Raw genomic sequence first — 108,151 nt, forward strand, 5'->3', positions numbered from 1 at the left:
GATGTCGCCGCCGAAGGGATAGGGAATACCGCCATGCACGATACAGGTCGGCTCGCCTTCGGTATGGGTATAGATCACGTCGAGGAACTGCTGATTGTTCATTGGGATTTCCTGTGGCTCTGGCGTTGGGGGTTGGTTACGCAGGGCGCGGCTAGAGGCCGAGCCAGCGGGGTACGCTCATGACGATGCCTTCCGGCCAGACGATCACGGCTAGCAGCACGAACAGCATCACGGCGATGAAAGGCAAGTTGGCGTAGGTGATGCGAATCACATCGACTTTGGAGATCACGCTGGTGATGAATAGCGCGGCGCCCACAGGGGGTGTCTGCTGGCCGATGCCCCAGCACAGGATCACCACCATGGCGAACTGCAGAGGGTCGATGCCGAGCAGTTGCACACTGGGCAGAAACAGCGGCACCACGATGAACATCATGGCGATCCCATCGAGAAAGGTGCCAGCAAGGATCAGCACCAGGCTCAGAATGAGTAGGAACCCGATCGGACCCATGTCGAGGGCTGCGATAGGACCGAGGATCAACTCACCAAGGCTCTGATAGGTGAAGGTGTAGCCCAGGGTGTGCGCCGCGGCTGTCACGAACATCACTGCCCCGGTGAGCACGGCACTTTCCACCAGCGCGAGATAGAGGGCGCGTAGCGAAAGCGAGCGGTAGAACAGTGTGCCGGCCAGCACGCCGTAGGCGACCGCTATTGCAGAGGCTTCAGTGGGCGTAAAGATGCCGCCCAGGATGCCGCCCAGAATGATGATCGGCATCATCAGGGCCGGCAGGGCGCCGACGAAGGCACGGCTCAGTTCGCTCAGCGAGAAAGCGGACTCGATGGGATACTCGCGCTTCACCGAGATCCACCAGGCCATCAGGATCAGGCCGAGGGCGGTGAGTGCCCCAGCGACCAGGCCGGCAGCGAACAGTGCGCCGGTTGAAAGACCCATGTAGGCGCTCAGCAGGACCATGGGCACGCTGGGTGGGATGATGATCCCGATGGTGGAGGACGAGGCCGTGACCGCAGCGGTAAAGGAGGCCGAATAGCCACGCTTGATCATCTGCGGAATCATGACGCCGCCTACGGCTGCGGTATCGGACATCGAGGTGCCGCTCATGCCGGCAAAGAACATCGAGGTCAGGATGTTTACCGCGGCTAGACCGCCGCGAATGGCACCGACCAGGGCACGGGCGAGATCGATCAGGCGTGCAGAGATGCCGCTGTGATTCATGATCTGGCCGGCCAGAATGAACAGCGGGACCGCCAGCAGCGGGAATGACTCGGTCCCACGGTAGAGCCGCTGCACCAGAACCAGCATGTCGACACCGGAGAAAGCCAGCACGGCGATCGAGACAAGGGTCAGCGCAAAGGCAATCGGCATGGCCAGTCCGATCAGGATGAGCAGGGCGAGAAGGATCGCAAGCAGGATCATCAGATACTCTCCTCCAGTGCGGCTTGCCGAGAGGCTTCATAGGGCGGCACCTTGGCCTTGACGGCGGCAATGCACTGGCGAATCAGCTCCAGTAGCATGCCCACGCCCGAGATGGGCACGGCGATATAGAACAGCCACTGGGGGGCACCCAGCATCAGAGTGGTGCGGTGGGAGAAGGTGAGGGTCTGTTCAAGGCCCCACACCACCATGACCACGCAGACCACACCGATGAGCGCCTGATTGAGGAAGAACAGAACCCATTGGCCGCGGGCGGGCAGGCATGCGGCCACCACGTCGATGCGCAGATGGGCACCCTTGCGCAGTGCCAGGTAGCCGCAGAAGAAAGTGACGTAGACCAATAGGCCCACCAGTACTTCAGCACTCCAGGACAGCGAGGCATTGAGTACGTAGCGTGCAATCACGGCAGCCAGGGCGAGCAGGGTGATGGCAAGCAACAGCAGTGCCGCGACCGCTTCGAAAAAACGATCAAGCATGGGAGGCTCCTGCAGGGAAGAGGCGGGCCAGGGCAGCCCGCCGGGCTGACGGTGAGGCTCAGGGATGCTCGGCGATGCGCTGTACCAGCTCGCGCGCTTCGTCCGACATGCCCTGGGTGAAGCGCTCCCACAGTGGCTGGGACGCTTCGATGAAGGCATCGAGATCGACTTCGTTGACCTGCATGCCGTTCTGCTCGACCAGTTCGATGACGCTCTGGTCGGCGCGCTCGCCGAAGTCGACGGTGGCGTCGAAGGCCTTTTGCCCCCCTTCCAGCAGCGCCTGCTGTACCTCGTCGGAAAGGTCCTGGAAACGCGCTTCGTTCATCAGCAGGAAGCCCACGGTATAGACGTGACCCGACAGCGAGAGATAATCCTGCACTTCATAGAAGCGGCTGGCTTCGACCTCGACCAACGGGTTTTCCTGGCCGTCGAAAACGCGTGTCTGGAGCGCAGAATAGAGCTCCGGATAGGGCAATGGTGAGGCGTTGGCACCATAGGCGTTGAACATTTCCACCCGCTGGCGGCTTTCCGGGGTGCGAATACGTAAGCCACTCAAGTCTTCAGGTGTGGCGATGGGACGGCGATTGTTGGTGATATGACGAAACCCACCCTCGTAGAAGCCAATGACTCGATAATTCTGTCCCTGGAGCTGTTCCTTGATGGTGTCGCCTATCTCGCCCAGGAACACGTTTCTCACATGCTCTCTATCGCGAAACAGGTAGGGCAGCGAGAGGATACCCAGGTCTTCGTCGATGGTGGTGATCGGCGTTTCGATGGTGGCGATGTCGATCGTGCGAGTATCGAGGGACTCGATGTTGCTGATCTGATCGCCCAGGGAGCCTGCATGGAAGAGTCGCACCTCGACGCTGTCACCCGTGGCTTCGGCTACGTGGCTGGCGAGTGCATTGAGGCCGGTCATCTGAATGCCCTGCTGGCTGCCTATCGTGGCGGCACGTAGTTCGAGCTCGGCGGCCGTTGCGGAACCGGCAGTACCGAAACTCACTGCCATGGCTGTCAGGAGAGAGGGAAGTTTGCGCTTCATGGTGACGCTCCAGAAGTTGTTGTGTAAGGGAGTCGTGTCACTGACGTGAACGAACACGTGCCTCTAGGGTAGGGCCGCGGGGTGCCCGCTTATAGAAGAAAACGGACAAGAAAGAGAATGTTTCAGACGTGCTTTGTGGATTGAATCGTGCTCAGGAAGCCTGAGCACTGGCCTGGCTGCTCAGTCCCTTGAGGCGTGACTGCTTGGGGCTGCAGGTGTAATGGGCCTGGAAGTCCCGCGCCAGGTGGGATGCATCGGAAAAGCCGCACTCGGCAGCGATCTCGGCGATCGAACTGTCGGTATGTTGCAGCAGCCACTCGGCGTAGCGCAGGCGCATGGTCTTGAAGTAGCGCATGGGAGTGGTGCCCATTTCCTGCTGGAACAGCCTGTCGAGTTGGCGTGGACTGAGATTGATGCGCTTGGCCAGGGCCTGGCTGTCCAGGCGTGTATTGAGCGACTGCTCCATAGTCAACACAGCGACCCTTACCCGCTCGTCGCGTATGTCCTGAATGGCCTCGAAGAAGTGAGTCTGTGGCGAGTTTGAGGTGCGCATCCCATTCAGCATCATATGGCGAATCGCCTGCTGAGCCTTGTCCGGCCCACACTCACGGCGGATGAGATGTAGCGCCATGTCGGTCGCTCCCGAGGAGCCGGCGCAGGTGATGACGCGCACCGACTCTAGGAATAGTCGATCGGGAGTGGCATCGATATGCGGAAATTGCTGACGGAAGTCGTTGATGACGTTCCAATGAACGCATACCCGCTGGCCCTTTAACAGGCCAGCCCGGGCGATGGCAAAGGTGCCGGTGCAAACTCCTACCAGCTTGACTCCTTGACGATAGGCATCTTTGAGATAGTGGCTGAGAGCTTTGTCTTCATGAGGGTCGAGATAGTTGTTGCCACCGCAGACAGCAATGTGAGTGAAAAGGTTCGGGTCGCGATAGGTCGTTTGCGGATGGACTTCCAACCCACAGCTCGAGATGACAGGCCCTGGTCCCATGATATTCCAACTACAGTGGATCTGTCGGCTGCGGCCCCCTTTGTCAGCCGCTAGCCGCAAGGAGTCGATGAAACCGGCAAAGGCGTTTAACGTGAACAGGGGCAATAGAATAAAGCCGACGCGCAGTGGGGGATCCTGTGACGGTAACATGGCGATGTCTTATGTAGAGGCGGGTAGCGTTACCGAGCAGTATGCGCTGGCAATGAAAGATCTTCGAGTCCGACTAGTCGCAGCAACAGGACCGCACCCATCGAGGAAAGGCGATGCGTGGCTACCATCGCTCTGCCCTTGGTGGCAGAAAGGAGGGAGCATAATGTCGTATCGCACGATTTTAGTGATGGCTGCGGGCCTGTCGCTCCTGGCCGGTTGCCAGGCGCAGCAGGAGCCGGACGATAGGGCCGGGATGACGCAGGAACCCGTCGAGGCGCATTTCGTGGAAAGCGACTGCCCGGCGGAGCAGTGCGCCGAGGTGGAGGTGAGGGCACTGCACTTCCCCGACTCGCCAGAGCTGAGTGAAACGCTGCGCGCAAGGCTGCTGGCGATGGGGCAGGGCATAACCGATGGCGAGACCGAGTGGCCGCGGGACTCATGGGAAGCCTATGCCGAGGCTTTCTTCGCGCTGGCCAGAGAAGATCGTCGGTATGCCCCGCCACATGCCGCCAGCCAGGCCTCGCTCGAAGCGAAGGTGCTGGCCCGCCATCACGATCTGCTGGTCATCGAACTCGGCAGCTATGTCTACCATGCCGGGCAAGCCCACGGCATGCCGCTGACCGAGTTCATGGTCATCGACGAGCGTTTGGGGCATGAGGTTACGCTCGACGACATGCTGCTCGACGGCCAGGCCCCGGCCTTCCAGGAGGCTCTGGCCCGGGCCCATGAGCGTTGGCTGAGAGATCAGGAACTGGACGAGGCGTTTGCCGCCAGTTGGCCATTTCATCCAAGCCAGAACGTGGCGCCGCTCGAAACCGCCTGGGTGGTGAGATACAACGTCTATGAGATCACCCCCTACGCCCTTGGTCAGCCGGAACTGAGTATTCCGCTGGCTGAGCTGGAAGGTATCGCCAAGCCGCGCTATCTGGGGCAAGAATAGGCCTCGGTAGGACACGAAAACATCGCAGGGAAACGACATGGCCTCCATTCGCCGTGAGCTGGTGGCGTTGATCGAGCGCGGCGCGATCCCGCGTGAGCAGGTGGCGCGGGCGGTTGCGCTTTCCGGGCTGCACCCTTCGGGGCGGGCCTGGGGGGTGTTCCTGGACCGACTGCTGCTGTGGCTGGGTGCGCTGGCGCTGGTCTTCGGCGTACTGTTCCTGGTGGCGTACAACTGGGCCGAGATGGGTCGGTTGATGCGCTTTGGGTTGGTGCAGGCGGCGCTGTTGGTGGCCATCGCGGTGTACGTTTGGGCCGAGGTGCGCGGTGCCGCCAGCGATCTCGTACCGCGGGTCGCGCTGATGGCGGCTGCGCTGCTGCTTGGGGTGCTGCTGGCGCTGGTCGGCCAGGTGTACCAGACCGGCGCCGACCCATGGCAGCTGTTCTTCGTCTGGGCCGTACTGATGCTGCCCTGGGCGCTGGTGGCGCGCTTCGATGCGCTGTGGCTCCTGTGGCTGGGGCTGCTCAACCTCTCACTTGCGCTCTATTTTCGCACCTGGGGCGGGCTCTTCGGCCTGTTCAGCGGCGATACGGGCGCCTTGTGGGGACTCTTCATTCTCAACACGCTGGCGCTCGCGGTATGGGAGCTGGGCGCACGACGCTGGCGTTGGCTGTCGCGGGGATGGCCCGTGCAACTGTTGGCGCTGGGCGGCGGCGTACCGCTCACGTTGCTGATGATGAGCTGGGTCGTCGCTGAGCGTTTGGCATTTTCCCCAGTGCTGCCGGTTTATCTGCTGTGGCTGGTGGCGCTCTACGTCGTCTATCGCCACTGGCGGCCCGAGCTGTTCATGCTGGCGGGCGGCTGCCTGTCGGTCATCGTCGTGGTCACGCTGCTGCTTGGCCGGCATCTGCTGTGGCAGGGCGGCGCGGAGAGCTTTCTGGTGCTCTCTATGGCGGTATTAGGGATGGGGGCTGCGGCAGTGTTCTGGCTCAAGCGGCTGCACCGGGAGATGTCGTCATGAGCCGTTCGCTGGAGATAAAGCTCATCGAAAGCGGGATTGCCGTATCCCAGGCCGACGGCGCGCCGCCAATCGAAACGCCCTGGTTCGTGCGTGCCATTCAGGCGTTCTCGGGTTGGTTGGCAGCGCTGTTCCTGCTCGGCTTCATCGGCATGGGCGCAGTATTCCTGCTCGACAGCAGCGTCGCCTCGGCCATCTTGGGCCTGGTGCTGATTGGCGGCGCCTATGCGCTGCTGCGACAAGCGCAAAGCGACTTTCTGGAGCATCTGGCCCTGGCCGCGAGCCTGGCGGGGCAGATGTTGGTGGCCTGGGCGCTGGCCTCAGTGCTGGGCACTACGCTGGGGTGGGATAGTGCTGGGCTGTGGTGGGCGCTGCTAGCACTTCAGGTCGTGCTGGCCCTGATCATGCCGAGCCTGACTCACCGTACCTTTTCCGCCTTCGCCGCGTGCCTGGCGTTCTATCTGGCCATGGTCGAAACCGCTTCCGCCCCTACGATGGCCGGCGGGCTGGTGCTGCTGGGGCTGACCGCCTTGTGGCTGAACGAGTTTCGTTGGCCGGCCCACGTCCGCCAGTTGGAGGCGCTGGGCTATGGCCTGCTGTTGGGATTATTGGCGATACAGTCGGTCGGCTACTTCGGTCAGTCCTTGCTGTTGGGGCGCTACTTCGTGGGCAGCGGGCTCGACTGGCTGGAGCCCTGGGCCGGGGATGCCCTGGGCCTGCTGGCGCTATTGCTGCTGCTTCGGCTTCTCTTTCGGCGCCATGCCCATGGGGCCGAACCGGGCATGCGGGTTGCCGCTTATACCGCCGTGCTGCTGCTGGCGCTGCTCTCGCTGCAGGCGCATGGCCTAAGTCATGGCGCAGTGGTGGTCGCGCTGGGCTTTGCCATCGGCCATCGCGGGGTCATGGGGTTCGGCGGGTTGTTGCTGTTGCTCTCCATCACCAGCTATTACTACTGGCTCGACGCCTCTCTGCTGGCCAAGGCCATGACGCTGTTCGCGCTCGGCCTGCTGCTGCTGGCGATACGCTGGGCGCTGCAACGCCGCTGGCGCGCCGGGGCAAGCGTCGCGGTAGAGGAGGGGGCGGACGCATGAAGCCGGCTACCAGACGGAACCTGATCGTGGTGGTTGCCGCCACGGCGCTGAGCCTGACCGTAGTCAACCTGGCCATATTGGGCAAGGAGCGTCATCTGGCGCAGGGCGAGGCGGTATTTCTCGAACTGGCACCGGTGGATCCGCGCTCGCTGATGCAGGGCGACTACATGGCGCTGAACTTCGAGATCGCCAACCGTATCCGCGAAGCGCTGTACCAGCGGCGCTCCGAGGTGGACGAGCGGCATGCCGCCGACGGCTACGTCATCGTGCGTCTCGACGACCGTGGTGTGGCCCACTTCCAGCGTTTGGGGGCTGCGGAGGAGTCGCTGGAGGCCGACGAGCGGCGCCTGCGCTATCGGCTACGCAACGGCCAGGTACGCTTCGCCACCGATGCCTTCTTCTTTCAGGAAGGCCATGCCGAACGCTACGAGCCCGCCCGCTACGGCCAGTTCCGCGTGAACGAGCGCGGCGAGCCCCTGCTGGTTTCACTGCACGGCGACGAGCTGGAGCTGTTGGGGGATATGGAGAGATAGAAGCACTTGGAGAGATATCGACCCGAATCAAGAACCAAGCGAAGGAAGGTAAGTATGCACGGCCCGAACCCCGCGAACCCGCACCCCATGGAAGGGTTCCCTCAGGTGTGCTTCATCAAGAGCGTGGTCAAGAATCCGAATATCATCGTCGGCGACTACACCTATTACGACGACCCGGAAGATTCGGAGAACTTCGAACGCAACGTGCTTTACCACTATCCGTTCATCGGCGACAAACTCATCATCGGCAAGTTCTGCGCCATCGCCCGAGGCGTCAAGTTCATCATGAATGGGGCAAACCACAAGCTCTCCGGTATCTCCACCTATCCGTTCCAGATCTTCGGCAACGGCTGGGAGAAGGTGATGCCGGCGGCGAGCGAGCTTCCCTACAAGGGCGATACGGTCATCGGCCATGACGTGTGGATCGGCTATGACGCGCTCATCATGCCCGGCGTGCAGATCGGCAACGGTGCCATCGTCTCTTCTCGCTCGGTGGTGGTGAGCGACGTGCCGCCCTATACGATTGTAGGAGGCAACCCTGCCCGCCCGATCAGACAGCGCTTTTCGCCGGAAGAGGTCGAAACCTTGCAGGCCATTGCCTGGTGGGACTGGCCGGTGGAAGAGATCACAAGGCATCTGCCTCTGATCGTGGCGGGGGATGTGGAGGCCTTGCGATCTTCACTTGGGACTCGTCGTTGAGCAGCGTTTCGAAGCCTTTCTCGAGGATGCCATCCGGGGGGCTCGCGGTGCTTGTCGTCGTTCATGGGATGACCTCAATGTGCTTGTCATGTGGGCCGGCAAGTGCCGGCCCGTGATGTCATGTGGTGTCAGGCCAAGTGGTGTCAGGCCAGGTGATGCACTTCCTGCTGGCCATACACCGGCGTCGGGATGCCTTCCATGCGCGCCTTGAGCTGCAGCGCCAGGTAGTGGGAGTAGTGGCGCGACTGGTGCAGGTTGCCGCCGTGGAACCACAGCGCCTGCTGCTGGGTGGGCTTCCACATGTTGCGCAGCTCACCCTCCCAGGGGCCGGGGTCCTTGGTCGTGTCGGAGCCGAGCCCCCAGCACTTGCCGACCTTGTCGGCCACCTCCTGGGAGATGATGCGCGCCGCCCAGCCGTTCATGGAGCCGTAGCCGGTGGCGTAGACGATCAGGTCGGCGGGCAGTTCGGAGCCGTCGCTGAGCGTCACCGAGCGCGGGTTGATGCGTTCGATGCCCACGCCGCTGCGCAGCTTGATGTCGCCGTTGGCGACCAGGTCGCAGGCGCCCACGTCGATGTAGTAGCCGGAGCCGCGGCGTAGGTACTTGAGGAACAGCCCGGAGTCGTCGTCGCCGAAGTCGAGCAGGAAGCCGGCGTCCTCGAGCTTCTTGTAGAACTCGGCATCGCGTTCGCGGATCTGGTCGAAGGCGGGGCGCTGGAAGTCGGGCAACAGCTTGTAGGGGATCGAGGCGAAGATCAGGTCGGCCTTGTCGTGGGTGATGCCGTTCTTTACCGCCTCCTCGGAGTAGAGCGGGCCGAGGGCGTGCTCCATCAGCGAGTCGGACTTGACGATGTGGGTCGAGGAGCGTTGGATCATGGTCACGTCGGCGTCGTTCTCCCATAGCGCCGCACAGATGTCGTGGGCCGAGTTGTTGGAGCCCACCACGACCACTTTCTTGCCGCGATAGGCATCCGGCCCGGGGTGCTGGCTGGAGTGCTGCTGCTCGCCTTCGAAGGTTTCGGCGCCGGGAAAGTGGGGCACGTTGGGCACGCCCGACATGCCGGTGGCCAGGATCAGCTGCTTGGGCTTGAGCGTGACTTGCTCGCCGTCGCGGTTGACCCGCACCGTCCACTCGCCGCTGGCCTCGTCGTAGCTGGCGCCCTCGCACTCGGTTGAACTCCAGTAGTTGAGCTCCATTACCTTGGTGTACATCTCCAGCCAGTCGCCGATCTTGTCCTTGGGTGCGAACACCGGCCAGTTCTCGGGGAAGGGGATGTAGGGCAGGTGGTCGTACCATACCGGGTCGTGCAGGCACAGCGACTTGTAGCGGTTGCGCCAGGCGTCGCCGGGGCGAGGGTGCTTGTCGAGTACGATGGTGGGGACGTCGAGCTGGCGCAGCCGCGCGGCGAGCCCGATGCCGCCCTGTCCGCCGCCGATGATCACGCAGTAGGGTTGGCGTGTGTAGCCGAGCTCCTGTGCTTCTCGCTGGCGCGCTTCGAGCCAGGTCTCGCGGGTCTTGCTGGCGCCGTGTTCGGCCCCCAGGGGGCGCCTGGCGCCGCGTGGCTCGGGGTGGTCCTTGAGCTCCTGCATGGTGGTCAGCAGGGTCCAGCATTTGCCGTTTTTCAGGCGCAGGTAGCCCTTGCCAAGGGCGACGCCGGTCTCGAAGGTCAACCAGGCTTCGGTCACGCCATTGGCTTCGGTGGCCGCGCCATCGAGCTGCCAGTTGGTGGGACGCGTCTCGCTCAGGGTGGCGTTGAGCATCGACTGGATGGCGTCCTTGCCTTCCAACGTCTTGAGGTTCCAGGTGAAGGCGACCAGATCGCGCCAGTAGCACTCGTCATTGAACAGGGCCATGACCCGTTGGATGTCGCGTTGTTCGAGTGCGCTCTCGAAGTCGCGCAGCCACTGCTGGGCGTGTTGAGTCGGCGTGGGTGTCGTCATCGTTGTTCTCCGCTTGTTGTTGGGGGACGCCCTGTGTCCTGGCAGAAACCGTGCCAGCCGCGGAGTGCGTGCGAGAAACGCTTCCAGACGATTGAAAAGCATGGTGTTACGAGCGGGTGTTAAGCGAGGGGTAGCGTTAAGTGACCTGTAACGCATGTGACAGCTGTCACGTGACGGAAGCGGCCCGGGCGTTACACCTGTAACCCCCGACCAAGGGCGCAGGTGAAGCCGATTGACTCCTGCCCGGTACGGCATAGGCTGGAAGCAGGCCTGCCATACAACAACAAGGCCACCCCCGCCGGAGAGCGGCACGGCGGCACCGGAGGCAGCGATGCCATTGCGTAACGAGCAACGCCAGCACATCGAGACCCTGATCCGGCTCAGCGAAGGCCAGCCGGCCGACCTGGGCGGCTGCCGGGAAGTGATCCGGCGCTCCTGGGAGCGCTGCGTCGGCGAGTACCGACTCGACCCCGGTCGCCCCCGCCCCGTACGGGTGCTGACTCAACAGGCGCTCAAGGAGCACCGCGAGCCGGTCGACGAACTGCTGCATGTCGCGCGGGCTGGCGTCGATCAGCTCTTCACCCAGATCGCCCCGCTGGGCTATGTGCTGCTGCTCACCGACCGGCAGGGTATCACCGTCGATTTCCGCGGCCAGCGCGAGCGGGAGCCGGCGCTGCGCCGGGCGGGTCTCTACCTCGGTGCCGATTGGGACGAGCGGTATGCGGGCACCTGTGCGGTCGGCACCTGCGTGCACGACGCCCAAGCCATTACCTGCCACCAGAGCGAGCACTTCGATGCCACCCACATCAGCCTGACCTGCACGGCGGCGCCGATCACCGACCCGCAGGGGCAGGTCATCGCGGTGCTGGACATCTCCGCGCTGCAGTCGCCGCGCGCCCAGGAGAGCCAGAATTTCGGTCTGCCGCTGGTTACGCTCTATGCGCGGATGATCGAGGACGCCTATTTCCTGCACCGCTATCGCCGCTGCTTGATGCTGCGCTTCGATACCGCCCGCGAGTTCGTGCATCTCAATGGCCGAGGGCTGATCGCCATCGAGGAGGACGGCAGTGTGGTCGCGGCCAATGGCGCCGGTCGCGCACTGATCGACGCCCATCTGCGCCGCTGGCCGCCTTGGTCGCCGGGCTGGCAGCCTTCGGTCACCCAGCTGTTCGACGGTGAACTCAGTGAACTGTTGGGCATCCCGGCCGCCAGCGATGACGGCATTCGCGCCTTTCGGGCACGCGCCAACGACACCACCTGCTTCGTCACCCTGCTCGAGCCGCGCGGTCGACGCCCGGCCCCATGTCCCTTGCCGCCTTCGCCTGCGCCGGTGCCGGCGCTGGACCGGCTCGCCTCGGACGACCCCGCCATGCATCGGGTACTCAAGCTGGCGCGGCGGCTGCGCAACGAAGAGGTCAGCGTGCTGATCACCGGCGAGACCGGTACCGGCAAGGAGGTGCTGGCTCGGGCGCTGCACGACAGCGGTACGCGTGCCAAGGGACCCTTCGTGGCGGTGAACTGCGCCGCGATTCCCGAATCGCTGATCGAAAGCGAACTGTTCGGCTACCTGCCCGGCGCCTTTACCGGAGGGCGCAGCAAGGGGATGCGCGGGCTGATCCAGCAGGCCGACGGCGGCACCCTGTTCCTGGATGAGATCGGCGACATGCCGCTGACGCTGCAGACCCGGCTGCTGCGCGTACTGGCCGAGCGTGAAGTGATGCCGCTGGGGGCTGAAAAGGCGCTGCGTATCGATATTCGCGTGATCACCGCCACCCATCGTGACATGAGCGAGCTGATCGCGCGGGGCGGCTTCCGGGAAGATCTCTACTATCGTCTGAACGGCGCCCAGCTGCGGCTTCCGGCGCTGCGCGAGCGGGCCGACAAGCATTATGTGATTCGCAGCGTCTACCAGGCGCTTCTTGCCGAGCGCGAGCGGGAGGTGCGCCTGCGCGCCGATGCCATGAGTGCGCTACTGGCTCACGCCTGGCCGGGCAACATCCGTCAGCTCAAGAATGCCCTGGCCTTCGCTCTGGCCACGGCCGAGGGCGACGAGATCACGCTTCACGACCTGCCGGAAGAGTGCCAGGGCCTCCTCGGCGCCGCACCGCAGACGCTCGCTATGGAGCAGGAAAAGGCGGCGGGCGAGGGCGAGGCGCTGCATGAACTGCTGCGTGCAACAGGCTGGAACGTCAGTCTCGCCGCGCGGCGACTCGGTGTCTCTCGTCCCACGATCTACCGGCGCATGCGCCGCCATGGCCTGGTGCCGCCCAACTGGCGCGAGTCCGACTCGAAGCTCGAACGTTAACACGCTATCTTTGTGGCTATTGTGTGCCTTTGCTGCCCAGAACCTAGCGTATTGGAGCTTCCATGAGCCAAGACAACGAGTACCTGCCGCCCAAGGTGTGGAAATGGGAAAAGGCCAGCGGCGGCGAGTTCGCCAACATCAACCGGCCCATCGCCGGACCCACCCACGACAAGGCATTGCCGGTGGGTAAGCATCCGCTACAGCTCTACTCGCTGGCCACACCCAACGGGGTGAAGGCCACGATCATGCTAGAGGAGCTGCTGGCGCTGGGCCACGCAGGCGCCGAATACGACGCCTGGCCGATTCGCATCGGCGAGGGGGAGCAGTTCGGTAGCGGCTTCGTCGAGGTCAACCCCAACTCCAAGATCCCGGCGCTGATGGATCACAGCACCACGCCACCCACCCGGGTGTTCGAGTCGGGCTCGATCCTGCTCTACCTGGCCGAGAAGTTCGGCGAGTTGCTGCCCCGTGATCATGCCGGGCGCAGCGAGACGCTGAACTGGCTGTTCTGGCAGATGGGCAGCGCGCCCTACCTGGGGGGCGGCTTCGGTCACTTCTACGCCTACGCGCCGACCAAGATCGAGTACGCCATCGACCGCTTCGCCATGGAGGCCAAGCGTCAACTCGACGTGCTCGATCGTCGCCTGGCCGAGAGCCGTTATCTCGGCGGCGACGAATACACCATTGCCGATATCGCCAACTGGTCCTGGTATGGTCAGCTGGCGTTGAATCGTGTCTACGATGCCGGCGAGTTCCTGCAGGTGCAGGAGTACCAGCACGTGCAGCGCTGGGCCAAAGAGATCGATGCCCGCCCGGCGGTGCAGCGCGGGCGCATGGTCAATCGCACCTTCGGCCCGCTTGAACAGCAGCTGCACGAGCGTCATGACGCCAGCGACTTCGAGACCAATACTCAGGACAAGCGTTAGCCCCGATCCTTTTCTTTCGAGAAAACCATGCAATCAAGACGCCTGGAACGGTGTGATCTGGAAGCCTGCGCGGCGCTCTTCGCGCAGGTGTTCTCCACCGCCCCCTGGAACGAGCCCTGGCATGCAGATGGCGCACTGGCGCGGCTCGAACACTTCTTCGAGTCGCCAGGTGCCGTGGGCGTAGTGGGGTTGGGTGAGAGTGAGGAGCTCGAGGGGTTTCTGCTGGGCAACCTCGAACCGTATCTGGATGGCAAGCTGTTCTACCTGCGGGAGATGTGCGTGGCCACGCATCGCCAGGGGCAAGGTATCGGCTCGCAGCTCTATGGGGTGCTCGAGGAAGCGTTGGCCACCAGAGATGTGCGTGCGGTGTACCTGGCCACGGGGCGGGACATCCCCGCGGCCCGCTTCTATCAGCAGCTCGGCTTTCGCTGCAGCGAAGGGATGGCCTTCTATGCCAAGGGTTTCAGGGGAGACTGAGCGCCTCGTCATCACGCCGCGCGAGACGGTTTTGACATGAGGGCGCGATTGGACTCCCCCGGGGGGCTCTGGCAAGCTGCATGCCCTTTTCAATTCGACAGCTTTTGAACCCGACGGTTTTAGACCCTACAGAGAGATCGCCATGAGCGCCTTGCCGAACTGCCCCGCCTGTCAATCCGAATACACCTACGAAGTGGCCGGCATGTACGCCTGCCCCGAGTGCGGCCACGAATGGTCCGTTCAGGTGGAGAGCGAGGCTGGCGACGGCAAGGTGGTGCGCGACGCCAACGGCAATGAGCTGCAGGACGGCGACAGTGTCACCGTGATCAAGGACCTCAAGGTCAAGGGCACTTCCTCGGTGGTCAAGGTGGGCACCAAGGTGAAGGGCATTCGCCTGGTAGAGGGCGATCACGACATCGACTGCAAGATCGACAGCTTCGGGCCGATGAAGCTGAAGTCGGAGTTCGTCAAGAAGGTGTGAGTATCGAAAGCATTACCGGTCATCTGATGGCACCAAGCCACACTGGCAACGGCCAGACAACCGAAAACAGGCCGAAGCGGGGCCGGGGCTCGGCTCCGCTTTTTTATCGTGGCCGATCAGGTGTGGCTGGGGGCGTCCGAAGCTTCCTGAGCGATCAGTGCATCGGCCAGTGCCCGTGAGGCGAGAGCGAACTCCACGCGTGCTGCGCTGAGTGCACTCAGGTCTTTGCAGGTGCCGTCTTGCTCGAGTCGGTCGAGCTGAATCTTGGCCAGGACCAGACGCTTGCAGAGAACCGCATTGCTTGACGCCTCTCCCCGCTCTTCCGACAGCTCGATCTGTGCATTGAGACTGTTCATGTTTTTCCCTACGTCATGCGATAGCAAAAAGCGCTTCGGCTCTTACGGTCGATCGTCGCTTGTTATGAATATCGTCCAAAACTGGGAAAACTGTAATTTTCGGTACATTCACACGAAATGGCTACCGGCCCGACAGGCGCGGTAGAGGTAAGAAGCTGCTGGCAGGATTACTGAATGGTGGTGACCATGACCGGCGCCACGCCCCGGTTCAGCATGCCGAGTTCGCGTGCCGCGCGCTTGGAGAGATCGATGATCCGCCCTTCGACGAAGGGGCCGCGATCGTTGATCAGGACCTCTACCTCTTGCCCGGTATCGGCCCGGGTGACGATCACCTTGGTACCGAGGGGAAGGCTGGGGTGGGCTGCGGTCAGTGCCTGCTGATCGAAGGGTTCACCGCTGGCCGTGGTGGCGCCCTGGAAGCGGTCGCTGTAGAAGGAGGCGATGCCTTCCTCCTGGACCTCAGGCTCGTGGGCAGAAGCGTGGGCTGCGAATACCGCCAACATCCCTGCCAGGCCACAAGCGAGCAACTTCTTTGGTAGAGCTCCCATGGTTTTACCTCGGGTTGATCGTGTTGGCGGTTATCGCTTCCATCGATGAGGTGCTGGTGAGCGTTATGGATAGTACCCGGCGTGGCACCATGAGGCAACCCACCAATTTCGCACTATTGCATGTTTGCAGAAGAAGGCTGCTTGATGGGCGGTGTTTGGCGATGTTGGCTGAAAGAGACAATTGCAGCACTGTGGCGCTCAGGCTCTCTGCTCCTGGCTGGCCCAGGTTGCGCTGCCGTCCGCCGCATGCAGAAGGCGCAGGTGGGGAACGCTGGCAGTTCGGTTGCGACCTGCTTCCTTGGCCATGTAAAGCCCCTCGTCGGCCTGCTGTACGAGGGTGGCGCGGTTGGCATCACGCACGGGCAGCAGTGAAGCGACGCCGATGCTGACGGTGACATGGGCTGCCACGGGAGAGTCGGGGAAAGGCAGGGCGCGCTCCGTCAACATGGTATGGATGCGTTCGGCCATGAGGTTGGCGCCTTCGAGTGAGGTATGCGGCATCAGTACGACCATCTCCTCGCCGCCATAGCGGGCCACCAGATCACCAGGCCGGGCGGCGGCGGCCTTCAGTACGCCAGCCACTGCGCGCAGGCAGGTGTCGCCATGTTGATGGCCGTAACTGTCGTTGAAGCGCTTGAAGCAGTCGATGTCGATCATCAGCAGGCCGAGCGGCTGGCGTTCGCGTGCCGCCCGGCGCCACTCCAGCTTGAGTACCCGCTCGAATTCACGACGATTGGCAATGCTCAACAGACCGTCGCTGGCGGCTCGATGGGCGAGCTTGGCGTTGTGGGCCTCTAGGCGTTCGCGCTCGCGCAGCAGTCGAGCTTCTCGGGCATGATAGACCCGTTGCATGGGGATCAGGATCAGCGATACCGCCAGCACCATGCCGCTGGTGAAGGCAATGAGTGCCGTGCCGGCGTGAAGTCTCTCGGCGATCTGGGTCTCGAGGAAGTGGGCAAGTGCGGGGAAGAGGCTGGCTTGGTCCGGCACCAGGCCTTGGATGGAGAGTGCGGCATCGAACAGCAGAGCAACCGCCAAGGCCAGGCCGGCCAGGCTGGGGGTATTGATCAGCGGAGACTGTGGCTTCATGCGCATGTTCGTCTCATCCCTGACTGCTGATAAAAGTATCCGTGAACAGGGCTCCGTTACTGCTTCGCTGCGAAAAAAAAGGGCCGCAGAGCGGCCCAAGTACGCAGGGAACTAAAGGATAGTGCTAACTCAATCGCAAAGCGTGCCTTCGACCGGTGGAAACCATAAGAGACTCGGCGGATTCCTTCCCGCATCCTGCCATGCCCTGGCAAGGAGCCTCCGGATACGTGGCCTGGATTGCCATTCGGGCCGCAGTATCGCTCTGTCAGTATACTAGCGAAAATAGTGCCATGATTTTGATTATTTATATATAAACAATGGGTTATGGCTGTTTCTGAAAGGCAGAATACGGGAAGGTTCGGCTTTATGAGTCGACTTTTGCGCCGAAGTGTAGGTATGTGGCGACACAAACTGAGCGATGTAATGAAAAAGCAATAAAAACAGCCAGTTAAATGTCTCTTTTTGGAGACGGTTGGGCCAGTGTAGCTGGATCGTCAAGCGTCACCTGAGGGTTGACGGCTCGTGGGGGCGAGGGCGGTCGCTGGAAGCGCAATGCAAAGATATCGGCTCCATACGCAGGAGACGGGATCACAAGGTTATGGCATCTTGAGGTTTTCGAACAGGGAGTAGCGAAATGACGAGTGTCTTTTCCCGCATCATTCGAGGTGAATTGCCGGCTGAGTTCGTCTGGTCCGATGAGCGCTGTGTAGCGATCATGACCCTCAACCCCATGAAGCCAGGTCATCTGCTGGTCATTCCGCGCGAGGAGATCGACCATTGGGATGACATGCCGATAGACCTGAGCGCCCATCTCATGGCGGTTTCGCAGAAGCTGGCCAAGGCGCTGAAACGAGCCTTTCCCTGCGAGCGGGTGGGCATGATGATCGTCGGCCTCGAGGTGCCCCATGTGCACCTGCATTTGGTGCCTATCGATGCCATGCAGGATATCCGGGTCGAAGGCCTGCCCCAGGCAAGCTCCGAAGAGCTGGCCGAGAATGCCGATCGGATTCGTGGGGCCCTGGTTTGAAATGCGCACCGGGCTTCGTCGAGCGTGTAAGCATTGGCTTACACGCCGCCGCGTCAATGTCTGATACCGCTCCCTGGCCACTGCACTATCATGAATCCTTTGTCTAAGTCCGCCGTGCTTGCGGTGGGCCTTTGCCGGTCCAAGAGGCTGGCTCATGGAGGACAGGGTGCAAGAGATACAGCTGCTGGAGACCCGTCGCCAGTGGTACGCCGCTTACATTGATGGCAACGTCGGTCTGCTGGATCATATCGAGAGCGACGATTTCGTGCTGATCAATGAGGTAGGGCTGCTGGGTAAGCTGGATCAGCTCGGCAGCATTGCCGAGGCGGTGGCGGGCGGCAAGTGGTTCGCCCGCGGTAGTCGGGCCGAGGATGACATCGTCAAGTTGATGCCGTTCGGCGAACTGGTGTCCATATACGGACAAGGGCGAGTCGTGGGAGATGCGCGAACTCGCCCGAACCTCTTTTTCAGCGAGCTGTGGCGGAAGCTGGACGGTCAGTGGCGCGTGCTGTCACTGCATTTCACGCGTGCTGCCACGCAGCCGCTTTGAGGCCCGCCCGGCATGACAACGCCGACGGCTCTGCCGCCGGCGTTTCCACTCGTTCAATCTCGCTGAATGCAATTGGCATAGAAGCTCACGGTAGCGGGCCAGTCGGTGAAGATGCCGATAATGCCGACGTCCTGCACCAAGGTGTCGAGGGTAATCAGTTTGTCGCCTTCGCGCCGGATGACCTCTTCCGTGGTCTGGTGATACCACTGGCCACCTTCCGCCAGCGGACCGGAGCGTTCCAGCGTCCAAGTGATCAGCTGCAGCCCCGCCTCCTGGGCTCGCTCGGCATACGTTGAGGGCACGATTCTGCTCTCGTTCTCGGTGAACTCCGGGTTGGCCGCCAATAGCATCCAGGTCGGCGGCGCCAGAATGCGCACGCCCCGTTCGGCCAGCTCCTCCATGCTCGGCGACCAGGTCTCGGGATCGGTATGGTCGAAGCCTTCATCGCCATAGCGACCGTCGAGGTAGACCGCCTGCTCGCCGAACTCGGGTTCGTGCTCGATCCAGTAGAGCACGTCATCCAGATTGAAGGACTGGGCGAAGACGTCGCTTGGCGGTACGTCCGCCGTCTTGTATTCGTCGATCAGCTTCTGGGCGTAGTCTTCCTGACTCATGCCGTTGAAGGGCATCTCTACCTCGGGCTCCTTGAGTTCCGGGGTCATCTTCACTCCCAGTTCCTTGAACAGCGCGACGGTGTCGGCGTGGCTCATCAGGGTGCCACGAGTGGCGTAGAGATCGGTACGCCAGGCGGGCGTGCCAGCCAGATACTCCTCGATACTGCGCGCTTCCCGATTGGCGCCTTCCATGGTGCCTTCCATGGTGCCACGCAGGGTGCGGAACTCGGCCAGGGTAATGTCGCTGGTACAGCAGCGAATCTCGGCGGCATTGGTCAGTTCGCCGCTGTCGGGGTCGATCTCAGGCGGAACGCTGCACTTCTCGGCCAGCTTCGTCTCGACGATGTTGGTGGTGTAGTGCAGGTCGCATTGGGCATGGCGGCATACGAGTTCGTTGTCGCCGGTAAAGGTCACGTCGCACTCCACGATACCGGCACCGCCCTGAACGCCGGCCAGGTAGGATTCGAGCGTGTGCTCGGGAAACTGCAGCGGTGCGCCGCGATGGGAAATGACCAGGTCGTCCGGCTGCCAGTCGGTGTGCTGTGCGGCGCACTCCAGTAGTTCGGCCTTGAGCTCGCGCTCGCGTTCGGTCTCCTCGCTCATGTCGTTGACCAGGAACAGCGGCCGTGGGCCGAGCGTCACCTGACTGGCGGCTTCCAGTAGTGCATCGCTCCATGCGGGAACGTTCTCGTCAGTGTTCTGGGCCAACGCCGGGGCGGCGGCCAGCAGGCCCAGGCAGGCCAGGGTGGGGAGTGTCTTGTGCATGACGTATCTCGCTATCTTCCTTGTTGGCGTGGGCCACGGCTGTTGCCGCGACCAGACTTGAGCGTAGCCAGCTGCAACGGCTTCTTCTAGCGCTCGGTGAGTGCCAGGCGCACCGCCAGCGCGAGAAAGCCTGCGGCGAAGCCTCGCCGTAGCCAGATGAGCACGCTCGGCCGTGCGATGACCTGCCGGCGTGCGGCGGCGGCACTGGCGCCATACAGCGTAAAGACGGCAAATGTCATCAGCATGAACAGCACGCTGAGTTCGAGCATCTGGGTCAGAGCCGCCTCGTCGGCAGCGACGAACTGGGGCAGGAAGGCAAGAAAGAACAGCGTGAGCTTGGGATTGAGCAGGTTGAGCAGCACGCCGGTGCCGATCAATTTCCTGGCCGGCAAGGTGGGCAGAGCTGTCGCTGGAAGCGGCGCATCCTTGGCTCTCAGTACGCTCCAGGCGATATATAACAGGTAGGCGATGCCCAGTAGCTTGAGCGCTTGGAAGGCTGTCGCGCTGGTGTGCAGCAGCGAGGCCAGCCCCGTAATGGCGGCGGCGATATGCGGCACTATCCCGAGCGTACAGCCGAAGGCGGCGATGGTGGCGGCACGTGCGCCGTGGGTCAGACCCGTGGAGAGAGTGTAGAGCACGCCGGTGCCGGGAGAGGCGACGACGACGAGCGAGGTCAGGAGAAATTCCGGGTTCATGGGGCAGGCTCCGATGACGAAACCTCATCATCGTGACGCTGAAAGGCCCTGGCAATCTTGAACGAAATTGCAGCTCAGGATGGCAGCATGGCGCGTCGGTAACGGCCCGGGGTGAGACCGAGCTGGCGATTGAAGGCTCGGCTCATGTGACTCTGGTCGGCAAAGCCCGCAGCCAGGGCTGCCTGGCTCAGGGAGTGGCCGCCAGCAATCAGGTGCCTGGCGATCTGCACGCGGCGTTGCACCAGGTAGGCATGCGGGGTGATGCCCAGAGCGCGAGAGAAACTGCGCAGCAACTGGTAACGGCTCAGGCCTGCCATATCGGCCAGTTCACCAAGACTGACAGACAGCTGTGGGGCATCGTCGAGGCGCTGACGCACCTTGGCGATAGCGCCGGGAATGCGCGACTCGTGGATGAGGGTACGAGAGCCATGGCGGGAAAAGGCGGCGCCAAGCAGTTTGCAGCTTTGCTCCTCCAAGGGCAGCGTCTCTTCTGGAGTGACTGTGAGCTGATCGAACAGCTCATTCATGAGCCGTCGCAGCAGGGGGTCATTGAGCGCAGGTTGCGTCAGCTCGGCACCTGTCAGGGTGTCACCCACCGCTTGGTGAACCAGAGCCGGATCGAAGTAGAGCATGTACCAGCCCCGGCATGTACCGTCGATGGGCGCGCCGTCATGCATTTCGCCCGGATTCACCGTGATGACGTCGCCAGCCAGCGCATCGACCCGGCCGATACCGCTCCAGGAGCGCTGGCCACCGGAAACCACGAGCCCGATACCGTACTGATCATGAGAATGACGCGGAAAAGCGCGGCACGAGGCAAGGCTCATGGCTACTAGCCCGGCAAGCCCCGTGACGTACGCGGTCACGTGATGTTGCCTTTCGAGCATATTTCCTCCCGAGACCTTCTGTACCCGTTCGAGGATCTCTTGCATTGCCGCGCCGGCTTCATCGACATAGCGGCTACCTTCCTGAACGATACCAGCATTCAAGCCGATCAGTTGCTGTATCTCCTTGGCGGCATCGGCGGAGCGCTTGGCCAGCTTGCCAAGCGTGTCTTTTCGCCGCCCGTGGTGGCGGCAGTGCTGGTGGATTGGGTCAATTCGTTGGCCTTGGCAGTGTGAGAGGTGTTGTCTTTCACGGAATTGGCGACCTGCTCCATGCTGGTGGCGGTCTCCTGTAAGCTGGAGGCCTGTTCTTCGGTGCGCTGCGACAGGTCGGTGTTACCTGCAGCGATCTGGCTTGCCCCCGTTGCGATGCTGTCAGCCGATAGCTATATCGAAAGGATGAGTTGATGGAGTTGGTTCTGCATCTTTTCCAGCATTTGCAGCGTTTGGCCGATTTCGTCATGTGAGTCGACGCTTATCACGTTGTCGAGTTTGCCCTCTGCCATGCGTGCGAAGTAGCCCATCATTCGCTTCAGGGGGCGGTCGATCGAGCGCGTGATCCACCAGCCCAAGCCACCCGCCAAGAGCAGAGCGACGAGAATGGCAGCGACGCTGATGGCTCTCATCCGTGTGAAGAAAATATAGGAAAAAGTCTTTCTAAGTAGCGTTTGTGCATAGAAAAACATGAGACGCTAGTTTTTAGCATCTCATGAGAAATTGGGGCGGTTTTTAAGAAATTATTTAGTCAGATTCTCTTTCATACTCACTCGTCGGTCCTTCGCAAAGGCGGCCTTCTAAATAGCATGAGATGGCTTCGCAGGCGAGTTTCCAATTGATGGCCTGCTCGGCCCAGGCACGCAGGACTTCGGCGTCGTAAGTGGCGGGGGAGTGGGTGGTGTGCTGCATGAGGCTGTCCTCCCTATGGCTTCCCACCCTCACAGCATAGATGCTTTTTGCTGCATCGCAGCATTAATATTGTAACCGAATCTGTTTCGTGCCGAAAACAAGCGCTACTCCATAAAGCAAAGCACCCCATCCGGACTAGCCGAATGGGGTGAGTTGGCTGCTTCGCGGGGGTCAGCGCTGGACGTTTTCCTCGAACAGCTCGGCTTTGGCCTCACGCATGACGTTCTCGCATGCGGCCTGGTGGGCGAGCTGAGTGAGCAGGCTCTGGGTCACCGCGAACCCCTTGCCCAGGCAGGTATCCACGTCTTCGCGGCTTACTGCGGGAGTGACTTCATATTCGATCTTGATTGTTCTACCGTTACCATCCAGCTTGTCTGCCATGTGGCGAATGAGCCAGGCAAGGCGCTCACGCCAGCCCGTTGTTTCCTCTGCTCCTTCATTGACGCTGAACGTGCACCGCCATTCAGGTTTGTAGACTCGCATGAGTACCTCCTGTGCTGGCTTGATTAGGAATGATCGATCGTGATGTTCGCTCCGCTTCTTTGACCAAAACTACGCTACGAGCATAACAAACTTGTACTCGTCTTTCACGAGCTGTGCCGATTCGCTACGCTTGCATGCTATACGAATCGCACCCCGTCTTCATAGCGAAACAGCTGCTCGGCACGCTAATTAGCTATCGGCGGCACAGGTGAAAACTTGAGTGAGCGCTCGAAGTGGCTGGTCAAGGTGGGGGTGGGGGCTCACGAGAGACAGGAGCGATCCCGCGCTCCTGGCTATCGAGGCCGGATCATGCGTTGGGCGTCTCAGCGTTGCTGTCGCGCTCCATCGAACAGCTCGGCCTTGGCATCGCGCATGATGTTCTCGCAGGCTGCCTGCTGGGCCAGCTGATTGAGCAGAGAGTGTGTGACTTCGAAGCCCTTGACCAGGCAGGTGTCGATCTCCTCGGCCGTCACCTCAGGTTCGATATGGCATTCGATCGTCACCGTACGGCCCTTGCCGTCAAACCTGTCGGCCCAGCGCCGTAGACGCCAGGCGAGCCGCTCGCGCCAGCTCGAGGCCGCGCCAGGCGCTTCGTTCACGGTGAAGTTGCAGTGCCACTCCGGCTTGTAGATTTTCATGAGAACCTCCCGTTCCGGCTGGGAACATCCCGCTGTTTCTCCCTGTTTCCGTCCGTGACGGTCGAGACGCCCGTACCTTCAGCATAGAAGCTATGTGCGATTGGGGCAGGTAAGCGAGTGTGTAAGCCGGAAAGGCCCTCGTGTCATTCCAGGCCGAGATGCGCATTGGACCAATGGCCTCTCTCTGTCCATGGTTAAGGTATCGGCCAATTTCACACTTCATGGATGGAAACGTGAACAAGTTAGCTCGGCGTGTCGTCATCACGACGGGGGCTGTGCTGCTGGTGCTGGTAGGGGCAGTCCTATATCTCGAATCCGCCTGGTTTCGTGGCTGGCTGGAGAGTCAGGCCAGTGAACAGCTGGGGCGCGATGTGGAAATCGGTGGCCATGGCATCGACTGGGGGCTACCGCTGACCCTGCGGCTCGATGACGTGCGCGTTGCCAATGCGCCTTGGGCCGAGGGCCCAATGGCAAGCCTCGATGAGCTGTCGGTAACCCTCGACGTGGGTGCCCTGCTGGGCGGTGAAATCGTACTGGAGCGCGTCGCCGTGGTGCGGCCCGAGGTACGGCTGTTGCGTCGCGAAGACGGCACCACCAACATCGACGACCTGATGGAAGAGGAGCCGACCGAGGAGCAGGAGATCGCGCTCTGGCCCGAGGCGTTCAGCATCGACCAGGGCCGCTTGGTCTATCGCGATCAGGGCCAGCGGATCGCTCTCGATGTTGCGTTCGATACGCCCGGTGAGAGCTTCAAGGAATTGAGCGTGGACGTTCGCGGTGAAGGCCATGTTCAGGGCGAGGTGGCCATTTTCCAGGGCTTGCTGCATCTCGAACTGGAAGAGCGCCGCGGCAGCCTCGAAGCCTTCCAGGGCCGCCTCGGCGACAGCCGTCTGCGCGGCGCCCTGGCGCTGGATCTGGGACGTGACGTGCCGCGTCTGCTGGCCGATCTGGAAGCCGACAAGCTCGATCTGAACCGCTGGACCGAGGCATTGACGGATGGCGCAGCGCCCCTCGAGCGTGAAACGGCAGAGCAGGGCCGCCCGCTTGCCCAGCGACTGGAGATACTGCACACCTTCGAGGCTGAGGCCGACTTGACCATCGGCCGACTGCAGATCGGCGAACGGGCTTTTCATGATGTCGCCCTCGAGGCTGCGTTGCGGGATGGTCGGCTCGCCATCGAGCGGTTGCAGGCGAGAGAGCCGCTGGATGATGGCAACGAGCGGCGGCTGGCACTGCAAGGCCGCGTGCAAGCGCAGGACGATGCCGAGGCCGCGCTGATAGAGCGAGCGCGGCTGTATTACCGGGACACGGCTCAGCAGATCGATCTGGAAGCGATCTTCGAGGCGCCCGATGAGCCTGGCGAGGGGCAGCGCCTCAGGATGCGTGGCGAAGGCCGGCTGCAGGAGGACCCGCTGGACTTCGAGGGTCTGCTGTATCTCGACGTAGAGGCGTTGCGCGGCGGGGTCGAAGGTCTGGAAGCGAACATCGCCGAGAGTCGTCTGGTGGGGAGCTTGGCATTCGACCTGGGGCGCGAGACACCATGGCTGATGGTCGAGCTGGAAGGTGATGCGCTCGATCTGGATCGCTGGGGTCTGTTCGATCAGCGTCCTCCAGAGGAGGTGCCTCGAGAGACTGCGCCGCCAGCAGAGGGGCCGCCAGCAGAGGGAGAGTGGGATCAAGGCCTCGCCCGAGCGCTGGCGAGGCTGGACGAATTCGACGCCGAACTCGATCTGGCTCTCGGGCAGCTTCACTACGCCGGCCAGACCCTGCACGATCTGGCCGCCGAGGCGGCGTTGGAAGACGGGCGGCTTACCATTACCCGGCTGCAGGCACTGCAGCAGCTAGGCGACGAACAGCCGCGCTCGCTCAACGTGCAGGGTTGGCTCGAGGTCGAGGAGCAGCGTCTGGTCGCGGATCTAAAGGCTCAGTTGGAGCAAATCGATCTGACCGCGGCGCTTGCGCCGTTCGGTATCGGCGAGGTGGGCATGCTCGAGGGTGATCTCAACACCCGAATCGTCGATGGCGGGCTGCTGCTCGAGAACACCGCGCTGGATTACCACGCTCCGCATTGGGGGCTGGTGCTCTCATTCCGCGCCGATACCCGCACGGAAGGGGGCGAGGGGCATCGGGTGCATCTGGTCGGCGAAGGCAGCTACGAAGAGGAGCCGTTCGCCTTCGATCTGCTGATCGGGCCGCTGCTGGATCTCACCGACCCCGGTACGCCTTATCCCGTCTCCGGTGAGCTGGCCAGCGGCGACACCCGGCTATGGATCGATGGCAGTGCGGTGCAGCCCTTCGCACTGGAGTCGGTCGAGGGCAGTGCCCGGCTGGAGGGGCCAACCCCGGCAGAGCTCACCGACCTCACGGGGATCAACCTGCCGGAGCTGCCGCCTTATCGGGTGTCCGGCTACGTGCGTTATCAGGACGATCTGCTCAATATCGATGGGCTCGAGGGCGGCTTCGGCAACAGCGACGTGAGCGGTGACGTACGCCTGCGCTTCGGTGAGCGCCCTCAACTGTGGGCCTCGCTGGTTTCCCAGCGGCTGGAGGCGGACGATCTGCTGCCGATGCTGGGTATCTCGCCGGAAACGGGGCCGGGGGAAACCGCCTCACCCGAGCAGGAACAGTGGGCGGCACAAGAAGAGCGCGCCGAGATGGTGTTTCCCGACCGCGAATGGGATCTCGAAGCGCTGCGCAACACCGATATCGTGCTCGCCTACGAAGCGGTCGACGTTCAGGCGGAGCACATACCGTTCGAGCAGCTGGCGCTATCCCTGGAGCTGGAGCAGGGCGTGATGACGGTGGAGCCGCTGCAAGTCGGCCTCGGTGGCGGGCAGGTCAGAGCATCCTGGGTGATGGATGCGCGCCAGGCCGCCATCGAGGGGAATCTGCAGCTGGCGATGGATGGGGTCAACCTCAGTGTCCTGCTGGACGAGGCGGGCCTGCCCGAGGTGGCCCGCGACACCCTGGGCGTGATCGGCGGACGGGGCGACTTCCGCTACCGCGGGCGCTCCATGCATGAGGCCATGGCCGGGCTCGACGGCGAACTCGAGCTGGCCATGGCCCAGGGCTGGCTCGACATCATTGCCGCCGAGCTGCTGCCGCTCAACGTGGCCAACGCGCTGGTGGCGGCGCTGACGGGTGAAGGTCAGGTGCAGCTCGAATGCACCTACGTGCGCTTCGTCGCCGAGCACGGCCTGGCCGACCTGGACGAATTCTTCATGGCCACCGAGATCGCTCACTTCGAGGGGGCGGGCGCCATCAACCTGGAGACGGAGCGCATGGATCTGGCCTTTCAGGGGCACAACATTGACCCGACTCTGTTCACCGGAAACTCACCGGTAGAGCTGCAGGGATCGTTGCGCGACCCCGAAGTGAACGTGATCACCCAGGAGCTGATTGCCCGTGGTGCGCTCTCGCTGCTGGGCGCCATCGTCGCGCCGCCCCTGGCGATCCTGCCATGGGTCGACCTCGGCGGTGGCGAGCAGGTCGGGATGGGCTGTGAACGGGCGCTGGCGGAGTTCCAGGAGTGAAGCCGGTGCTTCACTGCGCCTCGTGCCATGCCTCGTGACCGCAGCTGAGGCAGTGGAAGAGCGCTTCGAAGCCGCTTCGAGTATCCGCCGAGCGGCGCAGCGTGCCTTTCTGGTAGGTAAAGGAGCGCAGCGAGCAGACCGGGCAGCGGATCTCCTCGTACCGCAGGCGGCGGGGCAGGTCATCCGGCGCCTGTTCCGCTGACGGAGCGCCTGCATCGCGCAAGCCGTCCAGCTCCGCGTACAGGGTTTGCGCCAGGCGCTGAGCCTCTTCCGCCTGCGCGGGAGCGGCCAGCTCGGCCAAGCGTTCGATGCCTCTCTTCAAGGCGGTCAGGCGTGGTGCGATGTCGGCCATTGGGCTCTCCTGCGTCGTAACCCAGTTCTTTTATCAGCATAACCCGGACTTGCGGATATGACATGTCGTGCCGACGAACTCGCCCGTGCAGCCATTTGTTAGCCGCCTGGTCCATACTCCAGACACCGCTCCCCCATCTCCGGCCCCTGCAACAGCGCTCTGTTGAGATCACGTAGCGCGCTGCGCAGTCCCTCCTCCAGCACCGGATGGTAATAGGGCATTTCGAGCATGCGCTCTACCCCCATCTTCTGCTCCAGCGCCCAGGCAAGCAGATGGGCGAGATGTTCCACGCGTGGGCCGAACAGCTCGGCGCCGAGGAACTGCCCCGAGCCGTGCTCGGCGTACAGGCACATCATGCCGCGGTTCTGGCGCATCACCACGGCTCGCCCCTGGTCCTCGAAGGAGGCGCCGCCCTCGGCGATGCCGTCACAGCCGAAGCGCTGCCGCGCCTCGTCGCGACTCAGGCCCACCGTGGCCATCTGGGGATCGGTGAAGGCGATCGACAGTGCAGTGCTGCGCCGGCCTGCGCGACGCTCGGGATAACGTCCGGCATTGTGGCCGGCAATGCGCCCCTGCTGATTGGCCTCGTGCAGCAGTGGCAGTTCCTGGCTGGCGTCGCCGGCAATGAACACATGGCTGGCCTCGCCGTCGGCGCGCTGGCACTGCATGGTGAAGCGGTTGTAGAGGGGCACGCCTTCGCCGTTCAACGCCAGACCGGCGTTTTCCAGCGCCAGGTTGTCGAGGTTGGGGCGTCGCCCGGTGGCTGCCAGCAGATAGTCGAAGCGTTCGGTCAGGTGTCGGTCGCTGCCGCGCTCGCGAAAGGTAACTACCACCTGCTCACCGTCGCGCTCGATGGTGTCGACGTCGGCTGCCGGATCGAGATAGAACTCCTGATTGAAGATTCGCTCGGCGTAGTCGCGGATTACCGGATCCTGGAACGGTCCGAGTGAGCCGCTCTTGCCGAACAGGCGCAGGCGCACGCCCAGGCGGCTCAGCGCCTGACCCAGCTCCAGGCCGACGATGCCGGCGCCGAACACGGCGAGCGACTCGGGCAGCGTTTGCCATTCGAATACTGCATCGCTATCGATCAGGCGGTCGCCGGCTGGTTCGAAGACGCCAGGGGCATGGGGGCGCGAGCCGGTCGCGATGACGATGGTGCGTGCCCGCACGCGCAGGTCATTGCCCACACGCAGCGTGTTGGCATCCTCGAAGCGGGCGTTCCCCACGAGCAGGTTGGCGGGTTCGATCCGACGCATGGAATCGAGCACGCTGTCGACGAAGGCATCGCGCTCCTCTCTGACTCGTGCCATGACGGCTCGGTCGTCGATGTCGACGTTGCCTACCCGGATGCCGAAGCCGGCTGCATTCCCAGCTTGATGCGCGCTCTCCGCCGCCGCGATGAGCAGCTTCGAAGGCATGCAGCCCACTCGGGCACAGGTGGTGCCGGGCTCACCGCCTTCGATCAGCACCACCTCGTCGTGATACTGCCGGGCCGCTTGCCACGCGCTCAGGCCAGCGGTGCCGGCCCCGATGATGGCGATCTCGACGTTGCGTTCCTGCATGACCTTTCTCCCTGGCAGTGGCTTTCTAAAGAGCCTAGTCGCTGCGTGCCGGTATGGGTCAATGCAGGTAAGTACTCAGGACTTGCGGTTATGGCTGGGCTTGTTCTTCTGACTGGTTGAAGCCATTTTCTCGAGTTCCGCCTCGTCCATGGACTCGTACATCTGCTTCGATGCGCCTTCGAGTTCACTCACCTTTTTCTCTCCGCGCTTGGCGGCAAGTGCAGCACCGGCAGCCATCTGCTGCGCCTTTGATTTGGCTGGCATGGGCTTGCTCCTTTTCGTCGACCGTAACGTCAATTCAAGCGGCCCGATCCAATGGCGCGCTTATCACAGAATTTAGTCGGTGTTTGAGAATCCTTCCGTTTCAACCTGTTACATGTTTCTGCCGTCAGTATTCGAATACGGCGTTCGCTAATTCGGATAATTGTCTTGGCTCAGCTCTCAGCCACTGATTAACTCCGTTAATAACTAAAATATGGATACTTGAAGTTGCAAAACTCCTTTGACTGGTCGTGGCGGGCATGATATCTGAACCCTCAAGAAGAATAAGATAGCGACCTGGCGTGAGTGAAGTCGGTAGTAAGGGACCACCGTTGGAAACGTGACGGGTAGCCCCGTCGTATGCTGCAAGGAAGGAGTTGCATGCGCCAGCTCGTTTTTCATGGCCGATCCCAGGGAGCGGCCAGTCAGGTTTGCCACGACGACGTCACCGGTCTGGTCACTCGCCGCTGCGCCGAGCGCCAACTCGCCGCTGCGCTGGTTCAGGCCGCCGAAAGGGAAGCCTGCGTAGCCGTATTGCATGTCGATGTCGATCACCTGAAGGAGATCAACCACTCGCTGGGGCGTCCCGTGGGCGATGCCTGCCTGCGACTCATGGCGCAGCGCATCGTCGAGACCGTCGACAGCCGCGGCAGCGTGAGCCGGATGGACAGCGATGAGCTGATGATCGAGCTGCCGGGGATCGCGAGTCTTGATGACGTGATACCGCTGGTGGAGAGGCTGCTGGAACATATCCGCCGGCCGCTCGAGGTTTTCGGCCAGGTGCTTTTCTCGAGCTGTTGCATCGGCCTTGCCCTCTATCCCGACCACGGCGTTACCGTCACCGAGCTGATGCGCCACGCCAACCTGGCCAGGCGCAAGGCGCAGACCCGGGGCGCTTCGCAGTACTGTGTCTTCTCGCCGAGTCTGCTCGAAGACGACACTGACCGTGTACAACTGCGCTGTGACCTTCGCCATGCCCTGGAGCGGGGAGAAATGGCGTTGGTCTACCGACCCTTGATCTGTGCGCGTAGCGGCCAGGTCGTGGCGATCTCGGCCCAGCCGCGATGGAATTCACCGCGCTTCGGCGTGTTGGAGCTGTCCAAATGGACACCGGCAGCCCGCGACAATGGCCAACTGACCGACATCTGTCATTGGGTGCTGAAGCACGCCTGCCTGCATGCCCGCTCCTGGTACGAAGCCGGCTCTGGCCTCCGGGTATTGGTTGGCGTGCCGGCCGAAGGCATGACGGACGAAGGGCTGATCGAGCGTGTCGAACAGGCTTTGGCCGAGAGCTGCCTGCCCCCAGGGCTGCTCGAGATCGAGCTGACCGAGGGCGGTTTGATGCGCGACCCCCACCACGCCAGCAGGGTGCTCGGAAAGCTTCAGACCATGGGCGTCCGCCTTGCCATCGACGGCTTCGGCAGCGGTCATTCCATTCTCGGTCATCTCGGCCTGTTTCCCCTCGATACGCTCAAACTAGATTCACTGTTCATCAACGATTGCCTCGACAATCCGCGCCATCAGGCGATCATTCGCTCGGTCATCGGGATGGCCCACGAGCTGGGGATTCGTGTGGCGGCGAGCGGGGTCAGCTCGCGCCAGCAGGTGGATTTCCTGCGCGAGCAGGGCTGCGACCTGCTGCAGGGAAGTCTGTGGTCACGCATGGAATACAGCGACCCGATGGCGTAAGCGTCCTGGGGCTAGCCGGGCAGCGGCGAGGCAAAGGCGAGTTGCGGTAAAGCCGCTTTCGACCGACGATGACATCTCGTTTCCCGAGCCAAACCTTGAAAGGAGCCGCCATGCCCATCGTCACCATTCAGCAATTTCCCCGCGACCTGTCCCAGAAACGCGAACTGGCCCAGCGCATCACCCAGGCGTTCGTCGAAGTCTATGGCGTTGCGGAGGAGAGCGTTCAGGTCTTCTACAACGAAGTGGATGGCGAGAACTGGGCCAAGGCGGGCAAGATGGGCAGCGATCGACAACAGGGACAAGGCTGAGGCCAAGGAGGCATACATGCGACTTCAGCACGCTACCTGGCAGGAGGTCGAGGCCTACCTGGCACGCGAAACCGGCATCATCGTGCCGATCGGCTCCACCGAACAGCATGGCCCCAACGGCCTGGTGGGGACCGATGCCATCTGCCCGGAAACCGTCGCCTGGGAGGTCGGCAAGCGTCACGGCGTGCTAGTCGCACCGACCCAGAATCTGGGCATGGCCCAGCATCACCTGGCCTTTCCAGGCACTATCAGCCTGCGTCCCAGCACGCTGATCGCCGTGCTGCGCGACACCGTGCTGTCCTTATCGCGCCATGGATTCACTCATGTCTTCTTCCTCAATGGCCACGGTGGCAACATCGCCACCATGAGTGCGGCCTTTGCCGAGGTCTATGCCGAGCGGAGCCTGCAGCAGGCACCAGGCAGCGAGCTGCATCTCACCACCAACAACTGGTTTGCCGGGCCGCGAGTGCGGGAGTTGGCCGAGGCGCTCTATAGTGATGCGGAGGGCACTCATGCCACCGCCTCGGAGGTCGCGCTCTCCTGGTTCGCCCGCCCCGAGGCTGTGAAGCAGGTCGAGATGTCGCCACGTATCGCCCCTCGCGGCAGCGCCCAGTGCGACGCCGACGAGTTCCGCCGTCGCTTTCCCGACGGTCGTATGGGCTCGGACCCGAGCCTGGCCAGCATCGAACACGGCAAGCGTTTCTTCGAAGCCAGCGTGGACGATGTGTGGGAGGCTTACCGGACGTTCAGTGGCCGGGAGTGAGAGTCGACATGCTGCGCGTAGCGTCCACCCTGGTCGGCATCTATGGCCTCGTGGTGCTGTTGGCCTGGTTCTTTCAGGAGCGCCTGCTCTACCTGCCTCACGTGGGGCGCGAGCATGTCGCCACGCCGGCCGCACGCGGGCTGGGGTGGGAGCAGGTCGAGCTGCAAACCGCCGATGGCCTGCAGCTGGATGCCTGGTGGATACCCGTCGAGGATGCTCGCGGCAAGCTGCTGTTCTTCCACGGCAACGCCGGCAATATCTCGCATCGTCTCGACTCGATCCAGCAGTTCCATCGCCTGGGCCTGTCGGTGCTGATTCTCGACTATCGCGGCTATGGCCGCAGCGAAGGACGCCCATCCGAAGAGGGCACGGCGCAGGATGCCAGGGCTGGTTGGCGCTGGCTGACCGAGCAGGAGGGGGCAACCGCCGACGAGATCGTGCTGTTCGGCCGCTCGCTGGGAGCGGCGGTAGCGGCCGAGCTGGCCGCCTCGCTGACGCCACAGGAGCAGCCGGCAGCGGTGATCCTCGAATCGCCGTTTCGCTCGGTGCCGGCACTGGGCCAACAGCTCTATCCCTTCCTGCCGGTGCGCTGGCTGGCAACGCTGGATTATCCCACCGCGCGTTATGTCACCCGTATCGAGTCGCCGCTGTTGGTCATCCACAGCCGCGACGACGAAATCATCCCCTTCTCCGAAGGCGAAGCGGTATACCGGGCGGCCAATGAGCCCAAGGAACTGCTCACCATTCGCGGCGGCCACAATACCGGTTTTATCGACAGTGAGCCGGATTATTCCACAGGTATCGACGCTTTCCTCCAGCGTCATGCTGGCCTTTCACGCTGACTCGCCACTCTGACGTCAGGAGCGCACCCTCCGACTTAAAGGGAATGAAAACAGCGGGATGGGAGTCCCTGTGTGGCTGTGGCGACATTAAGGCAGCGTCATGAAAAGTAACGCTTTTTGTCGTGGGGTTGCAGCGGGTAAGTGGCTTTTTACTATGCTCGGCGGTACGAATTGACAGGCTTTCCACGGGTACTATTTTTCGAGTGTCAGGCTAGCAATGAGTCTGCACCGGAATGTTGACTCAAAGCCCGATTCGCGGGCTGGACATATCTGACGAAACAGGGAGGTGGCGAATGAGCGATACTCATAACCGTGCGAGTTCGGACGGCCGCGCAAGCTCGGAGGCAAGCGCGGGCAACGGAAGCGGTCAGCCGGGCATTGACCGTGAGGAGATTCGTCAGCAGGCAGCGGAAGTAGGCGATGAGCTGCGCGACGCAGCCCAGCAGCAGGCGGAGAGTCTGCTTGATCGCCAGAAAGCTGCAGCGGTCGATCAGGCGGAGAGATTCACGACGGTACTGCACAAGATGGCCGACGAGTTCGAGCGCCAGAAGCAACCCTATTTCTCGGGTTGTGTCAGTGAGCTGGCCAAGCGCTCCGACGCCTTTACCCGCAACCTGCGCGAGCGCGATCTGACGACCCTGCTGGAGCAGACCCGGGATTACGGCCGCCAGCATCCCGCCCTGTTCCTGGGTGGTGCGGTTGCGGCCGGCTTCATGCTTTCCCGCTTTCTGCGTAGCTCCAGCCAAGACGACATGCGCAGCCACTAGCCCTCGGGACAGCCCTCACTTCAGCCGAGTGAACAAGGGAGGCGACACCTCATGGATGCGGAAAACCCCATTGATGCAAAAAACAGGGTACGGACGGAGGAATCCTCGATCGGCGTTCTCTTCTCCAGCCTGGCACGGGAAGTGTCTGCGCTCGTGCGCAAGGAATCCGAGCTGGCCAAGGTGGAGATGAGCGAGAAGACCCATCAGGTCATGGGTGCCATCGCATCCATGGCCATTGCCGGGGCGGTACTGCTATGCGGCTTTCTGGTGCTGCTGGCCGCCGCGGTGTTCGGGCTCAATACCGTGCTCCCCCCTGAAACCACCCCGTGGCTCTCTGCGCTCATCGTGGGAGGGGTCGTGGTGGTGATCGGGCTCATCATGCTGCAGGCGGGGCGCAAGAAGCTCCAGCGAGAAAGCCTGATGCCGACCCGCACGCTGGCCAGCCTGCGGCGCGACAAGGCGCTGGCTCAGCAGCACGAGGAGACGGTCAAGGAGGAGCTGAAATGAGCCAGGACGGTCGGCGCCGTGCCGACGAGATCGAGAGCGAGATCCACCAGGCGCGGGCGCGTCTGGATGAGACCCTTCATCAACTCGAAGCGAGACTTTCTCCCGAGCAGCTTATGAACATGACCTACGATTATCTCCGTCGTGGCGGAGCCGAGCGGATCATCACCAGCCTTGTGCACCGCCTCAAGGAAACCCCTCTACCGGTGATGGTGACCGGTATAGGCCTTGGCTGGCTGGTGCTGGCCCAGCGCAAGGCACACGCGCATCACCACGAGGCATTACCGCGGCAGGGCGGCTACCCGGGCGCCACCTTGCCCAGTGCCTCGATGCCTGGCACCTCGATGGCGTCATACGACGGTCGCGAAACCGTCAGCGGGGCCGGTACCACCACCCTGGGGCACGATCCGGCGGCGCTAGGAGCTACGCCTCAGCACGGCACCGAGGCCCATGACAACGGCAGCGGTATGACACGCAAGGCACAGCATATGGCCGAGAGCATGCGTGAGCGGGCTGAGCACGCCGGCGGCCGGGTCAAGGAGCGTATGCATCATATGAACGACCAGATGCGTGAACGTGCCGCTCATCTCGACGAGCAGCGCCACGCCGCCATGGACGCCGCCTCGTACCGTGCGCGCGAGGCCGGCAGCCAGACCATCCACTTCGTGCAGGAGCATCCGCTGGTGGCGGGGGCACTGGGGGTGGCCGTCGGTGCGGTGCTGGGCAGTCTGTTCGCGCCGACACGGGTCGAGAACCGCCATCTGGGCGAGCTGCGCGACCGGGCGGTGCAGCGTGCCGAAGAGGCCGGTCATGAGCAGGCCGAGCGGGCCCAGGAGAAGCTGCACGAAGGCGTGGACCGGGTGAAGGAAGAGATTCGCGAGCGCGCGCAGGATGCGTCCCAGAGCCAGGCAAGCCACTCCTCGAACGCAGCCAGCTACTCCTCGAACGCAGCCAGCTACGTGGAGAATCCTTCCAGCGAAGAGCGTTTCTCCAAGGCGGGTTCATCGGCCAAGGGTGGCACCGATACCCAACAGGGCGAGGCAACGAAGAAGGGCGGAAATACTCCTCCCGCCAAAGGGAGCTGAAGCTCCACCAGTTAAGGCAGCACAGCAGTCAGGCAGACAGTGCCTTGCCGCGCCACCCCCGGTGGGGGTAGCGCGGCTTTTTTCCGCTCAGGCGTCGATCTCGGCGTTGTGGAAGACGTTCTGCACGTCGTCCAGGTCGTTGAGGGCGTCGACCAGCTTCTCGAACATGGCCACGTCGTCACCTGAGAGGGTGGTGGTGGTCTGCGGCACGAACTGGATCTCGTCGGTCTCGAAATCCAGCTCACCGAAGGCATCGATCAGCGCCTGCTTGGCCTTGGCGTACTCGGTATGCGGGGCGAAGACGGTGATGTGGCCTTCCTCATTCTCGATGTCGGTGACGTCGACATCGGCTTCCATGAGGGCCTCTAGCGCCGCTTCTTCGTCGTCGCCGGGGTAGGCGAGGATGGCGCAGTGGTCGAACATGTGGCTGACGCTGCCCGGCGTACCGAGCTTGCTCTTGGCCTTGTTGAAGCAGGCGCGTACGTCGCCGAAGGTGCGGTTGGGGTTGTCGGTCAGGCAGTCGACGATGACCATGCAGTTGCCCGGGCCGAAGCCCTCGTAGCGTGCCGGCGAGTAATCTTCGCCGCCCACGCCGCTGGCTTTGTCCAGCGCCTTCTCGATCACGTGGCTGGGGACCTGATCTTTCTTGGCGCGCTCCATCAGGCCGCGCAGCGTCAGGTTGCCGTTGGGGTCGGTGCCGCCCTGCTTGGCGCAGACATAGATCTCGCGTCCGTACTTGCTGTACACCTTGGTCTTGGCGGCGGCCGTCTTGGCCATGGATTCCTTGCGGTTCTGAAAGGCCCTGCCCATAGCGTTATCCTGTCGAATCGGGTACGAGGCTGGATTTTACGAAACCGGCCCGGCAGGGAACAGCCCTATTTGGCCTTCGTGGCTCGGGTGTGATGCGAATCATGTCTACACTGTCGACATTGCACCCTTGGCGGAGGCGCTCTCATGGACCACCTGCAGTACCGTCATGCCCTGGCCGCACAGCGCGAGGCCAGCGAACTGGCCTTTGCCGACAGCGAGTTCGAGTCCCGGCAGACCCGTGTACGCAGCGCCATGGGCGAGGCCGGCCTGGATGCGCTGCTGCTGACGGACCCGTCCGATATCTACTACCTGACCGGCTACAACACCTTCGAGGTATCGGTGCACGCCTGCCTCGTCTGCTCGCCCGAGCGGCTGTCGCTGCAGGTGCCTTCCATCGAGACCGGGCCGGCGGTCGTCACTGCGCGGGTCGACGAACTGCTGGGTTACCGCTGGGAGGGTATCGGGGAGGTGATCGAACCGCTGGTCGACACCCTGGCGCCGTTTCGCGCCATCGGCCTGGACCTGTACGGGGCAGGGCTGCGGCACGGCGTGCTGCGTGAACTCCTGGCGCGGCTGGGCGCCGAGCGTTTCCGCGATAACGGCGGTGAGCTGCTCGACCGCATTCGTATCGTCAAGAGCGAAGCGGAGCTCGGCTGCCTGCGCGAAAGCGCCCGTATCACCTCGCTGGGGCTGAAGGCGGCTGCCCGGGTCGCCGCCATCGGCATGCTGGATGGCGATGTGGCGGCCGAGGGCGCACGCGCCATGCTAGCCGGCGGCAGCGAGTTCATGAGTATGCAGCCCATCGTCACCGTCGGGCCTCGCAGCAGCGTGATTCACCTGAACCATCAGCGCCATCGTATCGCCCCCGGCGAGCCGGTCTTCATGGAGTTCGGCGCCGCTTACCGGCGCTATACCGCACCGATGATGAAGACACTCGTCGCGGGCACGCCCAGCCAGGAGATGCTAATGACGGCAGAGATCTGTCGTGACCTGTTCGAGGCGCTAAGGGGGAAGATGCGCCCCGGCAGTACGTTCGACGATGCCGCGCGGGCCGCCGCAGAGGTGCTTGCGCCTCACGCCGAGCGGGTCTTCTTCTCGGGAGTCTTCGGTTACGCCGTGGGGGCGCAGTTTCCACCTAGCTGGGTGGAGGGTAGCGGCTATATCGCGCTCGGCCAGCAGCGCGAGTTCGAGGCCGACATGGTGTTCCATCTGCCGCTGTGCCTGCGCATACCCGGCCAGTGGGGCATCGGCCTCAGCGACACCGTACGCGTCACGTCGCAGGGGGCCGAGCCCCTGACCGACAACGACTGGCAGCTCGAGAGCGGTGTGCTCTGAACGGGAGAGGCGCTGGACGAGCGCTATACTCAAGGAGGCACACGGCGAGCCAGTCGTTTGGTGTTTCGCCGATGAATGCCTCAACCGAGCGAAGGAGGACGCCATGACTCAGACCGTAACGGCGACCTATCAGGACCTGATGAAGGCAGCGAATGCCTACGACGAGTTGATTGCGGAGGGCTTCCCGCGGGAAAAGCTCTATTTCGACAAGGAGGCCAGCCAGATCAAGGTCATCGTGCCGGACGACTCCAAGCCCGAAGCGGAAAAGATTCTCAGCCGCCATCAGCCGGACGACCTCTGGGCTCGCCCCTACGAAGCCCATTGAGCACTGAGCTGGATGCGCCGGGCCGGCCAGGCGACTCTCGGCGAGCTGATTCTCAGCGGTGGGCTTGGTCCTTGGCCTGGTCATCCAGCTCGCTGGCCCGGCGATACGCAGGGCGGCAGCTGACCCGCGCCCAGTAGTCGGCAAAGGCAGGGCAGGGACCCAGGCCGCCGTATTTCAGCCCCCAGCCGATATGCGCGCCGAGGTAGACGTCTGCGGCGGTGAATTGGGGGCCGGCAATGTACTCGTGCTCACTGACGGCGATCTCCAGCGTGTCCAGCACGGCTTCGATACTGCCGTAACCGACCCGGCCCTGCTGCTCGATATTGGGTTCCATGCCCAGGTCGCGATCCGTCATGGCGGCCTCTAGCGGCCCGGCGGCAAAGAACAGCCAGCGGTAGTAGGGGCCGCGTTCGGCCAGCGGCGGCGCCAGGCCCGCTTCCGGGAAAGCATCGGCCAGGTAGGCGCAGATGGCGGCGCACTCGGTCACGACCGTTTCGCCGTGACGTATGGCCGGGACCTTGCCCATGGGATTGATGGCCAGAAAAGCGGGCGACTTCATGGCGGGACCGAATTCGACGATTTCCGTACGATAAGGCGCACCGATCTCCTCCAGCATCCAGCGGGCAATGCGCCCCCGCGATACGGGATTGGTGTAGAGGATGAGGGTATCCGACATGGCAGCGCTCTCCTTGGGCTCTCCCCAAGATAGCAGTTAGCCGAGTTAATGTAAGCGGACGGTTAAACGCAAGCTTAGACGGGATCGAGCAGGCGCGGCCCGGCACCCTCCTCGGCCAGTTCGTCTTCGGGATTGCGCAGCGGACACTCATCCATCGACAGGCAGCCGCAGCCAATGCAGTGGTCGAGCTGGTCGCGCAGTTGGGTGAGCCGCACGATCCTGTCGTCGAGCGCCTGGCGCCAGCTCGCCGATAGCTTTTGCCAGTCGGCGGCGGTCGGCGCGCGGGATTCCGGCAGTGCCTCGAAGGCGGCGCGAATCTCGCCCAGGGTGATGCCGGTGCGCTGAGCGACCTTGATGATTGCCACGCGGCGCAATACGTCGCGCGAGAAGCGTCGCTGGTTGCCTGCGTTGCGTCGGCTTCTGATCAACCCCTTGGCTTCGTAGAAATGAATGGCGGAAACGGCCAGCCCGCTGCGCTGGGCGACCTCTCCGACGCTGAGTTCGCGATGCAGCAGCGCGGGACCCTTTCGTTTGCCCGAGGTCTTTCGGGGTGTGCTCGAAACATCGCAGGGGGTGGAGTCGCTCATCGTCGCAGTGCCTCGTCAGTTATTTCTTTTAAAATAATTTATCAGCTTCATTGATATAAATGATCAGGAAGTTTGATTGTGCATTCTTCCGCGATGCTCGTATGGTTTTCGCTTCCTTTTTTCGTCGTGTGGACCATCAAGACTTCACGAAACTCTTGACCTCAATCTAAGTTTAGGTTTTAGCCTGCTTCCTGTCATTGGATCGAACTCTGCTTGATACAAAGTTTTCTTAAGCATTCTTGACGATGGAGTTGTCATGTTCCGTTACTTCGAGAGATTGGTGAACCCCTACCCTTCAGGGCAGGCCGGTACCCCACCCCAGGGACTGTTCAAGTTCATCCTGCACTTCTCGCGTCCGGTATTGCCGTTGCTGCTGGCCATGTCGCTGGTCACTGCCATGGTTTCGGCGGCCGAGGTGGTGTTCTTCGGTTATATGGGTGAGCTGGTGGATTGGCTGGCCAATGCCGAGCGCGAAGGTTTCTTCGCCGAGTACGGCTGGCGCCTGGCGGGCATGGCGGCGCTGGTAGTGCTGGGCTTTCCGCTGCTGGTGCTGCTGCAGTCGCTGCTCTCGCACCAGGGCATCTTTGGCAATTACCCGATGCTCGGTCGCTGGCTGGCGCACCGTCACATGCTGAGCCAGAGCCTGGCCTTCTACCAGGACGAGTTCGCCGGTCGCGTATCGCAGAAGGTGATGCAGACGGCGCTGGCGATCCGCGAGACGGTCACCAAACTGCTGGGCCTGATGGTCTACGTGCTGGTCTACTTCATCGGTGCCATGTGGCTGATGGGCGGTGCCGAACCCTGGCTGATGCTGCCGCTGGTGGCGTGGCTGGTGGGCTACGGCACGATCATGTGGGTCTTCGTGCCGCGGCTGCGCCGGGTCTCCATGGAGCAGGCTGACGCCCGTGCACGCATGACCGGACGTATCGTCGACAGCTACAGCAACATCCAGACCATCAAGCTATTCGCCGATACCCAGCGCGAGCAGGCCTACGCCCGCGACGCCATGGAGAAGTTCATGGTCACGGTGCATCGGCAGATGCGCCTGGCCACGCTGCTCTCCGTGTCCCTGACGGTACTCAACTCCCTGCTGCTGGCCAGCGTGGCTGCCATTGCCATCGGTGCCTGGTATTTCCAGGCCATGTCACTCGGCGCCATTGCTGTGGCCATCGCCCTGGTCATGCGCATTCGCTTCATGTCCGACTGGATCATGTGGGAGGTGGCGGGGCTGTTCGAGAACATCGGTACGGTGCAGGACGGTATCAACACCATCGCCCGTGAGCCTACGGTGAAGGATCTGCCCGGCGCGGCGGTGCTCAGCGTGCCCCGCGGCGAGATCCGCTTCGAAGCGCTGCGCTTCGGCTACGACCGGCCCGACGGCGCGCAGGCCCGCGTCTTCGACGGCATGAGCCTGACCGTGGCGCCGGGCGAGAAGGTCGGGCTGATCGGCCGCTCCGGCGCCGGCAAGTCGACCCTGGCCAACCTGCTGCTGCGCTTCTACGACCTGGAAAGTGGACGCATCTTGATCGACGGACAGGACATCGCCGAGGTCAGCCAGGAGTCGCTGCGGCGCAAGATCGGCATGGTGACCCAGGATACCTCGCTGCTGCACCGCTCGGTGCGCGACAACATCCGCTACGGCAGCCCCGAGGCGACCGACGAGCAGGTGCTGGAAGCCGTACGCCGGGCCCATGCAGAGTTCATCTTCGAGCTGGTCGACCACAAGGGGCGGCGCGGCCTGGATGCCCACGTCGGCGAGCGCGGCGTAAAGCTCTCCGGCGGCCAGCGCCAGCGCATCGCCATCGCCCGGGTGCTGCTCAAGAATGCGCCGATCCTGGTGCTCGACGAGGCCACCTCGGCGCTCGATTCCGAAGTCGAGGCGGCCATTCAGGAGCAGCTCGACACCCTGATGGTGGGCAAGACGGTCATCGCCATCGCGCACCGACTGTCGACCATCGCCATGCTCGATCGACTCATCGTCATCGACGAGGGACGCATCGTCGAGAGCGGTACCCATCGGGAGCTGCTGGCGCTCGATGGCCTCTACGCCTCGCTGTGGCGGCGCCAGTCCGGCGGTTTCCTGGGGCTGGACACCGAAGAGAGCGAGCGGCAGGAAAGCCCGTTGAACGCGGAGTCGTGAGCCGGGCACAACCATAGGCAAAGAAGGAGGGGTGAACATGCAAGGCGTGGAACGAGAAGCCATCAACTCGCGGGGCGTGCCCAATACCCTGCAGTACGGCTTCAGCCAGGCGGTGATGGTCAAGGGTGGCTACCGTGTGCATCTCTCGGGGCAGGTGGGGGTCGACGCCCACGAGTGCCTGGTCGGCCCCGATCTGGAGGGGCAGACCTTTGCCGCACTGGACAACATCGAGGCGATTCTCGGCACGTTGGGCGGTGACCTGTCCCACGTGGTGATGCTGCGCATCTATATCGCCGAGCCCGCCCGCTACGACCAGGAAGGAGTGGTACAGGCACTGCGCTCGCGCTTTCCCAAGTCGCCACCGGCCTCTTCCTGGGTGATCGTCAGCGGTCTTTCCGAACCGGAATGGCTGATCGAGATAGAGGCCGAGGCGGTGCTGCCGGAACTGCCCTGAAGCGATACCGGAAGCTGCCTGAGCCAGACGCTATGCCAGCGCTTGTTCCTCTTTCACCGGTGCGGTGTGGGCAGGCGGCTGCCAGGCATCCTCGGCTGGCTCCATGGTGATACGCATGCGCTCGACCACGAAATCGACGAAGGTGCGCACCTTGGGCGAGACCAGGCTGCCGCCGGGGAAGACGGCGTTGAGCTCGACCTCGGGGCCCTCCCAGCCTTCGAGAATACGCCGCGGGCGGCGCGACTCGGGGCTCATGCAAGTGACGAACTCGTTGGCCAGCATGATGCCCTGGCCGTCCTCGAGCATGCCGCGCAGGGCGAAGGGGTCGTTGGCGATGGCGATGGGGTCGACCTCCACCTCCACGGCTTGCTGGCTCTCGCTGTGGTGCAGCTGCCAGACGTAGCGTTGGCCGCGCTGCTCCATGGCCTTGGCCAGCACGGGGTGGGCGGCCAGCTCCGCCGGCTCGCGGGGCTCGCCATGCCGCGCGAGGTAGGCCTCGCTGGCATAGACGTAGGAGTGAAAGCGGGCCAGGCGGCGCGCCACCAGGCTGGAGTCGGGCAGAGAACCGACCCGTAGCGCGACGTCGATCTGGTTGGCGACCAGATCCAGGCGCTCGTTGGAGAGCACCAGCTCGATGCGCACCTGGGGATAGAGCTGCCGGAAGTCCCGCACCAGGATCGAGGTGAACTCGGTGCACATGGTGAAGGGCGCGGTGACCCTGAGCCAGCCGCGGGGGCTCTCTTCGAGATGGTGCACCGCTTTTTCCGCCTCGCCCAGGTCGCGGGCGATGCGGTTGCAGTAATCGAAGTAGATGGCACCCGCCTCGGTCAGGCTCAGGTTGCGGGTGGTGCGGTGCAGCAGCCGAGCGCCAAGACGCCGCTCCAGGTCCTGCACCTTGCGGCTCACCGTGGTCTTGCCAAGACGAAGCTGTTTAGCGGCGGAGCTGAAGCTGCCCTGTTCCACGACCTTGGCAAAGATCAGGGCGTCGTTGAGGTCTTGCAGCATGGTCGTATTCCTGTGCCGTGCGCAGTGCCTGAAGAACCCCGTTTCAGGGTAAGCACCGTGTCAGGGGAAATACTGTAGAAGGGCAAGAACGGTTGCACGGAGACTGTCCCGCCAAAGGGACAGTATTTCCCTGCTGGGCCGACTAATCAAGTGCCAGGTAACACTATAAGGTGGGGGTTTGCGAAGTTTGCCGTCGATTAATCACGCCACCGAACGACATTAATAAGTCAGAAAAGACAGAGGCAAAGAACTAGCGGCAAGGAATAGAGGCCAGGCTGAGTAAAGGAAGCGCTGAACAAATCGACGAGCGAGATGAAGCGCAAGGCGCACGGAGCACAGTACCGAGCGAAGCGACAAACAGCCGTAGGCTGGCCCCGAAGGGGCGAGAAGCCGCAGGCTGCGAGTCAACCGGAGCATATGGGGTATATGTGAGGATTCCGACGGTCCGACGCTTCGGCACCGCGCAACGCAGTGATTCGCTCGCGCAGGCATTTGTGCAGTGTTTCCTAAACGGCATGGCGAACTTCGCGTTGCTCAATGGGAGAGGGAGTATCAATGAACGTCCACAAGATGTTCGAGAGTCGAGGGAGCCGGCGCCTGCTCATGGCTACCGCCATGCTTGCCGGGGTCGTCGTGCTGACAGGATGCGAGAGCCAGGCCGACACCCAGGCCGGTGCCGAACAAGGGCCACCGCCGCCCCAGGTCAGCGTGGCTCAGGTGTTGGTCGAAGACGTGGAGTTGTGGGACGCCTTCACCGGCCGTATCGAGGCGGTGGAGACGGTGGACCTGCGACCGCGCGTGTCCGGCTACATTGAGAGCGTCAACTATACCGAGGGTGAGAAGGTCGAGAAGGGCGACGTGCTGTTCGTCATCGACCCGCGTCCCTACCGAGCTGAGCTGGAGCGGGCCGAGGCCGAGCTGCAGCGAGCCCGAGCCCGTGCCGAACTGGCACGCAGCGAAGCCGCCCGGGCCGAGGCACTGTCTCAGAGCCGCTCGATCTCCCGCGAGGAGCTGGACCAGCGGCGTGCGGCGGCGGCCACCGCCGAGGCCGACATTCTCGCCGCTCAAGCCATTGCCGAGACGGCCCGGCTCAACATGGAGTTCACAGAAGTGCGTGCGCCTATCTCCGGGCGTGCCGGCAGGGCGCTGGTCACCTCGGGCAATCTGGTTTCCGAAGCCACGCCGCTGACCAGCATCGTCGCCCTGGATCGGGTCCACGTGCACTTCCACAGCGACGAGCGGGCCTACCTGCACTACGACGCCCTGGCGCGCAACGGCGGGCAGTTCAGCCTGCGCGACGGCGGCGTTCCGGTGCGTGTGGGTCTGGCCAGCGACGAGGACTACCCCTACCGCGGCGAGGTCGACTTCATCGACAACCGTCTCGATGCCGACACCGGCACCATCCTGACCCGTGCCGTGCTCGACAACGGCGAGGGGCGCTTTGCTCCCGGCATGTATGCCCGCGTTCAGCTACTGGCGGGCAGCGCTGAGGGAACTCTGCTGATCGACGACAAGGCAGTGCTCACCGACCAGGACCGCAAGTACGTCTATGTGGTCGACGAGGGCCGAGCCATGCGTCGCGACGTGCAGCTCGGGCGCATGGTCGACGGCCTGCGGGTGGTGACGACGGGTCTCGAGCCCAGCGACCAAGTGGTGGTGAACGGTGCCCAGCGGATCTTCTTCCCGGGCATGCCGGTGGCGGCGGAAAGCGTCGACATGCGCGGCTCAGGCGCGGCATCCGGCGAGTACGCTGCCGTGCGCTGAGCCGATCACCGCCCAGCACGACTCCAGATAACCATAACCCCTGACTTGTACGGGGCGGACCGCGCGTCCGTCCCGTAAGGGAGTCTTGTCATGAATTTTGCCAAGTTCTTCGTCGACCGACCGATCTTCGCCGCGGTGCTGTCGATCCTGATCTTCATCGCCGGTGCGATCACCATCCCGCTGCTGCCAGTCAGCGAATACCCCGACGTGGTGCCGCCGACGGTGCAGGTGCGGGCGGTTTATCCCGGCGCCAACCCCAGCGAGATCGCCGACACCGTGGCCACGCCACTTGAGGAGGCCATCACCGGTGTGGAGAACCTGATGTACATGAAGTCGGTGGCCGGCTCCGACGGGGTGCTGGCGCTGACGCTGACCTTCCGTCCCGGCACCGACCCGGACGAGGCCCAGGTGCAGGTGCAGAACCGGGTCAGCCAGGCCTTGGCGCGGCTGCCCGAGGCGGTGCGCCGCCAGGGCGTGACCACCGACAAGCAGTCGCCCGACCTGACCATGGTGCCGCAGCTGATCTCGCCGGACGGGCGCTACGACAGCACCTACCTGCGCAACTACGCAGCGCTGCACGTGCGTGACGAGCTTGCGCGGCTCGAGGGGGTGGGCCAGGCAATGCTGTTCGGTGCCGGGGACTACGCCATGCGGGTGTGGATCGACCCCGACCGCGCCGCCGCCCGCGGGCTCACCGCCGGCGACATCATCGCCGCGATCCGCGAGCAGAACGTGCAGGTCTCGGCCGGCCAGCTCGGTGCGCCGCCGACGCCGCAGTCGTCCGACTTCCTGGTTTCAATCAACGCCCAGGGGCGTCTGACCACTGAGGAGGAGTTCGGCAACATCGTGGTCAGAGCGGGTAGCGGTGGCCAGATCACCTACCTCTCCGACGTCGCACGTGTCGAACTCGGCGCCGCCGAGTATTCACTGCGGGCGCTGCTCGACAACCAGCAGGCGGTGGCCATCGGTATCTTCCAGGCACCGGGCTCCAATGCCATCGCGCTCTCCGACGCGGTGCGCGACAAGATGGAGGAGCTCTCCCAGCGCTTCCCCGAAGGGGTGGAGTACACCATCGTCTACGACCCCACGGTGTTCGTGCGCGACTCGATCCAGTCGGTGATCAAGACCCTGCTGGAAGCGGTGCTGCTGGTGGTGCTGGTGGTCACGCTGTTCCTGCAGACCTGGCGCGCCTCGGTGATCCCGCTGCTGGCGGTGCCGGTGTCGATCGTCGGCACCTTCGCCGTGCTCTATCTGCTCGGCTTCTCGATCAATACCCTGACCCTGTTCGGCCTGGTGCTGGCCATCGGCATCGTGGTCGACGACGCCATCGTGGTGGTGGAGAACGTCGAGCGCAACATCGAGGAGGGGCTCGCGCCGCTGGCGGCAGCCCACCAGGCCATGCGCGAGGTGAGCGGGCCGATCATCGCCATCTCGGTGGTGCTGTGCGCGGTGTTCATCCCGATGGCCTTCCTCGAGGGCGTCACCGGCCAATTCTATCGCCAGTTCGCGGTGACCATCGCCATCTCCACGGTAATCTCGGCGATCAACTCGCTGACGCTGTCGCCGGCGCTAGCGGCGCTGCTGCTCAAGCCCCACGACGCGCCCAAGGACCGCCTATCGCGGCTGATCGACTTCCTGTTCGGCTGGGTGTTCCGTCCCTTCAACCGCTTCTTCAACGCCAGCTCCAAGGGCTACCAGGGCGGCGTGGCGCGCAGCCTGCGTCGACGCGGCGCGGTATTCGCCGTCTACGCGCTGCTGCTGGCGGGTACCGGGGTGATGTTCCAGATGGTGCCGGGCGGCTTCATCCCCACCCAGGACAAGATGTACCTGATCGGCGGCGCCAAGCTGCCCGAGGGCGCATCCCTCGACCGCACCGAAGCGGTGATCCGGCGCATGACAGAGCTGGCGCTCGAAACTGAAGGGGTGACCTCGGCGGTGGCGTTTCCCGGGCTCAACCCGCTGCAGTTCACCAACACGCCCAACACCGGCACGGTGTTCTTCGGCCTCGACCCCTTCGAGTCGCGCTCGCGCAGCGCCAACGAGATCGTCGCCGAGCTCAACGGCAAGTTCGGTGCCATGCAGGAGGCGTTCAGCTTCGCCTTTACCCCGCCGGCTATTCTCGGCATCGGTTCGGGCTCGGGCTTCTCGCTGTTCGTGCAGGACCGCGCCGGGCTCGGCTACGGTGAGCTGCAGCAGGCGGTGGATGGCTTCAGCGGCGCGCTGATGCAGGCGCCGGGCATGGGCTATCCGATCACTTCCTACCAGTCCAACGTGCCGCAGCTCGACCTGCATGTCGATCGGGTCAAGGCCAAGACCCAGGGCGTGGCGCTGACCGACCTGTTCGAGACCCTGCAGGTCTACCTCGGCTCGGTCTACGTCAACGACTTCAACCGCTTCGGGCGTACCTGGCAGGTGATGGCCCAGGCCGACGGCGACTTCCGTATGGACGTGGCCAACATCGAGCGCCTGCGCACCCGCAACGAGCATGGCGAGATGGTGCCCATCGGCAGCATGATCCGGGTCGACCGCACCTTCGGCCCCGACCCGGTGATCCGCTACAACGGCTACCCGGCGGCGGACTTGATGGGCGAGGCCGACCCGCGGGTGTTGTCGTCGAGCCAGGCCATCCAGGTGGTGGAGCAGCTCGCCGCGGGAGTGCTGCCGGCGGGCATGGCATTCGAGTGGACCGACCTGAGCTATCAGCAGGTCAACCAGGGCGGGGCGGCGCTGATCGTGTTCCCGCTGGCCATCCTGCTGGTGTTCCTGGCGCTGGCCGCGCTCTACGAGAGCTGGACGCTCCCGCTGGCGGTGATCCTGATCGTGCCGATGTGCATGCTCTCGGCGCTGATCGGCGTGAAGCTCACCGGCGGCGACAACAACATCTTCGTCCAGGTGGGGCTGGTGGTGTTGATCGGCCTGGCGTGCAAGAACGCCATCCTGATCGTCGAGTTCGCCCGCGAGCTGGAGATGCAGGGCCGCGGCATCGTCGAGGCCGCGCTGGAGGCGTGCCGCCTGCGCCTGCGCCCGATCATCATGACCTCGATCACCTTCACCGCGGCGGTGGTGCCGCTGATGCTGGCCGGTGGTGCCGGCGCCGAGGTGCGCCAGGCGCTGGGCACGGCGGTGTTCGCCGGCATGCTCGGCGTGACCCTGTTCGGCCTGTTCCTGACCCCGGTGTTCTACGTCGCCCTGCGCAAGCTGGTCTCGCGCGGGCAGGCCGAACCCCGTGACGCACAGCCCGTGGAGGGCGCCTACCATGCCTGATCTGGCCAAACCGATGAGAGCCCTGCGCAACCTGATGCCGTTGCCGCTCGCCCTGGCGCTGGCCGCCTGTGCGGTGGGGCCCGACTACCGCGCGCCGACGCTGGCCGAGCCCGCCGCCCTGGCGCGCGCTGAGGCTGAGCTCGTCACTCCCGAGGCGGTCGAGCGCGAGTTCTGGCGCGGCTTCGACGACCCGCTGCTGAGCGAGCTGGTCGAGGAGGCCTTCGACGCCAACCACGACCTGCGCATCGCCCTGGCGCGTCACGACCGCAGCCTGGCACTGCTGCGCCAGTCGCGCCGGGACCTGGCGCCCAGCGTCACCGCCCAGGGCGGCGCCTCGCACCAGCGTGCCAGCGCCGACCAGATGCCCCAGGCGACGCGCTCCCAGCGCGACTTCGAAAGCTACGACGCCAGTGTCGCCGCGCTGTGGGAGCTCGACTTCTTCGGCCGCGTGCGGCGCGCCGTGGAGGCCCAGCAGGCCGAAGCAGAGGCCTCGGGCGCCGATGTGCGCGCCATGCAGGTGGTGGTGGTCGGCGAGCTGGTCGATCAGTACATGCGCCTGCGTGGGCTGCAGGAGCAACTGCGTGTGGCCGAGGCCAACGCCGATTACCAGCGGGAATCGCTGGCCTTGGTCGACGCGCGGCTGGAGGCAGGGCGCGGCACCGAGTTCGACAGCGTGCGCGCTCGGGCGCAGCTCGAAAGCACGCTGTCGCGGATTCCGGCCATTGAAGGCGAGATCGCCGCCATCACTCATCGCCTGGCGGTGCTGACCGGGCGCGAGCCCGGCGCGCTGATCGCCCGGCTGGAGGCGCCGGCACCGCTGCCGGCGCTACACCAGCGAGTGGCGGTGGGCCTGCCCGGCGAGCTGCTGCGCCGCCGTCCCGATATCGCAGCCGCCGAGCGGCGCCTGCACGCCGCCACCGCCAGCATCGGCGTGGCCACGGCCGATCTTTACCCGCGCTTCACTCTGAGCGGTCTGCTCGGCACCCAGGCCGCCAGCACAGGCGATCTGTTCGGCCGCGACAGCCAGACCCGACTGGTGGCGCTGGGGGTGGACTGGTCGTTCCTCGATAGCGGCCGGGTGCGGGCGCGCATGGCTGCCGCCGATGCCGACGCCGAGGCCAACCTGGCGCGCTACGAGCAGGCCGTGCTGCTGGCGCTGGAGGAGGCCGAGACGGCGCTTGCCCGCTATGCCCAGTCGCTGCGCGAGCGTGAGCATCTGGCGGCCGCCGCCGAGGCCAGCGCAGAGGCGGCCCGTCAGGCGCGGGTGCGCTTCGAGGTCGGCGTGATCGACTTCCTCGAAGTGATCGACAGCGAGCGTTCACGACTCGAGGCCGAGGACGGCCTGGCCCAGAGCAACGTGCGTGCCGCCACCGCCCTGGTGGGGCTCTACCGCGCCCTGGCCGGCGGCTGGGAAGAGCGCATGGACGCGCCGCGCCAAGCGAATGCCGAACCGGCGCTGACCTCCACTTGAGAGGGCGAGTCGCTGGCTTGCCCGCCTGACGACCAGCCGGCATGGCGCCATGCGCCGTGCCGGCTCCATCTATCCCACGTTCGGTGGTACGTCCCCCAGTAAGCACTCGCTGACCCGGCACTGGCGGTAGCACGATGTCTTCCCCCATTTTCTGCTATGCTGCTCGCCTTCCTTTAGACGAAGCCCGGCATTGGCAGGGGCCTTCGCCATTCATTCTCGCAGGTCCATTTCCGTGTCCGACTCTCCCAACGACGGGGCCTTTGCCTCGCTGCCGCTGGCGCCACAGTTGCTGGCCAATCTCGATTCGCTCGGCTACCACGCCATGACGCCGATCCAGGCCGCGAGCCTGCCGCCGGTGCTGGCCGGTCGCGACGTGATCGCCCAGGCCAGGACCGGCTCGGGCAAGACCGCAGCATTCGGCCTGGGGCTGCTGTCGCGCCTCGATGTCTCGCGCTTTCAGGTTCAGGCGCTGGTGCTCTGTCCGACTCGCGAGCTGGCCGACCAGGTGGCCGGCGAGATCCGGCGGCTAGCGCGCACGCTGCCTAACGTCAAGGTGCTGACCCTGTGCGGCGGCGCTCCCTTCGGCCCGCAGCTGGCCTCGCTGGCCCATGGCGCTCATGTGGTGGTGGGCACGCCCGGTCGTATAGAAGAGCACCTGCGCAAGGGCTCGCTCGATCTCGCTGCGCTCGACGTGCTGGTGCTGGACGAGGCCGATCGCATGCTCGACATGGGCTTTCAGCCCAGCCTGGAGGCGATCGTCGGCGCGACGCCGGCCAGCCGCCAGACCCTGCTGTTCAGCGCTACCTTCAGCGATGAGGTGAGGGGCATCGCCCAGGGGCTGATGCGCGAGCCGGCCGAGGTGGCGGTGGCCGAGAGCCATGATGACAGCACCATTCGCCAGCGCGTCTACCGGGTGGCCGACGAGGCAGAGCGCTTCGCTGCCCTGCGCGGACTGCTGCTGCAGCACCGGCCGCGCTCCAGCGTGGTGTTCTGCAACACCCGGCGCGAGGCCCAGGAGCTTGCCGATGCCCTCTCCGAGGCGGGCTTCAGCGCCCTGGCGCTGCACGGCGACCTGGAGCAGCGCGATCGCGACCGCATCCTGGTACTGTTCGCCAACCACAGCGTCTCCATCCTGGTGGCTACCGACGTGGCGGCCCGGGGGCTGGATATCGCCGCGCTGGATGCGGTATTCAATTACCAGATCGCGCGTGACCTCGAAGTCCACGTGCATCGCGTCGGGCGTACCGGTCGCGCCGGCGGCTCCGGCATCGCCTGCACCCTGGTCAGCGAGAGCGAGGCCTATCGCCTCGAGCGGCTCAACGAGTTTCTCGGCGAAGCGCTGGAAGAAGCGCCACTGCCGCCGCGCAGCGTGCTGGCGCGGGAGCCCTTTCTGCCGGAGATGGCCACGCTGCAGCTCGATGGTGGCAAGAAGCAGAAGGTGCGCCCCGGCGATATTCTCGGCGCCTTGACCGGCGAGGGTGGCATCGAGGGGGCTCAAGTAGGCAAGATCAAGGTGCTGGAGCGTAGCGCCTACGTGGCGGTGCGGCGCGAGGTTGCCAAGGCGGCGCTGGCCCAGCTCGGCACAGGCAAGCTCAAGGGACGCTCGTTTCGCGCCCGGCGTGTCAGCCGCTGATTGCCGCTTTGAACAGTAGGAGGATAGGTGAAGGTACCTAAACGATTGCAGCCGCTGATCGACGACGGCTTGATCGACGCAGTCGAGAGTCAGCTGATGAGCGGCAAGGAAGCCCAGGTCTTCGTGGTGATTTCCCACGGCGAGCGCCGCTGCGCCAAGGTCTTCAAGGAGGCCAAGCAGCGCAGCTTCAAGCAGGCGGTGCAGTACCAGGAGGGGCGTCGCGAACGCAACAGTCGTCGCTCGCGGGCCATGGCCAAGAAGACCCGCTACGGCCAGAAGGAGCAGGAGCAGGCCTGGCTCAACGCCGAGGTTGATGCCCTCTACCGGCTGGCGGCGGCCGATGTGCGGGTGCCGCAGCCCTATGGCTTCATCGACGGCGTGCTGCTGATGGAGATGATCAGCGATGCCGAGGGCCTGACCGCCCCGCGCCTGGACGACGTGACCCTGAGCCCCGAGCAGGCCCGGGAGTACTACGCCAAGATCCTGCGCGACGTGGTCAAGATGCTGTGCGCCGGTCTGGTGCACGGCGACCTTTCCGAATTCAACGTGCTACTGGCCACCGACGGGCCGGTGATCATCGACCTGCCCCAGGCGGTGGACGCCGCCGGTAACAACAGCGCCGAGTGGATGTTCGAGCGCGACGTCGACAACATGCGCCGCTACTTCGGCCGCTTTGCCCCGGAGCTGCTGGCCACCGACTACGGCAAGGAGATCTGGGCGCTCTACGAAGCCGGCGAGCTGCACCCGGAGAGCCAGCTCACGGGTTGCTTCGAGCATGACACCAGCACCGTGGACGTCGGCGAGCTGATGACCGTGATCGACGATGTGCGCGAGGAGGAGGCGTACCGCCAGGGGATGCGCAACCGCGGCGACGAGCCCGGCGTGGAGGAGGCCGCCGAGGAGTGGCAGGAGTCCCAGCGGGAGCGTTGAACCGAATTGGAGTACCCTTCGAATCATCTCCAATAACCGAGCGAGGATCGCCATGTCGTTGCTTAAAGCGCTGCCCATCCATTCCGGACGCTTGCTTGCAATTGCCTTGGCCCTGCTGCTGGCAGGCTGCCAGATGCAGCCACCGGAGCCACCCGACGAGGACAAGGCGGCTATCGACCGCATGCTGGTATTGATCGACGAGCGACTCGACGTGGCCCCACTGGTAGCCCAGTCCAAGTGGAACAGCGGCGCGCCCATCGAGGCGCCGGAGCGCGAGGCGCAGATTCTCGATCAGGTGGCAGAGGATGCCGAGGCGGCTGGCGTCGACGATGCCTTCGCCCGGCGCTTCTTCGACAAGCAGTTCGAGGCCAGCAAGCAGGTTCAGCGGCGCCTGCACCACCAATGGCTGCAGGAGGGGCGCTCCACCTTCGCCGACCCGCCCGATCTCGCCGAAGAGGTGCGCCCGGTGCTCGACCGCCTGACGCCCCAGCTGATCGAAGCGCTGGCCGACATGCAGCGCATCGCCGAGGTGGAGGGGGCGGGGCGCTACCTCGAGCAGCGCGCCGCCGAATTGATCCAGGACGACTTCGATGGCGAACCGCGTGATGTGGCGATCGCGCCGCTGAGAGAGCGCTTCGCGCCATAGCGGCCAGTTTTCGCGCCATGGCGAACCCCTACAGCTGCCAGGCGCGGGGGTGCTCGGCCTTGAGCACCCCCCGTTCGTCCCAGTCGTCCCAGCCGGCGAAGGGGATCGCTGCCTCGCCGTCGAGGCCTTCCAGCCGCCGCGCCCAAGCGGCCTTCTCCGTTTCCAGGCGTTCACGGAACGCCGCCTCGTCCTGGTAGCTCAGCCCACCGCCCTGCACCCCATAGGTGACCTGAGGTGGCAGCACGCTGACGCCCAGATAGTAGAGCGAATAGTGAATCGGCCACAGTAGCGCCACGATATGGCCGCTGCGCCCATGGCGGGTGAAGGTCGGCGTCGGGGCGCCGGTGGTCACCGAAAGCATGACCTTCTTTTCGGGAAAACGGCCGCGGTCGTAGCGCATGCGGCCGCTATAGAGCCCGCCGTAGACGAACACCCGGTCGAACCAGCCCTTGAGCATGGCCGGCTGGGCGTGCCACCACAGCGGAAACTGCAGGATCACCAGGTCGGCGCGCTCCAGACGTTGGATCTCACGCTTCACGTCGGCGGGCAAAAAGCCCCCCTCGAAGGCGTGGCGCTGCTCGGTGAGGGGCAGGAACGTCTCGGGCTCGGCCCGTTCGACGTAGTGGCATGGCCGCTCCAGCGGATCGAAGCCTTCGGCGTAGAGATCCGAAACCTCGACACTGTAGCCTTGCCGTTGCAGGATCTCGACGGCGACGTCCTTCAGGGCGCCGTTGAACGAGCGCGGTTCGGGGTGGCAGAACACGATCAGGGCATGCATCTTGGGTCTCCGCTTCGCTGGCCTACGTGATGCGTGCCTTCAGACTATTCTGTACGCTGACGAACCGACATTCCCAAAAAATGACAATCGACTTTGCATGATTGAACAGTCGCTGCACTGGGACGACCTGCGCGTGGTGCAGGCCATCGCCGAGGCGGGCTCGCTGTCCGGCGCCGGACGGCGGTTGGGGGCCAGTCACGCCACGGTGTTCCGCCGCCTGAATGCCATCGAGCGGCGCCTGGGCGTGGCGCTGTTCGAACGCTCGCGCACGGGTTACGCACCGACCCCGGCGGGGGAGGACCTGGCGGCAACCGCTGCCCGTGTGGAAACCGAGGTGCTGGGCGCCGAGCGGCGTGTGGTGGGGCGTGACCTGCGCCTCTCCGGCACCATTCGCGTGACCACCACCGATACGCTATTGATGGGGCTGCTGTCGCCGATCTTCGCCGGCTTCCAGCACACCCACCCCGAAATCGTGCTCGAAGTGGCGGTCTCCAACCAACTGTTCAACCTCTCCCAGCGCGACGCCGACGTGGCGGTGCGGCCCTCGCCCACGCCACCCGAGCACCTGGTGGGGCGGCGGGTCGGCACCATCGCCCAGGCCGTTTACGCCCGTACCGATGGCGCCGCCGATGCCTGGGTCGGGCCGGACCGTCACCTGGGCTATGCTGCACTCGACGCCTGGATGGCCGGGCAGGGAGCCAACCAGCGCTGCCGTTATCGCGTCGACACCATGTTCGGCATGCTGGCCGCCACCCGCGACGGCCTCGGCCGCGCCGTGCTGCCCTGCTATCTCGCCGATGCCGAACCGGCTCTTACGCGACTCGGCGAGCCGATTCCCGAGCTCGCCACCGACCTGTGGCTGCTGACCCACCCCGATCTGCGCCGGGTGGCGCGCATTCGCGCCTTCATGGCTTACCTCGCCGAGGCGTTGAGCGCCTGTGCACCTCGCCTGGAGGGCCAGCCCGGGCGGCCGGCTCACTCCTCGGGCAGGGCATAGGCCATCACGCTGTCGCCAAGGCTGGTTTCGGCCTGAAAGGCGCCGCCTGCGGCGATCACCACGTACTGACGCCCCTCGTGCATGTAGGTCATCGGCGTCGCCTGGCCGCCTGCTGGCAGGCGCGCCTCCCACAGCATGTCGCCGGTGGTGTTGTTGAAGGCGCGAATGTAGTCGTCCATGGTGGCGCCGATGAAGGTTACGCCGCCGGCGGTGGTGACCGGCCCCGCGCTGGTGGGCGCGCCAACGGTCATCTTGAGTCGCGCGGGGATGCCCCAGGGGCCCTGGTCGAAGCTGGTGCCGATCGGTCGGGACCACACCAGTTCACCGCTGGCGAGATCGGTGGCGCTGAGAAAGCCCCAGGGCGGTGCGGCGCAGGGCATATCCAGCGGCGATAGCCAGGCGCCACGCTGCGCCGCCACCGGGGCGCCGAGCATGGGCTGTGCTTCCTGATCGATATAGCTGGCATCCTCTTCGCCGATGGGGGCGATATTCTCCATCTCGTCGGCTTCCTCGCGTGGGTAGAGCACCACCCGTGACGGCATGCGGTTGTTGTTGACGATCATCAGACCGTTATCGAGATCGAAGGCGGCGCTACCCCAGTTGATGCCACCGAGAATGCCCGGGAACTGCAGCATGCCGCCGGCATGGTCGAGGGTCGGTGGAGTGAACATGCCTTCGTAGCGCATGCGCTCGAACTGAATCCGGCAGTAGAGGTGGTCGATGGGGGTGGCCCCCCAGGCGTGGGCGCCGGTGAAGTGCTCCACTTCCTGGCCGGGTATCGAGCCGAAGTTGGGCATGCTCGGCGAGAAGCGCTGCACCTCGGCGGTCCAGTCGCCCTCGATGGCGCCCTGGGGTACCGGCCGCTCCTCAATGGGTAGCAGGGGCTCGCCGGTTTCCCGGTCGAAGACGAACACCTGGCCATACTTGGTCGCCTGTACCACGGCGGGACGGGGCCCGTCGTCGGTAGGGAAGTCGATCAGCGCGGGCTGGGCGCCGAGGTCGTAGTCCCACAGATCGTGGAGCACCGTGGTGAACTTCCAGCGCACTTCACCGCTGTCGGCCTCCACCGCGACTAGCGTCGAGGTGAACTCATCCTCCTCGGGGCTGCGGTCGCCGCCATACTGGTCGTTGGTGGGGTTGCCGGTGGGCAGGTAGACCAGGCCCAGCTCCTCGTCTGCGGAGATCGCCGTCCATACGTTGGGCGTGCCGCGAGGGTAGAGCTCTCCTTCAGGTGGCTGTTGGTCCGGGGTGGTCCATACCGAGTCCCAGGTCCACTGCCACTCTCCGGTGATGGCGTCGTAGGCGCGTACGGCACCGGAAGGGGCGTCGCGGCGCTGGTTGTCGGTGACCTGATGGCCCACCACCACGATTCCGTTCACCACGATCGGCCCCGAGGTGTTGGAGAGCAGTCCCAACGCTTGAGGGTCCATGCGGTCGTTGAGATCCACCGTGCCGTTGTCGCCGAAGCTGTTGCACAGCGAGCCGTCTTCGGCGTTCAGTGCCATCAGGCGGCCGTCCAGCGTGCCCAACAGCAGGCGACGAGGGCACTCCTCGACAGGCTCGGGGGCCTCGAAGTAAGCCACCGAGCGGCAGGTGGTAGAGAAAACGTGCTCCTGGGCTTCTACCGCCACTTCAGGGTCGAAGTGCCACTGCTGCTCGCCGGTGCCTGGATCGAGAGCGAAGACCTGATTGCTTTGGGTGCAGACGTAAAGGCTGTTGCCGATCTTCAACGGCGTATTCTGGAAGGCGTAGGGGGCGGCATCGCTGGGCGGTTCGTCGCCGGTATTGAACTCCCAGGCCACCTCCAACTGATCGGCATTGTGCGGTGTGATCCGGTCGGCCGGCGAGAAGCGCTGGGCCAGGTTGGTGCCGCCGTAGGCAACCCAGTCGGTGTCGTCCGGGCCCCCCTGCTGAGGGATCTCCTCGGCGGCCACCGTGGTGGGTGCATCTGGGCCCGAGTCGAAGATGAGCCACAGCACCGCCCCGGCGTAGCCGGCCATGATCAGCACGCCTAGCAGGGGGCCGGCGTAGGGCAGGGCGGGCTGATAGTAACCGCGGCGATACAACACGGGCAGGAGTAACAGGGCGACAGCCAGCAACCCAGCCATGAGACCGGTACGCGCCATCAGGTCGATGTGCCAGACCGGCATCCAGCCCTTCATGGCAATTTCCCACAGCGACCAGAGAAACGTACCCGCTACGGTAGCGGCATAGACCCACACCCCCGCAGGCAAACCCAGCTTGAGCATGACGGCAGCCACCAGCGTGCCGATGCCGGCCAGGAGAAAGTAGAACGTTCCGCCGAGATAGATCAGGTAGGCGCCACCCAGCGACATGGCCAGGCCGAGCAGCAGCAGAACGATGGCGAAAACGGTGACGGCCCAGCCGGCCGCTCCTCGTGAGGTATGCACATCCATGGCGTTACCCGTGGTCAAGGGCGAGAAGGTAGGCCCGATTGAGGGGCTCGCTTAAAGCTAGGCTACATCGAGGGTGGGTGCCATGAATGCAGCCCAACGGATCGGGTTGCATTTGCCATACAGCATTGCTGTTATGTTATAACATTTCTATTTCGTTAGCATGCAAGGGGAATCCAATGGAACGCCAACGATACGCTTGGCTGGGCGGGAGCCTGGCCTGCCTCCTCGCCTGGTCGCCGGCCTGGGCCGAGGCAGCGGAAACCGGACAGCCGCGGGTCGGCTCGCTCTCGCCGCTGGTGGTCACCGCCACCCGTAGCGAAATTCGCCGCGAAGAGGCGCCGAGCGGCTACTCCGAAGTCACCCGCGAGGACATCGAGCGCCAGCCGGCCACCACCTTGGCGGAACTGCTGCGCGACGTGCCGGGGCTTGCCATCGACAACGAGCAGGACGGTCGCAGTCAGATCCGCGTGCGCGGCTTCAATCCGGGGCAGACGCTGATCCTGGTCAACGGCCGGCGCCTCAATAACACCGATGAGCTGGTCGGCCACAGCGATTTCCGCATGGCGCAGATTCCCACCGCCGCTATCGACCGCATCGAGGTGGTGCGCGGGCCCACCTCGTCGCTCTACGGCGCCGATGCCCTGGGGGGCGTGATCAACGTCATCGTGCGGCCGCCCGAGGACACCTGGACCGGCAGGGTGCAGTCACGCCTGGGCAGCGTGCACCCGCGCAGCGGCGGCAGCGAGCGCAACCTGGCCGTGCATGCGGCGGGCCCGCTGAGCGAACGGGTCGGCGCCATGCTGAGCCTGGACTACCTCGACCGCGATGGCGTGCTCAACCCCGACCAGCCGGGAATAGATGAGATCGAGGGACGCGAGGCGCTCTCTGGCATGGGCAGCCTGTTCTTCCGCCCCGGTGAGGGGCACGAGGTCGAGCTGTTCTTTCACGGCAGCGACGATGAGCGGCGCGCCCGGCGGGGCGATGCCGACACTCGCGAACTCGACATCTGGCGCTACAGCACCGGGGCCCGCTATCAGTTCGATGCGCCGACCTGGACCGCCCGAGTGGACGCCTACCGCTCGCGCAGCGACTCCGAGGCGCTGCATCTCGATCGTCGCGACCAGCACACCGACGACATCGTCGACGCCAGCGCGACCTACTACTGGGGCACGGGCCAGGAGCTGACGGTGGGCGCCGATCACCGTCGCGAGCACTTCTCGCGCGACCGTGAGGGCGAGCGCGAACACGACGACACCGTCAACCATCGCGGCGTGCTGGTGCAGAACCGCGGCCACTTCCTCGACGACCGACTGGTGCTGACCCTGGGCACCCGCTACGACGATCACACCCGTTACACCGGCGAGGTGAGCCCGCGTGCCGGTGCAGTCTACGCACTCACGCCAAGCACCCGGCTCAAGGCCGACTACGGCCGCGGCTTCAGCGCCCCCGACCTGCGCCGTTCGGCGGCGGATTACGACTTCACCTTCGCCACCCGGCCGCTGCGCATCATCGGTAATCCCGATCTCGAACCCGAACGCAGCGACAGCTACAGCCTGGCGCTGGAGCACGAGACCGAGCGGCATCGCGCTGCCATCACCCTGTTCCGCAACGACATTAAGGACCTGATCGACCTGCGCTGCATCGAGTTCTGCGAACCCGGTAGCCGTCCGCCCGGTGAGGACGAGCTGCGCACCTACATCAACGTCGACCGTGCGCGCACCCAGGGCGTGGAGCTGGAGCTTGGCCGTCAATTCGACGACGGCAGCCTGCTGCGGGCCAACTACACCTACCTCAACGCGCGCAATCGCGACACCGGCGAAACCCTGGAGAACCGTCCGCGGCAGCGCTTCAATCTGCTGGCCGAAACGCCGGTGTGGCAGGGGGCGGCAGCACACCTGCGCGGCGAGTACATCGGCTCCCAACGGCGCGGCGAGGTGCGTACCCGCGACTACACCCTGCTCCATGTGGGGATGCGCCAGTCGCTTGGTCATGGCCTGTCGCTTGCTGCCGGCATCGACAACCTGACAGATCAGCGCCTGGCGGAGGTGGACGACGCCTTCATCAACGAGATTCGTGGCCGTTTCTACCATGCCTCGCTGAACTGGGAGTTCTGAGATGTGGGGAGTTCTGAGACGTGCCGGTCTGGCCTTGATCGCGATGGCCGGGCTGCTACTTGCCACGGCGCTGGCGGCCGAGGAGGAGCGCCCGCGCATGCTGCTACTGGTCAACGACCCCATCCGGCCGGGCCTGCTCGAGGAGCTGGCCCGGCTGGGCGATGCCCAGGGCATTGAGGTCGACACCGGCTTCGTCGAAGCGCTGCCGGAGTCTCCCGAAGCAGCAGCGCTGGCGGGGCTCGACCTGGCGGTGGTCTTTGCCCCGAGCCACGAGCTCGCCCGCCCCGAAAGGGTCGAGGCGCTGCGCGAGGCCCTGGCCGAGAGGCAAACCCCGCTGGTGGTCGTGGCACGTGAGCGAACCGAGAGCCACGGCCTGGAGGCCGGGCTCGGCGAGCGTATCGCTGCCTACCTGACCGAGGGCGGCGAGCGCAACTTCGCAGCGCTGTTCGCCCATATCGCCGGGCCGCTGCTGGGGCTGCACGAGGCCCCGGTGCCGGAGCCCATTCACTATCCCGATCACGGCATCTACCACCCCGATTACGAGGGATTGGTGTTCGACGACCTGGCGGACTACCGCGACTGGTACGGCAACTTCGACGAGCGTCCGGTGATCGGCATGGCCCTGCACGATACCCACGTGCGCCACACCCTGACCGGCTGGATCGACGCCACCATTGCGCATATCGAGGCGGCCGGCGCGGTGCCGCTGCCGTTCTACGTGCCGGTGCAGGGCGGCGAGGGGCTCACGGCCATGACCATGGAAGGGGGCGAACCGGTCGTCGACGCGCTGCTGTTCTACCGCGTGACCCTTAACCCCGAAGGGCGCCGGGATGATCTGGCGGCCCTGGGCGTGCCGGTGCTGCAGGGGCTGATCTACCGCGATGGCGACGAGGCCGCCTGGCGCGACGACCCGGTGGGCTTTCCCCGGGGCAGCACGCCGTTCTACTTCGCCATGGCCGAGATGGCCGGCATCGCCGACCCCAGCGTGGTAGCGGCGGAGCATGCCGTCAGTGGGGAAGTGCTGCCGATCGAGCCCGAGCTCGGCATGCTGGTGCGTCGAGCGCTCAAGGCCGCCGAGCTCCGGCGCAAGCCCAATGCAGGCAAGCGCCTGGGCCTCTACGTCTATAACTATCCGGCGGGCAGCGAGAACTTCTCCGCCTCGCACCTCAACCTGCCCGCCAGCCTCGCTGCCACCCTGCACGACCTGGCCGAGGCGGGCTACGACGTGGAGCGGGCCGACGTAGAGCGGCTCACCGATGCCGGCAAGCGGCTGGTCGGTGCCTACCAGGCCGACGCCGGCCTCGAAGCGCTGCTCGACGACGACCTGGCTGCTCTTTTCCCACTCGACGACTACCTCGACTGGCTGGATTCCCGCGGCGAGTCCGTGCGGGCACGCACCGAAGCGGAGTGGGGCCCGCCGGAGACGGCACGAACCCTGATCGAGCGTGACGGCGAGCGCTTCTTCGTGGTGCCGCGCCTGGCCCTCGGCAATCTGCTGGTCATGCCCCAGCCGCCGCGGGCGCTGCCGGGCGATCCGGCGCGGGAAGGGGCCTACCACGATACCGACCTGGCGCTGAGCCACGACTACCTGGCCAGCTACGCCTACCTGCACCGTGCCTTCGACGCCGATGCCTTGATCCATTTCGGCACACACGGTTCGGCGGAGTTCGGCGTGGGCAAGAGTCGCGGCCTGGCGCTGGACGACGACCCCCATGCCCTGCTCGGCGAGCTGCCCCACGTTTATCCCTACATCGTCGACAACCTGGCCGAGGCCACCCTGGCCAAGCGGCGCCTGCGCGCCACCATGGTTTCCCACCAGACCCCGCCTTTCGCCCCAGCGGCGCTCTACCATGAGCTGGTGGACCTGCACCACCTGGTGCACGACTGGGAGACCATGGACGACGGCGCCGCCCGCGAGCGGGTGCGTGATCAAATCGTCGAACAGGGGCGCGAGATGGATCTGCACGCCGACCTGGGCTTCGACGATGCCGCCCTGGATGCCGACTTCGAGCATTTCCTGCATGCGCTGCACGACTACATCCACGATCTGGCCCAGCAGAGCGAGCCCATCGGCCTGCACACCTTCGGCCGCATGGCGGAAGACGAGCACCTGGTCGCCACGGTGATGCAGATGCTCGGCGACGAATTCCTCGAACTCGTTGCCGACGACCCCGAAGAGCTGTTCGCCGGTGATTTCGAGACCGCCGTGGTCGACTCCGCCCCCTACCGCCTGCTCGTCGCGCACCTGCTGGAAACGGGAGACAGTGCTGGCGAGCATGAGGAGGCGCTGGCCGACATGCTCGCCCGCGCAGACGAGTATTTCGAAGCGCTGCGCACCCAGCGCGAGAGCGAAGCGCTGATCGCAGCGCTGGGCGGTGGCTTCGTCATGCCCTCGGTGGGCGGCGACCCCATCCGCAACCCCGATTCGCTGCCCACCGGGCGCAACCTCTACGGTTTCGATCCCTCGCGAGTGCCCACCCGCGCCGCCTACGAGACCGGCACCGAGCTGCTGGAGACGCTGCTCGAAGAGCACCGGGCGGAACATGGCGAGCCGCCCGAACGGCTGGCCTTCACGCTGTGGTCCATGGAGGTGATGCGCCACCATGGCGTGATCGAAGGGCAGGTGCTGGCCGCCCTGGGGGTACGGCCGGTGTGGAATTCGCGCGGTCGTCTGGAGGGCATCGAACTGATTCCCCAGGAAGAGCTGGGCCGTCCTCGTGTCGACGTAGTGCTGCAGACCAGCGGGCTCTACCGCGATGCCTTCGCCGGCACCCTCGAGTGGCTGGCCCAGGCCGCTGCCCTGGCGGCGGAGCAAGAGGAGACGGACAACCCCGTACGGGCCATGACTCTGCGCCTGGAAGAGGAACTCAGCGCTCTGGGGCTGGACGCCGAGAGCGTGGCGCGGCTGAGCCGCACCCGGGCCTTCTCCTCGGACATCGGCCAGTACGGGCTGGGCCTGGACGGAGCCGTGGCCGACGTGGACGCCTGGGCCAACGGCAGCGAGCGTGACGACGCCTACCTGGGGCGGGTCTTCCTCGACCGTCTGCAGCATGCCTACGGTCCCGACCCCGAGCATTGGGGCGAAACGGTGGCCGGGCTCAACCTGTTCGAGCGCCAGCTCGGCGAGATCGATGCCGCGGTGTTCGCCCGCAGCTCCAACCTCTACGGCCTGCTCACTTCCGACGACCCCTTCCAGTACCTGGGCGGGCTCTCGCTCGGCGCCAGCGTGGCCGGCGGCGAGCGTCCCACGCTCTACATCGGCAACCTGCGCGACCCGGCCCACGGTCGCATGGAGCGTGCCGAGCAGTTCCTCTCGCGGGAGATCCGCACCCGCTACCACCACCCGCGCTGGCTCGCCAGCATGGTGGCGGAGGGTTACTCGGGCACCACCAATCTGCAGGCCACCGTCGAAAACCTGTGGGGCTGGCAGGCCACGGCGCCGGAAATGGTGCGCGACGACCAGTGGCAGCGCTTCTTCGAGATCTACGTGCAGGACACCTATGAGCTGGGGCTGGAGGCGTGGTTCGAGACGCACAACCCCGAAGCGCTGACACGCATTGCCGAGCGCATGCTGGACGCCGTACGCACCGCCCACTGGCAGCCCGACGACGCCACCCTGGAGGCGCTGCTGAGCCATTACCGGGAGTGGACAGGCGCCCACGGCAGCACCGGCGGCAGCGCGGCGCGGGAAGCGTTCGTCGACTCCAGCCTGGCCGGCTTCGGGATGCAGTCGCCCACGACGGTGGGGGAGGGCGGCGGGCAAACGGAACCGGTGGTGGGCGAGCTTCTTCAGCCGATGAATGAGCCCGCACCGCAGGGCGATGCTACCTCTGCCTGGACATCGCTGCTCTACATCATGGTGCTGCTGCTGCCGTTCCTGCTCGGCGCCCTGCATCAGTGGCGGCGCGGTCGCCACGTCAACGCACTACCTGCCTATCGGGAGACCCCCGCATGACGACACTGGAAATCACCATGTACGAACTGGGCCGGCTGTTCCTGATGCCGGTGCTGATCCTGATCCTGCTGCTGTTCGCCTACGCATTCTACGCCCTTGGCGCCTTTGCGGTGGCCGCCTGGCAGCGGCGCCGCGGCCTGGCGGCCTGTCCGCTGCGCGAGCAGCTGGCTCGCCACGGCCGGCTCGACAGCGAGGAACTGGAGCTGGTGATCCTGCGCCGCCTCGAACCGCTGCGGGTGGTGTCGCGTACCGCGCCCATGCTGGGCCTGGTGGCCACCATGATTCCGCTGGGGCCGGCGCTGCTGGCGCTGGGCGACGGCGACCTGGCCACGGTGGGTGAGCAGCTCGTGGTGGCCTTCGCCGCGGTGATCCTGGCGCTGATCACCGCCTCGATCACCTTCTGGATACTCACCGTGCGGCGGCGCTGGCTTCTGGTGGCGCTGAAGCGCATCGAGCGCGAGGAGGCCGGGGCATGAGGCGTTTCCTGGATGCCGAGGAGAGCGACGACCCGATTCTCTCGGTGGTCAACGTCATTGATGTCTTCCTGGTCATCGTGGTGATGCTGCTGATCGTGGTGGCCCAGAGCAGCGCCACGGCGCTCGAGGCCGTGAGTCAGCGTGAAGGGGGCGAGACGGTCGCAGAAACGGCTGAGCGACTGGAGCGCTATGAGCGCAGCGGCGAGATCGGCGAAGGGGAGGGCGTACGTGCCGGCACTACCTACCGCCTGCAGGACGGCTCGCTGGTCTTCGTGCCGGACAGCGATTGAGCGTAAGACCTCAATCATGGCCGGCCGGGCGGGAAAAGTAGCGCCCGGGGCTGGTGCCGAGGCTGCGGCGAAAGGCGGCGATGAAGGCGCTGGGCGATTCGTAACCGACCTCCTGGGACACGACAGTGACCGAGCGCCCTTCCGCCAGCATGGGCAGGGCGGCGAGCAGGCGGGCCTGCTGTCGCCAGGCGGTAAAGCCCATGCCGGTCTGCGCCAGGAAGCGTCGTGCCAGGGTGCGTGACGAGGCACCGACCCTACCGCCCCAGGTGGTCAGGTCGTCCCGGTTAGCCGGGTCGTCACGTAGGGCGGTGCAGATCCGCCGCAGCGCGGGATCGTCGGGCTCGGGCAGGTGCAGCGGTAGCGTGGGCCCTGCGTGCAGCTCGTCCAGCAGTACCGCGACCAAGCGGGCGCCGGCGCCGTGGGCGGTCGCCTCGGCCGGCAGCTCCATCAAACGCAGTATCAGCTCGCGCAGCAGCGACGAGACGTTCACTACGCGTGGCTGGGCCGATGGCCCTAGCCGCTCATCGAGATAGAGGGTGCGCAGCTTCACAGGCCGGTGCATCAGCAGCGCATGCTCCAGGCGAGCGGGAATCCATACCGCAAGCTGGGGTGGCACCATCCACCATCCCGCTGGGGTCGCCACCGTCATTACGCCCTGGGTGGCGAAGACGAGCTGATGGCGCAGGTGATGATGACGGCCAGTGTCCCAGCCGGCGGGATAGTCGCAGGCATAGGGCTGTACCGGACCCGAGGCGCTCTCGATGCGCCGCTGTAGGGCATCGCGTGACAGGGGCGTGGCGTGGGCCAGGGTATGGGGCATATTGTCCGTTTCGCGATATGTCTTGTCAGAATGGCGAGAGAAGTCGCTTCGCGTCCAGTTTAGCCTGAAAGCTCGGCAACTCTGGAGTCTGGCCATGAACGGCAAACGCGTTCCGCTACTGTTCCTCAACCTGGGGCACGCCTACGCCCACTATTTCATGCTGATCCATCCCACGGTGGCGGTGGCGCTCGAGCGACGCGGCCAGGGCGATTACGCTGCGCTGCTACTACCGGCCACGGCGGGCTTCGTCGCCTTTGCCGCCTTTACCCTGCCGGCGGGCTGGCTGGGCGACCGCTGGAGTCGGCGCGGCATGATAGCCCTGATGTTCCTGGGACTCGGTGCGGCTTCCATGCTCACAGGCTTTGCGAGCGGCCCTTACCAGCTGGCGGCCGGGCTGTTTCTGATGGGTAGCTTCGCGGCCATCTATCATCCCGTTGGCATCGCCATGGTGGCGGAGAGCAGTGATGGCGTCGGTCAGGCGCTGGGGGTGAACGGCGTGTGGGGCAACATGGGTGTCGCAGCGGCGCCGCTGCTGACCGGTGCGATCACGGGCATACTCGGTTGGCAGGCCGCCTTTTTCATACCCGGGGCGCTGTGCCTGGCGAGTGGCATCGCTTACCTGGCGCTGGTACCGGCTGAAAGCAAGCCGCTTCAGCCGCTACGACCGGCCGGCGATGCCCCGGCAGCGGTGCAGGCCTCAACGGCCATACCGGGCCGGATTCTGGCCTACCTGATCGTCACCGCACTGATGGGCGGCCTCGTGTTTGCCTCCACCACCGTCGCGCTGCCCAAGATCATGGAAGATGCCTTCAGCGGTGGCGGGAATGCCCTGCTCGGTGCCGCCGGGCTGGCCTCGCTGATCTTCGCCTGCGCCTCCATGGCGCAACTCGTCACCGGCAGGGCGGTGGACCGGGGCGCGCCGCGGCAATTGATGCTGCTGCTGGCGTTGTTGCAGGTCCCGCTGTTGCTGCTGATGGTACAGGGTGGGCAATGGCAGATCGTTGCCCTGTCGCTAGGGCTGATGCTGACGGTGTTCGGTGTCATTCCGGTACAGGATGCCATCGTGGCACGCCATACCGCGAGCGCCTGGCGGGCACGGGTCTATGCCGTGAAGTACGTACTGTCGTTGGGGGTCGGTGCCCTGGCCGTGCCGATCGTGGCCTGGGGTTACGAGCCGGCCGCCGGATTCGTCCGGCTCTACATGTTGCTGGCCGCCTGTGCCGTCGGTGTGGCCATGGCGGCCTTGCTGCTGCCGGCCCGACGCTACGCGCAGGCGGCTCTCGGTGATAGCCAGTAACATCGGTTAACGGAGAGTGGGCTGTTGCGTGGCGCATCAGGAGAATGGAGGACACGATGGAGCTCTCTTCCCAGGCGGCCGGCCAGTCACTACCACAGGAGGCCATGGATGCCTTCGCCATCATCGCTCGCGAGCTGGGCGAGAGCGTGGTCGGCGTCTATCTGTTCGGCTCGGCGCTTGCCGGCGGCCTGCGACCCAATAGCGACGTGGACGTGTTGGTGATCGTCGGCCAGCCGCCCGAGGAGGCGGTGCGCCGACGGCTGGTCGAGGCGCTGATGCGGGTCTCCGGAAGCCCCGCCAACGACGGCTCGCCCAGACCATTGGAAGTGACGCTGCTATGTCGGCAGGCGCTGGTGCCGTGGCACTACCCGCCGGGGAGCGAACTGGTCTACGGCGAGTGGCTGAGGGACGAGTTCGAGCAGGGTCGCATACCGCCGGCGGCAGCCGACCCCGATCTGGCCGTGGTGCTGACCACCGCCAGGCAGTCGAGCCTGGCCCTGTACGGGCCGGAACTCGCAGAACTGGTCGCGCCGATTCCCGAGGCGGACCTACGCCGGGCCATCGCCGATTCGCTGCCTGGCCTGGTGGCGGGGTTGCAGGGCGATGAGCGCAACGTGCTACTGACCCTGGCGCGCATGTGGATGACTCTCGAGACGGGAGAGATCGCTCCCAAGGACGTTGCCGCCACCTGGGCGCTGGAGCGCCTGCCCCCCGAGCATCAGGCCATCATGGCGATGGCGCGGCGCGGCTATCTCGCAGGAGGCAGCGAGGACTGGACACAGCGCAAGCCGCAGGTGAAAGCGCTGGCGGCCTACCTGCAGCGCGCCATCGCTTGACCGAAGGCGGGCCCATTAGGCTAGTCTCTTAGCACGCTCATTTTCTTGGATGGCTAAGGAGTCTGTCATGAAGGTCGTTACCCTGAAGAGCCCCGGCGGGCTGGACCAGTTGCAAGTCGTCGAACGCGAGGCGCCGGGAGAGCCTGGGCCGGGGGAGATCCGCGTGCGGATCCATGCCAGCTCGCTCAACTTCCACGACTATGCTGTGGTCGCCGGGATGATCCCTACCGAAGATGGCCGCATTCCCATGTCCGACGGGGCGGGCGTGGTCGAGGCGGTGGGCGAGGGCGTCGAGGAGTTCGCCGTTGGCGATGCGGTGGTCTCCACCTTCTTCCCCTACTGGCTCGACGGCCCGGCCCGAGTGGCGGACTTCAAGACCACCCCCGGCGATGGCCTCGACGGCTACGCCCGCGAGCAGGTCATTCGCCCGGCCACTTGGTTCACCCACGCGCCCAAGGGTTACAGCCACGAAGAGGCCGCTACCCTCACCACGGCGGGGCTCACCGCCTGGCGGGCGCTGGTGGTGGACGGTAACCTCAAGGCCGGCGATACGGTGCTCACCCTGGGCACCGGTGGCGTTTCCATTTTCGCTCTGCAGTTTGCCAAGGCCATGGGCGCCCGGGTGATTTCGACCTCGTCATCCGACGAGAAGATCGAAACGCTCAAGAAGCTCGGCGCCGACCATACCATCAACTACAAGGCCGAGCCGGAGTGGGGCAAGAAGGTGCAGGCGCTGACTGACGGCCAGGGCGTCGACCACGTGATCGAGGTGGGTGGCCCCGGCACCCTGCCGCAATCCATCGACGCCGTGCGCATCGGCGGTCATATCGCCCTGATCGGCATTCTGACCGGGCGCGGCGGCGAGGTGCCCACCGTCAAGCTGATGGCCAAGCAGGCACGCCTGCAGGGGCTGATCGTCGGCAGCCGCATTCAACAGCAGGAGATGGTGCGCGGCATCGAGGCCTGCGGCGTGCGCCCGATCATCGACAGTCGTTTTTCGCTGGAGCAGATCGCCGACGCCTTCCGTCACGAGGAGTCGGGCCGCCACTTCGGCAAGATCTGTCTTTCCTTCTAGTCGGAGGAGGCCGCCGCCAACTGCTGCAGCGCCACCTGGGTGGCCGCGTCCGCCGGGAAGAACGACTCGATGGCGAGCTCCTCTAGGGTGATGTCGAGCGGGGTGCCGAATACCGTGGTGGTACTCAGCAGCGACAGCATGCGGCCATCCGGCAGGGCCAGCTCCAGCGGTACGACGATGCCGCCGTGGCGCGATGATGTGCTGGCCAGGTGGGGACGAGCGCCCGCCGATATCGGATAACCCTTCAGCTCCTCGCCGAGCGATTCCAGTGCCGGGTCGGCGGTCGTCTCGGCCTGACGCGCCAGGCGCTCGAGAATGTGGGTACGCCATTCGCGGAAGTTGCGGATGCGCGGCGCAAGCCCGCGGGGATGCAGCGTGAGCCGCAGCACGTTGATCGGGGGCTTCAACAGCTCGGCGTCGATGCCGTCGAGTAGCGCTTCCAGCGAGCGATTGGCCAGCAGCAGGTGCCAGTGGCGGTCGACGGCCAGCGCCGGGTAGGGGGCATGGCTCGCCAGCAGCCGCTCGATCACGCCGCGGATTGCCTCGAGTTCCGGGGCATCGATACCACGCTCGCCGAAGGCCGGGGCGAAACCGGCGGCCAGCAGCAGCCGGTTGCGCTCGCGCAGGGGAACGCCCAGTTGTTCCGCCAGGCGCAGCAGCATCTCCCGACTGGGCGTGGCCCGTCCGGATTCGACGAAGCTGAGGTGGCGCTGGGAGACGTCGGCCTCAGTGGCGAGCGCGAGCTGGCTCAGCCGCCGCCGCTGGCGCCACTCCTTCAACAGCTGCCCGGGAGTAGGGGAATTCGTTGTCATGGGCTCAGATTAGCGCCAAGCGATATGCCTGGCTATTACCTCGCAGGTAATCGCCAGGTCGCACCAGCGGGGCGAAGCTGTCGAGGCAAACCCACCGCTGGAGCAACGCCATGACCGCCTACGCCATCGCCCGCCTGCAGGACGTCACCATGGGCCCCGAGATCGTCGAGTACCTGGAGAAGATCGATGCCACCCTCACGCCTTACGGTGGCCGCTACCTGATCCACGGTGGCAACACCGAGGTGCTGGAGGGCAGCTGGCAGGGCGATACGATCATGCTCGGCTTCCCCAGCCTGGAGCAGGCCCGGGCCTGGTATCGCTCCGAGGCCTACCGACGCATCCTGCCACTGCGCACCGCCAACGCCGTGGGCGACGTCATTCTGGTGGGGGGCGTCGAGAAAGGGCACCGCGGCATCGACATCCTTGGTTAGATACTCCAGCCGGTGTCAGCTTGGCCTTGTGACCGAGCGCACGAAATCCCCGGTATCTGCTTAATTAAGGCTGGCTATTCGCCGCGTCTTTTCCGACATTACGGCACATGGAGCCCGCTGCCTTAGCGGCGGGCGTCAGGACTGCTTGCCGAGGGAACGAGAATGAAAAAGCGCTTTGCCATCTGGTTGGGATCGCTGGCCATCGTGCTGATGGGCTGTACCGCCATGGAGGGGGAAATGAGGCACGACGAGCCGCTGGTGAACACCTACTGGAAGCTGACCCAGGTCGGCGATGTGACGCCCCAGGCGGTGGACAACCAGCGCGAGGCGCATTTCGTGCTGCACACCGAGGAGAGCCGCGTGGCGGGCTCCACCGGTTGCAACCACCTTGCGGGCAACTATCGGCTGGAAAACGACGCCCTTCACTTCGGCCCCTTGATCACCACACGCATGGCCTGCCTGCAAGGCGGCGACACCGAGCAGGCCTTCCTGGCCGCGCTGGAGGCGACAGCGACCTGGCAGATCGAAGGCCAGACGCTGACCCTGCGCGATGCGTCTGGCGCTGCCGTGGCGCACTTCGAGGCGGTGCATCTCAACTGATTAGCCACCGCCTTCGGGGGTTGGAGAGCGTATGGAGAGGCACGGAGAGTGCCCTCAACTCCAGTCAGGGAACAGAGGCTCGCCTTTTTCCAGCAAGGATTTCAGGCTGGAGAGTATGGCGGGCCAGCCCACGCTGATACCTTGCAGCACCTTGCTGCCCGGCTCGAACCGGTCGTGAGTCAGCGTCAGGCGAACCTTGCCCATGTACTCCTCGATCTCGAAGGTGACCCGTGAAGGCTTCTCAGCCTGGGGCTGAGCTGTCTGTTCGCTTTTCTGCCCTGACATCTCGCCAGACGGGTCGAAGGTGTACGAGAGGCGCCTCGGCGGGTCGGCTTCCAGCACCTCACCTGCCCAGTCGAGAGAGCCGTCCGGCTTGAGATGCTTGACCGTCGAGCCGGTCTGCCAGTCCGAGGTGATACTGCGACCGCCCCAATACTGGCGGGTGAACTCGCCGTTGGTCAGTGCTTGCCACACCTTGTCCGGCGTGGTGTCGATGTAGGTGACGTAAACGAACTCGGGCTTATTCATCTTGGGAGTCCTCCAGGGTTCTTTTCAGCGTGTCCAGCGCCTCTAATCGGTGACGTTCGAACTTCCCGATCCAGCGTTCGTGGATCTGCTGGATCGGCTCCGGATTCAGGTAGTGCAGCTTCTCCCTGCCGCGCCACACGACCACGACCAGGTTTGCCGCCTCCAGCAGTGCCAGGTGCTTGGTGACGCCTTGCCGGGTCATGGCCATGCGCTCGCACAGCTCGCCAAGGGTTTGCCCATTGTCCTCGTACAGACGGTCGAGTAGCTCGCGACGGCAGGGGTCGGCAAGGGCCTTGAAAACGTCGTTCATGTCGTTGGGCATGGAATCATTAAGGCAACCATTTGGTTGCATGTCAAGATGCTTTGAAGAGGCCGCAGTCATACATGACCCTTGCTGGGTTGCAAGAACTCGAGGATGGCGGGAGCTAGTCTGGCGGGCTCGAAGAAGGCCTGAGTGTGATCGGCGTCTTCGATGCGTACCAGCCGGGCTTCCGGCAGCTCATGGGCAAAGCGCTCCATCTGTGGCAGGAGTGGGTCGTGGGTACCGGCGAAGAGCAGGCAAGGGAAGCGTAGCTGGCTCCAAGCCCCCTTGAACGCCGGCCGGTCGTTTGCCACGGCGGCGGCAAGCGCTTGTGGGTCATTGGCGCGAATTCGCTGTAGGGTGCTATCCGGCATGCGGCCTCCCGTAGCCTGCTGCACGAGCTTGGCCCAGTCGTCCATGCCGTGGGCGACACCGCGTCGGTAAGGGCTCATGTCCTGGCCATAGGGATGGATGCCACCGAGGGTCAGGCTGAGCAGCCTATGGGGTGTCTTTCTGGCCAGGCCAAGGCCGATCCAGCCGCCCATCGAGTAGCCGAGGAAATGGACTCGTTCGAGCCCAAGCGTGTCGATGACGGTCAGCACATCGTCGACGCGATGACTGAGGTTGTAGGCGTCGGGAGCATGCGGCTTGTCGCTGAAGCCATGCCCGCGCGCATCGATCATGATCAGACGAAAATGGCGTCCTAGCCGTTTCACCCAGCCAGCTTCGTACCAGCCGGAAATGCTGTCGCTGAAACCGTGCTGAAGGACCAGCGGTGGGCCCTCTCCAATTTGCTGAAAGTGAATCTTGACGGGGTGGTTGACGACATAAGGCATGGGGAGACTCCGTTTCATGGGGTCAGGAGTCTTGGGATATAAAACCTGCGGCGTCCCCTGGTCGTCCTTTCAGGTGTTGGGGAGCGTTCCTGGCAGAGTGCTTAGAAAAACGTCCAGGTGGTGCAGGATGCTGCCGGCATCGCCGACCCACCACCAGTGGTCCTCGCCGGGAAGCTCCACCCACTGGGCATGGGGCATCTGGCGGGCAAGGAATCGCCCATGTTCCACCGGGACCGCCTGGTCGCCGTGCCGATGGAGTATCAGCGTGGGGCAGTCGATCCTGGCAAGCAGGGGCCGCACGTCGGTTGACTTCAGCGCCTCGAATACCTGTTTCACCGTGCGCGGACTGGCGGCAAGGCGCAGGGCTCGTGCCCACCAGGCGCGTCGTTCGACATCGAGTGCCCAGCCGGGGGCGAAGCGCTCGATACAGGCAGGACCGCCCCAGTCGTCGATCAAGGCCTCGACCTGGGCATCGTAATGCTCGGGTGGGTAGCCCCAAGGGTAGTCGGGCGTGCGCAGGGCCCGCGCCAGGGTGCCGTAGAGAACCAAAGCCGTGACCCGTTCCGGTGCAGTCGCCGCCAGGGTGAGGGCTGCCGGGCCACCTTCGGAAACGCCCAGCAGAACGACCCTTTCGATGCTTTCGGCATCGAGAATGGCCAGCAGGTCCCGTGCCGTATGCTGCGGCGTTGCGGCATAGTCGATACGATCGGACAGGCCCACGCCGCGCTTGTCGAAGCACACCACTCTGGCCATGTGACCGAGCGTCTGCATGAAGCGGGCGAGCTCCGGCTGGTCCCAATAAAAATCGAGATGCGATACGAAGCCTGGCAGGGCTACCAGTGTCAGCGGGCCCTCTCCATACAATCGATAGGCGACATGGATCCCGTCGCTGACCACGTATCTGACCGGCGTCGGTTCGCTCGTGGGCACGCTCGCCGTGGGATATGCACCTTCGGCGATGGTCCGCCGCAGGCTTTCAGTCCTCTCCTGAGGAGAGATCCCCAGCTCTCGCATGAGCGTGACACGGCATTCATCGTACACGCGGAAGGCCGCAGCCGGGTGTCCGGCTTCGGCGTGGAGCCGCATCAATAGCCGATGTGTCGGCTCGTGCAGAGGATCGAGCGTCAGCCTTCGCTGTGCATAGGTGAGTGCCGCCTCGTAATCGCTGCCAGCGGCTGCCGCCTGCGCCAGCTGCGTCAGGGCTTCACCGAACCCTTGGCGCAGCTCCTCGCTTACCCGAGCCTGCCAATCGGCAAAATCCTGGCACTCGGGAAGCGTGAATCCGAGCAGAAAGTCGTCGCGGTAAAGTGAACTCGCCTGGCGGAGTTCCGTCACTGTCTGTCCGGCAGGGGCCCGGCTGGCGTGTCGTTCGAGCAGCGAGCGAAAGACGACGGCGTCGGTCGATGCCACCACAGCGGGCGCCAGGGCGACGGTTTCCGAGGTCGTGACGAACAGATTGATACCGAGCTGGCGCTGCAAGCGGTGCAGGGTTCGACGCAGGCTGGCTCGGCCCTCGCCGGCAGGAGCTTCGGGCCACAGCAATTCCGCCAGCAGGTCGCGACCGACAGGCTTGCCGGCCATGGCCAGATAGGTCGCCAGAGCCAGGCCCTTGCGCAGCTTGAGAGGCAGGGAATGGCCGCCGTGCTCCAGCCGAGGATAACCAAACAGAAACAGCTTCAGCGCCACATGGATATCTCCATCGTAGACAGCCGAAGTGGGTCGGCTCCCAGAGGACGCACAGGCGACGGCGACCGGGCAAGCTGGCGCCGAGTCGTGAGTGGCAGGCAAGGGGGGCGGGGTGCGCCGCACCTCACCTTGATTCTATCAGCTAACAGCCTGAGCACGCTTCGACTTCCAACCTCACCGATGCCAACCCCGATGGGTTCAGGAGATGACGATGCGCTGGGTAACGATGCTCTATGCCGTAGTGGCCTATCTAGTGTTCTGGTTATGTAGCGCCTATTTGATCGGCTTTACTGCCGATATTCTCGTGCCAAGAACGGTGAACCATGGCCCTGTCAGCGAGACAGGGCAGGCGTTACTGATTAATGCGAGTCTGATGCTGATGTTCGGTGTACAGCACTCCATCATGGCGCGCCAAGGCTTCAAGCGCTGGTGCCGAGCCTGGATACCGGAACCAATGGAGCGCAGCACCTACGTGTTGTCGTCATCTCTCATGCTGGGGCTGCTCTACTGGGGCTGGCGGCCCTTGCCCTACACCTTATGGTGGGTGGAGGGCGGTCTTGCCGTGGCGCTCTGGTGCCTGTTCGTGCTGGGTTGGGCGCTGGTCGTGCATGCCACCTTTCTGATCAGCCATGGAGAACTGTTGGGTGTCAGTCAGGCCTATCGCCGTCTGCGTGGCAGAGCTCTTCACGAGATCGGCTTTCGCACCCCAGGGCTGCATCGATTGGTGCGTCATCCTCTCATGTCGGGGCTCTTGCTGGCTTTCTGGTCGACGCCTCACATGACCGTCGGTCATTTCTGTTTCGCGGCAGGCATGAGCCTCTACATTCTGATCGGCATTCACTTCGAGGAGCGTAGTCTGGTGCGGGCCTTTGGCGACCGCTACCGGGTCTACCAGGCAACGACTCCCATGCTGGTTCCCAGCCTGAGACCGCTGTATCGCGAAGTCGCGTCTCGCTTCATGAAGCGCAAACGCAGCGTATGAACTCGCCCTTGGCCCGGGTGTAGGCTTCGCGATCCGTGCCGTGACGCGAAGCCAGTTCGCGCTTGAGGGCGGCGTAACGCTCGGCCTGCGCTGGGTCGGCGCGCAGCGCATCGCGGAAGGCGAGCCTCTGGCACCATAGTTCGCCGTCGTGCACCACCACATGCAGATGGTGGGTACGACGGCCGTTGGCGTGGCGCATGAACCAGCGGCGGTCGGTCAGGCTGGCGTTGAATTCCACCGAGGTGACGTAGCCGTGCTCGAGAATGGACTCGAACAGGGCATCGGCCACGGCCATGGAGGCGACCCCGGCCATGACGTCGATGATGGGCTTGGCCGGCATGCCGGGGATGGCGGTACTGCCGATATGCTGCACCTCGATAAGCTCGGTGGGGAAACGCTCCAGCAGGCGGTTGCGCTCGGCGTCGAAACGTGCCGGCCAGACGGGGTCGTACTCCGCCAGGCGCACCGGCTCGTCAATGGCCTGCTGCAGCAATTGGGCTTCGTTCATGAGAGCTCCCGGAAGCGGAGGTTTGTGTGATGGTAGCGGGCTCGCGCTGATGACGCAGGGCGCCGGGAGGGTGGCCATGAATGCGCTTGAAAGCGCGGCTGAAGGCCGCGGTACTGCCGTAGCCCAGGCGGTAGGCGACGGTTTCGATGGGTTGGCGCTCGCGGCCGATCCACTGGGCCGCCAGGCGCATGCGCAGCTCGGTCACGTAACGATGCGGCGTCATGCCCGTTACCGCCAGGAAGCGCTCGGCGAATACCGAGCGCGAGCTGCCCATCTCGGCGGCAAGCTCCGCCACCGTCCAGTTGCGCCCCGGCTCACGGTGCAGGGCTGCGATGACGCGGCCCAGGCGCGGGTCGCGCAGCGCTTCGATCCAGCCGGTGGCATCGCCACAGCCGCACTCCACCCAGCCGCGCACGATGAAGGCCGCCATCACGTCGGCGAGCCGCGCCAGAATGGCGGCATAACCCGCACGTTCGTTCTTCGCCTCGCGCTCCATCGCCTCGAGCATGGGCAGGATTTCGGGCTGGCGCTCGAGCAGGGTGCCGACGTACATCACTTCGGGCATCAGCGAGACCAGGGCGTGCATGCTGCCCAGATCGAATTCCATGCAGCCGCTGAAGGTCAGGGCGCCATCCTGGGTGCAATTCTTCGGGCAGGCGCGAATCGCGCTGACCGCCTCGCACAGCCTGGCGCTTTCGAAGGTGGCTACGTCCTGGGCCGGCTGGTCGGGGGAGGAGAGCAGGGCATGCAGGCCGCCGCGTGGCAGCAATAGCGCATCGCCGGTGGCCAGGGTGTGAACGCTGCCGCTGGGGCTGCGCAGGTAGACGGGGCCGCGGGCCACGAAGTGGAACTGCGCCCAGCCCTCCACCTGGCCGAACTCCACCCCCATTGGGGGTGAGAGCTGAATGCGGCGATAGGCGATGCCGCGCAGGCGCATGCCGAGCAGCAGCTCACTGACCAGGTCGTTGGGTAGTTCCGGTTTTGGCATCTCGTACCCCCTCACCGTGTTTGCGCAACCGCCAAGCGTACCGCTCATGTCGATTCGGATGAACGATCAATTATTCGAGAGCTTCTAGCATAGATCGTCCGACTCGGTCGCTCTAGTCTTCTCGTTCCTGACGAAAGCTTCTCTAGGAAAGGAGAACGAGCATGAACGAGTTGGAACCGCGGGCACGACCCGCCTGGGGGGCGGTCATCTCGATGGCCCTCGGCGTGTTCGGGCTGGTCACGGCGGAGTTCCTTCCTGCCAGCCTGCTGACGCCAATGGCGGCGGACCTGGGCATTACCGAAGGCATGGCGGGCCAGGCGGTGACGGTGACCGCAGCGGTGGCGCTGCTCACCAGCCTGCTGATCTCGACAGCGACCCGACGCATCGACAGGCGCCATGTGCTGTTGGGCTTCTCCATGCTGCTGGTGGCCTCGAACCTGATGGTGGCGTTTGCCCCCAACCTGACGGTACTGCTGATCGGTCGCGTGCTGCTGGGGATGGCGCTGGGAGGTTTCTGGACCATGTCGATCGCCACCATGATGCGCCTGGTGCCCGAGGATCTGGTGCCGCGGGGGCTGTCGATCATGTTCAGCGGCGTTTCCGCTGCGACCATCGCCGCGGCGCCGCTGGGCAGCTACTTCGGCGATCTGCTCGGCTGGCGCGACGTGTTCCGCATGGCAGCGATGCTGGGTGTGCTGGCGCTGATCGTGCAATTCCTCACCCTGCCACGCATGGCACCCAGCGGCATGACCCGCCTGCGTACCCTGTTCGACGTGCTGATGCGGCCACGGGTGGGCCTGGGCATGCTGGCCGCGGCCCTGGTCTTCACCGGCCACTTCGCCTTCTTCACCTATATACGTCCGTTCCTCGAAACGGTGACCGGTGTCGGCGTGAGCGGTGTGGCTACCATCCTGCTGGGGTTCGGCGTGGCCAACTTCCTCGGTAACTATCTCGGTGGCTGGATGGTCGAGCGCAGCCTGCGGCTGACCATGCTCTTGATGCCGCTGCTGATGGGTACGCTCGGTCTCTCACTGGTGCTGCTGGAAAGCACGCCGGTCACCGATGCCGCCCTGGTGGCAGTGTGGGGGCTGGCCTTCGGTGCCATCCCGGTGGCGTGGTCGACCTGGCTCACCCGCACGGTGCCGGACGAGGCCGAGAGCGCCAGCGGGCTGCTGGTAGCCGCCATCAACCTGGCAATCGCCACAGGTGCTGCCGTGGGCGGGCTCATCTTCGACCTGGGCGGAGCACTCAACGTGTTCGCCGCCAGCGCCGCGGTACTGCTGCTGGCCGCGCTGATGATTCTGATGGGCGTAAGGACACGGCCGCTGGCTAGTGCATCGACCTGAAAGCTGTCTGGTTGAAGTACGCGGCCCGCTTCGGCGGGCTGCGTTTTTGCCTTCGCTTCCCTCAGCTGTTAGCGTGGGGTGAAAGAAGAACCAACAATGGGAGCAAATGACATGGATTCCGCCGTCAACTCCAGCGTGGGCCAGACGCTGATCATGCAGCAGGTCCAAGCCGCACAGCAGGTGCAGCTCGAGGTCTACAAGGAAGCGCTAGACATGCAGAAGGATCAGGTCCAGGCGCTGATGGCCTCGGCTTCGGTGGAGCCGCAGTTGGCCAACGATGGTATGGTTGGTACGCAGATCAATACCTACGCCTAGTCTTGGCCGCAAAATTTCTGCGCTTGCCCATACGGCGTTAAAAATCGGCTCAAAGTACTCATTTACACCCCGTAAACTCCGTCTTTTCGCCGATTTTTGCCTTGTCTGGCCTTCGCTCGAAGATTTTTCAGCTCAAGCCTATTCCTGTAGCGCCCACTTCACTGCTTCTTCGGCGTGAATGGCCGTGGTGTCGTAGAGCGGCACCGCGGTATCGCTCTGCTGTACCAGCAGGGCGATTTCGGTGCAGCCGAGGATCACTGCTTCGGCTCCCTGCTCGCGTAGCGATTCAATGATCTCCAGGTAGCGCTGGCGCGAGGTCTCCTTCACCTGTCCCAGACACAGCTCGTGGTAGATCACCTCGTGCACGAGGTCGCGCTGAGCGGCGTCGGGTACCAGTACCTCGATGCCGAAGCCTTCGGCGATACGCCCCTTGTAGAAGTCCTGCTCCATGGTGAAGCGGGTGCCGAGCAGGCCGACGCGGCGAATGCCGTCGGCGGTCAGGCGCTGTGCCGTGGCATCGGCGATGTGCAGCAGCGGAATCGTGATCGAGGCCTCGATCTCCGGCGCGACCTTGTGCATGGTGTTGGTGCCGATCAGCAGGATGTCCGCACCGGCGGCTTCCACGCTGCGAGCGGCCCGGCTCAGGATCTCGGCGGTGGCGTCCCAGTCGCCGGCATGCTGCAGCCGTTCGATCTCGGCGAAGTCGACGCTGTAGAGACACAGCTTGGCCGAGTGAAACCCGCCCAGGGTGGCCTTCACCCCTTCGTTGAGCGCACGGTAGTAACTGACGGTGGATTCCCAGCTCATGCCGCCGAGCAGGCCGATGGTCTTCATGGTCATGCGTTCCCTCTGGTTGTCGTTGTTTCCAAGCGAGCCGTGAGAGCAGTCACGCCTCGTATTCGTCGTGACGCCGGTTCCATACGTAAGGTGGCGTCTGCGGCCAGCCGGGCGGTGACTCTTCCCAGGTTTCCTGACGGCCGTAGGGCGTCAGGTCCAGATAGGTCCACAGACTGCCCAGGTACTCCACGCCGCGCTTGCCGCTGAAGTAGGTGCGAAAGACCCGCTCGCCGTCTCGCAGGAAGACGCTGATGCCATGCCGCTCGCCGCGGTCGGTATCCGGCGCATGGCAGTTGCCACTGGTCACTCCCATGTCCTGGTTGAAGCTGCCGTTCAGCGATGAGAACCACGTCGGATGCTGCCAGCCCATGCGCGCCTGGTAACGCTGGAGCTTCTCCAGTGGCGCCCGGGAGACCAGCACCAGGGTGGTGTTGCGGGCGTTGAGATGGGCTGGGTGGGTCATGGCGTCCACTACCCAGGAGCAGCCGTCGCAGCCGGCCTCCCAGTCGGGCCCGAACATGAAATGGTAGACGATCAGCTGGCGGCGCCCCTCGAACAGGTCGAGCAGGGTGGCCTCTCCCTGTGGCCCTTCGAAGACGTAATCGGCGCGCACCTCGGTCATCGGCAAACGGCGCCGCGCGGCATTGAGCCTGTCGCGCTCACGCGTATGGGCCTTTTCGCGAGCGATCTGTTCATTCAGAGCGCGGTGCCACTCCTCTTCGGAGACGATGGGGGGCATAGGTAAGGTCATGGCACGGCTCCTTCCGCTCCGTTGCTGGAAGAGGTAATGCGCTGACGGTACTCCTCAGCCAGGCGTTCGAAGGTGGGCCAGAACGGGGCGGGCGGTTGACCGTTCAGCACGTCGGCCAGGATACCCAGGTGGGTATGCCAGCCACCGGCCACGTTGACCATGGTGCCGGCATCGGCGAGGCGCCGGTGGGTGACGACCAGACGCACCTGCTCGCCTGCCTCGCTGAGTTCGAAGGTCACCTCCGATGGGGCCTCGTTGCCGCCGCCCCAGGTCCAGACAAGCAGATGGGGCGGTTCGCAGCGCAGCACCTGGTGTTGTGTCGTGAAGCTGCCGTCGTACTGACGAAAGCGCTCGCTGGGCAGCGTTCTGTCGGGTGTCAGCTCGGTATTGTGGAAGTGTAGAGCAAAGGAACTGCCGGCCCGCGGCTCCATGGCGCCGGGGGCGAGCCACTGGGCACGTTTGTCCGATTCGGTGAGGAAGGCCCAGACCCGTTCGATGGGCCCCGGCAGCAGGCGCTCGAAGCGGACGCTCTCTTCGGCAATCCGCTCGCCGTAGTCGGTGTCATCCATCCTGCCTCTTCTCCTTCGTCGATTTACCATCCGGGGCGGCCTGCAGCGCCGTTTCCAGCGCGTTCAGCCGCTGGCTCCAGAAGCCTTCGTAGAAGCTCAGCCACTGCTCTGCCGCTGCCAGCGGCTCCGGTTGCAGCCGGCAGTAGTGGGAGCGCCCTTCGATACGGCGTTCCACCAGCCCCGCCTGCTCCAGTACGCGAACATGTTTGGAAACGGCCGCCAGCGAGATGGGGAACGGTTCGGCCAGCTCGCCGACCTTGCGCTCACCCGCCGCCAGTCGCTCGAGCAGCAGGCGGCGGGTTGGGTCGGCCAGGGCATGGAAGACCTGATCCAAGTGTGCTTCGTCATATTCAACCATATGGTTGATATAGGCTTAGTAGGCGGGTTTGTCAACCGTTTGGTTGAATGTCCTGAAGCTATCAGAGCGATTGAAACTTCTCCGCTTTACCTGAAGCTAACTTGAGGTATTAGCCTGCGCTACAAGGTTGCTCTACGAGCTAAGTTGAAGGAACAGGAGAACGCCATGCAGGCTGTACGGAACGCCCAACCCCTTCATGAATCGACCCAGTGGGAGACGTCGGCGCTCGATCTCGACGCCTACCTGGCACGTATCGACTACCGGGGATCGCTGGCCCCCGACTTGGAAACATTGACGGCGTTGCAGCAGGCGCACCTCGCCGCGGTGCCGTTCGAGAATCTCGAGATCGTCACCGGTGGTGAGATCCGCATCGACCTGGAAAGTCTTCAGGACAAGCTGGTACGACGTCGGCGCGGCGGCTATTGCCACGAGCACAACACGCTGTTCGCCACGGTGCTGGACCGGCTCGGCTTCGAGGTCGCCGGGCGCAACGCGAGAATGCTGATGGGCGAGGATGCGAGCATCGTCACTCCTCTCGGCCATACCATGCTGGTGGTGAAAGTGGCGGGCCACGACTGGATGGTCGATGTCGGCGTCGGCAATGTCGGGCCGCGTGAGCCGATCCTGCTCGAGGCGGACCGCGAGGTGAGTCATGGCCCCTGGGAGTATCGCCTGGAGCGCTCGCCGCTGGGATATTGGCTGCTGCGTCATAAGCGCCTCGGTGAATGGTTCAACATCTACCAGTTCAGTGACGAAACCTGCTATCGCGCCGACTCTGGCGAATACAACTATCTGGCCTCTCGCCACCCCGGATCGCCCTTCGTGCGGCGCATCGTGGCGCAGCACAACGGCGCCGAGGTTCGGCTTGCGCTCACCGATCTCGAGCTGAAGATCTTCCGCCCGGGCCAGGCGCCGGAGCTGCAGCGGATTGAAGCCGATGCGCTGCCCGACGTGCTGCGCCAGCGGTTCGGTCTCGAGCTGACGCCTGAGCAGGAGCGCGCGCTGCTGCAACGAGCCGAGACGCTCGTCGAGACCTCCACCGAGGGGGAGCAGCTTGGAACCTGAGGAAGTGGCTAGAGAGGAATCGCTAGAAGCGCGCATCACCTATGGCCGGCATCACCACCTCCTTGACGTAGGCGCTGGGCGACAGCGCCAGCAGGGTGCGCACCAGTTGCACTACGTCATGCATGGGAATGAACTCGCCGTCGCCGCGGCGGGCTGCGCGTTCGAGCGGCACGCTCAGGTCGTCCTCGGTGTTGAGATAGCCTAGCTGCAGACAGGTCACCGCCAGGCGCTGTTCGCGAAAGCCCTCGCGCAGCGCCTCGGCGATGCCGCGCAAAGCATGCTTGGTGGCACCGAAGGCGACCTCCGGCCGGCCGTGGCCGGGCAGGGCGGAGGTCGAGCCGGTGAGTACGATACGCGGGGCACGAGAGCGCAGCAGCACGGGGAGCAGCGCCTGTATCAGCAGAATGGCGCCGCTGACGTTGACCGTGACGATGCGCTGGATCTCCGCCGGGCTGTCGTCCAGGAAGCGGTAGTCCGGCTCGAAAGCCCGGCTTTCCCATAGCCCCAGGTTGTAGACCAGCACGTCGAGCCCCCGCGCTTGCGCGGCTTCGGCCAGCGTGGCGGCCGCCCGCTCGGGTGAGGCCAGATCGGCCTCGATCCAGTCGATCTCGATGCCGGTTCGCACCGGCAATGGCTGCGGCATGCGGCGCGATACGCCGATCAAGCGGTCGCCGTTATCGCCAAGTCCTTCGATGAAGGCCCGGCCCAGGCCCTGGCTTGCGCCCACGATCATCACGTTCATGGTGTTGCTCCTCGCTGTGCTGACGTTGCCCGCACCCTACGACCTCAAGCGCAGCTGAGGTCAAGCGCTGGGCTCAGCAAGGCTTTTCCTACGCTGCACGCGATGCTCGGCCAGGGCTTGCTCGGCATCCTCCTTCAGCGGCAGGCGCGAGGCCCACAGGATGTCGTCGCGCCGATGGTTCATGTCGTCGAGCATGTGGTCGTCGTGGGCCAGCAGCGGCAGATAGCGCTGGCGAAACCGCCGTCGACGCAGGTAGCGGTGCAGCAGGGTCTCGATGGCATGGATCAGCCCCAGAGGCGGCATGGCCGGCATGTAGAAGTCCGGCTCGGGCGGCGGCGTGGAATGCTTGGCTTGCGTCGGCTTGGGCTGATGATGCAGCGGTTCGTACTGACTCATGTCGCACCTCCTCACGGGCCGCCACAGGCTGGCTGCCGTGATCTCGCTTGAAAGTGAGTGGAGGGTCGCGACCTCTTGCAGGACAGTGTCGCGCTTGCGATTGGATCAATCCAACGAAAAAGACTAGAGTCTCCTTTAAGAGAAATTGAAAGGTGGAACCATGACCCAACTGCCCCCCACCACTCTGCACTCGCCGCTGCCGCTGCTCGACACCGACGTGCTGCGTACCTTCGTGGCAATTGCCGAATGCGGCAGCTTCACCCGGGCCGCGCGCCAGGTGTTTCGCACGCCCTCGGCGCTCAGCATGCAGATCAAGCGTCTCGAGGAGACGCTTGGCCATGCCCTGTTCGTCCGTGAGGCCCGCCAGGTACGCCTCACGCCCGAGGGAGAAACGCTGCTCGGCTATGGCCGGCGCCTGCTCAAGCTCAACGAGGAGGCGGTGACGCAGTTCCTCGCCCCCAGCGTGTCGGGGCGACTGGGATTCGGTACCACCGATGACGTGGGCACGCGCATCCTGCCTGGTGTGCTGGCGCAATTCGCCCGCTCGCATCCGGCGGTGCAGGTCGACGTGGTGGTGGGCAGCAGCCGTGAGATGCTGGCCCGACTGGAAGCCGGAGAGCTCGATCTGATCCTGGTGACCGCCGGCAACCCGGGGCAGGAGATACGCGGCGATATCGTGCACAGCGAACCGCTGGTGTGGGCGGGGCGGGAAGGCGGGCTTGCCGCGCAGCGCTCGCCGCTACCGGTGGCGCTGGCGCACTCCGGCTGCGCCTGGCGGGGCATGGCCCTCGAAGCCCTGGACCGGGCCGGCTTGAGCTACCGCATCGCCTACTCCTGCGAGCACTGTGCCGGCCAGGAGGCGGCCATGCTCGCCGACCTGGCGGTGGCGCCTTTTCCGCTGAGCCTGGTACGACCGCCGTTGAAGCGCATCGATCCCGGTCTGCTGCCGCCGCTGGGTGAATATCAGCTGGCGATGGTAAGGCGGCCCGGTGCCGATCAGGCATGCGAAACGCTGGCAGGGCAGGTCATGGCGGCTTTTCAAAAGCTCTGAGCCTCTCTGCCAGCGCGATTTACTGGTGGCCGGCAGGTCAGCCGCGCTCTTCCCGAATACGGTTGAGTTGGCGCTTGATTTCGGCCCGCTCGAGTATCAGCAGGTCGAGCAGTTCGTCCCGCTCATGTCGGTTCAGCCCTTCATCGCTCATCAGGCCATCGAGCAAGGCTTCGATATCCGCTTCATGTCGGGTTTGGGGAACGGCAGCGATACTGGGGATCAGTGAGACGATCATAGGCGTTACCTCCTGCAAGTTGCCCCTGGGATGGCTTGAAATGTCAGGGGCTTTTTTATTCTTTTTGTAACTGTATGGTGAGTTCCTGAAGCGTGGCCGGTCAAATCCAGGCGCACCGAAACCGTGCCGATTCACGCATTCTTCCAAAAAATCGCAGGCACCGGCCATTGGTCGGGCTCGGTTCCGGTGAGTTCGACCCTCTCCGATCACTGCGCCGTATCGTTGGGACGGTAAAAGAGAAACGCCTCGGTTTCGATGGTCAGTAGAAACTCATTGGCCCAGTTGGGCTGGACCGTGCGGTCGTGAAAATAGAGCGCGCCATCGGTGTGGTCGGGCAGCTCCCGATTCAGCGCTTGGCGTGCCACCTCCCTGGCCACCTCATAGGCATCGCCTTCCACCACCTCATCGGGGCGCCCATCGCACCACCACGAGAACTGGCACGGGCTCTGTTCCGAGCCCTGCTTCACCACCTCGCAGACGGTGTTGGGAAACTCCTCGCTGGCCAGGCGGTTGATCACCACGTTGGCAACCGACTCCATGTCGCGGCCCTGTACTCCCTTGGCTTCCCAATAGATGCTGCGCGCCAGGCAGGTAAGCGGCTCTTCCAGCGGGTCGCTGCCCTCTGGATCGATGACTTGAGCCTCTTGCTCCTCGAGCGGTTCCACCGGCTCGCGGACCTCAACATCAGGCGCCACGACCTGCTCCAGTACCTCGGCTTTGCGTACGGCTTCTTCTGCCTGCACCTCAGTGTCGGCCAGCACGGTTGCAATGGGCAACACCAGGGAAAGCCAGCCGGCCAACAGGGGAAGGCGCATGGGGGAACCTATGTTTGTCGTTATGGTTCGCAAAGGGGAGTCATTGCGTAACGAGTATAGCGGTCCGGATGTTCTGCTCCGTAGCAAGGCCGTATGGTTTTCATCCTACGGTAGGGAATAGGCGGCGTGGCACCCACCACAGGAAGAATGCCATGCCGATCAGCTCCACCAGCGACTGGAACACGATGACGACCACGGCCAGCTCGTAGGCGGCGGGCAAGGAAAGGGCCAAGGGAAGCACCACGAAGGAGTTGCGTGTACCCAGGCTGAAGGCGAGTACCCGCCCCTGGGCGTTGGGGAGTTTCCAGATGGATGCCAACAGCCGAGCCAAGGCGGCCGCCAGCAACAGAAAGCCGACGAAGGCCAGTAACAGCCCGCCGAGCAACGGCAAGGAGCCGACAACGACATTCACCTGGGTGGCGGCAATGCTGAATACCACCAGTGCCAGCAGCGGTACCGGTAGCCAGCCCAGTCGCTCGATGATGGCTGCGCGTGTGAGGTTTCCCTGAGCCCACTTCTCGGTAATGAAGGCCAGCAGCAAGGGCAGCAGAATCAGCCCGGCAAAGGCCAGCAGCAGCTCACGCTGAACCAGGGCGAGGCGTAGGCTTTCGTCGAGGAACAGCCAGAGGTAGAGAGGCAGCAGGGCAAGCTGCAACAGCAGGCTCACCGGGGCGAAGGCGATGGCGTACTGCGCCTTGCCGCCACCCAAGTGAGAGAAAGTGATGAACCAGTCGGTACATGGCACCAACAGCACCAGCAGCAGGCCCAGGCGTACCGCCGGCTCGGTGACGAACAGGTTCGCCAGCCCCCAGGCGATGAGCGGCAGCAGGACGAAATTGCCGACCACCGCCGCGGCCAGAAAGCGGGTATCGCGCCAGGCGGCGCGCAGCTGCATGAGCGGCACCTGGGTGAAGGTCACGTAGAGCAGCGCCCCCAGCAATGGCCATAACAGCGCTTCCAGCGCGCCGACCCGCTGCGGCAAAGCGCTACCCAGCGCCAGGCCCATGGCGATGAACGCCAGATAGACCAAGACCTGATACTTCTCGAGCGTCTGGCGTGTCAATCTGAAAGGCTCCCTGGCATTGGCGGCTCAGCATCGCGCAGCCGCTTCGTGCCTGTAAAGTCAACACGTTCAAGGAAAGATCGGAAGCCTGCCATGATCACACTCCATCACTGCGTCAGCGCTCGTTCGTTTCGTCCCCTTTGGTTGCTCGAGGAGATCGGAGTGCCCTATGAACTGGTGATGCACGATTTTCCGCCCCGGGTACGCGACGAAGCCTTTCTCGAGATCAATCCGCTGGGAACGGTGCCGGCGCTGTTCGACGACAGGGTGGCGATGACCGAATCGGCGGCCATCTGCCAGTATCTCGCCGGTCGCCATCCTCAGGCGGGTCTCGAGGTAACGCCGGACGACCCCGCCTACGGCGACTACCTCAACTTCCTGCACTTCGGCGAAGCGACGCTGACCTTCCCCCAGACCCTGGTGCTGCGCTATGGCCGCTTCGAGCCCGAGGAGCGCCGTTCGCCCCAGGTGGTGGAGGACTACTCACGCTGGTTTCTCTCACGCCTGCGTACTCTGGAGTCGCGCCTGGAGCGAGAGGCGTTCGTCTGCGCCGGGCGCTTCACCGCGGCCGACGTGTCGGTGGGATATGCGCTGCTGCTGGCCAGCTACATCGGCCTGGACGAGCGCTTCAAGCCCGCCGTGGCGGACTATTGGCAGCGCTTGCAGGAGCGGGAGGCCTTTCAGCGAGCCAAGGCCGTCGAGCGGGAGGCAGCTATGGCCCAGGGCGTTTCCCCCAGGCCGGCCATGGACATGCTGGGCTGAGTGTCAGGCGCTACTCGTTCGCTCTTCGGCGCAGCTCGGGCACGACCAGCACGGCCAGAGTCAGGGCGGTGATCGGCAGCACGAAATAGAGCATCAGAGCACTGAAACCGGCCAGCGCATCGTGGTGGGTGGCAGCCAGTACCAGGTAGGCGGTATAGGTCACGTAGTAACCCAGCAGCACGGCCCCTTCCCAGCGATTGATGGCGCTGGCGGTGAAGCAGATCGGCAAACAGGCGATGGCTACCGCGACCATCACCGGCAGGTCGAGGCTGAGCATGGCCTGGGTCACGGCGATGCCGGCAGGAGCGATCAGGGCGGTGATGCCCAGCACGCCGAGCAGGTTGAAGATGTTGCTGCCCACCACGTTGCCCACGGCGATGTCCCGCTGGCCGCGCAGGGCAGCAATGATCGACGTCACGACCTCGGGTAGCGAGGTGCCTGCCGCCACCAGGGTCAGTCCGATCACCTGATCGCTGACCCCGAACCAGCCGGCCATGGTCACGGCCGAGTCGACGAACAAACGTGAGCCGGCCACCAGCATGGCCAGTCCACCGATGACGTAGAGCGCGTCGTGCCATCCGGGGCGGGTCAGTGCCTCGCGGTCGGCGGCCGGCGCGTCGCTGGCTGCCTGGCGTTTCCCCTGCCAAAGCAGGAAGACGGTGTAGACCACCAGGCCAAGAACCAGCAGCCCACCGTCGAGCCGGCCGACGCTGCCGTCCAGTGTCATCACCAGCACCACTAGGGAAAGCACGATCATCAGCGGAATATCCAGGCGTATCAGCTGCTGGGCCACCGCCAGAGGCACGATCAGCGCCGAGACGCCGAGAATGAACAGCACGTTGAAGATATTGCTGCCCACCACGTTGCCCATGGCGATGCCCGCCTGACCGTCCAGAGCAGCCTTGAGGCTGACCACGAGCTCCGGAGCGCTGGTGCCGAACGCCACCACCGTGAGGCCGATCACCAGCGGTGGGATGCCCAATCGCGCCGCCAGGCGCGACGCACCTTGCACCAGGCCCTCCGCCCCCACGATCAACAGCCCCAGGCCGAGGGCCAACAGCAGCAGCGTCACCATTCGGGAGTTCCTTGCCTTGAAAAGGGTGAGAGACGAACGAGCCGCAGGGAGAGGCGGAAGCGTTCAGGCCGCCGGTGCCGCCAGGCTGAGCACCTGGGCGGTGAGCGTGGCCGTGTCGAGCATCAGCATGGCTTCCTGCTCGCCGTCCAGGCTGGCGACGCGCTTGCCGCGGTCGATCCAGGCCGCCGAGCGGCCCCCGCCGGCATCGCCGTCGCAAGGCCCCACGCAGTTGGCCATCAGAATCGTCATGGCGTGAGAGCGGGTGAAGGTGGCGTAGTAGGCATGCGCCTCGTCCATGCCCGGTGCGAGCTTGGCCACGCTGGCCAGGTAGACGTCCGCCCCCAGGCTGGCCGCCGTGGCGACATGGTCGGGCTGCAGCGACTCGTAGCAGATCGCCACGGCCAGACGGTGCTCGCGGGTTTCGATCAGCATCGGCTTCTCGCCGGAGGAGAAGTAGGGCAGTTCATCGTCATGCAGCCGTTGCTTGGCGTAGGCCTGGCGCCCCGAATGGGGCTGAAACACCACCATGCCTATCTGCGGTTTTTGTGAGGTAACCAGCGGCAGCCCTACGCCGATCACGATCTCATGGGTGTCGCTCAGGCGCTGGAACACCTCCAGCCGCGGGTCTTCCGGATGGGTGGCAAGTCCCTTGGCCAGCGTCGGCTCGTAGCCGGTCAACGAGAGCTCGGGAAAGAAGATCAGCTCGGCTTCGTGCGCTGCCGCCAGTTCGATGAACTCGGTGTGGCGTGCCACGTTCCCTTCGATATCGCCCGTTGTCGAGGCGTACTGCACGGCACACAGCTTCATCGGCCCGCTCCCTCTCGCCTGGCTTTCCGGTAAGCGTAAGCCATTTTTCGAAACCACCACAACGGCCTGCCGTCGATGGCCGCAAGCCCAAGCCCGATCAGCCCCATGCCGGCCAGATGGCGCCACTCCAGCCGCTCGCCCAGCACCAAGATGCCCAGCAAGATGGCGCTGGCCGGAATCAGGAACGTGACCAGCAGCAGGTTGGTCGCCCCTGCGCTTGCCAGCAGGCGGAAATAGATCAGGTAGGCCAGCGTGGTGGAGAATAGAGCCAGGCCGAACACCGCCGCCCAGGTATCGAGCCCCGGCCAGGGCTGCTGCCAGAAGCGCTCCACCAGCAGCGCCAAAGGCAAGAGCACCAGCGCTGAAGCCGTGACCTGCCCGCAGGCGGCCACCAGGGGCGAGCAGCCCAGTGCACCAAAGCGCCGCCCGAACACCCCGGCAAAGGCATAGGAGAGCGCACCGGCCAGCACCGCAAGCTGCGCCCATGAGTGGCGGGTGGCACCTTCGTGGACCTCGGTGCCCAGCATGTACACCACGCCGGCAAAACCGATTGCCACGCCCGCAAGGCGCGCCGGGGTGAGAGGCTCGTCGCGGGTCAGGAAGTGGGCCACGACGATGGTGAAGAAGGGTGTGGTGGCGTTGAGTATCGACGCCAGGCCGCTGGCGATATGCCCCTGACCCCAGGCAATCAGGCTGAAGGGAATCATGTTGTTGAGCAGGCCCATGCCGAAGAAGGCCATCCACAGCCCCGGGTCGCGCGGCATGCGCTGGCCCAGCAGCAGAATCAGTACATGCAGCGCCAGCGCCGCCAGCCCCACGCGCAGCGCCACGATGGTGAGCGGCCCCAGCTCCGCGACCGCCACACCGACGAAAAAGAAGGAGCCGCCCCACAGCACTGACAAGGCCAGCAACAACACCCACTGCGTGAGCCCCATGCTTCGTTTGATCGTCTTCATCGCTGCACTCCGGTTGGTAATGAAGCCAACCTAGGGCAGCAAGGCGAAGAGGGAACTCCGCTTCTTGCGATGGAAGTCGCAAGGGCGAGTGCTCAGTTCAGCGCCTCGCTTCGACTGTGATCATCTGGCAGCCGCGCCCCGGCGGTTGCTCGCTATAGTCACCGTAGAGCCGTACATGCGTGAAACCAGACTGTTGCAGCAACAGTGTCAGCTCTTGAAGGCCCCACCAACGCAGAGAGAATCGCTCCAGTTCGCTGAGTACCAAGCGCCCCTCGATCCAGTGCTCATAGCGCAGCAGAGCATGGGTTCGCTGCGCCAGATAATCCACCTCCGGGGGCGAGGCGGTAAGCGTGAGTAGCTCGCTCTCGCCGACCGGCCAACTGCGCTGTCCACCCTTGTCCTCAATGAGCGAATCCGCGGCATCCAGATCCAGCAACAAGCGGCCGCCGGGTTTCAGGTGCTCATGAAACCTCAGCAGGGTGACGTGAGCCTGCTCGAAGTCCAGCAGTTGGAAAGAGCCGGCGGGCACGATGATGGCTTCGAAACGTTCGGGATAATGGAAGTCTTCAAAGCGCTGGTGGCTAAGTACCGCCGTCAGCTTTCGGCTGGCGCAATGCGCGCGGCAGCGAACCAGCATCTCTTCTGAGGCATCGAACCCTACCATTCGCAAACCTCGCTCCAGTAGGGGAATGTAAATACGCCCATTGCCCACGGCGGGCTCCAGAATGGCGCCACTGCATCCTTCCAACTGACGGCCATAGAACTCGATGTCGCCAAAGCTGTGGCCTATGGGCTTGTCCAGGTCATAGACCCAAGCCGCCAGCGAGCCGTAACGGTTGTCCATTTTCACGACTTGTTCCTGCAAGCACTGCGAGAGAGCCCGAGTATACGCTGCAACTCACGAAAAGCGCCTGGCGAGCTGAACTCACCGGACGTCCAAGGGATTGCGGTCGTTAACGGCTCAGCGCTGGCGCAGCTTGGCCAGTTCGCTTTCGGCAACGTCGACCCGCACGCTGCCTTGCTTCACCAGCAGCTCGGCGATGATTGCCACTTCATCGCCCTGGGCACCTGCCATCAGGGCGATGTTCTTGGCATGCAGCGCCATATGGCCCTTCTGGATACCGGTGGTGGCCAGCGCTTTCATGGCGGCGAAGTTCTGCGCCAGGCCCACTGCCACGATGATCCGCCCTAGGCGTTCGGCCTGGTTCACGCCGAGAATCTCCAGACAGTAGCGGGCGGTGGGATGCGCTCGCGTAGCGCCGCCGATCAGGCCGACTGGCATCGGCATTTCCAGCGTGCCGGTAAGGTTGCCTTCGCCGTCCATCTCCCAATGGCTCAGCGAGCGGTAGCGCCCCGTGCGTGCGGCGTAGGCGTGAGCACCGGCTTCCACGGCGCGGGTGTCGTTACCGGTGGCCAGCACCACGGCGCTCACCCCGTTCATGATGCCCTTGTTGTGGGTGGCCGCCCGGTACGGATCCATATCGGCGAAGCGATAGGCCGAGAGCATGCCGTCGCGCACCTCCGCGCCGCCAATCTGGTCCAGCCGCCAGGTGGCTCGCGCTCGCATAAGCCGCCGATCCGCCAGGTTGGAGAGAATGCGCAGCCGGCTCTTGCCGCCGCTCCACTCCGCCAGCGAGGGTGCCACCGCCTCGGCCATGGAGTTCACCGCGTTGGCGCCCATGGCGTCGCGCACGTCCACCAGCAGGTGAACGATCAGCATGTCGTCGAGCACGCGCACCTCGAGATCGCGAAAGCCGCCGCCATGCTTGAGCAGCACGGGGTCGGTGGCATCACAGATCCGGCGGATTTCCTCGCGCGCCTCCAGCAGCTTGAGGCGCGCAAACTCCGGGTTAGGCACCTCGACGAGCTGTACCTGGGCGATCATCACCGGTTCAGCGGCATCGGTGACGAAGCCGCCGGAGTCGCGACACTGGCGCGCCGCGTTGCACACCGCCGCCACTACCGAGGACTCCTCCGTGGCCATCGGCACCAGTTGCTCCTCGCCGTCGATGATCAGGTTGGTGGCGATACCCAGCGGAATGTTCAGGGTGCCGATCACGTTTTCGATCATCGAATCGGCGGTTTCCGGCTCGAGGTTGCCCATGTTGCCGAGATGAGCCACGCCCGCGTCGTCGAGGCCGGCGATCTCGGCCACCTTGGCAAGTCGCTCACTGGGCGAAAGCTGATAGAAGCCGGCGATTCGGGAAGTGCTATGAGCCATGTCGATACCTGTCAAAAGCGATGAAAGAGACGATGTGAAGAAAAGGGCCCGAACCTCAGGCCAACAGCCCCATCAGCCACGGAGCGGCGTAAAGCGTCATGAACTGAACGCCGTAGTTCACCCCCCAGCGGTTCAGCAGACCCGCCACCAAGGCCAGCACCATCACGCCGAGAATGCCCATCACCCCGGCATCCATGTACGCCAGCAGCATCACCAGGGCGAAGAACATGGCGAGGAAGGCCTCGTGGGGAATGTGCCGGAACACGAAGACGCAGATCTGGCGCGCGTAGCGCACCGCGATGGGGTAGGTGATCAGCAGCGCGACGGCGGCACCGAGAATGCTGGCGATGGCAATCTCCGAGAAGCTCATCAGGTGATGGGCGTTCTGCTCCAGCGTCAGCACCGGCGGGGCATTGAAGAAGGCGTTGCCCGGGCCGATGGCCATGGGACTCATGGGAATGCCCAGCGCCGCCAGGGGAATCAGGATACCGGCGATATAGGCGGCGTTGGTCACGGCGTCCATGGAGGAGAGTGCACGGCTGGCCTTCTCCACGGTGCCCTTCACCCAGCTCGACATCACCTCGCCGAGGAAGATGGTGATGCCCACCGGGCTCATGAAGAAGGTGACCGAACCCAGCACCGAGCTGGCGGCGGCGGAAGTGGTTTCCTGCCGCGTCAGGATGCGGAAGGGGTTGGGTATCCGGTGCTCCTCCTCGGTCTTGTAGATCTGGATGGTCTTGGGCTCGGTCACCGTCATCGCCTGGCGCTCGCGGTTCACCAGCAGCTGCGCCAGGTTGAACATCATCGGACCGATGGTGATGCCGAGGAAGAATGAGATGAACACCACTCGCCCCTCGGGAATCACGCCCATGCCCCAATAGAAATGGCGCAGCGCCTGGATCAGTGCCGCCAGCACCACGATGCTGACCAGGCTGATGACCTTCTCGCGGCTCATCAGTGCCAGGAACACCGCGCCGAAGAAGAAGATCTGGCTGGCATACTGGCCCAGCACGTCGGCCAGCGGCGTCAGCAGGAAGGCGAGGAACAGGCTGATCGGCACCGCGACCAGTGTCCCGATCACCGAGCCGGAGGCCATCTTGCGGATCGCCAGGGTAGCCTGACCTTCGCGCTTCAGCGTCATGGCGTGCTCTACCATGGGCGCCGACATCACGCCGCCGGGAATGCCCGCCACCGACACCGGAATCGAATCGGTCAGCTTCTTGGCCACGATGGCCGCCATGAAGAAGGAGAGCACCACCGGTAGCGGAATGCCGGCCACCACCAGCGCCAGCGTGACGGGCGCCAGCACGGCGGTTTCATCGGTACCGGGCGCTACGCCGATGGCGGTATAGACCACCACCGCGATGAGCGCGGCGATCAGCATCTGCAACAGCATCATCGGGTCCATGCTCACGCCTCCCCTTCGATGTCGAGGCGGCGCTTGGGTCGGAACAGCAGCGCGCTGATGAAGAAACCGACGATGGCACCGGCAATGCCCAGCACCAACGGCCCGGGGGCCGGCCAGGGCGCGAGCAGAAAGCCACCCAGGCTGAGCAGCGTAGCGATGGAAAGCGAGATGAGCAGATCCCTGCCCGAAACCGTATCGTCCCAGACATTCAGGAAAGCCCTGTCTTTGGCTGGCATGCGAAACTCCAGATGAGTCGTTATTGGTGTTATGAGCCGTTGCCGGCTGTGCCAGCTTCAGCAATATGAGGAGACAGAATAAGGTACAGTAGTGGAAATTGTTCCAAGTACTGTGCCCTCAGTATGAGGGGTACAGTTTTGCTGCGTATGAGGTAGGCATGACCAAATCCGGCCAGGTCGCCGAAACCCTGCTCAAGGCCATGGACGAAGGGCGGCTGGCGCCGGGCGCCAAGGTTGCCTCCATTCGTGAGGCGGCGCGGCAGTTCGGCGTGGCCAAGAACACCATCATCGACGCCTACGACCAGCTCGTTGCCATGGGGCGCCTGCAAGCCCGCCACGGCTCTGGCTTCTTCGTCTCCCAGGCACGCCCCCTGGCCACTGGGGAGGAGCGCGAGAGCCTGAGTGAAGCCATCGACAGCGTCTCGCTGCTGCGCGAGCAACTGGTGGGAAGCTTTGCCGTGCGCGCCGGCGATGGTCGCGCCCCGGCAGCATGGATGGGTGGCCTCGATCTCACCCGGGCGCTCAAGCGGCGCGGACCGGAGCAGGACGAAACGCACTTCGAATATGGCATGCCGCAAGGCTTCGAGCCGCTACGCGATGCCATCGCCCGGGTGCTGGCGGGTCGCTCCATTCATGCCGCTCCAGAGCAGGTGCTACTCACCTTCGGCGCCAATCACGCCTTCGATCTGATCATCCGCCACTTCGTCGACGCCGGCGACAGCGTGATGGTGGAAACGCCGGGCTACTACCCGCTTTTCGGCAAGCTACGCCTGGCGCGGGCCAAGCTGGTGGGAGTGTCGCGCACCTCGGAAGGGCTGGACCTGGAGGAGTTCGAGCGCAAGGTGCGTCAGTACCGGCCGCGGCTGTTCTTCCTGCAACCCAACGCCCACAACCCCACCGGCACCAGCATGTCGCTGAGCAACATGCACCAGCTGCTGAAGATCGCCGAGCAGTACGGCGTGGTGCTGGTGGAAGACGACGTGTTCGCCGACCTGCTTCCCCAGGGGAGCGCGCACCTGGGCGCGCTGGATGGGCTGGAGAACGTCATCTACGTGGGCACCTTCTCCAAGACGCTCTCCACCGGGTTGCGCTCGGGTTACATCGCCGGCAGCCGCGCGCTGATCCGCTCCCTCACCGACATCAAGATGCTCACCGTGGTCAACTCCTCGACCTTCATCGAGTCGGTGATCCACGAGCTGATCGTGAGGGGTCGTTACCGTCGCCATCTGGTGCAGCTTCGCGAGCGGGTAGCCAAGGCCAGCGCCAGCGCTCGCCGCGCCCTGCGTGAGGTGGGCATCGACGATGTCAGCGGGCCCGGCGGTGGCTACTACCTCTGGGCACGGCTGCCTGCCGGCATCAACACCTTGGAACTGGCCAAGCGCGCCACGGAGGAGGGCATCTTCATCGCCCCCGGCGCCATCTTCTCGCTGCGCCCGGATGGTATAGACGGTACCGCCATGCGCATCAACGTCGCCTACGCCAACGACTACCGCTTCCTGGAGTTTTTGCGCGCTCAGTGCGGTGGAGCCTCGCGGCGTTGAGGTCAGCCTTAGCCCTCCCGCTGCAGCTTCTCACGCCGTGCCACTTCGGCCTCCGTGGGTGGATCCATGGCGAAGTCACCGGTCTGTACTGCGCCTTCGCGCTCATAATGGGCAATCACCAAGCCGTTGGGTGACACCCGCTGGGCGGCGAGCTTGAATGCCGCCGGGGCTGTGCCATCGTCGAACAGCTTCTTGCCTTTCCCCAGCACCACGGGGCAGATGAACAACTTGAGTTCATCGACGAGATCGTTGGCAAGCAGGGTGTGTACCAATTCGGTGCTGCCCTGGGTGATCAGCGCCGGTCCGTCCTCCTGCCTCAGTCTGGCAACATCGGTGGCTGCATCGCGCAGCGCCACCGAGTCTTTCCAGGTCAGCTCCAGGCCTTTTCGGGTCGCCACGTACTTGGTAATCGAGTTGAAGGTCTTGGCAATAGAGTCGTCCGGTCCTTCCTCGGCATAGGGCCAGTGGGCGGCGAAGATGTCGTAGGTCTTGCGCCCGAGCAGCAGATCGAAGGGCTGACCGAACAGCTTGTCGATCTCCTCGCCGAATACTTCATCCACCAGTGGTGCCACCCAGCCGCCGTAGCGGAAACCGCCGGTCGGATCTTCCTGTGGCCCACCGGGAGCCTGCATGACACCGTCCAGGGAAACCATCGCGCCAACGATCACTTTACGCATGTGCTGATTCCTCGTGGTTTGTTTGTTCAGCCAGTATTCGAACGAGCTGCTCGGGAATCGACAGACTGGCGATGAACGGCGGCGACGGGTGGCTGGGTGTCAGGTACAGGGCTCAGCTCGTTGCGGGCTTGCGAGCGACCGACAGAGCAGGGGGATGTGCCAGCGTTTGGTAGACAACGCAGTACCGCTCCGTCAAACGCAAGAGAGTATCGAGCTGCTCTTCCGTGGCATCGGTGTCGAGGGTGATTTGCAGCCGAATAGCCTGGAAGCCGACGGGAACTTCCTTTGACACCCCGAGGGTTCCGCGAAAATCGAGATCGCCTTCCGCCTGGAGCGAGGCATCCCGTAATTCGATGCCGAGTGACGTGGCGACGGCGTTAAGCGTTACCCCAGCGCAGGCCACCAAAGCTTCCAGCAGCATGTCACCGGAGCACGCGCTCTGACCGCTCCCGCCCGTGGCGGGATGCAGCCCGGCCTCGACGAGCGCTTTGCCGGTCTCGATTCGGCAGCTGACACCTTCACCAAGACGCCCTTGCGCACGCAGAGTGATCAGAGCGGCATCCGGTGCCTCGCGATAACGCTCTTTCAGAGGCGTCTGGACGGAGCGCAACTCTTCAGCCTTCATGACCCTCTCCCTATGCTTGTTATGGCGGCATGCTTGTTGTGGCGGCACGGCAGCCGTGTATCCAACACCTCAATCAAAATAGGCTAAGGTACTCAAGCTGGCCAAAATCGGTTCCTTTGCCACATTCGCCCTGACGTCATCCATTCGCCATCGACAACCGGAGCTCGCTCATGTCTCGCGCCATCGAAATCCCCGCTGCCGACGGCACCATCGATGCTTATGTGTTCACGCCCGAGCGTACCGAAGGCCCGCTGCCGGCCGTGGTACTGTTCACCGATATCGGCGGTCTGCGCCCCTGCTATCACGAGAAGGCCCAGCAGGTGGCGGACCACGGCTACGCCGTATTGATGCCCAACGTCTACTACCGCAGTGCGCGTGGCACCGTCGTGCCGGAGGGCAAGTCCTTCCGCGACCCGGACGTGCGCCCGACGCTGTTCGGCTATGCCGGCCAGCTCACACCAGAAGCGCAGTCCCGCGACTTCGCCGCGCTTCTGAAATGCCTTGATGACGAGCCCGAGTTCGCGGACGGCAAGATAGGCGTGGTGGGCTACTGCATGACCGGCGCCTTCGCGTTGCGCATGGCAGCCGAACACCCTGACCGCGTTGCTGCCGCAGCCGGCTTCCACTCGGCCAACCTGGCCACGGCCGGCGACCCGAACAATCTCGTGCACGTGGTCGGCAACATCGAAGGGCGCGTCTATCTCGGTCATGCCGACAAGGACGAACTGCTACCCCCCGACCAGATCGCCCGCCTGGATGAAGCCCTGGCCAAGGCCGGGGTGCACTTCACCACCGAACTCTACAAAGGCGCCGCCCACGGCTTCACCGCCAAGGACGCCCCGAGCTACGACGCAGCCGCCGATGCCTTGCATCACAAGCGGTTGGCGATGTTGTTGGGAGAGGTGCTGTAGCGGGGGCGGTTTGTTTTTGGGCGGCCCCATTGTGGGGCCGCGGTGGGGGAGAACTATATTTGGTGGAGGTAGTTGGACGTGGCTGGTTGCCCGGCTGGTGTCTTCTTATCGGCCAGTGGTGGATATTCAGAGAGACTTGTATTCAACAGGCAGTCATCAGCATTAAATTTGCTCGTCCAACTTGTTAACAGTTCAGTCATCACTCTCATGATCATACGAGATTATCCATAGCGTAGATTTCTTTGGCTGAATACGCTCAAGTATATTTGGTAGTTCTAGGAAAAATCGGTTGATAATTTCTTCGGCTCCAGGTGATTCAAACAAATCTTCATCACCAAAAAATATTTCAACGTCATTGAGCTTGATGGTTATGGCGCAGCAAGGATGTTTTTTTGATCTCAGCAAGGCTGCCAGTTTCTCTTTGCTCCAAGAATACATGTCGCCCGCCAGATGCCTAGCAAACTCCCCAGCAAATACAGAAAAGAATCCAACAACGGCAATGTAAATGGTTAAACTGTCTGGCCCATTAGCACTTGGGTACCAAGTCAATCCGACAGTGGTGTTTCTATCCGTAATGAATTCGGGTAGTATCTTGTCAACATCGCTCCCCTTATATCCTGTGGAATTAAGTCGTATTTCGATTGAGTGCTGCAGGGAAATATTATAATTCATCTTGGGTTGGCGCCTTGTTGTAGAAAATAAGGAAATTTTAAAGCCGGTATATGCGCTGAAATTGTACCGCGTTTTCAATTTTTTCCCGTCTATATTGCCTCTCTTCAGTACTTGGGTTGGTTCCTAATGTATTGGCGGTAATAGCGCCCGGTAGAGCCAGAGTTGCTCGCTTCATAGCCGATTTTTTCTCAATGCTTTGGAACTTACAGTAACCCGCTCAGTTATGGTACACTCCCGTGAACCTTAAACTTCTTGAGTGTTCAACACTGATGAGCAAGCATGCAGCATTTTTCCGGAATAGTCGCTTTGAGTAGACAGGTGACGTGCACCTATATATGTATAATATCCTCATTCGGCCATGAGTAGTATGGCATCAAAAATCAGCGACAACATCTATCTTAAGTCACGCCCGCAGTAGCAGAAGACTATGATCGATAAAAATGTAGTGGCATTGTGGGAATTTAGTCACTGCAAATTCTACAAGTTTATTACTAAAACATCCAGTTTTCTTGAATCTATCTGAACTGTCACAACCTCTTCTTCTAGGTCTTCAAATCTTGCGAACTTTGGGTATATTACGAAACGCCACTCCTTTTCGTAACTAAAATTTGACATTTTGCGAAATTCTATAGGTTTTTTCGAGTTGAAGCGTCGATGTATGTCTACATACTCAACTTCGCCAAATAATACCTCGTGGTCAGGCAGCAAGTTCTTGCAAGTATCTTTAACTAGTTCAACATATCGGTCCGCATTTTTAATGACAACGCAGCAGTCACTCTCAAAGAGCGGAAAAAACTTTAGAGAAAAGTCAACTGAAAAGCAAGAAACATAATAGTCGCCCGCCGCATTAGCAGAGATTCGATCGCCACTAATAGGAAGGCTCGATCCGTCAGGCATGATAACCCTCAATCCCTTGACTTGGTGCTGGATTTTAAGCTCATTATCTCTAATGGCTATATTGTATCCTTCTTTGTTGTAGGACTTCGCGCTTTTCATTCGAATCCGGCCATCGACAATATCTTTTGCATGCTTGCTCTGAGTAAATTTAAATAGGCATTTGGCGCCTTTGAGCTCGTTTATTTTCTTTGAAATAATTGTCATTCTAGACTTGGTGATTATATTGGCGTAGCGCTCCAGTTCCTCGCTGAGCCATGGTTTTTTACACCAGTCTCGAATTTCCATCTCAGCCAAAAGATCAACAAATGATATTCCATGTTCATTATTAGGGACCTTGAATGATGGTCTCCCGTCGGCCTGGATTGTAACAATATTCGCAACAAGGCCATGAAGTCTATGCTTAATGGCTTTTTCTGGTACGTTTTCAAGATAGCGTGTTTCACGGTATAGATGGCTTAAAAAGGAAACCATATCTTGGTCCAAGACACACAGTGACTTGCTCTCCCAGTTGTAACTAATCACCAATGCACCTCTCAAATCACTGTTTTCTATATTGCCTTCGAAACTTAGTGTTGTTGCTGAACGTCATCGAAAAGAAGCGATTGCCGCCTTTTCTGGCATGTCTGCTTTGGATCGAAACCGCCACCATATTTCTCTGACTATCTCCTTCACCCCACCAACTCCACCTTACCCCAATCCCCGCCCACCGAATCGAGCAACTTCTTCAACGCTGGGCTTTTGTAGGTGAAGTGCGGGTCGTCCCAGCGCTGGCGCACGCTTCGGTGCACGCAGGGCTCCAGCGTGCGTTGCTGTGAGCGGCGCATCACGCGGTAGAACCCTTTGTATTCGTTGTGCTGAATGCCGGTATGGCGCGGGTTGAGGGCGCTGTGGAAGTGCGGTTCGAGGGCGAGCCCGCAGCTTTCGGCTTCGCTGGCCATCCACTTACCGGCGAAGTCGCCGAGTTCGCGCTTCTCGTAGCCGCCGCCGATATCGGTGTGCACGCCGGCGAACCATACCTGTTTCAGGTCGATGCCGGGCTTGGGCGTCCACAGGGTGGGCTCGAAGTCCTGGCGGTTCTCGTCGATGGAAACGGCGTGGCGGGCGTGGCGAATGATGCTGCTGGGGGCGGTGTCGTGGAACAGGTAGCGGGAGGTGCCCAAGGTGCCGAGAAACGGGGCGGGTATGCCCAGCGAGCCAACGGTGTCCCACACGCCGATGAATTCGATCTCTGTCTTGTCCGCTACGGCATGCTTGCGGCGAAAGTCCGTGGCCTTGCGCTCGGCGGGGGCGGAGCTCTTGGGGCGTTGACGATAGAGCTCGTAGGCCTCGTTGACTCTCTCGGCGCACTCGCGCCGGAGCAGGCCGCAGTTGCGGATCAACCCCGCCAGGGAGCGAACGGTGTAGGCGCCGCGGCTGAAGCCGAACAGGAAGAGCTGATCGCCGGGCTCGTAGTTGTGCACGACGAAGCGATAGCAATCCATGATGTTCTTGTCGATGCCGGCGCCGGTTGCGCCACCGCGAATGCGGTCGCCTTCAGTGCCCACCCCCTGGTCGTAATAGACGATCTGCTTGGTGCCGGCCTGACAATCAGGAGCGACGCCGCGCGCCAGACGCAGCACGTGCGTGGGGTTATCGCTCTCGGGACATTGCCAGGTGCCATCGGCGCAGACGACGATGCGCTTCATCTCGCTCCCTCCCTGCGTGTCTCTTACAAACGTAATCATGATGTTTCAGTCTCGCTACGCGAATTGACCGAAAACTGACCTGAGTCTTAGGAATTGACGTTATGGCTTACGCAGGTGTGGCAAAAGGCTTACAACGAAGGGTGAGGGGCTTTTCTCTCAGCGGCACCGTGCATACATGAAGCAGTCCCGGGGTTCAGCTCCCAGGTTGGGGTGCACCACGTAGCGCTCGAGGCGGCCTTCTTGCTGAAAGCCGCACTTTTCCAGCAGGCGGGCAGAAGCCAGGTTATCCACATCGCAGGTGGCCTGAACGCGATATGTCTCGGGCAGAGCCAGACAGAGCTCGGTCAGTGTCGTGAGTGCTTCTGGCATAAGGCCGCGTTGCCAATAGCGACGTGCCAGTACATAGCCCACCTCGACAATATGTCCCCTTGGCCGGGCATCCAGCATGCCGATAGGTTCGTGCTCTTCACGCTGCAAGGTCAGGACGTAGGGGAAGTGAGTGCGCGCTTGCCAGCCCTTTATGCATGCATCGACGAATTGCTGCGTTTCGGCGAGAGCCTGGTGTGGACGCCAGATCAGGTAGCGGGTGACTTCCGCATCGGACGTGTACGTCTGATACAGGAGCGGCCCATCGGTAGGGCGGGGTTTCCGCAGGACAAGCCGCTCCGTTTCGATACGTGAGGGAAGCATGGTGTGGCCTTGATTGCCGGGCGTCTCACTCATCATATGAGATATTCGAGCGCGGTGCGTCGGGTGCCTGTTCGTCCAGCGATTGCCGGTACTCGATACAGCCTTTGATGAACTCCGGCCATTCGGGCACCACGGGAACCGGGTCGGTCTTGTCGGGCAGTAAGGCCCACAGGGCCGGATGGTGCCAGCACAGGTCGTGTCCGCTGCAGTCCCGGTGTTCGCGGATGCCTTGGCGGAGCCGTTTGGCTTCGTCGAGCAGCTCCTCGCGGGTCATTCGTTCGAGATCTTCGTCCATGGGAGACTCCGTATAGTTGCCGGTGGTTGTCACTCCAGTTCGGCGAGTCTGGCCCTTACCAGGTCCTTCAGCAGCGCTTCGTCGACCTCCCAATCGACAGGTATCTGAAAGCAGTTCTTGAAGACGACGTAGCCATCCAGTCGTGGCTTGAACGCTTCGATGATATGCGGGCTCCACGCCGAGAAGGTGAGATGGTTCTTGTGAGCGTCGATGCCAGCGACGTACTGGCCATCGCGGTGAATGGTCGGCACGTTCCAGGCGATCTTCGATTCGAGCTCCGGAAACTGGACGAGTATGAAGTCAACGATAGCCTTAAGCGTACTGGCTTTCGTGGCGTCAAGAGAGGCCAGGTAGTCTTCTACCGAGCTGAACTTTGGGTAGGGCATGATATCCGGCTCCTCACGTGACGGCCTGGTGGCATCGGTTGGGTGCACGCTGCAGTATTGGCGCAGTATTGTTTAGCGGGCTGGGGTGCGCAATTTTGCGGGCTCATTCGTTGGCAGCCCACCGCCTTGCCAGGGCGATGGGCTGCCGGGTGATGCCGTGGTTATGCGGCCGGCTGTGGAATCCGGGCGATCACCTTGATTTCGAAGTCGAAGCCCGCCAGCCAGTTGACGCCGACGGCGGTCCAGTTGGGGTAGGGCGGTTCGCCGATTGCCTTGGTGCGAACCCTGTCGATCGCTTCCCACTGAGCAGCGGGATCGGTGTGGAAGGTGGTGACGTCGACGACATCATCGAAGGTGCAGCCGGCGGCTGCGAGAACGGCCGAGAGGTTGTCGAAGGCGAGCTGGACCTGGCTTTCGAAATCCGGCTCGGGGGAGCCGTCCTCGCGGCTGCCGACCTGGCCTGAGACGAACAGGAAGTCGCCAGAGCGGATTGCCGCCGAGTAGCGGTTGATCTCATAAAGTGCCTGCCTTCCGGCAGGGAAGACTGCATCACGTTTGGCCATCGTTCTACTCCGGTTCTGAAATCGGTGGTTGGTGCTGCCAAGCCGGGCTTTCCTTAACCCGGTCGGCATTGATATACGGGCCGTATGTGAATTATGCTGGGCGCATACGCGGCGTATGTCAATACACATACGCTGCGTATGCGAAATTTTAAGAGTGAGCGTGAGGAGCAGGCGTGGCGACGAAACGTGCGCAGAAGATGGAGGAAACCCGGGCCAAGCTCATTCGGGCCGCCCGAGAGGCCTTCGCGAGCAAGGGCTATGCAGCGGCCTCGATGGATGAGCTTACTGCCGAAGCCGGGCTGACCCGCGGGGCGCTGTATCATAACTTCGGCGGCAAGCAGGGCCTGATGCAGGCGGTGGTCGATCAGATCGACCAGGAGATGGTAGAGCGCATGCTGGTCGCTCAGGCCCGCGCGGCAAGCCGTTGGGAAGGGTTGCTCGAAGAGGGCGTGGCCTATATCGAGATGGCGCTGGAGCCGGAGGTTCAGCGCATCATGCTGTTGGATGGTCCGGCGGTGCTTGGCGATCCCTCGCAATGGCCCAACCAGAACGCCTGCCTGCTACGTACCACGCAGACCATTCAGGCCCTGATCGATGAAGGAACGGTCAAGCCGGTGGATGCGGAAGCCGCCGCGCGCCTGATCAATGGCGCGGCACTCAACGCTGCCCTGTGGATCGCCGCTGCCGATGAGCCGCACGCCGTACTGCCGAAAGCCGTGGAGGCGTTCCGGCAGCTCGCAACGGGTTTGCTGCAAACCGAGGGGTGAGGCCACAAGACGAGCCAGACAGGCCGATGCCTGGCTGGGGCGGTTCACTTACTCATGCTGCAAGACGTTGATGAGCTTGCCGAAGGGGTCGCGAACGTAGAACCGTCGCACGCCCCAGGGCTCGCTGACAGGGCCGTACTCGATGGGCACGCTCGCTTTCTCGAAGCGGGCCAGCGCCGCTTCGATATCGTCGACTTCGATGGAGAGATCGGGCACGGGAGTGCCGGAGCCGCCTTCGATGCCGAAGCTCACCTGCACCGTCATCTTGGCGTCCGAGCCGTAGGTGCGGAACCAGCCGTGGTCCATGAGCAGGTCGAGGCCCAGGATGTCGCCGTAAAATGCCGCTGCCTTGTCGAGCTCCTCTGTCGCCGTGTTGGCCATTATGCGTTTCACTTTCATGATCGCCTCAGGGTGGTTTGTTGTGTGTTGTGAGTGCTATGCATCCGGCTGCGAAAGGCTTAAACATAGTCGCTTCACCATCGTGCTGCCTGTTCTATCCTTTTCTTCGGCCCGTACTGTTCGGGCACCTTTCCACCCCCGAGGAGCTTTCGTGATGAGGAGCTTTCCATGAGCGGCACTCTCTATCGCCTTGCGGCCTTTACCGATGACCCGAGCGGCGGCAACCCCGCCGGGGTGTGGCTGGGTGATGCACTGCCCGAACCGGCGGAGATGCAGCGTATCGCCGCCGAGGTGGGCTATTCCGAAACTGCTTTCATTGCCCCGGCCGAGGGGGAGCGGCGCACGGTGCGCTACTACAGCCCCGAAGCGGAGGTGAGCTTTTGCGGCCATGCCACGGTGGCCGGCGGTGTGCAGATGGGCCGGCTGAGCGGGGCGGGTAGCTACATGCTGGATACGGCGGTGGGTGAGGTGATGGTCACGGTCAACCAGGTGGAAGGGGAGTGGCAGGCCTCGCTGGTGTCGGTGACGCCGGAGTTTCGCCCCGCCGAGCCCGAGCTGGTCGAGGAGGTGCGCGAGCTGCTTGGCTGGCAGGCCGAGGAGCTCGATCTCGAGATACCCCCCGCGCGAGCCTACGCCGGCGCCTGGCACCTGGTGCTGGCATGCAAGGAGCGGGCACGCCTCGAACGGCTCGAGTACGACTTCGAACGGCTCAAGGCGCTGATGCTGCGTGAGGGCCTGACCACGCTGCAACTGGTGTGGCGCGAGGCCGAGGAGCGTTTCCACGCCCGCGACCCGTTCCCGGTGGGCGGCGTGGTTGAAGACCCCGCCACCGGAGCGGCGGCCGCGGCGCTGGGCGGCTACCTGCGCGATGCCGGTCTGCTTCAGGTGCCCGCTCAGCTGATCATCGTCCAGGGCGTGACGATGGGCCGCCCCAGCCGTCTGCAGGTGGACATCCCCCTGTCAGGCGGCATCGTGGTGACCGGGCAGGCGGTGAGCCTGGAAGGCTGAGCCGGGCCCGATCATTAACGGTCGCTCACGGCCTGAGCACCCAGTAGTCGTTCTGGATGTCGTGGGGCAGCTGGTGGACCTCGATGCCGCCGAAGCCGGCCTTGCCGAAGTATTCCCGCGCCTTCTCCCGGCCCCACATGGTTCCCAGCCCCTCGCCGCCCTGGGCGAGGGAGACACTCATGCAGTGCATGATCGATAGGGTATAGAGCAGCGTGCCCATCGGGTGGTCGCGGTCGCCGTGGTGGTGGCTCGATGAGTGGATGTCCTGGGCCAGGTAGAGGCCGCCCTGGCGCAGGGTGCGACGAACACCCTTGAGCAGATTCAGCGGGTGAGCCTGGTCGTGAATGGCATCGAAGGTCGTGACCAGGTCGTAGCGCTGGGCCGGCGCCGTGAGGTCGAAGTCGCTGAGGTCGCGCTGCTCGAAGCGCAGGTTGCCGAGCCCCCGCCGTGCGGCACGCTCTGCCGCCCAGCCGATGGCCACCCGGGAGAGGTCGTAGCCGGTAAAGCGACTGGCGGGGAAGCGTTCGGCGAGTTTCATCAGCGCCAGCCCACGACCGCAGCCGAGATCGAGCACGTCGATGCCCTGCTCCAGCCTAGCCGGGAGTTCCGGCGCCAGGGGAAGAATGGCGTCGAACAGCACGGGCAGCACGGTCTGGCCGCTGTCCTCGGCCATGACTTCGTGGAAGCGGGCATAGCGGGTGTAGGGCACGCCGCCGCCGTGATGAAAGCATTCCAGCACGTCGTCCTCCACCTGGCCCATCAAGGGCAGGTACTGGGCGTAGACGGCGAGATTGGCTTCGCCACTGTCAGTCAGCAGCGCGGCGTGCTCGGGCGGCAGCCGATAGGTCAGGGTCTGCGGATCGTGCTCGACCAGGGCAGCGACCGTGGCGCCGCCCAGCCACTCGCGCACGTAGCGCTCATTGAGCTTGGTCTTGGCGGCAAGCTCTCGACTGGTGACCGGCTCGCCGTCGGCCAGATGGGCGAGCAGGCCGCTGCGATGGGCCAGCGAGATCAGCTGCAGCATGGCGGCTTCGTTGAGCGCGGTGACGAAGCGGCTCTCGAAGCCGGCGACGAGGGAGGCGTCGATAGCGGCTTGTGCTTGTGCTTGTGCTTGGGCTTGGGCTGTCATGGGGTGTCTCCTGAGTTGTTGTTAGTGATTCGTTAGGGCTTCGTTGGTGCTGCGGAGATTCCATTGTGGCGCTCACGGTTGGGTTACACTGAAGTCCCTACGGACAAAAACCGGCGGTTTCCGCCATGTCGATGCACAAACCCACCATCGCGTTGCTGGCGATCCCCGAAGTGGCGGCTTCCACCCTCTACGGCGTTTTCGATGTCTTTGCCTCGGCGGGACGCGACTGGCCCGCTCTGATCGAGGGCAAGACCGGTGAGTCGCTGTTCGTGCCGCAGGTGGTCGCTCGCACCGGCAAGCGTGAATTGACCATCGCCAATGGCGTGCGCATCGTTCCCGACGCCGGCCTGGACTGGGTACCCGACGTGGTGTGTATCCCCGAGATCATGCTGCCGCCTGAAGCGGTGCTCGAAGGTCGCTATGTCGAGGAGGTCGCGTGGCTCAAGCGCTGCCACGCAAATGGCACCATCCTGGCGACCGCTTGCTCGGGCGCCCTGCTGCTGGCGGAGTCGGGGCTGCTGCGGGGCGAGGACGCCACCACGCACTGGGCCTACTGCGACGTGCTGGGTCGCTATCCGGACGTGCGGGTGCATCCACATCGCGCCCTGGTGATCGGCGGCACCGGCAGCCGCCTGGTCATGGCAGGGGGCGGTACCTCCTGGAGCGACCTGGCGCTCTATCTCGTCGCCCGCCTGGCGAGCGTCGATGAGGCGATGCACCTCGCCAAGCTGTTCCTGATCGATTGGCATGCCGCCGGCCAGCTTCCCTTTGCCATGCTCGCCCGCACCCGCCAGGCCGAGGATGCCGTTATCGCCCGCTGTCAGACCTGGGTGGCCGAACACTACGACGAGCCCTCGCCGGTGGCCTCGTTGATCGAGGTTTCCGGGCTGAGCGAGCGCAGCTTTCACCGCCGTTTCAGGAAGGCCACCGGCCTGACGCCGATGGAATACGTGCACACCCTGCGCCTGGAAGAGGCCAAGCAGATGCTGGAGACCGAGACCATGCCCGTGGATGCCATCGCCGAGGCGGTCGGCTACGAGGATGGCGCCTTCTTCGGCCGGCTGTTTCGACGCAAGGTGGGGCTGACGCCGGCCCAGTACCGGCGTCGCTTTGGCGGGCTGCGCAAGGCGCTGTCGGGGTGATGGGGAACGGTAAGTCGCTCAACTGGGCCGCTCAGCTGGGCTGATAGCTCCCGACATCGGCAGCAAAGCTGATCGCCAGGCGGTTCCAGGCGTTGATGGTGCAGATCGCCAGAGTGAGGTCGGCCATTCCCTTCTCCGAGAAGTGCTCGCGGGTGGCCTCGTACAGGGCCGTGTCGATGCCGTTTCCGGCGATCAGGGTATTGGCCTCGGCCCAGGCCAGGGCGGCGCACTCGCGCGGCGTGTAGAAGGGAGTTTCGCGCCAGGCGCTCAGGGCGTACAGCCGCTGCTCGGTTTCACCGGCCTTGCGCGCGTCCTTGGTGTGCATGTCGATGCAGTAGGCGCAGCCGTTGATCTGCGAGACGCGGGTGTAGACGAGCGTCAGCAGACCTTCGCCAAGCTCACCCACTTTCGCTGCCTGGTGAACGTGGTTCTGCAGGTCGAGCATGGCCTTGAGGCCGGCGGGGCTGGCAGAGAAGTAGTTCATGCGCATGAGTGGGGCTCCGAGAGAGTTGGAAGCCCCACCCTAGCGCGGCGGTTATCGCCTCGATTGTAGATTTTCGACCTCAGTGCAGCTTCATGCGCGGGCGGATGAAGCGGTTGAGCCCGTCCGAGAGCAGGATCAGCGCCGTCTTGACCGTGCCGTGGATGGCGCGCTGGTGCATGCGATAGAGCGAGGCGTAGAAGAACTTGGCCAGGCGCCCCTCGATGAACAGGCTGCGTGCCGAGGCACCGCGCATCAGGCTGCCGATGGCCTCGAAGTGGGCCAGCGAGATCAGCGAGCCGCGGTCGCGGTAGCGGAACGGCTTCAGCGTGCCGTTCTCGAGCCGGGCGAGCAGGTTCTTGTAGAGTCGCTGGGCCTGCTGGTGGGCGGCCTGGGCCCGGGGCGGTACCACGCTGCCGTCCGGCTGGGGGCAACTGGCGCAGTCGCCGAGCACGAAGATGTTGGGGTCGTCGACGCTCTGCAGGGTCGGCTCCACCTGAATACGCTGGTTGCGGTCCAGGGTCAGACCCAGTTCACACAGTACGTTGGGTGCCTTGATGCCGGCGGCCCACACGTTGAGGTCCGTTTCGATACGCTCTTCGTCAGCGGTGACGATGGCGTTCTCTTCCACGCAGACCACTCGAGTACCGGTATGTACCTTCACGCCGAGGCGTTCCAGCTCGGTGCGCACGGCGCTGCGAATGCGTTCTGGCAGGGCCGGCAGCACGTCGGGTGCCGCTTCGATCAGATGGACCTCCAGTTGGCGGCTGTCCATCTCGGTGAAGCCGTAGCTGTGCAGCATGCGCGAGGCGTCGTAGAGCTCCGCTGCCAGCTCCACGCCGGTGGCGCCGGCGCCGACGATGCCCACCGTGAGGTGCGGATGCTCTCGCCGCTCGGGGTCGCTGTAACGCAGGAAGGTGTTGAGCATGTCCCGGCGGAAGGCCTCGGCCTGAGCCGGGCTGTCGAGAAAGTGGCAATGATCGGCGACGCCGGGGGTGCCGAAGTCGTTGCTCACGCTGCCCAGCGCCAGCACCAGCAGGTCGTAGTCGAGGCTGCGTGCCGGCAACACTTCCTCGCCGTGTTCGTCGAGCACCGGGGCCAGGCGGAGCTGGCGGGCGTCGCGGTCGAGCCCTTCGAGGGTGCCGCGCTGGAAGCGATAGCCGTTGAGCTGGGCATGGCTCTGATAGGAGATTTCGTCGATGCTGGAATCGAGCGCACCGGTGGCGACCTCGTGCAGCAGCGGCTTCCAGATATGGGTGGGGTTGCGGTCGATCAGCGTGATCTCCGCCTTGCCGCGCCGTCCCAGGCGGCGGCCGAGACGGGTGACCAGCTCCAGCCCGCCGGCGCCACCGCCGACCACCAGGATTCGTCTTCCTTCCATGTAAGGCTCCGTTAAGATGAATGGGTAATTGAGAAATGGGTGCTTCTACTGTACCGCTGGGAGCTGAAACTCGTTGTACTTTTTTAGAGTTGGCTGCTCTGTGACTAACCTGCCCTGGTGACACCCCCTTCGCTGAAAGGCCCCAACATGAGCAACACGTTCCAACCGCACCCGCCAGGTGGTACCGGCCTTGTGCTGCAGCGCTTCACGCCCAGTGCCGCGCTGCGTCCCTATGTGCAGTGCTACTGGCAGGCTCGGGGGCAGTCACAGGGGCAGTCACAGGGGCAGTCACAGGGGCAAGGGGGTAGCGAGCCGGCAGGCAGAGAACTGGCAGACAGACCGGCAGACAGAGAACTGCTGCATCCGGATGGTGCCGCGGGGCTGCTGTTCAACTTCGGCGGCGCGCTGGAGCGCGACGGCAATCGACTGCGCGGTACCTGCTGGATAGACGGGCCCAAGCGGCGCACGGCGCGCCTGACGGTGGGGAGCCAGCTCGAGCTGCTGGGCGTGCGCTTTCTGCCGGGCATGGCATTGCCGTTCCTGGGCGAATCCCTGGCGGTCTTGGCCGGTGGGGGGCTGACGCCGGGCGAGGCCCTGCGCCGGCTCGAACTCGAGGCGCTGCACGAGCGGCTGCTCGAGACGCCCGATCCGGCGGGGCGCATTGCGCTGCTGGAGGGCTATCTGCTCCAGCGGCTGCGGCGGCACGCCGCGCCACAGGTGCCGGCCCTGACGGCATCACTCGACTGGCTCGAGCGCCACCAAGGCCAGGCCAGTGTCGCCACGCTGGTGGCTGAGCTGCCCTTCGGCCAGCGCCACCTGGAGCGTCTGTTTCAGCGCCATGTGGGGCTCTCGCCCAAGCGCTATGCCCGGCTGCTGCGCGTCGCCCGTAGCCGCGAGCTGATCAAGCAGGGCGGGGCGACGATCTCACTGACCGATACCGCCTTCGCCGCCGGCTACTTCGACCAGGCCCACTTCATCCATGACTTCAAGGCCGTGACCGGCTTTACGCCGGGAGGCTATCGCGACCATGTGCGGCGGCGCTATGGGCCGGTGCAATCCAGCGCCGTTTAGGTGCCATTCCGCTGTGGCTCTTGACTGAATCTCGCAGTTGACTTGCTTGCCTAAAGCAACTAATTATTTGCTTTAGGCAAGCAAAGAGAGAGTCTCCCATGAGCGCAGAACAAGACCTACACGAGCGAGCCGGGACCGTACGCAGCTTCAATCGTTTCTACACGCGGCAGATTGGGGTCTTGCACGAGCACCTTCTGGAGAGCCAGTTCTCGCTGACGGAAGTCCGCATCCTGTACGAGCTGGCGCATCGGCCGATGCTCACCAGCGCCGATATCTGCCGCGAGCTTGGCCTCAACGCAGGCTATGTGAG

At 64.0% G+C, this 108,151-nt stretch carries 115 protein-coding genes (2 of these 115 running past the window's edge); 53 read left to right on the top strand and 62 right to left on the bottom strand.

The window, feature by feature from the left end; genetic code table 11:
- The 5 genes from HOP59_RS01325 to HOP59_RS01345 form a co-directional block, all read right to left on the bottom strand.
- On the bottom strand, nt 1-102 hold the 5' end (the start) of the coding sequence (locus HOP59_RS01325; protein ID WP_234252506.1) for a proline racemase family protein. 915 nt of this gene lie to the left of the window's left edge; 102 of the gene's 1,017 nt are visible here — the first part of the coding sequence; it begins with the start codon at nt 100-102; the stop codon falls past the left edge of the window.
- A gap of 49 nt (nt 103-151) precedes the next feature.
- Entirely contained in the window at nt 152-1,432 is a 1,281-nt protein-coding gene (locus HOP59_RS01330) for a TRAP transporter large permease (RefSeq protein ID WP_010629950.1), read from the bottom strand.
- Nucleotides 1,432-1,926: a TRAP transporter small permease gene (locus HOP59_RS01335; protein ID WP_234252507.1), complete on the bottom strand. Its 495-nt coding sequence runs from the start codon at nt 1,924-1,926 to the stop codon at nt 1,432-1,434. The genes HOP59_RS01330 and HOP59_RS01335 overlap by 1 nt, the downstream gene beginning before the upstream one ends.
- 58 nt (nt 1,927-1,984) lie before the next feature.
- A complete protein-coding gene (locus HOP59_RS01340) occupies nt 1,985-2,968 on the bottom strand; it encodes a TRAP transporter substrate-binding protein (protein WP_234252508.1) in 984 nt (327 codons plus the stop codon).
- Nucleotides 2,969-3,119: 151 nt separating this feature from the next.
- Nucleotides 3,120-3,968, bottom strand: coding sequence for a GlxA family transcriptional regulator (locus HOP59_RS01345; RefSeq protein ID WP_010629947.1), 849 nt, complete (start codon nt 3,966-3,968; stop codon nt 3,120-3,122).
- Between the two features lie 403 nt (nt 3,969-4,371).
- Here HOP59_RS01345 and HOP59_RS01350 point away from each other — a divergent pair, with 403 nt between their 5' ends.
- Genes HOP59_RS01350 through HOP59_RS01370 form a run of 5 tightly spaced genes read left to right on the top strand, consistent with a single transcriptional unit; the run spans nt 4,372 to nt 8,396 of the window.
- Nucleotides 4,372-5,058, top strand: a complete 687-nt coding sequence (locus tag HOP59_RS01350) for an RsiV family protein (RefSeq protein WP_234252509.1) — start codon at nt 4,372-4,374, stop codon at nt 5,056-5,058.
- 37 nt (nt 5,059-5,095) lie between these two features.
- Entirely contained in the window at nt 5,096-6,076 is a 981-nt protein-coding gene (locus HOP59_RS01355; RefSeq protein ID WP_234252510.1) for a DUF2157 domain-containing protein, read from the top strand.
- Nucleotides 6,073-7,164 carry a DUF4401 domain-containing protein gene (locus tag HOP59_RS01360; RefSeq protein ID WP_234252511.1) on the top strand — a complete coding sequence of 364 codons (1,092 nt, stop codon included), beginning with the start codon at nt 6,073-6,075 and terminating at the stop codon, nt 7,162-7,164. Before HOP59_RS01355 ends, HOP59_RS01360 begins: the two co-directional genes overlap by 4 nt.
- A complete protein-coding gene (locus HOP59_RS01365; protein ID WP_234252512.1) occupies nt 7,161-7,697 on the top strand; it encodes a GDYXXLXY domain-containing protein in 537 nt (178 codons plus the stop codon). The genes HOP59_RS01360 and HOP59_RS01365 overlap by 4 nt, the downstream gene beginning before the upstream one ends.
- Nucleotides 7,698-7,751: 54 nt before the next feature.
- Entirely contained in the window at nt 7,752-8,396 is a 645-nt protein-coding gene (locus tag HOP59_RS01370) for a Vat family streptogramin A O-acetyltransferase (RefSeq protein ID WP_234252513.1), read from the top strand.
- Between the two features lie 143 nt (nt 8,397-8,539).
- On the opposite strand, the gene HOP59_RS01375 is transcribed toward HOP59_RS01370, so the two are convergent.
- Nucleotides 8,540-10,336 carry an NAD(P)/FAD-dependent oxidoreductase gene (locus HOP59_RS01375; RefSeq protein WP_234252514.1) on the bottom strand — a complete coding sequence of 599 codons (1,797 nt, stop codon included), beginning with the start codon at nt 10,334-10,336 and terminating at the stop codon, nt 8,540-8,542.
- Between the two features lie 331 nt (nt 10,337-10,667).
- On the opposite strand from HOP59_RS01375, the gene HOP59_RS01380 reads away from it, so the two are divergent.
- The 4 genes from HOP59_RS01380 (at nt 10,668) to HOP59_RS01395 (ending at nt 14,525) form a co-directional block, all read left to right on the top strand.
- Nucleotides 10,668-12,641: a sigma-54-dependent Fis family transcriptional regulator gene (locus HOP59_RS01380; RefSeq protein ID WP_234252515.1), complete on the top strand. Its 1,974-nt coding sequence runs from the start codon at nt 10,668-10,670 to the stop codon at nt 12,639-12,641.
- 62 nt (nt 12,642-12,703) lie between these two features.
- Nucleotides 12,704-13,567 (top strand): glutathione-dependent disulfide-bond oxidoreductase, encoded by an 864-nt coding sequence (yghU, locus tag HOP59_RS01385; RefSeq protein WP_234252516.1) that lies wholly within the window; start codon nt 12,704-12,706, stop codon nt 13,565-13,567.
- A gap of 27 nt (nt 13,568-13,594) precedes the next feature.
- On the top strand, nt 13,595-14,044 hold the full coding sequence (locus HOP59_RS01390) for a GNAT family N-acetyltransferase (RefSeq protein WP_010629938.1): 450 nt from the start codon (nt 13,595-13,597) through the stop codon (nt 14,042-14,044).
- 142 nt (nt 14,045-14,186) lie between these two features.
- Nucleotides 14,187-14,525, top strand: coding sequence for a zinc ribbon domain-containing protein YjdM (locus HOP59_RS01395; RefSeq protein WP_234252517.1), 339 nt, complete (start codon nt 14,187-14,189; stop codon nt 14,523-14,525).
- 116 nt (nt 14,526-14,641) lie between these two features.
- On the opposite strand, the gene HOP59_RS01400 is transcribed toward HOP59_RS01395, so the two are convergent.
- From HOP59_RS01400 to HOP59_RS01410, 3 genes are all read right to left on the bottom strand, one after another.
- The gene (locus HOP59_RS01400; protein ID WP_010629936.1) at nt 14,642-14,881 is read right to left on the bottom strand and encodes a hypothetical protein; all 240 of its coding nucleotides are present in this window, start codon (nt 14,879-14,881) and stop codon (nt 14,642-14,644) included.
- Between the two features lie 167 nt (nt 14,882-15,048).
- On the bottom strand, nt 15,049-15,429 hold the full coding sequence (locus tag HOP59_RS01405; RefSeq protein WP_026038304.1) for a septal ring lytic transglycosylase RlpA family protein: 381 nt from the start codon (nt 15,427-15,429) through the stop codon (nt 15,049-15,051).
- Nucleotides 15,430-15,627: 198 nt separating this feature from the next.
- Nucleotides 15,628-16,518, bottom strand: a complete 891-nt coding sequence (locus tag HOP59_RS01410; protein ID WP_234252518.1) for a diguanylate cyclase — start codon at nt 16,516-16,518, stop codon at nt 15,628-15,630.
- Between the two features lie 634 nt (nt 16,519-17,152).
- On the opposite strand from HOP59_RS01410, the gene HOP59_RS01415 reads away from it, so the two are divergent.
- Nucleotides 17,153-17,545: an HIT family protein gene (locus HOP59_RS01415; RefSeq protein ID WP_234252519.1), complete on the top strand. Its 393-nt coding sequence runs from the start codon at nt 17,153-17,155 to the stop codon at nt 17,543-17,545.
- Between the two features lie 166 nt (nt 17,546-17,711).
- Entirely contained in the window at nt 17,712-18,095 is a 384-nt protein-coding gene (locus HOP59_RS01420) for a nuclear transport factor 2 family protein (RefSeq protein ID WP_234252520.1), read from the top strand.
- Between the two features lie 53 nt (nt 18,096-18,148).
- Here the strand turns inward: HOP59_RS01420 and HOP59_RS01425 are convergent, their stop codons facing one another.
- The 3 genes from HOP59_RS01425 to HOP59_RS01435 all read right to left on the bottom strand — a co-directional run bounded on the left by HOP59_RS01425 (nt 18,149) and on the right by HOP59_RS01435 (nt 21,056).
- Nucleotides 18,149-19,474, bottom strand: a complete 1,326-nt coding sequence (locus HOP59_RS01425; RefSeq protein WP_234252521.1) for a glycerophosphodiester phosphodiesterase family protein — start codon at nt 19,472-19,474, stop codon at nt 18,149-18,151.
- 86 nt (nt 19,475-19,560) lie between these two features.
- Complete coding sequence (locus HOP59_RS01430) at nt 19,561-20,169, bottom strand: LysE family translocator (RefSeq protein ID WP_234252522.1); 609 nt, start codon at nt 20,167-20,169, stop codon at nt 19,561-19,563.
- A 74-nt stretch (nt 20,170-20,243) separates the two neighbouring features.
- Nucleotides 20,244-21,056, bottom strand: a complete 813-nt coding sequence (locus HOP59_RS01435) for an AraC family transcriptional regulator (RefSeq protein WP_234252523.1) — start codon at nt 21,054-21,056, stop codon at nt 20,244-20,246.
- On the opposite strand from HOP59_RS01435, the gene HOP59_RS01440 reads away from it, so the two are divergent.
- Complete coding sequence (locus HOP59_RS01440) at nt 21,039-21,290, top strand: hypothetical protein (RefSeq protein WP_234252524.1); 252 nt, start codon at nt 21,039-21,041, stop codon at nt 21,288-21,290. The genes HOP59_RS01435 and HOP59_RS01440 overlap by 18 nt on opposite strands.
- 149 nt (nt 21,291-21,439) lie before the next feature.
- Here HOP59_RS01440 and HOP59_RS01450 read toward each other — a convergent pair whose 3' ends face one another.
- The 4 genes from HOP59_RS01450 to HOP59_RS01465 all read right to left on the bottom strand — a co-directional run bounded on the left by HOP59_RS01450 (nt 21,440) and on the right by HOP59_RS01465 (nt 23,080).
- The gene (locus tag HOP59_RS01450) at nt 21,440-21,739 is read right to left on the bottom strand and encodes a HAMP domain-containing protein (protein ID WP_234252525.1); all 300 of its coding nucleotides are present in this window, start codon (nt 21,737-21,739) and stop codon (nt 21,440-21,442) included.
- Between the two features lie 55 nt (nt 21,740-21,794).
- Complete coding sequence (locus tag HOP59_RS01455; protein WP_234252526.1) at nt 21,795-21,959, bottom strand: hypothetical protein; 165 nt, start codon at nt 21,957-21,959, stop codon at nt 21,795-21,797.
- A 171-nt stretch (nt 21,960-22,130) separates the two neighbouring features.
- Nucleotides 22,131-22,442 (bottom strand): hypothetical protein, encoded by a 312-nt coding sequence (locus HOP59_RS01460; RefSeq protein WP_234252527.1) that lies wholly within the window; start codon nt 22,440-22,442, stop codon nt 22,131-22,133.
- Nucleotides 22,443-22,765: 323 nt separating this feature from the next.
- Nucleotides 22,766-23,080 (bottom strand): hypothetical protein, encoded by a 315-nt coding sequence (locus HOP59_RS01465; RefSeq protein WP_010629926.1) that lies wholly within the window; start codon nt 23,078-23,080, stop codon nt 22,766-22,768.
- Nucleotides 23,081-23,313: 233 nt separating this feature from the next.
- Between HOP59_RS01465 and HOP59_RS01470 the strand changes: the two genes are divergently transcribed.
- Nucleotides 23,314-26,613, top strand: a complete 3,300-nt coding sequence (locus HOP59_RS01470; protein WP_234252528.1) for an AsmA family protein — start codon at nt 23,314-23,316, stop codon at nt 26,611-26,613.
- Between the two features lie 10 nt (nt 26,614-26,623).
- Here the strand turns inward: HOP59_RS01470 and HOP59_RS01475 are convergent, their stop codons facing one another.
- The 3 genes from HOP59_RS01475 to HOP59_RS01485 all read right to left on the bottom strand — a co-directional run bounded on the left by HOP59_RS01475 (nt 26,624) and on the right by HOP59_RS01485 (nt 28,791).
- The gene (locus HOP59_RS01475) at nt 26,624-26,965 is read right to left on the bottom strand and encodes a hypothetical protein (protein ID WP_234252529.1); all 342 of its coding nucleotides are present in this window, start codon (nt 26,963-26,965) and stop codon (nt 26,624-26,626) included.
- A gap of 98 nt (nt 26,966-27,063) precedes the next feature.
- A complete protein-coding gene (locus tag HOP59_RS01480) occupies nt 27,064-28,527 on the bottom strand; it encodes a dihydrolipoyl dehydrogenase (protein WP_234252530.1) in 1,464 nt (487 codons plus the stop codon).
- A 75-nt stretch (nt 28,528-28,602) separates the two neighbouring features.
- Nucleotides 28,603-28,791: a DUF3008 family protein gene (locus tag HOP59_RS01485; RefSeq protein ID WP_234252531.1), complete on the bottom strand. Its 189-nt coding sequence runs from the start codon at nt 28,789-28,791 to the stop codon at nt 28,603-28,605.
- Nucleotides 28,792-29,169: 378 nt separating this feature from the next.
- On the opposite strand from HOP59_RS01485, the gene HOP59_RS01490 reads away from it, so the two are divergent.
- The 7 genes from HOP59_RS01490 to HOP59_RS01520 all read left to right on the top strand — a co-directional run bounded on the left by HOP59_RS01490 (nt 29,170) and on the right by HOP59_RS01520 (nt 34,746).
- Nucleotides 29,170-30,477: a putative bifunctional diguanylate cyclase/phosphodiesterase gene (locus tag HOP59_RS01490; protein ID WP_234252532.1), complete on the top strand. Its 1,308-nt coding sequence runs from the start codon at nt 29,170-29,172 to the stop codon at nt 30,475-30,477.
- A 110-nt stretch (nt 30,478-30,587) separates the two neighbouring features.
- Nucleotides 30,588-30,785 carry a tautomerase family protein gene (locus HOP59_RS01495; protein ID WP_234252533.1) on the top strand — a complete coding sequence of 66 codons (198 nt, stop codon included), beginning with the start codon at nt 30,588-30,590 and terminating at the stop codon, nt 30,783-30,785.
- 16 nt (nt 30,786-30,801) lie between these two features.
- Nucleotides 30,802-31,548 carry a creatininase family protein gene (locus HOP59_RS01500; protein WP_234252534.1) on the top strand — a complete coding sequence of 249 codons (747 nt, stop codon included), beginning with the start codon at nt 30,802-30,804 and terminating at the stop codon, nt 31,546-31,548.
- Nucleotides 31,549-31,556: 8 nt separating this feature from the next.
- Nucleotides 31,557-32,390, top strand: coding sequence for an alpha/beta hydrolase (locus tag HOP59_RS01505; RefSeq protein ID WP_234252535.1), 834 nt, complete (start codon nt 31,557-31,559; stop codon nt 32,388-32,390).
- A gap of 293 nt (nt 32,391-32,683) precedes the next feature.
- On the top strand, nt 32,684-33,157 hold the full coding sequence (locus HOP59_RS01510) for a hypothetical protein (protein WP_234252536.1): 474 nt from the start codon (nt 32,684-32,686) through the stop codon (nt 33,155-33,157).
- A gap of 51 nt (nt 33,158-33,208) precedes the next feature.
- Nucleotides 33,209-33,664 (top strand): phage holin family protein, encoded by a 456-nt coding sequence (locus HOP59_RS01515; protein WP_267965816.1) that lies wholly within the window; start codon nt 33,209-33,211, stop codon nt 33,662-33,664.
- Entirely contained in the window at nt 33,661-34,746 is a 1,086-nt protein-coding gene (locus HOP59_RS01520) for a DUF3618 domain-containing protein (protein ID WP_234252538.1), read from the top strand. The genes HOP59_RS01515 and HOP59_RS01520 overlap by 4 nt, the downstream gene beginning before the upstream one ends.
- A gap of 87 nt (nt 34,747-34,833) precedes the next feature.
- Here HOP59_RS01520 and HOP59_RS01525 read toward each other — a convergent pair whose 3' ends face one another.
- Nucleotides 34,834-35,556, bottom strand: coding sequence for a YebC/PmpR family DNA-binding transcriptional regulator (locus HOP59_RS01525; RefSeq protein WP_234252539.1), 723 nt, complete (start codon nt 35,554-35,556; stop codon nt 34,834-34,836).
- Nucleotides 35,557-35,700: 144 nt separating this feature from the next.
- Here HOP59_RS01525 and HOP59_RS01530 point away from each other — a divergent pair, with 144 nt between their 5' ends.
- Both HOP59_RS01530 and HOP59_RS01535 read left to right on the top strand, forming a co-directional pair.
- Nucleotides 35,701-36,891, top strand: coding sequence for a M24 family metallopeptidase (locus HOP59_RS01530; RefSeq protein WP_234252540.1), 1,191 nt, complete (start codon nt 35,701-35,703; stop codon nt 36,889-36,891).
- 103 nt (nt 36,892-36,994) lie between these two features.
- A complete protein-coding gene (locus HOP59_RS01535) occupies nt 36,995-37,216 on the top strand; it encodes a hypothetical protein (protein ID WP_234252541.1) in 222 nt (73 codons plus the stop codon).
- 52 nt (nt 37,217-37,268) lie between these two features.
- Here the strand turns inward: HOP59_RS01535 and HOP59_RS01540 are convergent, their stop codons facing one another.
- On the bottom strand, nt 37,269-37,892 hold the full coding sequence (locus HOP59_RS01540; RefSeq protein WP_234252542.1) for a glutathione S-transferase family protein: 624 nt from the start codon (nt 37,890-37,892) through the stop codon (nt 37,269-37,271).
- Nucleotides 37,893-37,966: 74 nt separating this feature from the next.
- Entirely contained in the window at nt 37,967-38,479 is a 513-nt protein-coding gene (gene soxR / locus HOP59_RS01545) for a redox-sensitive transcriptional activator SoxR (RefSeq protein WP_234252543.1), read from the bottom strand.
- A gap of 256 nt (nt 38,480-38,735) precedes the next feature.
- Here soxR and HOP59_RS01550 point away from each other — a divergent pair, with 256 nt between their 5' ends.
- Both HOP59_RS01550 and HOP59_RS01555 read left to right on the top strand, forming a co-directional pair.
- On the top strand, nt 38,736-40,619 hold the full coding sequence (locus tag HOP59_RS01550) for an ABC transporter ATP-binding protein (RefSeq protein ID WP_234252544.1): 1,884 nt from the start codon (nt 38,736-38,738) through the stop codon (nt 40,617-40,619).
- A 37-nt stretch (nt 40,620-40,656) separates the two neighbouring features.
- Nucleotides 40,657-41,073 (top strand): RidA family protein, encoded by a 417-nt coding sequence (locus tag HOP59_RS01555; protein ID WP_234252545.1) that lies wholly within the window; start codon nt 40,657-40,659, stop codon nt 41,071-41,073.
- A gap of 30 nt (nt 41,074-41,103) precedes the next feature.
- On the opposite strand, the gene HOP59_RS01560 is transcribed toward HOP59_RS01555, so the two are convergent.
- Nucleotides 41,104-42,078 carry a LysR family transcriptional regulator gene (locus HOP59_RS01560; protein WP_234252546.1) on the bottom strand — a complete coding sequence of 325 codons (975 nt, stop codon included), beginning with the start codon at nt 42,076-42,078 and terminating at the stop codon, nt 41,104-41,106.
- Between the two features lie 555 nt (nt 42,079-42,633).
- Here HOP59_RS01560 and HOP59_RS01565 point away from each other — a divergent pair.
- From HOP59_RS01565 to aroQ, 6 genes are all read left to right on the top strand, one after another.
- The gene (locus tag HOP59_RS01565; RefSeq protein ID WP_234252547.1) at nt 42,634-43,842 is read left to right on the top strand and encodes an efflux RND transporter periplasmic adaptor subunit; all 1,209 of its coding nucleotides are present in this window, start codon (nt 42,634-42,636) and stop codon (nt 43,840-43,842) included.
- A gap of 90 nt (nt 43,843-43,932) precedes the next feature.
- Nucleotides 43,933-47,106, top strand: coding sequence for an efflux RND transporter permease subunit (locus tag HOP59_RS01570; RefSeq protein ID WP_234252548.1), 3,174 nt, complete (start codon nt 43,933-43,935; stop codon nt 47,104-47,106).
- Complete coding sequence (locus HOP59_RS01575) at nt 47,099-48,577, top strand: efflux transporter outer membrane subunit (RefSeq protein ID WP_234252549.1); 1,479 nt, start codon at nt 47,099-47,101, stop codon at nt 48,575-48,577. The genes HOP59_RS01570 and HOP59_RS01575 overlap by 8 nt, the downstream gene beginning before the upstream one ends.
- Nucleotides 48,578-48,809: 232 nt before the next feature.
- Nucleotides 48,810-50,210 (top strand): ATP-dependent RNA helicase DbpA, encoded by a 1,401-nt coding sequence (gene dbpA / locus HOP59_RS01580; protein ID WP_234252550.1) that lies wholly within the window; start codon nt 48,810-48,812, stop codon nt 50,208-50,210.
- Between the two features lie 27 nt (nt 50,211-50,237).
- On the top strand, nt 50,238-51,140 hold the full coding sequence (locus HOP59_RS01585) for a PA4780 family RIO1-like protein kinase (RefSeq protein ID WP_234252551.1): 903 nt from the start codon (nt 50,238-50,240) through the stop codon (nt 51,138-51,140).
- A gap of 52 nt (nt 51,141-51,192) precedes the next feature.
- Nucleotides 51,193-51,786, top strand: coding sequence for a gamma subclass chorismate mutase AroQ (aroQ, locus tag HOP59_RS01590; protein WP_234252552.1), 594 nt, complete (start codon nt 51,193-51,195; stop codon nt 51,784-51,786).
- Between the two features lie 28 nt (nt 51,787-51,814).
- Here aroQ and HOP59_RS01595 read toward each other — a convergent pair whose 3' ends face one another.
- Nucleotides 51,815-52,564 (bottom strand): NAD(P)H-dependent oxidoreductase, encoded by a 750-nt coding sequence (locus HOP59_RS01595; protein WP_234252553.1) that lies wholly within the window; start codon nt 52,562-52,564, stop codon nt 51,815-51,817.
- A 97-nt stretch (nt 52,565-52,661) separates the two neighbouring features.
- On the opposite strand from HOP59_RS01595, the gene HOP59_RS01600 reads away from it, so the two are divergent.
- Complete coding sequence (locus HOP59_RS01600; RefSeq protein WP_234252554.1) at nt 52,662-53,561, top strand: LysR family transcriptional regulator; 900 nt, start codon at nt 52,662-52,664, stop codon at nt 53,559-53,561.
- Here HOP59_RS01600 and HOP59_RS01605 read toward each other — a convergent pair.
- Entirely contained in the window at nt 53,540-55,978 is a 2,439-nt protein-coding gene (locus HOP59_RS01605; RefSeq protein WP_234252555.1) for a membrane-bound PQQ-dependent dehydrogenase, glucose/quinate/shikimate family, read from the bottom strand. The genes HOP59_RS01600 and HOP59_RS01605 overlap by 22 nt on opposite strands.
- Before the next feature lie 176 nt (nt 55,979-56,154).
- On the opposite strand from HOP59_RS01605, the gene HOP59_RS01610 reads away from it, so the two are divergent.
- Genes HOP59_RS01610 through HOP59_RS01625 form a run of 4 tightly spaced genes read left to right on the top strand, consistent with a single transcriptional unit; the run spans nt 56,155 to nt 62,813 of the window.
- Nucleotides 56,155-58,092 (top strand): TonB-dependent receptor plug domain-containing protein, encoded by a 1,938-nt coding sequence (locus HOP59_RS01610; RefSeq protein WP_086511088.1) that lies wholly within the window; start codon nt 56,155-56,157, stop codon nt 58,090-58,092.
- Nucleotide 58,093: 1 nt separating this feature from the next.
- Nucleotides 58,094-62,047, top strand: a complete 3,954-nt coding sequence (gene cobN, locus HOP59_RS01615; RefSeq protein WP_234252556.1) for a cobaltochelatase subunit CobN — start codon at nt 58,094-58,096, stop codon at nt 62,045-62,047.
- Entirely contained in the window at nt 62,044-62,523 is a 480-nt protein-coding gene (locus HOP59_RS01620; protein WP_010629892.1) for a MotA/TolQ/ExbB proton channel family protein, read from the top strand. The genes cobN and HOP59_RS01620 overlap by 4 nt, the downstream gene beginning before the upstream one ends.
- On the top strand, nt 62,520-62,813 hold the full coding sequence (locus tag HOP59_RS01625; protein ID WP_010629891.1) for a DUF2149 domain-containing protein: 294 nt from the start codon (nt 62,520-62,522) through the stop codon (nt 62,811-62,813). Before HOP59_RS01620 ends, HOP59_RS01625 begins: the two co-directional genes overlap by 4 nt.
- 10 nt (nt 62,814-62,823) lie before the next feature.
- Here the strand turns inward: HOP59_RS01625 and HOP59_RS01630 are convergent, their stop codons facing one another.
- Nucleotides 62,824-63,633, bottom strand: a complete 810-nt coding sequence (locus HOP59_RS01630; RefSeq protein WP_234252557.1) for an AraC family transcriptional regulator — start codon at nt 63,631-63,633, stop codon at nt 62,824-62,826.
- Between the two features lie 94 nt (nt 63,634-63,727).
- On the opposite strand from HOP59_RS01630, the gene HOP59_RS01635 reads away from it, so the two are divergent.
- From HOP59_RS01635 to HOP59_RS01645, 3 genes are all read left to right on the top strand, one after another.
- Nucleotides 63,728-64,930, top strand: a complete 1,203-nt coding sequence (locus HOP59_RS01635; protein ID WP_234252558.1) for an MFS transporter — start codon at nt 63,728-63,730, stop codon at nt 64,928-64,930.
- A 56-nt stretch (nt 64,931-64,986) separates the two neighbouring features.
- On the top strand, nt 64,987-65,766 hold the full coding sequence (locus HOP59_RS01640) for an aminoglycoside adenylyltransferase family protein (RefSeq protein ID WP_234252559.1): 780 nt from the start codon (nt 64,987-64,989) through the stop codon (nt 65,764-65,766).
- Nucleotides 65,767-65,833: 67 nt separating this feature from the next.
- Entirely contained in the window at nt 65,834-66,841 is a 1,008-nt protein-coding gene (locus HOP59_RS01645; RefSeq protein ID WP_234252560.1) for a zinc-dependent alcohol dehydrogenase family protein, read from the top strand.
- Here HOP59_RS01645 and HOP59_RS01650 read toward each other — a convergent pair.
- Nucleotides 66,838-67,653, bottom strand: coding sequence for a helix-turn-helix domain-containing protein (locus HOP59_RS01650; protein ID WP_234252561.1), 816 nt, complete (start codon nt 67,651-67,653; stop codon nt 66,838-66,840). The genes HOP59_RS01645 and HOP59_RS01650 overlap by 4 nt on opposite strands.
- 110 nt (nt 67,654-67,763) lie before the next feature.
- Between HOP59_RS01650 and HOP59_RS01655 the strand changes: the two genes are divergently transcribed.
- Together HOP59_RS01655 and HOP59_RS01660 are read left to right on the top strand one after the other, a co-directional pair.
- Entirely contained in the window at nt 67,764-68,084 is a 321-nt protein-coding gene (locus HOP59_RS01655; protein WP_234252562.1) for a DUF1330 domain-containing protein, read from the top strand.
- Nucleotides 68,085-68,246: 162 nt separating this feature from the next.
- On the top strand, nt 68,247-68,684 hold the full coding sequence (locus HOP59_RS01660; protein ID WP_234252563.1) for an META domain-containing protein: 438 nt from the start codon (nt 68,247-68,249) through the stop codon (nt 68,682-68,684).
- Between the two features lie 54 nt (nt 68,685-68,738).
- Here HOP59_RS01660 and HOP59_RS01665 read toward each other — a convergent pair whose 3' ends face one another.
- From HOP59_RS01665 to HOP59_RS01680, 4 genes are all read right to left on the bottom strand, one after another.
- Nucleotides 68,739-69,212, bottom strand: a complete 474-nt coding sequence (locus tag HOP59_RS01665) for an SRPBCC family protein (protein ID WP_234252564.1) — start codon at nt 69,210-69,212, stop codon at nt 68,739-68,741.
- Nucleotides 69,205-69,522 (bottom strand): ArsR/SmtB family transcription factor, encoded by a 318-nt coding sequence (locus tag HOP59_RS01670; RefSeq protein ID WP_234252565.1) that lies wholly within the window; start codon nt 69,520-69,522, stop codon nt 69,205-69,207. The genes HOP59_RS01665 and HOP59_RS01670 overlap by 8 nt, the downstream gene beginning before the upstream one ends.
- Before the next feature lie 68 nt (nt 69,523-69,590).
- Nucleotides 69,591-70,349 (bottom strand): alpha/beta fold hydrolase, encoded by a 759-nt coding sequence (locus tag HOP59_RS01675; protein WP_234252566.1) that lies wholly within the window; start codon nt 70,347-70,349, stop codon nt 69,591-69,593.
- A gap of 69 nt (nt 70,350-70,418) precedes the next feature.
- On the bottom strand, nt 70,419-72,035 hold the full coding sequence (locus tag HOP59_RS01680) for a bifunctional AfsR/SARP family transcriptional regulator/alpha/beta hydrolase (RefSeq protein ID WP_234252567.1): 1,617 nt from the start codon (nt 72,033-72,035) through the stop codon (nt 70,419-70,421).
- A gap of 211 nt (nt 72,036-72,246) precedes the next feature.
- On the opposite strand from HOP59_RS01680, the gene mddA reads away from it, so the two are divergent.
- Complete coding sequence (mddA, locus tag HOP59_RS01685; RefSeq protein ID WP_234252568.1) at nt 72,247-73,017, top strand: methanethiol S-methyltransferase; 771 nt, start codon at nt 72,247-72,249, stop codon at nt 73,015-73,017.
- On the opposite strand, the gene HOP59_RS01690 is transcribed toward mddA, so the two are convergent.
- Nucleotides 72,992-73,525: a GrpB family protein gene (locus tag HOP59_RS01690; RefSeq protein ID WP_234252569.1), complete on the bottom strand. Its 534-nt coding sequence runs from the start codon at nt 73,523-73,525 to the stop codon at nt 72,992-72,994. The genes mddA and HOP59_RS01690 overlap by 26 nt on opposite strands.
- Nucleotides 73,491-74,513, bottom strand: a complete 1,023-nt coding sequence (locus HOP59_RS01695) for an AraC family transcriptional regulator (RefSeq protein ID WP_234252570.1) — start codon at nt 74,511-74,513, stop codon at nt 73,491-73,493. Before HOP59_RS01695 ends, HOP59_RS01690 begins: the two co-directional genes overlap by 35 nt.
- 161 nt (nt 74,514-74,674) lie before the next feature.
- Between HOP59_RS01695 and HOP59_RS01700 the strand changes: the two genes are divergently transcribed.
- Both HOP59_RS01700 and HOP59_RS01705 read left to right on the top strand, forming a co-directional pair.
- Nucleotides 74,675-75,859 (top strand): MFS transporter, encoded by a 1,185-nt coding sequence (locus HOP59_RS01700; RefSeq protein WP_086511076.1) that lies wholly within the window; start codon nt 74,675-74,677, stop codon nt 75,857-75,859.
- Between the two features lie 111 nt (nt 75,860-75,970).
- On the top strand, nt 75,971-76,174 hold the full coding sequence (locus HOP59_RS01705; RefSeq protein WP_086511075.1) for a putative motility protein: 204 nt from the start codon (nt 75,971-75,973) through the stop codon (nt 76,172-76,174).
- 138 nt (nt 76,175-76,312) lie between these two features.
- Here the strand turns inward: HOP59_RS01705 and HOP59_RS01710 are convergent, their stop codons facing one another.
- From HOP59_RS01710 to HOP59_RS01725, 4 genes are read right to left on the bottom strand one after another with little or no spacing between them, the layout of a single operon-like run.
- Nucleotides 76,313-77,008, bottom strand: coding sequence for an aspartate/glutamate racemase family protein (locus HOP59_RS01710; RefSeq protein ID WP_234252792.1), 696 nt, complete (start codon nt 77,006-77,008; stop codon nt 76,313-76,315).
- Nucleotides 77,009-77,060: 52 nt separating this feature from the next.
- Nucleotides 77,061-77,762, bottom strand: coding sequence for a DUF899 domain-containing protein (locus HOP59_RS01715; protein WP_234252571.1), 702 nt, complete (start codon nt 77,760-77,762; stop codon nt 77,061-77,063).
- A complete protein-coding gene (locus HOP59_RS01720) occupies nt 77,759-78,331 on the bottom strand; it encodes an SRPBCC family protein (protein ID WP_234252572.1) in 573 nt (190 codons plus the stop codon). The genes HOP59_RS01715 and HOP59_RS01720 overlap by 4 nt, the downstream gene beginning before the upstream one ends.
- Nucleotides 78,324-78,665 (bottom strand): ArsR/SmtB family transcription factor, encoded by a 342-nt coding sequence (locus HOP59_RS01725; RefSeq protein ID WP_234252573.1) that lies wholly within the window; start codon nt 78,663-78,665, stop codon nt 78,324-78,326. The genes HOP59_RS01720 and HOP59_RS01725 overlap by 8 nt, the downstream gene beginning before the upstream one ends.
- A gap of 189 nt (nt 78,666-78,854) precedes the next feature.
- Here HOP59_RS01725 and HOP59_RS01730 point away from each other — a divergent pair, with 189 nt between their 5' ends.
- Nucleotides 78,855-79,754 (top strand): arylamine N-acetyltransferase family protein, encoded by a 900-nt coding sequence (locus HOP59_RS01730; RefSeq protein ID WP_234252574.1) that lies wholly within the window; start codon nt 78,855-78,857, stop codon nt 79,752-79,754.
- Nucleotides 79,755-79,776: 22 nt separating this feature from the next.
- Here HOP59_RS01730 and HOP59_RS01735 read toward each other — a convergent pair whose 3' ends face one another.
- Nucleotides 79,777-80,496, bottom strand: a complete 720-nt coding sequence (locus HOP59_RS01735; RefSeq protein WP_234252575.1) for an SDR family NAD(P)-dependent oxidoreductase — start codon at nt 80,494-80,496, stop codon at nt 79,777-79,779.
- Nucleotides 80,497-80,556: 60 nt separating this feature from the next.
- Entirely contained in the window at nt 80,557-80,892 is a 336-nt protein-coding gene (locus tag HOP59_RS01740; protein WP_234252576.1) for a hypothetical protein, read from the bottom strand.
- Nucleotides 80,893-81,052: 160 nt separating this feature from the next.
- Between HOP59_RS01740 and HOP59_RS01745 the strand changes: the two genes are divergently transcribed.
- A complete protein-coding gene (locus tag HOP59_RS01745) occupies nt 81,053-81,943 on the top strand; it encodes a LysR substrate-binding domain-containing protein (RefSeq protein ID WP_234252577.1) in 891 nt (296 codons plus the stop codon).
- 37 nt (nt 81,944-81,980) lie between these two features.
- Here HOP59_RS01745 and HOP59_RS01750 read toward each other — a convergent pair whose 3' ends face one another.
- From HOP59_RS01750 to HOP59_RS01760, 3 genes are all read right to left on the bottom strand, one after another.
- Nucleotides 81,981-82,178: a hypothetical protein gene (locus HOP59_RS01750; protein ID WP_234252578.1), complete on the bottom strand. Its 198-nt coding sequence runs from the start codon at nt 82,176-82,178 to the stop codon at nt 81,981-81,983.
- Nucleotides 82,179-82,384: 206 nt separating this feature from the next.
- Nucleotides 82,385-82,993, bottom strand: a complete 609-nt coding sequence (locus tag HOP59_RS01755) for a cell wall hydrolase (protein WP_234252579.1) — start codon at nt 82,991-82,993, stop codon at nt 82,385-82,387.
- Nucleotides 82,994-83,093: 100 nt separating this feature from the next.
- Nucleotides 83,094-84,056: an arsenic resistance protein gene (locus HOP59_RS01760; RefSeq protein ID WP_234252580.1), complete on the bottom strand. Its 963-nt coding sequence runs from the start codon at nt 84,054-84,056 to the stop codon at nt 83,094-83,096.
- Between the two features lie 93 nt (nt 84,057-84,149).
- On the opposite strand from HOP59_RS01760, the gene HOP59_RS01765 reads away from it, so the two are divergent.
- A complete protein-coding gene (locus tag HOP59_RS01765) occupies nt 84,150-84,818 on the top strand; it encodes a glutathione S-transferase family protein (protein ID WP_234252581.1) in 669 nt (222 codons plus the stop codon).
- 10 nt (nt 84,819-84,828) lie between these two features.
- Here the strand turns inward: HOP59_RS01765 and HOP59_RS01770 are convergent, their stop codons facing one another.
- From HOP59_RS01770 to HOP59_RS01800, 7 genes are all read right to left on the bottom strand, one after another.
- Nucleotides 84,829-85,893 carry a calcium/sodium antiporter gene (locus HOP59_RS01770; RefSeq protein WP_234252582.1) on the bottom strand — a complete coding sequence of 355 codons (1,065 nt, stop codon included), beginning with the start codon at nt 85,891-85,893 and terminating at the stop codon, nt 84,829-84,831.
- 63 nt (nt 85,894-85,956) lie between these two features.
- Entirely contained in the window at nt 85,957-86,700 is a 744-nt protein-coding gene (locus HOP59_RS01775; protein ID WP_234252583.1) for a carbon-nitrogen hydrolase family protein, read from the bottom strand.
- On the bottom strand, nt 86,697-87,656 hold the full coding sequence (locus tag HOP59_RS01780) for a DMT family transporter (protein ID WP_234252584.1): 960 nt from the start codon (nt 87,654-87,656) through the stop codon (nt 86,697-86,699). The genes HOP59_RS01775 and HOP59_RS01780 overlap by 4 nt, the downstream gene beginning before the upstream one ends.
- Nucleotides 87,657-87,753: 97 nt before the next feature.
- Nucleotides 87,754-88,500 carry a class I SAM-dependent methyltransferase gene (locus tag HOP59_RS01785; RefSeq protein WP_234252793.1) on the bottom strand — a complete coding sequence of 249 codons (747 nt, stop codon included), beginning with the start codon at nt 88,498-88,500 and terminating at the stop codon, nt 87,754-87,756.
- A gap of 117 nt (nt 88,501-88,617) precedes the next feature.
- Nucleotides 88,618-89,877, bottom strand: a complete 1,260-nt coding sequence (locus HOP59_RS01790) for a hydroxymethylglutaryl-CoA reductase, degradative (RefSeq protein ID WP_234252585.1) — start codon at nt 89,875-89,877, stop codon at nt 88,618-88,620.
- A 55-nt stretch (nt 89,878-89,932) separates the two neighbouring features.
- Nucleotides 89,933-91,285 carry a tripartite tricarboxylate transporter permease gene (locus HOP59_RS01795; RefSeq protein WP_234252586.1) on the bottom strand — a complete coding sequence of 451 codons (1,353 nt, stop codon included), beginning with the start codon at nt 91,283-91,285 and terminating at the stop codon, nt 89,933-89,935.
- 2 nt (nt 91,286-91,287) lie between these two features.
- A complete protein-coding gene (locus tag HOP59_RS01800; protein ID WP_234252587.1) occupies nt 91,288-91,521 on the bottom strand; it encodes a hypothetical protein in 234 nt (77 codons plus the stop codon).
- A gap of 158 nt (nt 91,522-91,679) precedes the next feature.
- Between HOP59_RS01800 and HOP59_RS01805 the strand changes: the two genes are divergently transcribed.
- Entirely contained in the window at nt 91,680-93,062 is a 1,383-nt protein-coding gene (locus HOP59_RS01805) for an aminotransferase-like domain-containing protein (RefSeq protein ID WP_234252588.1), read from the top strand.
- An 8-nt stretch (nt 93,063-93,070) separates the two neighbouring features.
- On the opposite strand, the gene HOP59_RS01810 is transcribed toward HOP59_RS01805, so the two are convergent.
- Entirely contained in the window at nt 93,071-93,739 is a 669-nt protein-coding gene (locus HOP59_RS01810) for a dihydrofolate reductase family protein (protein ID WP_234252589.1), read from the bottom strand.
- A gap of 112 nt (nt 93,740-93,851) precedes the next feature.
- A complete protein-coding gene (locus HOP59_RS01815; protein ID WP_234252590.1) occupies nt 93,852-94,364 on the bottom strand; it encodes an OsmC family protein in 513 nt (170 codons plus the stop codon).
- Nucleotides 94,365-94,534: 170 nt separating this feature from the next.
- On the opposite strand from HOP59_RS01815, the gene HOP59_RS01820 reads away from it, so the two are divergent.
- A complete protein-coding gene (locus tag HOP59_RS01820; protein WP_234252591.1) occupies nt 94,535-95,275 on the top strand; it encodes a dienelactone hydrolase family protein in 741 nt (246 codons plus the stop codon).
- Between the two features lie 192 nt (nt 95,276-95,467).
- Here HOP59_RS01820 and HOP59_RS01825 read toward each other — a convergent pair whose 3' ends face one another.
- The 7 genes from HOP59_RS01825 to HOP59_RS01855 form a co-directional block, all read right to left on the bottom strand.
- Entirely contained in the window at nt 95,468-95,947 is a 480-nt protein-coding gene (locus tag HOP59_RS01825; protein WP_234252592.1) for a hypothetical protein, read from the bottom strand.
- Between the two features lie 477 nt (nt 95,948-96,424).
- Nucleotides 96,425-97,366, bottom strand: a complete 942-nt coding sequence (locus tag HOP59_RS01830) for a hypothetical protein (protein ID WP_234252593.1) — start codon at nt 97,364-97,366, stop codon at nt 96,425-96,427.
- A gap of 146 nt (nt 97,367-97,512) precedes the next feature.
- Nucleotides 97,513-98,529, bottom strand: coding sequence for a DUF2235 domain-containing protein (locus HOP59_RS01835; protein WP_234252594.1), 1,017 nt, complete (start codon nt 98,527-98,529; stop codon nt 97,513-97,515).
- 156 nt (nt 98,530-98,685) lie between these two features.
- Complete coding sequence (locus HOP59_RS01840) at nt 98,686-99,255, bottom strand: GNAT family N-acetyltransferase (protein WP_234252595.1); 570 nt, start codon at nt 99,253-99,255, stop codon at nt 98,686-98,688.
- A complete protein-coding gene (locus HOP59_RS01845) occupies nt 99,245-99,514 on the bottom strand; it encodes a hypothetical protein (RefSeq protein WP_234252596.1) in 270 nt (89 codons plus the stop codon). The genes HOP59_RS01840 and HOP59_RS01845 overlap by 11 nt, the downstream gene beginning before the upstream one ends.
- Nucleotides 99,515-99,543: 29 nt before the next feature.
- Complete coding sequence (locus HOP59_RS01850; protein WP_234252597.1) at nt 99,544-99,900, bottom strand: iron chaperone; 357 nt, start codon at nt 99,898-99,900, stop codon at nt 99,544-99,546.
- Between the two features lie 161 nt (nt 99,901-100,061).
- Nucleotides 100,062-100,463, bottom strand: coding sequence for a RidA family protein (locus tag HOP59_RS01855; RefSeq protein ID WP_234252598.1), 402 nt, complete (start codon nt 100,461-100,463; stop codon nt 100,062-100,064).
- Between the two features lie 173 nt (nt 100,464-100,636).
- Between HOP59_RS01855 and HOP59_RS01860 the strand changes: the two genes are divergently transcribed.
- The gene (locus HOP59_RS01860; RefSeq protein ID WP_234252599.1) at nt 100,637-101,230 is read left to right on the top strand and encodes a TetR/AcrR family transcriptional regulator; all 594 of its coding nucleotides are present in this window, start codon (nt 100,637-100,639) and stop codon (nt 101,228-101,230) included.
- Between the two features lie 48 nt (nt 101,231-101,278).
- Here the strand turns inward: HOP59_RS01860 and HOP59_RS01865 are convergent, their stop codons facing one another.
- Nucleotides 101,279-101,629, bottom strand: a complete 351-nt coding sequence (locus HOP59_RS01865; protein ID WP_234252600.1) for a VOC family protein — start codon at nt 101,627-101,629, stop codon at nt 101,279-101,281.
- A 168-nt stretch (nt 101,630-101,797) separates the two neighbouring features.
- On the opposite strand from HOP59_RS01865, the gene HOP59_RS01870 reads away from it, so the two are divergent.
- Nucleotides 101,798-102,637: a PhzF family phenazine biosynthesis protein gene (locus tag HOP59_RS01870; RefSeq protein ID WP_234252601.1), complete on the top strand. Its 840-nt coding sequence runs from the start codon at nt 101,798-101,800 to the stop codon at nt 102,635-102,637.
- A 25-nt stretch (nt 102,638-102,662) separates the two neighbouring features.
- Here the strand turns inward: HOP59_RS01870 and HOP59_RS01875 are convergent, their stop codons facing one another.
- Nucleotides 102,663-103,766, bottom strand: a complete 1,104-nt coding sequence (locus HOP59_RS01875; protein ID WP_234252602.1) for a class I SAM-dependent methyltransferase — start codon at nt 103,764-103,766, stop codon at nt 102,663-102,665.
- A gap of 125 nt (nt 103,767-103,891) precedes the next feature.
- On the opposite strand from HOP59_RS01875, the gene HOP59_RS01880 reads away from it, so the two are divergent.
- Entirely contained in the window at nt 103,892-104,908 is a 1,017-nt protein-coding gene (locus HOP59_RS01880; protein ID WP_234252603.1) for a GlxA family transcriptional regulator, read from the top strand.
- Between the two features lie 31 nt (nt 104,909-104,939).
- Here the strand turns inward: HOP59_RS01880 and HOP59_RS01885 are convergent, their stop codons facing one another.
- Nucleotides 104,940-105,398, bottom strand: a complete 459-nt coding sequence (locus HOP59_RS01885) for a carboxymuconolactone decarboxylase family protein (protein WP_234252604.1) — start codon at nt 105,396-105,398, stop codon at nt 104,940-104,942.
- Nucleotides 105,399-105,471: 73 nt separating this feature from the next.
- A complete protein-coding gene (locus tag HOP59_RS01890) occupies nt 105,472-106,770 on the bottom strand; it encodes an NAD(P)/FAD-dependent oxidoreductase (protein WP_234252605.1) in 1,299 nt (432 codons plus the stop codon).
- Between the two features lie 147 nt (nt 106,771-106,917).
- On the opposite strand from HOP59_RS01890, the gene HOP59_RS01895 reads away from it, so the two are divergent.
- Nucleotides 106,918-107,841 carry a helix-turn-helix transcriptional regulator gene (locus HOP59_RS01895; RefSeq protein WP_234252606.1) on the top strand — a complete coding sequence of 308 codons (924 nt, stop codon included), beginning with the start codon at nt 106,918-106,920 and terminating at the stop codon, nt 107,839-107,841.
- Nucleotides 107,842-107,939: 98 nt separating this feature from the next.
- Nucleotides 107,940-108,151: the beginning of a bifunctional helix-turn-helix transcriptional regulator/GNAT family N-acetyltransferase gene (locus tag HOP59_RS01900; RefSeq protein ID WP_234252607.1), read on the top strand. It continues 721 nt past the right edge of the window; 212 of the gene's 933 nt are visible here — the first part of the coding sequence; its start codon is at nt 107,940-107,942; the stop codon falls past the right edge of the window.

The organism is Billgrantia aerodenitrificans (assembly GCF_021404405.1).
In the GTDB taxonomy this organism is placed as follows: domain Bacteria; phylum Pseudomonadota; class Gammaproteobacteria; order Pseudomonadales; family Halomonadaceae; genus Halomonas; species Halomonas aerodenitrificans.

What these genes read in the sequence shown, in the direction of transcription:
- yghU (WP_234252516.1), top strand. Translation starts at nt 12,704, where the DNA reads ATGAGCCAAGACAACGAGTACCTGCCGCCCAAGGTGTGGAAATGGGAA.
- HOP59_RS01735 (WP_234252575.1), bottom strand. Translation starts at nt 80,496, where the DNA reads ATGAACGTGATGATCGTGGGCGCAAGCCAGGGCCTGGGCCGGGCCTTC.
- HOP59_RS01675 (WP_234252566.1), bottom strand. Translation starts at nt 70,349, where the DNA reads ATGCCTTATGTCGTCAACCACCCCGTCAAGATTCACTTTCAGCAAATT.
- HOP59_RS01770 (WP_234252582.1), bottom strand. Translation starts at nt 85,893, where the DNA reads ATGGTGACGCTGCTGCTGTTGGCCCTCGGCCTGGGGCTGTTGATCGTG.
- HOP59_RS01755 (WP_234252579.1), bottom strand. Translation starts at nt 82,993, where the DNA reads ATGCGCCTTCCCCTGTTGGCCGGCTGGCTTTCCCTGGTGTTGCCCATT.
- mddA (WP_234252568.1), top strand. Translation starts at nt 72,247, where the DNA reads ATGCGCTGGGTAACGATGCTCTATGCCGTAGTGGCCTATCTAGTGTTC.
- HOP59_RS01405 (WP_026038304.1), bottom strand. Translation starts at nt 15,429, where the DNA reads ATGGGAGCTCTACCAAAGAAGTTGCTCGCTTGTGGCCTGGCAGGGATG.
- HOP59_RS01475 (WP_234252529.1), bottom strand. Translation starts at nt 26,965, where the DNA reads ATGGCCGACATCGCACCACGCCTGACCGCCTTGAAGAGAGGCATCGAA.
- HOP59_RS01490 (WP_234252532.1), top strand. Translation starts at nt 29,170, where the DNA reads ATGCGCCAGCTCGTTTTTCATGGCCGATCCCAGGGAGCGGCCAGTCAG.
- HOP59_RS01865 (WP_234252600.1), bottom strand. Translation starts at nt 101,629, where the DNA reads ATGAAAGTGAAACGCATAATGGCCAACACGGCGACAGAGGAGCTCGAC.
- HOP59_RS01515 (WP_267965816.1), top strand. Translation starts at nt 33,209, where the DNA reads ATGGATGCGGAAAACCCCATTGATGCAAAAAACAGGGTACGGACGGAG.
- HOP59_RS01695 (WP_234252570.1), bottom strand. Translation starts at nt 74,513, where the DNA reads ATGCCAAAACCGGAACTACCCAACGACCTGGTCAGTGAGCTGCTGCTC.
- HOP59_RS01875 (WP_234252602.1), bottom strand. Translation starts at nt 103,766, where the DNA reads ATGACAGCCCAAGCCCAAGCACAAGCACAAGCACAAGCCGCTATCGAC.
- HOP59_RS01610 (WP_086511088.1), top strand. Translation starts at nt 56,155, where the DNA reads ATGGAACGCCAACGATACGCTTGGCTGGGCGGGAGCCTGGCCTGCCTC.
- HOP59_RS01555 (WP_234252545.1), top strand. Translation starts at nt 40,657, where the DNA reads ATGCAAGGCGTGGAACGAGAAGCCATCAACTCGCGGGGCGTGCCCAAT.
- HOP59_RS01380 (WP_234252515.1), top strand. Translation starts at nt 10,668, where the DNA reads ATGCCATTGCGTAACGAGCAACGCCAGCACATCGAGACCCTGATCCGG.
- HOP59_RS01510 (WP_234252536.1), top strand. Translation starts at nt 32,684, where the DNA reads ATGAGCGATACTCATAACCGTGCGAGTTCGGACGGCCGCGCAAGCTCG.
- HOP59_RS01530 (WP_234252540.1), top strand. Translation starts at nt 35,701, where the DNA reads ATGGACCACCTGCAGTACCGTCATGCCCTGGCCGCACAGCGCGAGGCC.
- HOP59_RS01855 (WP_234252598.1), bottom strand. Translation starts at nt 100,463, where the DNA reads ATGGCCAAACGTGATGCAGTCTTCCCTGCCGGAAGGCAGGCACTTTAT.
- HOP59_RS01750 (WP_234252578.1), bottom strand. Translation starts at nt 82,178, where the DNA reads ATGATCGTCTCACTGATCCCCAGTATCGCTGCCGTTCCCCAAACCCGA.
- soxR (WP_234252543.1), bottom strand. Translation starts at nt 38,479, where the DNA reads ATGAGCGACTCCACCCCCTGCGATGTTTCGAGCACACCCCGAAAGACC.
- HOP59_RS01485 (WP_234252531.1), bottom strand. Translation starts at nt 28,791, where the DNA reads ATGCCAGCCAAATCAAAGGCGCAGCAGATGGCTGCCGGTGCTGCACTT.
- HOP59_RS01400 (WP_010629936.1), bottom strand. Translation starts at nt 14,881, where the DNA reads ATGAACAGTCTCAATGCACAGATCGAGCTGTCGGAAGAGCGGGGAGAG.
- HOP59_RS01730 (WP_234252574.1), top strand. Translation starts at nt 78,855, where the DNA reads ATGCAGGCTGTACGGAACGCCCAACCCCTTCATGAATCGACCCAGTGG.
- HOP59_RS01785 (WP_234252793.1), bottom strand. Translation starts at nt 88,500, where the DNA reads ATGGACAACCGTTACGGCTCGCTGGCGGCTTGGGTCTATGACCTGGAC.
- HOP59_RS01535 (WP_234252541.1), top strand. Translation starts at nt 36,995, where the DNA reads ATGACTCAGACCGTAACGGCGACCTATCAGGACCTGATGAAGGCAGCG.
- HOP59_RS01690 (WP_234252569.1), bottom strand. Translation starts at nt 73,525, where the DNA reads ATGAACGAAGCCCAATTGCTGCAGCAGGCCATTGACGAGCCGGTGCGC.
- HOP59_RS01370 (WP_234252513.1), top strand. Translation starts at nt 7,752, where the DNA reads ATGCACGGCCCGAACCCCGCGAACCCGCACCCCATGGAAGGGTTCCCT.
- HOP59_RS01375 (WP_234252514.1), bottom strand. Translation starts at nt 10,336, where the DNA reads ATGACGACACCCACGCCGACTCAACACGCCCAGCAGTGGCTGCGCGAC.
- HOP59_RS01655 (WP_234252562.1), top strand. Translation starts at nt 67,764, where the DNA reads ATGACCGCCTACGCCATCGCCCGCCTGCAGGACGTCACCATGGGCCCC.
- HOP59_RS01340 (WP_234252508.1), bottom strand. Translation starts at nt 2,968, where the DNA reads ATGAAGCGCAAACTTCCCTCTCTCCTGACAGCCATGGCAGTGAGTTTC.
- HOP59_RS01425 (WP_234252521.1), bottom strand. Translation starts at nt 19,474, where the DNA reads ATGCACAAGACACTCCCCACCCTGGCCTGCCTGGGCCTGCTGGCCGCC.
- HOP59_RS01835 (WP_234252594.1), bottom strand. Translation starts at nt 98,529, where the DNA reads ATGAAGCGCATCGTCGTCTGCGCCGATGGCACCTGGCAATGTCCCGAG.
- HOP59_RS01895 (WP_234252606.1), top strand. Translation starts at nt 106,918, where the DNA reads ATGAGCAACACGTTCCAACCGCACCCGCCAGGTGGTACCGGCCTTGTG.
- HOP59_RS01660 (WP_234252563.1), top strand. Translation starts at nt 68,247, where the DNA reads ATGAAAAAGCGCTTTGCCATCTGGTTGGGATCGCTGGCCATCGTGCTG.
- HOP59_RS01540 (WP_234252542.1), bottom strand. Translation starts at nt 37,892, where the DNA reads ATGTCGGATACCCTCATCCTCTACACCAATCCCGTATCGCGGGGGCGC.
- HOP59_RS01800 (WP_234252587.1), bottom strand. Translation starts at nt 91,521, where the DNA reads ATGCCAGCCAAAGACAGGGCTTTCCTGAATGTCTGGGACGATACGGTT.
- HOP59_RS01795 (WP_234252586.1), bottom strand. Translation starts at nt 91,285, where the DNA reads ATGGACCCGATGATGCTGTTGCAGATGCTGATCGCCGCGCTCATCGCG.
- HOP59_RS01890 (WP_234252605.1), bottom strand. Translation starts at nt 106,770, where the DNA reads ATGGAAGGAAGACGAATCCTGGTGGTCGGCGGTGGCGCCGGCGGGCTG.
- HOP59_RS01550 (WP_234252544.1), top strand. Translation starts at nt 38,736, where the DNA reads ATGTTCCGTTACTTCGAGAGATTGGTGAACCCCTACCCTTCAGGGCAG.
- HOP59_RS01640 (WP_234252559.1), top strand. Translation starts at nt 64,987, where the DNA reads ATGGAGCTCTCTTCCCAGGCGGCCGGCCAGTCACTACCACAGGAGGCC.
- HOP59_RS01740 (WP_234252576.1), bottom strand. Translation starts at nt 80,892, where the DNA reads ATGAGTCAGTACGAACCGCTGCATCATCAGCCCAAGCCGACGCAAGCC.
- HOP59_RS01790 (WP_234252585.1), bottom strand. Translation starts at nt 89,877, where the DNA reads ATGGCTCATAGCACTTCCCGAATCGCCGGCTTCTATCAGCTTTCGCCC.
- HOP59_RS01395 (WP_234252517.1), top strand. Translation starts at nt 14,187, where the DNA reads ATGAGCGCCTTGCCGAACTGCCCCGCCTGTCAATCCGAATACACCTAC.
- HOP59_RS01465 (WP_010629926.1), bottom strand. Translation starts at nt 23,080, where the DNA reads ATGAAAATCTACAAGCCGGAGTGGCACTGCAACTTCACCGTGAACGAA.
- HOP59_RS01780 (WP_234252584.1), bottom strand. Translation starts at nt 87,656, where the DNA reads ATGAAGACGATCAAACGAAGCATGGGGCTCACGCAGTGGGTGTTGTTG.
- HOP59_RS01500 (WP_234252534.1), top strand. Translation starts at nt 30,802, where the DNA reads ATGCGACTTCAGCACGCTACCTGGCAGGAGGTCGAGGCCTACCTGGCA.
- HOP59_RS01330 (WP_010629950.1), bottom strand. Translation starts at nt 1,432, where the DNA reads ATGATCCTGCTTGCGATCCTTCTCGCCCTGCTCATCCTGATCGGACTG.
- HOP59_RS01810 (WP_234252589.1), bottom strand. Translation starts at nt 93,739, where the DNA reads ATGCGTAAAGTGATCGTTGGCGCGATGGTTTCCCTGGACGGTGTCATG.
- HOP59_RS01620 (WP_010629892.1), top strand. Translation starts at nt 62,044, where the DNA reads ATGACGACACTGGAAATCACCATGTACGAACTGGGCCGGCTGTTCCTG.
- HOP59_RS01710 (WP_234252792.1), bottom strand. Translation starts at nt 77,008, where the DNA reads ATGAAGACCATCGGCCTGCTCGGCGGCATGAGCTGGGAATCCACCGTC.
- HOP59_RS01390 (WP_010629938.1), top strand. Translation starts at nt 13,595, where the DNA reads ATGCAATCAAGACGCCTGGAACGGTGTGATCTGGAAGCCTGCGCGGCG.
- HOP59_RS01435 (WP_234252523.1), bottom strand. Translation starts at nt 21,056, where the DNA reads ATGCTCGAAAGGCAACATCACGTGACCGCGTACGTCACGGGGCTTGCC.
- HOP59_RS01700 (WP_086511076.1), top strand. Translation starts at nt 74,675, where the DNA reads ATGAACGAGTTGGAACCGCGGGCACGACCCGCCTGGGGGGCGGTCATC.
- HOP59_RS01600 (WP_234252554.1), top strand. Translation starts at nt 52,662, where the DNA reads ATGATTGAACAGTCGCTGCACTGGGACGACCTGCGCGTGGTGCAGGCC.
- HOP59_RS01450 (WP_234252525.1), bottom strand. Translation starts at nt 21,739, where the DNA reads ATGTTTTTCTATGCACAAACGCTACTTAGAAAGACTTTTTCCTATATT.
- HOP59_RS01840 (WP_234252595.1), bottom strand. Translation starts at nt 99,255, where the DNA reads ATGATGAGTGAGACGCCCGGCAATCAAGGCCACACCATGCTTCCCTCA.
- HOP59_RS01505 (WP_234252535.1), top strand. Translation starts at nt 31,557, where the DNA reads ATGCTGCGCGTAGCGTCCACCCTGGTCGGCATCTATGGCCTCGTGGTG.
- HOP59_RS01650 (WP_234252561.1), bottom strand. Translation starts at nt 67,653, where the DNA reads ATGACAACGAATTCCCCTACTCCCGGGCAGCTGTTGAAGGAGTGGCGC.
- HOP59_RS01715 (WP_234252571.1), bottom strand. Translation starts at nt 77,762, where the DNA reads ATGACCTTACCTATGCCCCCCATCGTCTCCGAAGAGGAGTGGCACCGC.
- HOP59_RS01410 (WP_234252518.1), bottom strand. Translation starts at nt 16,518, where the DNA reads ATGAAGCCACAGTCTCCGCTGATCAATACCCCCAGCCTGGCCGGCCTG.
- cobN (WP_234252556.1), top strand. Translation starts at nt 58,094, where the DNA reads ATGTGGGGAGTTCTGAGACGTGCCGGTCTGGCCTTGATCGCGATGGCC.
- aroQ (WP_234252552.1), top strand. Translation starts at nt 51,193, where the DNA reads ATGTCGTTGCTTAAAGCGCTGCCCATCCATTCCGGACGCTTGCTTGCA.
- HOP59_RS01845 (WP_234252596.1), bottom strand. Translation starts at nt 99,514, where the DNA reads ATGGACGAAGATCTCGAACGAATGACCCGCGAGGAGCTGCTCGACGAA.
- HOP59_RS01360 (WP_234252511.1), top strand. Translation starts at nt 6,073, where the DNA reads ATGAGCCGTTCGCTGGAGATAAAGCTCATCGAAAGCGGGATTGCCGTA.
- HOP59_RS01665 (WP_234252564.1), bottom strand. Translation starts at nt 69,212, where the DNA reads ATGAATAAGCCCGAGTTCGTTTACGTCACCTACATCGACACCACGCCG.
- HOP59_RS01455 (WP_234252526.1), bottom strand. Translation starts at nt 21,959, where the DNA reads ATGCAGCACACCACCCACTCCCCCGCCACTTACGACGCCGAAGTCCTG.
- HOP59_RS01635 (WP_234252558.1), top strand. Translation starts at nt 63,728, where the DNA reads ATGAACGGCAAACGCGTTCCGCTACTGTTCCTCAACCTGGGGCACGCC.
- HOP59_RS01805 (WP_234252588.1), top strand. Translation starts at nt 91,680, where the DNA reads ATGACCAAATCCGGCCAGGTCGCCGAAACCCTGCTCAAGGCCATGGAC.
- HOP59_RS01670 (WP_234252565.1), bottom strand. Translation starts at nt 69,522, where the DNA reads ATGAACGACGTTTTCAAGGCCCTTGCCGACCCCTGCCGTCGCGAGCTA.
- HOP59_RS01825 (WP_234252592.1), bottom strand. Translation starts at nt 95,947, where the DNA reads ATGAATTATAATATTTCCCTGCAGCACTCAATCGAAATACGACTTAAT.
- HOP59_RS01820 (WP_234252591.1), top strand. Translation starts at nt 94,535, where the DNA reads ATGTCTCGCGCCATCGAAATCCCCGCTGCCGACGGCACCATCGATGCT.
- HOP59_RS01850 (WP_234252597.1), bottom strand. Translation starts at nt 99,900, where the DNA reads ATGCCCTACCCAAAGTTCAGCTCGGTAGAAGACTACCTGGCCTCTCTT.
- HOP59_RS01870 (WP_234252601.1), top strand. Translation starts at nt 101,798, where the DNA reads ATGAGCGGCACTCTCTATCGCCTTGCGGCCTTTACCGATGACCCGAGC.
- HOP59_RS01480 (WP_234252530.1), bottom strand. Translation starts at nt 28,527, where the DNA reads ATGCAGGAACGCAACGTCGAGATCGCCATCATCGGGGCCGGCACCGCT.
- HOP59_RS01565 (WP_234252547.1), top strand. Translation starts at nt 42,634, where the DNA reads ATGAACGTCCACAAGATGTTCGAGAGTCGAGGGAGCCGGCGCCTGCTC.
- HOP59_RS01570 (WP_234252548.1), top strand. Translation starts at nt 43,933, where the DNA reads ATGAATTTTGCCAAGTTCTTCGTCGACCGACCGATCTTCGCCGCGGTG.
- HOP59_RS01345 (WP_010629947.1), bottom strand. Translation starts at nt 3,968, where the DNA reads ATGGGACCAGGGCCTGTCATCTCGAGCTGTGGGTTGGAAGTCCATCCG.
- HOP59_RS01720 (WP_234252572.1), bottom strand. Translation starts at nt 78,331, where the DNA reads ATGGATGACACCGACTACGGCGAGCGGATTGCCGAAGAGAGCGTCCGC.
- HOP59_RS01430 (WP_234252522.1), bottom strand. Translation starts at nt 20,169, where the DNA reads ATGAACCCGGAATTTCTCCTGACCTCGCTCGTCGTCGTCGCCTCTCCC.
- HOP59_RS01440 (WP_234252524.1), top strand. Translation starts at nt 21,039, where the DNA reads ATGTTGCCTTTCGAGCATATTTCCTCCCGAGACCTTCTGTACCCGTTC.
- HOP59_RS01815 (WP_234252590.1), bottom strand. Translation starts at nt 94,364, where the DNA reads ATGAAGGCTGAAGAGTTGCGCTCCGTCCAGACGCCTCTGAAAGAGCGT.
- HOP59_RS01525 (WP_234252539.1), bottom strand. Translation starts at nt 35,556, where the DNA reads ATGGGCAGGGCCTTTCAGAACCGCAAGGAATCCATGGCCAAGACGGCC.
- HOP59_RS01335 (WP_234252507.1), bottom strand. Translation starts at nt 1,926, where the DNA reads ATGCTTGATCGTTTTTTCGAAGCGGTCGCGGCACTGCTGTTGCTTGCC.
- HOP59_RS01645 (WP_234252560.1), top strand. Translation starts at nt 65,834, where the DNA reads ATGAAGGTCGTTACCCTGAAGAGCCCCGGCGGGCTGGACCAGTTGCAA.
- HOP59_RS01575 (WP_234252549.1), top strand. Translation starts at nt 47,099, where the DNA reads ATGCCTGATCTGGCCAAACCGATGAGAGCCCTGCGCAACCTGATGCCG.
- HOP59_RS01765 (WP_234252581.1), top strand. Translation starts at nt 84,150, where the DNA reads ATGATCACACTCCATCACTGCGTCAGCGCTCGTTCGTTTCGTCCCCTT.
- HOP59_RS01605 (WP_234252555.1), bottom strand. Translation starts at nt 55,978, where the DNA reads ATGGATGTGCATACCTCACGAGGAGCGGCCGGCTGGGCCGTCACCGTT.
- HOP59_RS01415 (WP_234252519.1), top strand. Translation starts at nt 17,153, where the DNA reads ATGACGAGTGTCTTTTCCCGCATCATTCGAGGTGAATTGCCGGCTGAG.
- HOP59_RS01705 (WP_086511075.1), top strand. Translation starts at nt 75,971, where the DNA reads ATGGATTCCGCCGTCAACTCCAGCGTGGGCCAGACGCTGATCATGCAG.
- HOP59_RS01460 (WP_234252527.1), bottom strand. Translation starts at nt 22,442, where the DNA reads ATGCGAGTCTACAAACCTGAATGGCGGTGCACGTTCAGCGTCAATGAA.
- HOP59_RS01595 (WP_234252553.1), bottom strand. Translation starts at nt 52,564, where the DNA reads ATGCATGCCCTGATCGTGTTCTGCCACCCCGAACCGCGCTCGTTCAAC.
- HOP59_RS01630 (WP_234252557.1), bottom strand. Translation starts at nt 63,633, where the DNA reads ATGCCCCATACCCTGGCCCACGCCACGCCCCTGTCACGCGATGCCCTA.
- HOP59_RS01775 (WP_234252583.1), bottom strand. Translation starts at nt 86,700, where the DNA reads ATGAAGCTGTGTGCCGTGCAGTACGCCTCGACAACGGGCGATATCGAA.
- HOP59_RS01560 (WP_234252546.1), bottom strand. Translation starts at nt 42,078, where the DNA reads ATGCTGCAAGACCTCAACGACGCCCTGATCTTTGCCAAGGTCGTGGAA.
- HOP59_RS01625 (WP_010629891.1), top strand. Translation starts at nt 62,520, where the DNA reads ATGAGGCGTTTCCTGGATGCCGAGGAGAGCGACGACCCGATTCTCTCG.
- HOP59_RS01880 (WP_234252603.1), top strand. Translation starts at nt 103,892, where the DNA reads ATGTCGATGCACAAACCCACCATCGCGTTGCTGGCGATCCCCGAAGTG.
- HOP59_RS01745 (WP_234252577.1), top strand. Translation starts at nt 81,053, where the DNA reads ATGACCCAACTGCCCCCCACCACTCTGCACTCGCCGCTGCCGCTGCTC.
- HOP59_RS01350 (WP_234252509.1), top strand. Translation starts at nt 4,372, where the DNA reads ATGACGCAGGAACCCGTCGAGGCGCATTTCGTGGAAAGCGACTGCCCG.
- HOP59_RS01365 (WP_234252512.1), top strand. Translation starts at nt 7,161, where the DNA reads ATGAAGCCGGCTACCAGACGGAACCTGATCGTGGTGGTTGCCGCCACG.
- HOP59_RS01495 (WP_234252533.1), top strand. Translation starts at nt 30,588, where the DNA reads ATGCCCATCGTCACCATTCAGCAATTTCCCCGCGACCTGTCCCAGAAA.
- HOP59_RS01355 (WP_234252510.1), top strand. Translation starts at nt 5,096, where the DNA reads ATGGCCTCCATTCGCCGTGAGCTGGTGGCGTTGATCGAGCGCGGCGCG.
- HOP59_RS01520 (WP_234252538.1), top strand. Translation starts at nt 33,661, where the DNA reads ATGAGCCAGGACGGTCGGCGCCGTGCCGACGAGATCGAGAGCGAGATC.
- HOP59_RS01885 (WP_234252604.1), bottom strand. Translation starts at nt 105,398, where the DNA reads ATGCGCATGAACTACTTCTCTGCCAGCCCCGCCGGCCTCAAGGCCATG.